Origin of the sequence: Pseudomonas sp. CFBP 8771 (genome assembly GCF_014841695.1) — a bacterium.
Classification (GTDB): domain Bacteria; phylum Pseudomonadota; class Gammaproteobacteria; order Pseudomonadales; family Pseudomonadaceae; genus Aquipseudomonas; species Aquipseudomonas baltica.
Window position 1 is genome coordinate 398,767 of sequence record NZ_JACYUJ010000004.1, and the last position, 114,786, is coordinate 513,552.

General features: G+C 63.7%; 100 protein-coding genes (2 of these 100 cut by a window edge). 36 read left to right on the plus strand and 64 right to left on the minus strand.

Features of this window, described 5'->3' with window-relative positions:
* Positions 1-957, plus strand: the 3' portion of a protein-coding gene (gene dnaB / locus IFT80_RS11675) for a replicative DNA helicase (protein ID WP_122480359.1). It extends 441 nt beyond the left edge of the window; the window shows 957 of its 1,398 coding nt (coding positions 442-1,398); the start codon falls outside the window, past its left edge; it ends in the stop codon at positions 955-957.
* 234 nt (positions 958-1,191) lie between these two features.
* Complete coding sequence (locus IFT80_RS11680) at positions 1,192-3,495, plus strand: YgiQ family radical SAM protein (protein WP_122480358.1); 2,304 nt, start codon at positions 1,192-1,194, stop codon at positions 3,493-3,495.
* Between the two features lie 30 nt (positions 3,496-3,525).
* Here the strand turns inward: IFT80_RS11680 and IFT80_RS11685 are convergent, their stop codons facing one another.
* Positions 3,526-3,768 (minus strand): hypothetical protein, encoded by a 243-nt coding sequence (locus IFT80_RS11685; protein WP_192137597.1) that lies wholly within the window; start codon positions 3,766-3,768, stop codon positions 3,526-3,528.
* Positions 3,769-3,996: 228 nt separating this feature from the next.
* On the opposite strand from IFT80_RS11685, the gene IFT80_RS11690 reads away from it, so the two are divergent.
* The 4 genes from IFT80_RS11690 (at position 3,997) to azu (ending at position 10,385) form a co-directional block, all read left to right on the plus strand.
* Entirely contained in the window at positions 3,997-6,381 is a 2,385-nt protein-coding gene (locus tag IFT80_RS11690) for a transglutaminase family protein (RefSeq protein ID WP_192137598.1), read from the plus strand.
* A 72-nt stretch (positions 6,382-6,453) separates the two neighbouring features.
* Positions 6,454-8,940, plus strand: a complete 2,487-nt coding sequence (locus IFT80_RS11695) for a circularly permuted type 2 ATP-grasp protein (protein WP_192059079.1) — start codon at positions 6,454-6,456, stop codon at positions 8,938-8,940.
* Complete coding sequence (locus IFT80_RS11700; protein WP_122480354.1) at positions 8,940-9,830, plus strand: transglutaminase family protein; 891 nt, start codon at positions 8,940-8,942, stop codon at positions 9,828-9,830. The genes IFT80_RS11695 and IFT80_RS11700 overlap by 1 nt, the downstream gene beginning before the upstream one ends.
* 105 nt (positions 9,831-9,935) lie before the next feature.
* On the plus strand, positions 9,936-10,385 hold the full coding sequence (gene azu, locus IFT80_RS11705) for an azurin (RefSeq protein WP_192137599.1): 450 nt from the start codon (positions 9,936-9,938) through the stop codon (positions 10,383-10,385).
* 132 nt (positions 10,386-10,517) lie between these two features.
* Here the strand turns inward: azu and pncB are convergent, their stop codons facing one another.
* Positions 10,518-11,717 (minus strand): nicotinate phosphoribosyltransferase, encoded by a 1,200-nt coding sequence (pncB, locus tag IFT80_RS11710; protein ID WP_122480352.1) that lies wholly within the window; start codon positions 11,715-11,717, stop codon positions 10,518-10,520.
* 496 nt (positions 11,718-12,213) lie between these two features.
* Between pncB and IFT80_RS11715 the strand changes: the two genes are divergently transcribed.
* The 6 genes from IFT80_RS11715 (at position 12,214) to IFT80_RS11740 (ending at position 18,798) form a co-directional block, all read left to right on the plus strand.
* Positions 12,214-13,350, plus strand: a complete 1,137-nt coding sequence (locus IFT80_RS11715; RefSeq protein ID WP_122480351.1) for a branched-chain amino acid ABC transporter substrate-binding protein — start codon at positions 12,214-12,216, stop codon at positions 13,348-13,350.
* Positions 13,351-13,494: 144 nt separating this feature from the next.
* Positions 13,495-14,409: an ABC transporter permease subunit gene (locus IFT80_RS11720; protein WP_122480658.1), complete on the plus strand. Its 915-nt coding sequence runs from the start codon at positions 13,495-13,497 to the stop codon at positions 14,407-14,409.
* A gap of 2 nt (positions 14,410-14,411) precedes the next feature.
* Positions 14,412-15,716 carry a high-affinity branched-chain amino acid ABC transporter permease LivM gene (gene livM / locus IFT80_RS11725; protein ID WP_122480350.1) on the plus strand — a complete coding sequence of 435 codons (1,305 nt, stop codon included), beginning with the start codon at positions 14,412-14,414 and terminating at the stop codon, positions 15,714-15,716.
* The gene (locus IFT80_RS11730; RefSeq protein WP_122480349.1) at positions 15,713-16,588 is read left to right on the plus strand and encodes an ABC transporter ATP-binding protein; all 876 of its coding nucleotides are present in this window, start codon (positions 15,713-15,715) and stop codon (positions 16,586-16,588) included. The genes livM and IFT80_RS11730 overlap by 4 nt, the downstream gene beginning before the upstream one ends.
* Positions 16,585-17,301 (plus strand): ABC transporter ATP-binding protein, encoded by a 717-nt coding sequence (locus tag IFT80_RS11735; protein ID WP_122480348.1) that lies wholly within the window; start codon positions 16,585-16,587, stop codon positions 17,299-17,301. The genes IFT80_RS11730 and IFT80_RS11735 overlap by 4 nt, the downstream gene beginning before the upstream one ends.
* A gap of 729 nt (positions 17,302-18,030) precedes the next feature.
* Positions 18,031-18,798: an SDR family oxidoreductase gene (locus IFT80_RS11740; protein WP_122480347.1), complete on the plus strand. Its 768-nt coding sequence runs from the start codon at positions 18,031-18,033 to the stop codon at positions 18,796-18,798.
* A 12-nt stretch (positions 18,799-18,810) separates the two neighbouring features.
* Here the strand turns inward: IFT80_RS11740 and IFT80_RS11745 are convergent, their stop codons facing one another.
* The 7 genes from IFT80_RS11745 to IFT80_RS11775 all read right to left on the minus strand — a co-directional run bounded on the left by IFT80_RS11745 (position 18,811) and on the right by IFT80_RS11775 (position 23,811).
* Positions 18,811-19,899 (minus strand): AGE family epimerase/isomerase, encoded by a 1,089-nt coding sequence (locus IFT80_RS11745; RefSeq protein WP_192137600.1) that lies wholly within the window; start codon positions 19,897-19,899, stop codon positions 18,811-18,813.
* Between the two features lie 94 nt (positions 19,900-19,993).
* Positions 19,994-20,566, minus strand: coding sequence for a HupE/UreJ family protein (locus IFT80_RS11750; protein ID WP_192137601.1), 573 nt, complete (start codon positions 20,564-20,566; stop codon positions 19,994-19,996).
* Positions 20,567-20,623: 57 nt separating this feature from the next.
* Complete coding sequence (gene ureG / locus IFT80_RS11755; protein ID WP_122480344.1) at positions 20,624-21,238, minus strand: urease accessory protein UreG; 615 nt, start codon at positions 21,236-21,238, stop codon at positions 20,624-20,626.
* Between the two features lie 10 nt (positions 21,239-21,248).
* A complete protein-coding gene (locus tag IFT80_RS11760) occupies positions 21,249-21,923 on the minus strand; it encodes an urease accessory protein UreF (RefSeq protein WP_122480343.1) in 675 nt (224 codons plus the stop codon).
* Complete coding sequence (gene ureE, locus IFT80_RS11765; protein ID WP_122480342.1) at positions 21,920-22,420, minus strand: urease accessory protein UreE; 501 nt, start codon at positions 22,418-22,420, stop codon at positions 21,920-21,922. The genes IFT80_RS11760 and ureE overlap by 4 nt, the downstream gene beginning before the upstream one ends.
* A 158-nt stretch (positions 22,421-22,578) precedes the next feature.
* Positions 22,579-23,205 (minus strand): TetR family transcriptional regulator, encoded by a 627-nt coding sequence (locus IFT80_RS11770; RefSeq protein WP_192059085.1) that lies wholly within the window; start codon positions 23,203-23,205, stop codon positions 22,579-22,581.
* A gap of 147 nt (positions 23,206-23,352) precedes the next feature.
* Positions 23,353-23,811 carry a hypothetical protein gene (locus IFT80_RS11775; protein ID WP_192137602.1) on the minus strand — a complete coding sequence of 153 codons (459 nt, stop codon included), beginning with the start codon at positions 23,809-23,811 and terminating at the stop codon, positions 23,353-23,355.
* A 420-nt stretch (positions 23,812-24,231) separates the two neighbouring features.
* Here IFT80_RS11775 and IFT80_RS11780 point away from each other — a divergent pair, with 420 nt between their 5' ends.
* Positions 24,232-26,304, plus strand: coding sequence for an AsmA family protein (locus IFT80_RS11780; protein ID WP_192137603.1), 2,073 nt, complete (start codon positions 24,232-24,234; stop codon positions 26,302-26,304).
* Positions 26,305-26,743: 439 nt separating this feature from the next.
* Here IFT80_RS11780 and IFT80_RS11785 read toward each other — a convergent pair whose 3' ends face one another.
* The gene (locus tag IFT80_RS11785; RefSeq protein WP_192055731.1) at positions 26,744-27,283 is read right to left on the minus strand and encodes a ferritin-like domain-containing protein; all 540 of its coding nucleotides are present in this window, start codon (positions 27,281-27,283) and stop codon (positions 26,744-26,746) included.
* A 169-nt stretch (positions 27,284-27,452) separates the two neighbouring features.
* Positions 27,453-27,800, minus strand: coding sequence for an osmotically-inducible lipoprotein OsmE (gene osmE, locus IFT80_RS11790; protein WP_122480337.1), 348 nt, complete (start codon positions 27,798-27,800; stop codon positions 27,453-27,455).
* Positions 27,801-28,038: 238 nt separating this feature from the next.
* Between osmE and IFT80_RS11795 the strand changes: the two genes are divergently transcribed.
* Positions 28,039-29,049, plus strand: a complete 1,011-nt coding sequence (locus tag IFT80_RS11795) for an AI-2E family transporter (RefSeq protein WP_122480336.1) — start codon at positions 28,039-28,041, stop codon at positions 29,047-29,049.
* A 39-nt stretch (positions 29,050-29,088) separates the two neighbouring features.
* On the opposite strand, the gene IFT80_RS11800 is transcribed toward IFT80_RS11795, so the two are convergent.
* Positions 29,089-30,360 carry an Hsp70 family protein gene (locus tag IFT80_RS11800; protein WP_192137604.1) on the minus strand — a complete coding sequence of 424 codons (1,272 nt, stop codon included), beginning with the start codon at positions 30,358-30,360 and terminating at the stop codon, positions 29,089-29,091.
* A gap of 235 nt (positions 30,361-30,595) precedes the next feature.
* Here IFT80_RS11800 and IFT80_RS11805 point away from each other — a divergent pair, with 235 nt between their 5' ends.
* Positions 30,596-31,567: a DnaJ C-terminal domain-containing protein gene (locus IFT80_RS11805; protein ID WP_192137605.1), complete on the plus strand. Its 972-nt coding sequence runs from the start codon at positions 30,596-30,598 to the stop codon at positions 31,565-31,567.
* Positions 31,568-31,572: 5 nt separating this feature from the next.
* On the opposite strand, the gene IFT80_RS11810 is transcribed toward IFT80_RS11805, so the two are convergent.
* From IFT80_RS11810 to cbiE, 17 genes are all read right to left on the minus strand, one after another.
* The gene (locus tag IFT80_RS11810; RefSeq protein WP_192137606.1) at positions 31,573-34,143 is read right to left on the minus strand and encodes a membrane-targeted effector domain-containing toxin; all 2,571 of its coding nucleotides are present in this window, start codon (positions 34,141-34,143) and stop codon (positions 31,573-31,575) included.
* A 138-nt stretch (positions 34,144-34,281) separates the two neighbouring features.
* Entirely contained in the window at positions 34,282-35,982 is a 1,701-nt protein-coding gene (gene ureC / locus IFT80_RS11815; protein WP_192137607.1) for an urease subunit alpha, read from the minus strand.
* A 41-nt stretch (positions 35,983-36,023) separates the two neighbouring features.
* Positions 36,024-36,329 carry an urease subunit beta gene (locus tag IFT80_RS11820; protein ID WP_122480331.1) on the minus strand — a complete coding sequence of 102 codons (306 nt, stop codon included), beginning with the start codon at positions 36,327-36,329 and terminating at the stop codon, positions 36,024-36,026.
* Between the two features lie 34 nt (positions 36,330-36,363).
* Entirely contained in the window at positions 36,364-36,882 is a 519-nt protein-coding gene (locus IFT80_RS11825) for a GNAT family N-acetyltransferase (protein ID WP_192137608.1), read from the minus strand.
* A gap of 8 nt (positions 36,883-36,890) precedes the next feature.
* Positions 36,891-37,193, minus strand: a complete 303-nt coding sequence (locus tag IFT80_RS11830) for an urease subunit gamma (protein ID WP_049861996.1) — start codon at positions 37,191-37,193, stop codon at positions 36,891-36,893.
* Positions 37,194-37,452: 259 nt separating this feature from the next.
* Positions 37,453-38,292 (minus strand): urease accessory protein UreD, encoded by an 840-nt coding sequence (locus IFT80_RS11835; RefSeq protein WP_192137609.1) that lies wholly within the window; start codon positions 38,290-38,292, stop codon positions 37,453-37,455.
* Positions 38,293-38,322: 30 nt separating this feature from the next.
* On the minus strand, positions 38,323-39,021 hold the full coding sequence (urtE, locus tag IFT80_RS11840; RefSeq protein WP_122480328.1) for an urea ABC transporter ATP-binding subunit UrtE: 699 nt from the start codon (positions 39,019-39,021) through the stop codon (positions 38,323-38,325).
* A 104-nt stretch (positions 39,022-39,125) separates the two neighbouring features.
* Positions 39,126-39,986 carry an urea ABC transporter ATP-binding protein UrtD gene (gene urtD / locus IFT80_RS11845; protein WP_192055723.1) on the minus strand — a complete coding sequence of 287 codons (861 nt, stop codon included), beginning with the start codon at positions 39,984-39,986 and terminating at the stop codon, positions 39,126-39,128.
* Entirely contained in the window at positions 39,983-41,062 is a 1,080-nt protein-coding gene (urtC, locus tag IFT80_RS11850) for an urea ABC transporter permease subunit UrtC (RefSeq protein ID WP_192137610.1), read from the minus strand. The genes urtD and urtC overlap by 4 nt, the downstream gene beginning before the upstream one ends.
* Positions 41,062-42,627, minus strand: coding sequence for an urea ABC transporter permease subunit UrtB (urtB, locus tag IFT80_RS11855; RefSeq protein WP_192059100.1), 1,566 nt, complete (start codon positions 42,625-42,627; stop codon positions 41,062-41,064). Before urtB ends, urtC begins: the two co-directional genes overlap by 1 nt.
* 223 nt (positions 42,628-42,850) lie before the next feature.
* On the minus strand, positions 42,851-44,116 hold the full coding sequence (urtA, locus tag IFT80_RS11860; protein ID WP_122480324.1) for an urea ABC transporter substrate-binding protein: 1,266 nt from the start codon (positions 44,114-44,116) through the stop codon (positions 42,851-42,853).
* 903 nt (positions 44,117-45,019) lie between these two features.
* Positions 45,020-46,381, minus strand: a complete 1,362-nt coding sequence (locus tag IFT80_RS11865; protein WP_192137611.1) for a PepSY-associated TM helix domain-containing protein — start codon at positions 46,379-46,381, stop codon at positions 45,020-45,022.
* 223 nt (positions 46,382-46,604) lie between these two features.
* Positions 46,605-47,039, minus strand: coding sequence for a DUF2946 domain-containing protein (locus IFT80_RS11870; RefSeq protein ID WP_192102911.1), 435 nt, complete (start codon positions 47,037-47,039; stop codon positions 46,605-46,607).
* 4 nt (positions 47,040-47,043) lie between these two features.
* Positions 47,044-47,526: a copper chaperone PCu(A)C gene (locus IFT80_RS11875; RefSeq protein ID WP_122480657.1), complete on the minus strand. Its 483-nt coding sequence runs from the start codon at positions 47,524-47,526 to the stop codon at positions 47,044-47,046.
* A gap of 183 nt (positions 47,527-47,709) precedes the next feature.
* Entirely contained in the window at positions 47,710-48,432 is a 723-nt protein-coding gene (locus IFT80_RS11880) for a cobalt-precorrin-6A reductase (RefSeq protein ID WP_192137612.1), read from the minus strand.
* Positions 48,429-49,526, minus strand: coding sequence for a cobalt-precorrin-5B (C(1))-methyltransferase (locus tag IFT80_RS11885; RefSeq protein ID WP_192059108.1), 1,098 nt, complete (start codon positions 49,524-49,526; stop codon positions 48,429-48,431). Before IFT80_RS11885 ends, IFT80_RS11880 begins: the two co-directional genes overlap by 4 nt.
* Positions 49,519-50,727, minus strand: a complete 1,209-nt coding sequence (cbiE, locus tag IFT80_RS11890; RefSeq protein ID WP_192102915.1) for a precorrin-6y C5,15-methyltransferase (decarboxylating) subunit CbiE — start codon at positions 50,725-50,727, stop codon at positions 49,519-49,521. Before cbiE ends, IFT80_RS11885 begins: the two co-directional genes overlap by 8 nt.
* 42 nt (positions 50,728-50,769) lie before the next feature.
* On the opposite strand from cbiE, the gene cobG reads away from it, so the two are divergent.
* From cobG to cobJ, 4 genes are read left to right on the plus strand one after another with little or no spacing between them, the layout of a single operon-like run.
* Entirely contained in the window at positions 50,770-52,287 is a 1,518-nt protein-coding gene (cobG, locus tag IFT80_RS11895) for a precorrin-3B synthase (RefSeq protein ID WP_192102917.1), read from the plus strand.
* Complete coding sequence (locus IFT80_RS11900; RefSeq protein WP_122480317.1) at positions 52,280-52,906, plus strand: precorrin-8X methylmutase; 627 nt, start codon at positions 52,280-52,282, stop codon at positions 52,904-52,906. Before cobG ends, IFT80_RS11900 begins: the two co-directional genes overlap by 8 nt.
* Entirely contained in the window at positions 52,906-53,637 is a 732-nt protein-coding gene (locus IFT80_RS11905; RefSeq protein WP_122480316.1) for a precorrin-2 C(20)-methyltransferase, read from the plus strand. Before IFT80_RS11900 ends, IFT80_RS11905 begins: the two co-directional genes overlap by 1 nt.
* The gene (gene cobJ / locus IFT80_RS11910; protein WP_192059113.1) at positions 53,637-55,328 is read left to right on the plus strand and encodes a precorrin-3B C(17)-methyltransferase; all 1,692 of its coding nucleotides are present in this window, start codon (positions 53,637-53,639) and stop codon (positions 55,326-55,328) included. The genes IFT80_RS11905 and cobJ overlap by 1 nt, the downstream gene beginning before the upstream one ends.
* 205 nt (positions 55,329-55,533) lie before the next feature.
* Here cobJ and IFT80_RS11915 read toward each other — a convergent pair whose 3' ends face one another.
* The 11 genes from IFT80_RS11915 to IFT80_RS11965 form a co-directional block, all read right to left on the minus strand.
* Positions 55,534-58,308 carry a hybrid sensor histidine kinase/response regulator gene (locus tag IFT80_RS11915; protein WP_192059115.1) on the minus strand — a complete coding sequence of 925 codons (2,775 nt, stop codon included), beginning with the start codon at positions 58,306-58,308 and terminating at the stop codon, positions 55,534-55,536.
* A gap of 92 nt (positions 58,309-58,400) precedes the next feature.
* Complete coding sequence (purD, locus tag IFT80_RS11920) at positions 58,401-59,687, minus strand: phosphoribosylamine--glycine ligase (protein WP_185795277.1); 1,287 nt, start codon at positions 59,685-59,687, stop codon at positions 58,401-58,403.
* Positions 59,688-59,835: 148 nt separating this feature from the next.
* Positions 59,836-61,443: a bifunctional phosphoribosylaminoimidazolecarboxamide formyltransferase/IMP cyclohydrolase gene (gene purH, locus IFT80_RS11925; protein ID WP_122480312.1), complete on the minus strand. Its 1,608-nt coding sequence runs from the start codon at positions 61,441-61,443 to the stop codon at positions 59,836-59,838.
* Positions 61,444-61,523: 80 nt separating this feature from the next.
* Positions 61,524-61,844, minus strand: coding sequence for a DNA-binding transcriptional regulator Fis (gene fis / locus IFT80_RS11930; protein WP_049861977.1), 321 nt, complete (start codon positions 61,842-61,844; stop codon positions 61,524-61,526).
* A complete protein-coding gene (dusB, locus tag IFT80_RS11935) occupies positions 61,841-62,854 on the minus strand; it encodes a tRNA dihydrouridine synthase DusB (RefSeq protein WP_192102925.1) in 1,014 nt (337 codons plus the stop codon). Before dusB ends, fis begins: the two co-directional genes overlap by 4 nt.
* Positions 62,855-63,021: 167 nt before the next feature.
* A complete protein-coding gene (locus IFT80_RS11940; RefSeq protein WP_192059119.1) occupies positions 63,022-64,122 on the minus strand; it encodes a DUF3426 domain-containing protein in 1,101 nt (366 codons plus the stop codon).
* Positions 64,123-64,163: 41 nt separating this feature from the next.
* A complete protein-coding gene (gene prmA / locus IFT80_RS11945; protein WP_122480309.1) occupies positions 64,164-65,042 on the minus strand; it encodes a 50S ribosomal protein L11 methyltransferase in 879 nt (292 codons plus the stop codon).
* Positions 65,043-65,190: 148 nt separating this feature from the next.
* On the minus strand, positions 65,191-66,537 hold the full coding sequence (gene accC / locus IFT80_RS11950) for an acetyl-CoA carboxylase biotin carboxylase subunit (RefSeq protein WP_043190993.1): 1,347 nt from the start codon (positions 66,535-66,537) through the stop codon (positions 65,191-65,193).
* 17 nt (positions 66,538-66,554) lie between these two features.
* Positions 66,555-67,007 (minus strand): acetyl-CoA carboxylase biotin carboxyl carrier protein, encoded by a 453-nt coding sequence (accB, locus tag IFT80_RS11955; RefSeq protein ID WP_122480307.1) that lies wholly within the window; start codon positions 67,005-67,007, stop codon positions 66,555-66,557.
* 385 nt (positions 67,008-67,392) lie between these two features.
* The gene (locus IFT80_RS11960; protein ID WP_192137613.1) at positions 67,393-69,174 is read right to left on the minus strand and encodes a protein-disulfide reductase DsbD; all 1,782 of its coding nucleotides are present in this window, start codon (positions 69,172-69,174) and stop codon (positions 67,393-67,395) included.
* A gap of 141 nt (positions 69,175-69,315) precedes the next feature.
* Entirely contained in the window at positions 69,316-71,262 is a 1,947-nt protein-coding gene (locus tag IFT80_RS11965; RefSeq protein WP_192137614.1) for a methyl-accepting chemotaxis protein, read from the minus strand.
* 285 nt (positions 71,263-71,547) lie between these two features.
* Between IFT80_RS11965 and IFT80_RS11970 the strand changes: the two genes are divergently transcribed.
* The 5 genes from IFT80_RS11970 to IFT80_RS11990 all read left to right on the plus strand — a co-directional run bounded on the left by IFT80_RS11970 (position 71,548) and on the right by IFT80_RS11990 (position 76,863).
* The gene (locus IFT80_RS11970; protein ID WP_122480304.1) at positions 71,548-72,618 is read left to right on the plus strand and encodes a DUF2333 family protein; all 1,071 of its coding nucleotides are present in this window, start codon (positions 71,548-71,550) and stop codon (positions 72,616-72,618) included.
* 4 nt (positions 72,619-72,622) lie between these two features.
* Positions 72,623-73,165 carry an NUDIX hydrolase gene (locus IFT80_RS11975; protein ID WP_192059125.1) on the plus strand — a complete coding sequence of 181 codons (543 nt, stop codon included), beginning with the start codon at positions 72,623-72,625 and terminating at the stop codon, positions 73,163-73,165.
* Between the two features lie 392 nt (positions 73,166-73,557).
* Positions 73,558-73,929, plus strand: a complete 372-nt coding sequence (locus IFT80_RS11980; RefSeq protein ID WP_192137615.1) for a translation initiation factor Sui1 — start codon at positions 73,558-73,560, stop codon at positions 73,927-73,929.
* A gap of 132 nt (positions 73,930-74,061) precedes the next feature.
* On the plus strand, positions 74,062-75,975 hold the full coding sequence (gene speA, locus IFT80_RS11985) for an arginine decarboxylase (protein WP_122480302.1): 1,914 nt from the start codon (positions 74,062-74,064) through the stop codon (positions 75,973-75,975).
* A 3-nt stretch (positions 75,976-75,978) separates the two neighbouring features.
* A complete protein-coding gene (locus IFT80_RS11990; protein WP_446730987.1) occupies positions 75,979-76,863 on the plus strand; it encodes an alpha/beta hydrolase in 885 nt (294 codons plus the stop codon).
* Positions 76,864-77,092: 229 nt separating this feature from the next.
* Here the strand turns inward: IFT80_RS11990 and IFT80_RS11995 are convergent, their stop codons facing one another.
* Both IFT80_RS11995 and IFT80_RS12000 read right to left on the minus strand, forming a co-directional pair.
* Positions 77,093-77,515 (minus strand): hypothetical protein, encoded by a 423-nt coding sequence (locus IFT80_RS11995; protein ID WP_192137616.1) that lies wholly within the window; start codon positions 77,513-77,515, stop codon positions 77,093-77,095.
* Positions 77,516-77,886: 371 nt separating this feature from the next.
* The gene (locus IFT80_RS12000) at positions 77,887-79,224 is read right to left on the minus strand and encodes an MATE family efflux transporter (protein ID WP_192137617.1); all 1,338 of its coding nucleotides are present in this window, start codon (positions 79,222-79,224) and stop codon (positions 77,887-77,889) included.
* 295 nt (positions 79,225-79,519) lie between these two features.
* Between IFT80_RS12000 and IFT80_RS12005 the strand changes: the two genes are divergently transcribed.
* Positions 79,520-84,421, plus strand: coding sequence for an alpha-2-macroglobulin family protein (locus IFT80_RS12005; RefSeq protein WP_192137618.1), 4,902 nt, complete (start codon positions 79,520-79,522; stop codon positions 84,419-84,421).
* A gap of 48 nt (positions 84,422-84,469) precedes the next feature.
* Here the strand turns inward: IFT80_RS12005 and IFT80_RS12010 are convergent, their stop codons facing one another.
* Positions 84,470-84,763: a hypothetical protein gene (locus IFT80_RS12010; protein ID WP_122480298.1), complete on the minus strand. Its 294-nt coding sequence runs from the start codon at positions 84,761-84,763 to the stop codon at positions 84,470-84,472.
* Between the two features lie 53 nt (positions 84,764-84,816).
* On the opposite strand from IFT80_RS12010, the gene pbpC reads away from it, so the two are divergent.
* Positions 84,817-87,225 (plus strand): peptidoglycan glycosyltransferase PbpC, encoded by a 2,409-nt coding sequence (gene pbpC, locus IFT80_RS12015; protein ID WP_446730988.1) that lies wholly within the window; start codon positions 84,817-84,819, stop codon positions 87,223-87,225.
* Positions 87,226-87,250: 25 nt separating this feature from the next.
* Here the strand turns inward: pbpC and IFT80_RS12020 are convergent, their stop codons facing one another.
* The 7 genes from IFT80_RS12020 to IFT80_RS12050 form a co-directional block, all read right to left on the minus strand.
* Positions 87,251-87,721 carry a prepilin peptidase gene (locus tag IFT80_RS12020; RefSeq protein ID WP_192059136.1) on the minus strand — a complete coding sequence of 157 codons (471 nt, stop codon included), beginning with the start codon at positions 87,719-87,721 and terminating at the stop codon, positions 87,251-87,253.
* Positions 87,722-87,844: 123 nt separating this feature from the next.
* Positions 87,845-88,408, minus strand: coding sequence for a DUF4136 domain-containing protein (locus tag IFT80_RS12025; protein WP_122480295.1), 564 nt, complete (start codon positions 88,406-88,408; stop codon positions 87,845-87,847).
* 18 nt (positions 88,409-88,426) lie between these two features.
* The gene (locus IFT80_RS12030; RefSeq protein WP_192137620.1) at positions 88,427-89,044 is read right to left on the minus strand and encodes a DUF4136 domain-containing protein; all 618 of its coding nucleotides are present in this window, start codon (positions 89,042-89,044) and stop codon (positions 88,427-88,429) included.
* Positions 89,045-89,064: 20 nt separating this feature from the next.
* Entirely contained in the window at positions 89,065-89,814 is a 750-nt protein-coding gene (locus IFT80_RS12035) for a methyltransferase (protein ID WP_192137621.1), read from the minus strand.
* Positions 89,811-90,116 carry a MazG-like family protein gene (locus IFT80_RS12040; protein WP_192137622.1) on the minus strand — a complete coding sequence of 102 codons (306 nt, stop codon included), beginning with the start codon at positions 90,114-90,116 and terminating at the stop codon, positions 89,811-89,813. The genes IFT80_RS12035 and IFT80_RS12040 overlap by 4 nt, the downstream gene beginning before the upstream one ends.
* 54 nt (positions 90,117-90,170) lie before the next feature.
* Positions 90,171-91,037: a MaoC family dehydratase gene (locus IFT80_RS12045; protein WP_192137623.1), complete on the minus strand. Its 867-nt coding sequence runs from the start codon at positions 91,035-91,037 to the stop codon at positions 90,171-90,173.
* 1 nt (position 91,038) lies between these two features.
* A complete protein-coding gene (locus tag IFT80_RS12050) occupies positions 91,039-92,379 on the minus strand; it encodes a 3-oxoacyl-ACP reductase (RefSeq protein WP_192137624.1) in 1,341 nt (446 codons plus the stop codon).
* Between the two features lie 131 nt (positions 92,380-92,510).
* Between IFT80_RS12050 and IFT80_RS12055 the strand changes: the two genes are divergently transcribed.
* Entirely contained in the window at positions 92,511-93,800 is a 1,290-nt protein-coding gene (locus IFT80_RS12055; RefSeq protein WP_192102946.1) for an acetyl-CoA C-acetyltransferase, read from the plus strand.
* Here IFT80_RS12055 and IFT80_RS12060 read toward each other — a convergent pair.
* Positions 93,787-94,818, minus strand: coding sequence for a bile acid:sodium symporter family protein (locus IFT80_RS12060; protein ID WP_185795258.1), 1,032 nt, complete (start codon positions 94,816-94,818; stop codon positions 93,787-93,789). The two genes, IFT80_RS12055 and IFT80_RS12060, sit on opposite strands and share 14 nt — an antisense overlap.
* A gap of 87 nt (positions 94,819-94,905) precedes the next feature.
* On the opposite strand from IFT80_RS12060, the gene IFT80_RS12065 reads away from it, so the two are divergent.
* Complete coding sequence (locus IFT80_RS12065; protein WP_122480287.1) at positions 94,906-95,688, plus strand: AraC family transcriptional regulator; 783 nt, start codon at positions 94,906-94,908, stop codon at positions 95,686-95,688.
* Between the two features lie 165 nt (positions 95,689-95,853).
* Entirely contained in the window at positions 95,854-96,747 is an 894-nt protein-coding gene (locus IFT80_RS12070; protein ID WP_192102948.1) for a PA4780 family RIO1-like protein kinase, read from the plus strand.
* A 36-nt stretch (positions 96,748-96,783) separates the two neighbouring features.
* On the opposite strand, the gene cueR is transcribed toward IFT80_RS12070, so the two are convergent.
* Both cueR and IFT80_RS12080 read right to left on the minus strand, forming a co-directional pair.
* On the minus strand, positions 96,784-97,185 hold the full coding sequence (gene cueR / locus IFT80_RS12075; RefSeq protein ID WP_185795256.1) for a Cu(I)-responsive transcriptional regulator: 402 nt from the start codon (positions 97,183-97,185) through the stop codon (positions 96,784-96,786).
* A gap of 57 nt (positions 97,186-97,242) precedes the next feature.
* A complete protein-coding gene (locus tag IFT80_RS12080) occupies positions 97,243-97,629 on the minus strand; it encodes a hypothetical protein (RefSeq protein WP_122714690.1) in 387 nt (128 codons plus the stop codon).
* Positions 97,630-97,785: 156 nt separating this feature from the next.
* Between IFT80_RS12080 and IFT80_RS12085 the strand changes: the two genes are divergently transcribed.
* Both IFT80_RS12085 and IFT80_RS12090 read left to right on the plus strand, forming a co-directional pair.
* Entirely contained in the window at positions 97,786-97,983 is a 198-nt protein-coding gene (locus IFT80_RS12085; protein ID WP_122480283.1) for a heavy-metal-associated domain-containing protein, read from the plus strand.
* A 48-nt stretch (positions 97,984-98,031) separates the two neighbouring features.
* Entirely contained in the window at positions 98,032-99,225 is a 1,194-nt protein-coding gene (locus IFT80_RS12090) for a multidrug effflux MFS transporter (protein WP_185795255.1), read from the plus strand.
* Here the strand turns inward: IFT80_RS12090 and IFT80_RS12095 are convergent.
* Positions 99,222-99,401: a hypothetical protein gene (locus IFT80_RS12095; protein ID WP_122480281.1), complete on the minus strand. Its 180-nt coding sequence runs from the start codon at positions 99,399-99,401 to the stop codon at positions 99,222-99,224. The two genes, IFT80_RS12090 and IFT80_RS12095, sit on opposite strands and share 4 nt — an antisense overlap.
* Positions 99,402-99,815: 414 nt before the next feature.
* Here IFT80_RS12095 and IFT80_RS12100 point away from each other — a divergent pair, with 414 nt between their 5' ends.
* On the plus strand, positions 99,816-100,511 hold the full coding sequence (locus tag IFT80_RS12100) for an ArsR/SmtB family transcription factor (protein ID WP_122480280.1): 696 nt from the start codon (positions 99,816-99,818) through the stop codon (positions 100,509-100,511).
* Between the two features lie 36 nt (positions 100,512-100,547).
* Here the strand turns inward: IFT80_RS12100 and IFT80_RS12105 are convergent, their stop codons facing one another.
* The 6 genes from IFT80_RS12105 to IFT80_RS12130 all read right to left on the minus strand — a co-directional run bounded on the left by IFT80_RS12105 (position 100,548) and on the right by IFT80_RS12130 (position 106,832).
* The gene (locus IFT80_RS12105) at positions 100,548-101,501 is read right to left on the minus strand and encodes an adenosine deaminase (RefSeq protein ID WP_192102952.1); all 954 of its coding nucleotides are present in this window, start codon (positions 101,499-101,501) and stop codon (positions 100,548-100,550) included.
* 135 nt (positions 101,502-101,636) lie between these two features.
* Positions 101,637-102,428 carry a Fe(3+) dicitrate ABC transporter ATP-binding protein FecE gene (fecE, locus tag IFT80_RS12110; RefSeq protein WP_192059159.1) on the minus strand — a complete coding sequence of 264 codons (792 nt, stop codon included), beginning with the start codon at positions 102,426-102,428 and terminating at the stop codon, positions 101,637-101,639.
* Positions 102,429-102,432: 4 nt separating this feature from the next.
* Positions 102,433-103,401: an iron chelate uptake ABC transporter family permease subunit gene (locus IFT80_RS12115; RefSeq protein ID WP_192137625.1), complete on the minus strand. Its 969-nt coding sequence runs from the start codon at positions 103,399-103,401 to the stop codon at positions 102,433-102,435.
* Positions 103,398-104,387 carry an iron-dicitrate ABC transporter permease FecC gene (gene fecC / locus IFT80_RS12120; protein ID WP_192137626.1) on the minus strand — a complete coding sequence of 330 codons (990 nt, stop codon included), beginning with the start codon at positions 104,385-104,387 and terminating at the stop codon, positions 103,398-103,400. Before fecC ends, IFT80_RS12115 begins: the two co-directional genes overlap by 4 nt.
* Entirely contained in the window at positions 104,388-105,284 is an 897-nt protein-coding gene (locus tag IFT80_RS12125; RefSeq protein ID WP_244652408.1) for a Fe(3+) dicitrate ABC transporter substrate-binding protein, read from the minus strand.
* Between the two features lie 174 nt (positions 105,285-105,458).
* Entirely contained in the window at positions 105,459-106,832 is a 1,374-nt protein-coding gene (locus IFT80_RS12130) for an L-serine ammonia-lyase (RefSeq protein WP_192102956.1), read from the minus strand.
* A 102-nt stretch (positions 106,833-106,934) separates the two neighbouring features.
* On the opposite strand from IFT80_RS12130, the gene IFT80_RS12135 reads away from it, so the two are divergent.
* Positions 106,935-107,852: a LysR substrate-binding domain-containing protein gene (locus tag IFT80_RS12135; RefSeq protein ID WP_122480273.1), complete on the plus strand. Its 918-nt coding sequence runs from the start codon at positions 106,935-106,937 to the stop codon at positions 107,850-107,852.
* Between the two features lie 94 nt (positions 107,853-107,946).
* Entirely contained in the window at positions 107,947-109,038 is a 1,092-nt protein-coding gene (locus IFT80_RS12140; RefSeq protein ID WP_122714702.1) for a calcium:proton antiporter, read from the plus strand.
* A 90-nt stretch (positions 109,039-109,128) separates the two neighbouring features.
* On the opposite strand, the gene IFT80_RS12145 is transcribed toward IFT80_RS12140, so the two are convergent.
* The 4 genes from IFT80_RS12145 to IFT80_RS12160 all read right to left on the minus strand — a co-directional run bounded on the left by IFT80_RS12145 (position 109,129) and on the right by IFT80_RS12160 (position 112,162).
* Entirely contained in the window at positions 109,129-109,812 is a 684-nt protein-coding gene (locus IFT80_RS12145) for an SDR family oxidoreductase (protein ID WP_122480271.1), read from the minus strand.
* A gap of 56 nt (positions 109,813-109,868) precedes the next feature.
* On the minus strand, positions 109,869-110,459 hold the full coding sequence (locus IFT80_RS12150; protein WP_192059166.1) for an IMPACT family protein: 591 nt from the start codon (positions 110,457-110,459) through the stop codon (positions 109,869-109,871).
* 25 nt (positions 110,460-110,484) lie between these two features.
* Complete coding sequence (locus IFT80_RS12155; RefSeq protein ID WP_122480269.1) at positions 110,485-111,147, minus strand: TetR/AcrR family transcriptional regulator; 663 nt, start codon at positions 111,145-111,147, stop codon at positions 110,485-110,487.
* 97 nt (positions 111,148-111,244) lie between these two features.
* Positions 111,245-112,162 (minus strand): LysR family transcriptional regulator, encoded by a 918-nt coding sequence (locus IFT80_RS12160; protein ID WP_122480268.1) that lies wholly within the window; start codon positions 112,160-112,162, stop codon positions 111,245-111,247.
* A gap of 121 nt (positions 112,163-112,283) precedes the next feature.
* Between IFT80_RS12160 and IFT80_RS12165 the strand changes: the two genes are divergently transcribed.
* Positions 112,284-113,630, plus strand: coding sequence for an aspartate aminotransferase family protein (locus tag IFT80_RS12165; protein WP_122714707.1), 1,347 nt, complete (start codon positions 112,284-112,286; stop codon positions 113,628-113,630).
* Between the two features lie 24 nt (positions 113,631-113,654).
* Positions 113,655-114,786, plus strand: the 5' portion of a protein-coding gene (locus IFT80_RS12170; RefSeq protein WP_122480266.1) for a CoA-acylating methylmalonate-semialdehyde dehydrogenase. The gene runs 362 nt beyond the window's last position; only the first 1,132 of its 1,494 coding nucleotides appear in the window; the start codon lies at positions 113,655-113,657; the stop codon falls past the right edge of the window.

A 114,786-nucleotide genomic window follows, 5' to 3' on the forward strand; every position in this document is an offset into this window, starting at 1 on the left:
GCCGAGATTCTCGACGAGGCCGAACGGCAGATTTTCCAGATCGCCGAGGCGCGGCCCAAGACCGGTGGCCCGGTCAGTGTCAACGACCTGCTGACCAAGGCCATCGATCGCATCGACACCCTGTTCAATACCGATGCGGCCATCACCGGCCTGTCCACCGGCTACACCGATCTGGACGAGAAGACCAGCGGCCTGCAGCCGGCCGACCTGATCATCGTCGCCGGCCGTCCGTCCATGGGCAAGACCACCTTTGCCATGAACCTGGTGGAAAACGCCGTGCTGCGCAGCGAGAAAGCCGTGCTGGTGTACTCGCTGGAGATGCCAGGCGATTCGCTGATCATGCGTATGCTTTCCTCGCTGGGACGTATCGATCAGACCAAGGTGCGCTCGGGCCGGCTGGATGACGACGATTGGCCGCGCCTGACCTCGGCGGTCAACCTGCTCAACGATCGCAAGCTGTTCATCGACGATACGGCCGGTATCAGTCCGTCGGAGATGCGCGCGCGTACGCGTCGCCTGGTGCGCGAGCACGGCGAGATCGGCCTGATCATGATCGACTACCTGCAGTTGATGCAGATCCCCGGTTCCAGCGGCGACAACCGTACCAACGAGATCTCCGAGATCTCTCGCTCGCTGAAGGCGCTGGCCAAGGAGTTCAATTGCCCGGTGGTGGCGCTGTCGCAGCTCAACCGCTCGCTCGAGCAACGCCCGAACAAGCGCCCGGTGAACTCCGATCTGCGAGAATCCGGCGCCATCGAGCAGGATGCCGACGTGATCATGTTCGTCTATCGCGACGAGGTGTATCACCCGGACACCGAGCACAAGGGCATTGCCGAGATCATCATCGGCAAGCAGCGTAACGGTCCGATCGGTTTCATCCGCCTGGCCTTCATCGGCAAGTACACCCGCTTCGAGAACCTCGCTCCGGGCAGCTACAACTTCGACGACGACGAGTAAACGCGCTGTTCGGATTTCCCGTAGGAGCGGTCCATGGCCGCGAATGAGCGGTGCGGTTGGGTCAGGTACACCGCGTTGGGGCTTTCGCGGCCGCTGACCGCTCCTACAGCAGGGATCCAGGTTCAATGAGCTCTGCCGGCGGAAAATTCACCAGCCATTTCCGACTAAAGCCATCGGAATTGGTTATTTTTTGTGCTATATTCCGCGCCCGCGATTTTTCATACGGTCATCGACATGCAAGCAGCCAAGCCGCTTTTTGACTATCCCAAATACTGGGCCGAATGCTTCGGCCCAGCGCCTTTCCTGCCTATGAGCAGGGAGGAGATGGATCAGCTTGGCTGGGATTCCTGCGACATCATCATCGTCACCGGTGATGCCTATGTCGACCATCCGTCGTTCGGCATGGCCATCATCGGCCGGCTGTTGGAAGCCCAGGGGTTTCGCGTGGGCATCATTGCCCAGCCGAACTGGCAGTCCAAGGACGACTTCATGAAGCTGGGCGAGCCTAACCTGTTCTTCGGTGTCGCGGCCGGCAACATGGATTCGATGATCAACCGCTACACCGCCGACAAGAAGGTGCGTTCCGACGATGCCTACACGCCCGGCGGCCAGGCCGGCTCGCGGCCAGACCGCGCCAGCCTGGTGTACAGCCAGCGATGCAAGGAAGCCTACAAGCATGTGCCGATCGTGCTGGGCGGCATCGAAGCATCGCTGCGCCGCATCGCGCACTACGACTACTGGCAGGACAAGGTTCGTCATTCGATCTTGATCGACGCCTGCGCCGACATCCTGCTGTACGGCAACGCCGAGCGCGCCATCGTCGAAGTGGCCCAGCGCCTGTCGTACGGTCAGAAGGTCGAAGAGATCACCGACATTCGCGGCACCGCGTTCATTCGCCGCGATACGCCCAAGGACTGGTACGAGGTCGACTCGACCCGTATCGACCGGCCGGGCAAGGTCGACAAGATCATCAACCCGTACGTGAACACTCAGGACACCCAGGCCTGTGCCATCGAGCAGGAGAAGGGCAACGTCGAAGACCCGAACGAAGCCAAGGTCGTGCAGATCCTGGCCAGCCCGCGTATGACGCGGGACAAGACGGTGATTCGCCTGCCTTCCTTCGAGAAGGTGCGTGGCGATGCCGTGCTGTACGCCCACGCCAACCGTGTGCTGCACCTGGAAACCAACCCAGGCAATGCCCGTGCCTTGGTGCAGCGGCATGGCGAAGTGGACGTGTGGTTCAACCCGCCGCCCATTCCCATGACCACCGAGGAAATGGACTACGTGTTCGGCATGCCCTATGCCCGGGTTCCGCACCCGGCGTACGGCAACCAGAAAATCCCGGCCTACGACATGATTCGCTTCTCGGTGAACATCATGCGCGGCTGTTTCGGTGGCTGCACCTTCTGCTCGATCACCGAGCACGAGGGGCGGATCATCCAGAACCGTTCCGAAGAGTCGATCATTCGCGAGATCGAAGAGATCCGCGACAAGGTGCCGGGTTTTACCGGAGTGATTTCCGACCTTGGCGGGCCGACCGCCAACATGTACCGCATCGCCTGCAAGAGCCCGGAAATCGAATCCGCGTGCCGCAAGCCGTCGTGCGTGTTCCCGGGGATCTGCCCGAACCTCAACACCGACCACTCTTCGCTGATCCAGCTGTACCGCAGCGCGCGGGCACTGCCGGGCGTGAAGAAGATCCTCATTGCCTCGGGCCTGCGCTACGACCTGGCGGTGGAGTCCCCCGAGTACGTCAAGGAGCTGGTGACGCACCACGTCGGCGGCTACCTCAAGATCGCCCCGGAGCATACCGAGGAAGGTCCGCTGAATCAGATGATGAAGCCGGGTATCGGCTCGTACGACAAATTCAAGCGCATGTTCGAGAAATTCTCAAAAGAAGCGGGCAAGGAGCAGTACCTGATCCCGTACTTCATCGCCGCCCACCCCGGCACCACCGATGAAGACATGATGAACCTGGCGCTTTGGCTCAAGGGCAACGGTTTCCGTGCCGACCAGGTGCAGGCGTTCTACCCCTCGCCGATGGCTTCGGCCACCGCGATGTACCACTCGGGCAAGAACCCGCTGCGCAAGGTCACCTACAAGAGCGACAACCTGACCATCGTCAAGAGCGAGGAACAGCGTCGCCTGCACAAGGCATTCCTGCGCTATCACGACCCCAAGGGCTGGCCGATGCTGCGCGAGGCACTGGAACGCATGGGCCGTGCCGACCTGATCGGTCCGGGGAAAAACCAGCTGATTCCGTTGCATCAGCCGGCTACCGACACCTATCAGAGTGCTCGACGCAAGAATTCCACCCCGGCCGGCAGCCACAAGGTAGCCAAGGAAACCCGCATCCTGACCCAGCATACCGGCTTGCCGCCGCGTGCCAGCGATGGTTCCAAGCCGTGGGACAAGCGCGAGCAGGCCAAGGCTGCCGCCGAGGCGCGCAGCAAGCAGGCTGCCAAGGATCGCCAGCAGGCTGCCAAGCCCGGCAAGGGCAAGGGCAAGCCGACCCGCCAGCCGGTCCTGCCGCGCTGATGCACGTTGCGCTGCCGTGAGCGCGATAGCTTACGACTCGGTGTGACCGTCAGGCTCGGTGTCGTTCGACTTCGACTTCGGCTGCGCTCGTCGCGGTGGGCGGGCGGCGATGGCCTCGTGGGCTGGGTTGTCGGTCGTGTCCAGCACTCCGTCTCTGGTCGCACTGCGGATGGCGTCGATCAATGCCTGGGTGGGGCGCAACGACGTCTTGCGCTGTCTTGAAGGCTGCGCGGTGAGCAGGGCTTGCGCAGCGGTGTCTTGGTCGGTTGGCATGGGGATATCTCTTGATTGAATGAGCGCCCACATTAAGGTGAGCGCCTCCTGCCTGGGCAATACAGGTTTATCGCACCACGATGCGTCCAATGTATGCGACGCTGGCACACGCCGAACGAGGGCAACCGTTCGATCGGATGTCCCGCTTCGCAGTGCAGTGGCTGAACCCTCCACATGGCATAAGTCTTGCGCCGTGCACTTACCTTCCAGGCTCGCAGGAGGCACGCCGTGTCGATTCATGTCGCACTGAACCATGTCACCCATTATCGCTACGACCGCGCCGTCGATGTCGGCCCTCAAGTGGTGCGCCTGCGCCCCGCGCCGCACAGCCGCACGCGGGTTCTTTCCTATGCCTTGAAAGTGTCGCCAGCGCAGCACTTCATCAATTGGCAGCAGGACCCACAGGGCAACTACCTGGCCCGCCTGGTGTTTCCGGAGAAGGCCACCGAGTTGCGCATCGAAGTGGACCTGGTTGCCGAGATCGCGGTGTTCAATCCCTTCGATTTCTTTCTCGAACCGCATGCGCAGCAGATTCCCTTCGCATACACCGACGAAGAGCAGCATGAGCTGGCCCCCTACCTGGAAACCCTGGCCCTGACGCCCAGGTTTCAAGCGTACCTGGACGGCATCGACCGTACGCCGATCCCCAGTATCGATTTCCTGGTCAGGCTGAACCAGCAACTCAGCCAGGACATTCGCTACCTGCTGCGCATGGAGCCGGGCGTGCAGACGCCCGAGCACACGCTGCTCACCGGTGCCGGTTCGTGCCGCGATTCCGCCTGGCTGCTGGTGCAGCTGATGCGCCGGCTGGGGATTGCCGCGCGCTTCGTCTCCGGCTACCTGATCCAATTGGTCGCCGATGAGCAGGCCCTCGACGGTCCGTCCGGTACCGATGTCGATTTCACCGACCTGCATGCCTGGTGCGAGGTGTATTTACCGGGCGCTGGCTGGATTGGTCTGGACGCCACGTCCGGGCTGTTTGCCGGGGAGGGCCACATTCCCCTGGCGTGCAGTCCCGAACCTTCTTCGGCGGCGCCGATCAGTGGCCGGGTGGAGCCCTGTGAGGTGACGTTTTCCCACCGGATGTCGGTGCAGCGTATCTGGCAGACGCCACGCGTCACCTGGCCGTTGAGCGAAGAGCAATGGGCGGACATGCAGGCCCTGGGGCAGCGGGTCGATGCCGATCTGCGCGCAGAGGACGTGCGCCTGGGCATCGGCAGCGAGCCGACCTTCGTGGCCATGGACGGCGCCGATGCCGCGACGTGGGAAGCTCGAAGCGACGCACCTGCCAGTGGTTTCAAGGCTACGTCGATGCCAGGCGTGTTCAAGGTCGACGTGCCGCAATCCACAAGCTGGGCGCAGTCGGTCCAAGGTGTGGATGAGCTGTACGAGCAGGCTCGGCAGCGTCGCCTGGAGGCCCAGCGGTTCATGATCGACGGTCGGCAGACCGGCACCGGCGCGGGTAATCCGTTGCTGCTGGGTGGGACGACGGCGGCGGATTCGCCGTTTCTGCGCCGGCCCGACCTGCTGCGCAGTCTGATCGGCTATTGGCATGATCATCCGGCGCTGTCGTATCTGTTCAGTGGCACTGCCTGGCCGACCCCGCGGGTCGACGAAACGCGCGGCGATGCGGTGTACGAACTCGAGATCGCTCTGGCGCAATTGCCCGTTCCCGGCGTGCCGTGCCCAACAGGGCTGATCGACCGTGTGCTGCGCCATCTGTTGGTGGATATGACCGGTAACCCTGCCGGCGCGCAGTTCTGCATTGCCCGTCTGGACGGTGACGGACCAGGGGAGCGCGCGGGGCTGCTGCGTCTGCAGGGCCTGGAAATGCCGCCCCATGGGCGCATGAACCTGGCTCTGCAACTGTTGCTGCGCAGCCTGGTGGCGCGCTTCTGGCGCAAGCCCTACGCACCGGCCAGGCTGACCCGCTGGGGTACACAGCTGCACGACCGCTTCATGCTGCCGTACTTCATCGAGCGCGATTTCGCCGAGGTGATCGACGATCTGAATGCACACGGCTATGCCGTGGATGCCGGATGGTTTGCCGCACAACGGGCGTTTCGCTTCCCCACGATGGGCGACTGCGTTGTAGAGGGAATTGCCGTGGAGCTGCGCCATGCCCTGGAGCCTGGCCCCGGACGAGGCAGTGCCAGTGGCGCGCCGCAGTCGCCGGACGCATCGCTGGAGCGCCTGCAGGTGCGCGTCAATGGGTTGCTGGCCGATCGTTACCGGCTGGCTGTCAACGGCCAGCCCCTGCCGCTGACCGCTACCGGTCGTGCCGGCGAGTTCGTTGCGGGAGTGCGCTACCGTGCCTGGCAGGCCGATCACGGCGATGACGTCGCCGGCCAGGCGCATGTGCCGCTGACCTTCGACATCGTCGACACCTGGACGCAGCGCTCGCTGGGTGGGTGCCAGTACCATGCGGTGCACCCCGGCGGGCGCAGCTACGACAGCCCACCGGTGAATGCCAACGAAGCCGAAAGCCGGCGTCTGGCGCGGTTCTTTCGGATCGGCCACAGTCCCGGCAGGTTGGTACTGCCAGCGCTCAAGGTGGACGATGACTTGCCGATGACCCTGGACATGCGCCGCGTTCCTCAAGGCGGGGTGTGAGCCATGGACGGTATCCGCGCACCGTGCAGGCTGCGATAATCGTTCTTCTCAACGCTGCCCCCGAGCTTCGCCATGTCTGACCTGCTCGATCGTTACTCGCTGTCCGGCGGGTCCTATCATGAAATGCTCGAACCCGATGGCGGCGTGCGCCCGCACTGGCGGCGCCTGTTCGAGCATCTGCAACGCAGTGCGCCAGGCCAGTTGTCGCAGCGCCAGGCGTCGCTGACACGGCAGATCCAGGAAAACGGCGTCACCTACAACGTCTATGCCGACCCCAAGGGGGCCGATCGGCCGTGGGAACTGGACCTGCTGCCGCACATCATTCCTGCCCACGAATGGCGCCAGGTCGCGGCGGGTATTGCCCAGCGGGCACGCTTGCTCAACGCCGTGCTGGCCGATATCTATGGCCCGCAAACGCTGATTGCCCAAGGGCTGCTGCCCGCCGAGCTGATCTTCGGGCACAACAACTACCTGTGGCCGTGCCAGGGCATGCAGCCGCCGCAGGGCACGTTCCTGCACCTGTATGCGGCGGACCTAGCGCGCACGCCCGATGGACGCTGGTGGGTCACCGCCGACCGGACCCAGGCGCCCTCCGGCGCAGGTTATGCGCTGGAAAACCGCATGGGCCTGTTGCGGACCTTTCCCGAGCTGTACCGCGACTTGAAAGTCGAGCACATGGCCGGCTTTTTTCGCACCGTGCAGGACACCATGAGCCGACTGGCCGCCAGCGCCAACGAGGCGCCGCTGGTGGTGCTGTTGACGCCTGGGCGGTTCAACGAAAGTTATTTCGAGCATCTGTACCTGGCACGCCAGCTCGGCTATCCGCTGGTCGAGGGCAGTGACCTGACTGTGCGCGAGGCGACCGTCTACCTGAAGACCTTGAGCGGTCTGCGCCGGGTGCACGCGATCATGCGTCGCCTGGACGACGATTTCTGCGACCCCCTGGAGTTGCGCACCGACTCTGCCCTGGGCGTGCCCGGCCTGCTCGACGCCGTGCGCCAGGGCAATGTGATGGTGGCCAATGCCTTGGGCAGCGGCGTGCTCGAATCGCCCGGGCTGCTGGGTTTTCTGCCGCGGATCTGTGAGCACCTGTTCGGCGAAACCTTGATCCTGCCGTCAATCGCCACCTGGTGGTGCGGCGAGCCGCCGGTGCTGGCCCAGGCCCTCGAGCGGCTGGACGAGCTGGTGATCAAGCCGGCCTTCCCGTCGCAGAACTTCGGCCCGGTGTTCGGTCGGGATCTGGACGCCGCCCAGCGTCAGGCGTTGACCGAACGCATTCAGGCCCGACCCTATGCCTACGTCGCTCAGGAAATGGCGCAGCTGTCCCTGGCGCCGGTGTGGCATGGCCACGGCAACCACCTGCAACCCAGGGCGATCGGCATGCGCGTGTTTGCGGTCGCCGCCGCCGACGGTTACCGGGTGTTGCCCGGCGGCTTGACCCGAGTGGCCACGGACGCCGATGCCGAAGTGGTGTCGATGCAGCACGGCGGCGCCAGCAAGGACACCTGGGTGTTGGGCGAGCACGCTCCGGTCGGCGAGCAGTGGCGGGCGCAGCGGAGCATCGGGGTCCATGACCTGGTGCGCATGGACCCCTACCTGCCTTCGCGGGTGGTGGAGAACCTGTTCTGGTTCGGCCGTTACTGCGAGCGTTGCGACGGCAGCGCACGACTGCTGCGGATCATTCTCGGCCGCTATCTGGACGGCGACGATCCTCAGGCGCTGCAGGCCGCTGTCGATCTGGCCGAGAGCCTGCACCTGTTGCCCGAGGAGGGCGACCTGCGCGAGCGCCTGCTGATGGCCCTGCGCGGTGAGGATTGGGCGTTCAGCCTGCGTGCCAACCTGCAGCGTCTGCAGTGGGCGGCGTTTCAGGTACGCGGCAAGCTGTCGCGAGAGAACTGGCAGGCGTTGGGCGAACTGCAGCGCGAGTCACTGGTGCTTGAAGTCGACGTGCCGGACCTGGGCGAGCTGCTCGACTTCCTCAATCGACTGGTGATGAACCTGGCTGCACTGTCCGGTTTTGCGCTCGACGACATGACCCGCGATGAAGGCTGGCGTTTTCTGATGATCGGGCGACGCATCGAACGCCTGCAGTTTCTCAGCAATGGTCTGTCGGCGTTTCTGGCAAGCGATGCGCTGGACGAACAGGCTGGCCTGGACTGGCTGCTCGAGTTGGGCAACAGCAGCATCACCTATCGTTCACGCTACCTGGCCGTGCCGCAGTTGATTCCGGTGCTGGACCTGCTGTTGCTCGACGCCCAGAATCCCCATGCCGTGTTGTTCCAGCTCAAGCTGGTGGCGCGGGCCGTACGCCGCCTGAGCGATGAATTCGACCTGCCGGTGGATCGCGCCCTGGAGCCACTGATCGAGCGCGTGGCGCGCTTCGATCTGGGTACCCTGGAAAACGCGCTGTTCGGTGAAGCCAGCGTGCGCGCCGTGCTCGACGGCCTGCGCAGCCTGCTGGAGGATATCGCCAGTGTCAGCGTGCAGGTATCGGACCGCCTGGCGTTGCGCCATTTCGTCCATGTCGACGATGTCAGCCAGCAAACGGTGTCGGTGTGATGAGTGCGCATTACCAGATCGTTCACGACACCCGTTACTGCTACGACAGCCCAGTGTCGCTGGCCAAGCAGCTGGCGCACCTGTGGCCGAGGCCTTGCGCCTGGCAGGTGTGCCATGAGCGCGCACTGCAGATCAGCCCCGAACCGACCCGGCGTACCGATGAGCTCGATGTGTTCGGCAATCCACTGACGCGGCTGGCGTTCGAGCGCCCCCACGATGAACTCAAGGTTGGCGCGCGCCTGCATGTCGAGGTGCTGCCACGAGCGCCGGTCGTGCTTGCCCTGTCGCCGGCCTGGGAGTCGACCCGCGATGCCCTGTGCTATAGCGGCCGGCCAGTCGCCGCGCAGGTGCTGCAAGCCTGTCGCTACCGCTTCGAATCCCCCTACGTGCGCCTGAAGAAAAGCTTCGTGGCGTTTTCCGCCAGTTGCTTTCCGTCCGGCAGGCCGATGCTGCAGGGTGCCCAGGCCTTGATGCAGAAGATCTTCAGCGAGTTCACGTTCGATGCCATGGCTACCCAGGTGGCGACGCCCCTGGTCGAGGTGTTGGAGAACCGTCGGGGCGTCTGCCAGGACTTCGCCCACCTGATGCTGGCCTGCCTGCGCTCGCGCGGTTTGGCGGCACGCTACGTCAGCGGCTACCTGTTGACCCAGCCACCGCCAGGGCAGCCGCGAATGATCGGCGCGGATGCGTCGCATGCCTGGGTATCGGTGTTCTGCCCGGTGCTGGGATGGGTCGATTTCGACCCCACCAACAACGTTCAACCGGGGCTGGAACACATCACCCTGGCATGGGGGCGTGATTTCAGCGACGTGTCGCCCTTGCGCGGGGTGATTCTGGGCGGTGGTGGGCACGATCCCGAAGTGCGCGTGACCGTTCTGCCGATGGTTTGAGCCGAATGTTTACAGCGAATGTCTGACTGCTGGCAGAGTGCTGCAGCCTGCGGCCAATCGTGAAATGATTGCCGCCGTAGCCATTTCCCCTGCCTGGAGACTCACATGTTTGCAAAAGCTGTAGCGGTATCGGTGCTTGCCCTGGCCAGCGGTCAGTTGCTGGCGGCCGAGTGCTCAACCACCGTCGATTCGACCGACCAGATGACCTTCGGCAGCAAGGCTATCGAGATCAGCAAGAGCTGCAAGACGTTCACGGTCAACCTGACCCACTCCGGCAGCCTGCCCAAGGAAGTCATGGGCCACAACTGGGTCCTGAGCAAGGAAGACGATGCCCGCGGCATCGCGATGGACGGCATGAGTGCCGGCATCGACAACAGCTACCTGAAGAAAGGCGACGAGCGCGTGATTGCGTACACCAAGGTCATCGGCGCCGGGGAGAAGGATTCGGTGTCGTTCGATGTGTCGAAACTATCGCCAGAGCAGAAATACCTGTTCTTCTGCTCGTTCCCGGGTCACTTGGCCATGATGAAGGGGGCAGTGACCCTGGTCGATTGAGTGTTCGCCTCGACCACGTAGGAGCGGTCATCGGCCGCGAAGCAGGCGACGCGGTATGCCTGATTCACCGCGTTGACCTTTTCGCGGCCACGGACCGCTCCTACAGGACGTCCGCCATTGCGCGTACTGGCTTCAAGCAGGCACCTTGAACACGTGGCGCAGGTAGGCGACGAAATTGGGGTCGCGGCACTGGGTCTTGGCGGCTTCGTCGGAAATCTTCGCCACCGGTTGGCCGTTGCAGTCGGTCATTTTCAGCACGATGTTCATGGGTTCCACGCCTGGAATGTCGCAGGTCAGGTTGGTGCCGATGCCGAAGCTCACATTGATGCGCCCGCGCAGTGCGCGAAATATCTGCAGGGACTTGGGCAGGTCCAGCCCATCGGAAAACACCAGGGTCTTGGTCATCGGATCGATGCCCAGCTTGCGGTAGTGGGCGATGGCCTTTTCCGCCCAGACCACCGGGTCACCCGAGTCGTGGCGCAAGCCATCGAAGAGCTTGGCGAAGTACAGGTCGAAATCCCCCAGAAACGCATCCATGGTGATGCAGTCGGTGAGCGCGATGCCAAGCAGGCCACGGTACTCGCGCACCCAGCAATCGAGTGCGGCGATCTGGCTGTCGATCAAGCGTGGCCCCAGTTGCTGGTGAGCCATGATCCACTCATGGGCCATGGTGCCCAGCGGCTTGAGATCCAGCTGACGGGCCAGGTGCATGTTGCTGGTGCCGACGAAGCGCCCCGGAAACTCGTGCTTGAGCACCGTGACCACTTCCTCCTGCACCTTGTAGGAAAAACGTCGACGAGTGCCGAAGTCGGCCACCTGCAATTCGGCCAGCTCTTCGCTGCTGGCATTGGCCTGCAGCCATTCGAACTTGCGGTAGAGTTTTTCCCGCGGCTGGCTGAGCAGCACATCGGGATAGCGAATGCGATTGCGTACCTCGCTGACCGTGGCCAGCAGTGGCACTTCGAACAGGATCACATGCAGCCACGGCCCGCGCAGGCGAATGAACAGCTGGTCGTTCTCGATGCCGATGCTCAGGTAGCGCAGGTTGAAGCGAAACAGACCCAGGAAGCGCAGGAAGTCGGGCTTCATGAAATTGATGCCTTCCAGAAAGCTCAGCTGGTCCGGGCCCAGGCTCAATTCGGAGAGCTGCTCGAGCTGTTCGCGAATATCGTTCAGGTAGGGCCGCAGGTCTTCGCCGTTGCGACAACGAAACTCCCACTCGACATCGACGTTGGGGTAGTTGTGCAGTACAGCCTGCATCATGCTCAACTTGTAAAGATCGGTGTCGAGCAGGTTTTGCACGATGCGATCGGCGAATACGCTCTCGCTCATCAGGGTCTCCAGAACCGCGTGCCTCATTTGGAACGGCGGTGGCGCACAGTAGGGGCACATTCTGCCAGCTTTTTGGAGTGCGGGTGGATGTGACGTGCCTTCCCCTGCGCGACCCGTGCCAGTGCCTTGCGCAGGCCCGCGAAGAGAGACGCGAAGTGGCCTGCACCCGGCACTGCAGGAGGATCCTGTGGTGCGCGGTGTAGCGGTTATGCACCGACAGTGTGCACTTCGGTTACGTCGGCGGTTACAGCGTGGTTGCCCACGGGCGCTGCGTGGGGTTGCAATGATGGCGCACACGGGTTGTACCCGCACTCTTTGCGGGTTCCACCATTCCCGTGCCAGACGGTTGCACGACCTGTAGAAAATGGTTCCGGCGCAGTGAAGTGCTCCTGAAAATGAAAACTGCGCAAGTTGGGCAAATGCGCTGGCACGGCCCTTGCTCTGAGCAATGCGCTGAAGCTGTAGTGCCAACCAAAAAAATTCAGGAGCACCACTCATGTCGCAGACGTTCTACAGGAAAGGTTTTCTGGCTCTCGCAGTGGCAGCTGCGCTGGGCGCTTCGTCGATTGTTCAAGCCGACATCAAGATCGGCGTAGCAGGGCCGATGACCGGTGCCAACGCATCGTTCGGTCAGCAGTACATGAAGGGTGCACAGGCGGCAGCCGATGCCATCAACAAGGCCGGCGGCGTGAATGGGGAAAAGATCGTCCTGGTCGCCGGTGATGACGCCTGCGAGCCGAAGCAGGCCGTGGCCGTCGCCAACCGGCTGGCCGATCAGGACAAGGTCGCAGGAGTGGTGGGGCACTTCTGTTCCTCGTCCACTGTTCCGGCATCCGAGGTGTATGCAGACGCCGGCGTGCTGATGATCACCCCCGGCTCGACCAACCCGACCGTGACCGAACGTGGCCTGCCGGCGGTATTCCGCATGTGCGGTCGCGACGACCAGCAGGGCATCGTGGCCGGCGACTACATCGTCGACGTGCTCAAGGGCAAGAAAGTCGCAGTGATCAACGACAAGGACACCTACGGCAAGGGCCTGGCCGACGCCACCTCGGCACAGCTGACCAAGCGCGGTGTGAAGCCGGTGCTGGAAGAAGGCCTGACCCGCGGCGAGAAAGACTTCAGCGCCCTGGTCACCAAGATTCGCTCCACCGGCGCCGATGTGGTGTATTTCGGCGGCCTGCACCCCGAAGCCGGGCCACTGGTTCGGCAGATGCGCGAACAGGGCCTCAAGGACGTCAAGTTCATGTCCGACGACGGCATCGTCACCGACGAACTGGTCACCACCGCTGGCGGTGCGCAATACGTCGACGGCGTGTACATGACCTTCGGCGCCGATCCGCGCATGCTGCCCGACAGCAAGGCGGTGGTTGAGGAGTTCCGCAAGTCCGGCTACGAGCCAGAGGGCTACACTCTGTACGCCTACGCTTCGTTGCAGGCCCTGGCTGCAGGCTTCAACGGCGCCAAGTCGAACAAGGGCGAAGAGGCTGCCAAATGGCTGAAGGCCAACCCGGTCAAGACCGTCATGGGCGAGAAGGCCTGGGACTCCAAGGGTGACCTGAAAGTGTCCGACTACGTGGTCTACCAGTGGAACGCCGAGGGCAAGTACAAGCAGCTGGAACAGCAGAAGTAGGACGTTTGCACTGGCGCATGCCAGTCCGGGCCGCCCTTGGGATGGCCCACGTTTCCCTCAATACCGCCTGACAGGTGGCGGGCGGGCCGAGGCCTGTCCGCACCTTGCGCGGTGCGCGGTTCCAGACGTTCGTGAGAGTGCATGATGGACGGTATCTTCCTGCAACAAATGATCAACGGCCTGACCCTGGGGTCGGTGTACGGCTTGATCGCCATTGGCTACACCATGGTCTATGGCATCATCGGCATGATCAACTTTGCCCACGGCGACGTTTACATGATCAGCGCCTACCTGGCCGCCATAGGCCTGGCCGTGCTGTCGTTCTTCGGCCTCGAATCCTTTCCGTTCCTGATCCTCGGCACATTGGTGTTCACCATCGTGGTGACCGGTGTGTACGGCTTCGTGATCGAGCGCGTGGCCTACAAGCCGCTGCGCAACTCGACCCGGCTGGCGCCGCTGATCAGCGCCATCGGCATATCGCTGATCCTGCAGAACTACGCGCAGATCAGCCAGGGCGCTCGCCAGCAAGGCGTCCCGACCCTGCTCGAAGGGGCCTGGCGCCTTGAAGTGGGCACCGGTTTCGTGCAGATCACCTACACCAAGATCTTCATCCTCATTGCCGCCTTCGTGGGCATGGGCGTGCTGACCTACATCATCAAGTTCACCAAACTTGGGCGCATGTGCCGCGCCACCCAGCAGGATCGCAAGATGGCCTCGATCCTGGGCATCAACACCGACCGGGTCATTTCCTATGTGTTCATCATCGGCGCGGCCATGGCGGCGCTGGCCGGCGTGTTGATCACCATGAACTACGGCACGTTCGACTTCTATGCCGGGTTCATCATCGGCATCAAGGCGTTCACCGCAGCGGTACTGGGCGGCATCGGCTCATTGCCCGGCGCCATGCTCGGTGGCCTGATACTGGGGGTTGCCGAATCGCAGTTCTCCGGCTTGATCAACTCCGACTACAAGGATGTGTTCAGCTTCGGCCTGTTGGTGCTGATCCTGATCTTCCGTCCCCAAGGCCTGCTGGGTCGCCCACTCGTGGCGAAGGTATAAGTATGTCCGCACCTACTGCCAAACCTATCGATATCAAGAAAAGCCTGGTCGACATGGTCATTGCCGGCCTGCTGGCGCTGATCGTGTTCGGCCCCATCGTCGGCATCGTGCTCGACGGCTACAGCTTCAACCTGCAACCGGCCCGCGTCGCCTGGCTGGTGGCAGCGGTGATGGCCGGGCGCTTCCTGCTCAGCCTGTTCCTGCAGACGCCGCGTGGCCGCAGCATTTCCCAGAGCTTCGAAAGCTCGGGGTCGGGCGTGCACGTGCTGCCGCCGGACTACAAGTCGCGGCTGCGCTTCATCATTCCAGCGCTGATCGTGATCGCCATCGTGTTCCCCATCTTCGCCAACAAATACATCCTCACCGTGGTCATTCTCGGGTTGATCTATGTGTTGCTGGGCCTGGGCCTGAACATCGTGGTCGGGCTGGCCGGTCTGCTCGACCTGGGCTACGTGGCGTTCTATGCCATCGGCGCCTACGGCCTCGCATTGGGCTACCAGTACCTGGGCCTGGGCTTCTGGTCGGCGTTGCCGCTGGCCGCGATCGCGGCGGCGCTGGCGGGGTGCATACTGGGTTTCCCGGTGCTGCGAATGCACGGGGACTACCTGGCCATCGTGACCTTGGGCTTCGGCGAAATCATTCGCCTGGTGCTCAACAACTGGTTGTCGTTCACCGGCGGTCCCAATGGTGTGCCGGTACCTTCGCCCACCTTCTTCGGCCTGGAGTTCGGTCGTCGCGCCCGTGACGGCGGGGTGCCGATCCACGAGTACTTCGGCTTCGAATACAACCCCGACCTGAAATTCCTGTTCATCTACGCCGTGCTGTTCCTGGTGGTACTGGCCGTTCTCTACGTCAAGCATCGACTCACTCGCATGCCGGTAGGGCGTGCCTGGGAAGCCCTGCGCGAGGACGAGATCGCCTGCCGCTCGATGGGCCTGAACCACGTGTTGGTCAAGCTTTCGGCCTTCACCATCGGTGCCTCCACCGCAGGCCTGGCCGGGGTGTTCTTCGCCAGCTACCAGGGCTTCGTCAACCCGACTTCGTTCACCTTCTTCGAGTCGGCGCTGATCCTTGCCATCGTCGTGCTGGGCGGCATGGGCTCCACCGTGGGTGTGGTGATTGCTGCCTTCGTACTGACCGTGGCCCCGGAGCTGCTGCGCAGTTTCTCCGAGTACCGAGTATTGCTGTTTGGCGTATTGATGGTACTGATGATGATCTGGCGGCCACGTGGCCTGATCCGTATCAGCCGTACCGGCATCAAGCCAGTCAAGGGCGCATTGATCGACGCCAAGGGGACTACGCCATGAGTAACGAAGTCATTCTGTCGGTCGAGAAGTTGATGATGCATTTCGGTGGCATCAAGGCCTTGAGCGATGTCAGCCTGCAGGTCCGGCGCAACTCGATCTTCGCCTTGATCGGCCCCAACGGCGCCGGCAAGACCACCGTCTTCAACTGTCTCACCGGGTTCTACAAGGCCACCGGTGGACGTATCGAACTGAACGCTCGCGGCCAGAAGACCAATGTCATCAAGTTGCTGGGCGAGCCGTTCCAGGCCACCGATTTCGTCTCGCCACGCAGCTTCGCCAGCCGTGTCTGGTACAAGATGTTCGGCGGGACTCACCTGGTGAACCGCGCCGGGCTGGCCCGGACCTTCCAGAACATTCGGCTGTTCAAGGAAATGTCGGTGCTGGAAAACCTGCTGGTCGCCCAGCACATGTGGGTCAACCGCAACATGCTGGCAGGCATCCTCAACACCCGTGGTTATCGCAAGGCCGAAGAGGACGCTATCAAGACCGCGTTCTACTGGCTGGAAGTGGTGGACCTGGTGAACTGCGCCAACCGCTTGGCCGGTGAGCTTTCCTACGGCCAGCAACGGCGTCTGGAGATCGCCCGGGCCATGTGCACGCGGCCCCAGGTGATCTGCCTGGACGAACCGGCGGCGGGCCTCAACCCGCAGGAAACCGAGGCCCTGAGCGGCATGATCCGCCTGCTGCGTGACGAGCACGACATGACGGTGGTGCTGATCGAACACGACATGGGCATGGTGATGAGCATTTCCGACGACATCGTGGTACTGGACCATGGCAATGTGATCGCCAAGGGCGGGCCGGAGCAGATCCGCAACGACCCCAAGGTGATCGCCGCCTACCTGGGTGCCGAAGAGGAGGAGCTGGTATGAGTACGCCCATCCTCGAAATGAAGGAGATCGACGTTCACTACGGCCCGATCCAGGCGCTGAAGAAAGTCTCGCTGCACATCAACGAGGGCGAGACGGTCAGCCTGATCGGTTCCAATGGCGCGGGCAAGTCGACGCTGTTGATGTCGATTTTCGGCCAGCCGCGCGCCAGTGCGGGGCAGATCATCTACCGGGGTACCGACATCACCCAGAAGTCGTCCCACTACATCGCTTCCAACGGCATTGCCCAGTCGCCGGAAGGCCGTCGGGTGTTTCCCGACATGTCGGTGGAAGAAAACCTGATGATGGGTACCATCCCCATCGGCGACAAGCACTCGAGCGAAGACATGCAGCGCATGTTCGAGCTGTTTCCACGGCTCAAGGAACGGCGCAATCAGCGCGCCATGACCATGTCCGGCGGCGAGCAGCAGATGCTGGCCATCGCGCGCGCGCTGATGAGCCGGCCCAAGCTGTTGCTGCTCGACGAGCCGTCGCTGGGGCTGGCGCCGATCGTGGTCAAGCAGATCTTCTCGACCCTGCGCGAGCTGGCCCAGGGCGGCATGACCATCTTCCTGGTCGAGCAGAACGCCAACCACGCCCTGCGGCTTTCCGACCGTGCCTATGTGATGGTCAACGGCGAGATCCGTCTGACCGGCACGGGGCGTGAGTTGTTGAGCAACGACGAGGTGCGCAACGCGTATCTGGGCGGGCACTGAGCAGACGTGAAAGGCTTGCCGAACGCCCCGTCAGGGGCGTTTTTCGTGACCCTGCCCAATTGTGGAAAACAAATTCGCTGCAGCGTCAATGTGCGACATAAAACCACTGTTGGTCACCGAAATGCCACAATGCACGCTTGTCCCCAATTGCTGTGGAACCGGTTGTGGACAAGTTGGTGGTATACCTCTGCAGGCCACGGTATACGGGGCCTTCAGTCAGCTGATCAAAAATCGTACAGCAGGTTGGGCAGTCGTGCGAACGGGCTTTGTCAACTGTTTTATCCACCGTGCCAATCAGAGTGACAGCACCCGCACAGGCTGTGGATAAGTCTGTGAACAAGCCTTGGAAATACTTCTAAAAGTGGCGGTTTCACTGGCGTTGCGCCTTTGGTCGTATGACCACTGCAGACATAGTGCCGTACGTACATGCGCAATACACCCCACCGGTCAAGCCAAAAAATTCTAATGGCTCCCGGCCAGCCTGGCCTCCGGGGTTGCCGTGCAGAAGGGAGTTGCCCCCAATCTCTGTGGAACGGCTTGTGGATAAGTTGCGGGTAACCGCACTGGGACCCGCAACCACGAGGGTCTGCGGGCGCTGTTCGATTATTGATCAGTTGCATACGGCCCGTACGCCGGGCATTCTGCAAAACCCCATTCACGGTGGCGACGATTCGAACGGCCTGCGCATTGCGTGGGCACGCTCCGTGGCTATCCCCGCAGGAGACCCGCATGACTTCCACGGTATTCATCACTGGCGCCACGTCCGGATTTGGCGAAGCCTGCGCGCGACGTTTCGCCGAGGCAGGCTGGTCGCTGATTCTCACCGGCCGTCGCGAAGAGCGCCTGATGGCGCTGAGCGAAGAGCTGTCGGCAAAGACGCGGGTGCATCCGCTGGTGCTCGATGTGCGCGATAGAAAGGCCATGGAGGCAGCGATTGCCGGGTTGCCTGAGGAGTTCGCCAGCATCAGCGGGTTGGTCAACAACGCCGGCCTGGCCTTGGGTGCCGATCCTGCACCCAAGTGCGACCTGGACGACTGGGACACCATGGTCGATACCAACGTCAAGGGCCTGATCTACGCGACGCGGCTGTTGCTGCCGCGCCTGATTGCCCACGGCAAGGGGGCTACCATCGTCAACCTGGGTTCGGTGGCGGGCAATTACCCGTATCCCGGCAGCCATGTGTACGGCGCCACCAAGGCCTTCGTCGGGCAATTCTCGTTGAGTCTGCGCTGTGACCTGCAGGGCACCGGCGTGCGCGTCACCAACCTGGAACCCGGGATGTGCGAAAGCGAGTTCTCACTGGTGCGTTTCGGCGGCGACCAGGCACGCTACGACGCCACCTATGCCGGCGCCAATCCGATCCAGCCGCAGGACATCGCCGAAACCATCCACTGGATTCTGACCCAGCCGGCGCACATCAACATCAACAGTCTGGAAGTGATGCCGGTCACGCAATCGTGGGCCGGCTTCGCCGTGGAGCGTCCAGGCAAGGCTTGATCGGCCCTGGCGTCAGAGGAACGCCTGCAGGCCCTGGTAGCAGGTCAGCAGGTGGTAGGGGGTGGTCGATGGCATGTCCGTGCGGCTGACCACCCCGGTGCCATCGCGGCATTCGTGCCAGCCGCCGGGGTGCAGGAAGCGCTCGCGCAGCACCTGCAACTGCGCGGCCACCGCCGCACCGGGCTGCAAGGTCAGCGCCCGCAGGTATTCGGCCTGTGCCCAGATACGCTGGGTGGCGTCCAGCACCTGGCCGTCGAGCGTGAGCATGCTCATGACCACGCCGTCCCGAACGCCCGTGCGTTGCGCATGGGTGAAGGCGCGCTGCAGGGAGAGGTGCAGCGCACTGCCCTGCAACAGCGGTGAGGTCTGCACGAGGAACAGCCATTCGAACTGATGACCGGGCTCGAACCAGTTATCCACCGCTCCGCGCGGCTTCTCCAGCATGATCCCGTGCTCGGGTTCCACGAAGCGCGCCTGCATCGCTTCGCACAGCGCCTGCAGCGCCGTTTGTGTGGGCTGGTCGCCACGCACTGCCAAGGTTGCCAGGAAGCCCTCGGCCAGGTGCATCAAGGGGTTCTGCAGTGGGCCGGTGCCCAAGTTGGCCCAGCCTTCGCCGAGCACGGCTTCGTAGAGCCCATCATCTGTGGAAAAGCGCGTGGCGATGACCTCGAGGGCGGCATTGAGCACCGATTCCACCAGCGGTTCGCGCACCTTGGCCCAGTAGTGCGCACAGGCGAAGACAATGAATGCGTGGGTGTAGAGATCCTTGCGTCGGTCCAGCGGGCGGCCCTGGGCGTCGATGCTGTAGAACCAGCCGCCGTGTTCGGCGTCGTGGAAATGCCGTTGCAGGGAACGGAACAGGGTGGCGGCGTGTTCGCGCGCACCGGGTTGCTCGATCAGGCTGGAAAAGACATACAGTTGACGGGCGCAGGCCATGGCGCGGTAGCGCTGCACCGGCAACGGCTGGCCGGCAGCGTTCACCGCTTCGAACGGCAGGCCGAGTTCGCTATCGAAGCCGGCGCCTTGCCACAACGGCAATACGATTTCGCGAAAGTGCGCTTGGGTGGCCGCCAGGGCGGCGTGCAGCGTTGGGTCGGGCATTGGCGGGATCATCGGAGGCGTTTTGCGCGACATGGTAGCAGGTGTCGGCCACGGCTCCTAAAGCAAGGCCCCCGGACAGAGGGCCGCGCCGCGATCAGCCGGCCAGTAGCCAGGCACCGGTCAACGCCGACAGAGCACCGGCAACGCGTACCAGTGGCGCGGCTGCCGTTGGCAGGAACCGAACGACGGCATAACCCGCCGCATGCAGTGCTGCGGTCGCCATGACGAAACCGGCAGCATAGGCAACCGGGCTGGACATCTCCGGCAATTCCAGGCCGTGAGCGACGCCGTGGAACAATGCGAACAGCGCAGTGGCCACCACCGCCAAGGCTAACGGTGGCCGCACGGCCAGTGCCACGGCCAGGCCCAGGGCCAGTACCGAGGCGGCAATGCCGCTTTCCAGTGTAGGCAGTTGCAGGCCGGCAAAACCCAGCAGGCCACCGATCAGCATGGTGCCGACGAAGGTGCAGGGCAGAGCCCAGCGTGCCGCGCCTTGCTGCTGCGCCGCCCACAGGCCGACGGCGAGCATGGCCAGCAGGTGGTCGAGGCCACCCAGGGGGTGACCGATGCCGGCCAGCAGGCCATTGTCGCCGTGTCCCGGATGAGCGAAGGCCACCGCCGGTGTCAGCAGCAGGGCTGCGCAGGTGAGAAGCGTCTTGAAGGTCATGCGGGTCTGTTCCTTATCGTCGTGTTCACGGTAGTTGCGGGCAAGGGTGCGCTGGGTTCAGGCGGCGTCGAGCAGGCCTTGGCGTTCGATGAAGGCAATGATCTGTTCCAGGCCCTGACCGGTCTTCTGGTTGCTGAAGACGAACGGCTTGTCGCCGCGCATGCGTCGGGTGTCGCTGTCCATCATTTCCAACGAGGCCCCTACCAGCGGCGCCAGGTCGATCTTGTTGATCACCAGCAGGTCGGACTTGCAGATGCCAGGGCCGCCCTTGCGCGGCAGCTTGTCGCCGGCGGACACGTCGATCACGTAGATGGTCAGGTCCGACAGCTCGGGGCTGAAGGTGGCGGACAGGTTGTCCCCACCCGATTCCACGAGGATCAGGTCCAGGCCCGGAAAGCGCCGGTTGAGCTGGTCCACGGCTTCCAGATTGATGGAGGCGTCTTCGCGGATGGCGGTGTGCGGGCAGCCACCGGTTTCCACACCGATGATGCGCTCGGGCGCCAGGGCCTGGTTGCGCACCAGGAAGTCGGCGTCTTCGCGGGTGTAGATATCGTTGGTGACCACGGCCAGGTTGTAGCGCTCGCGCAGGGCCAGGCACAAGGCCAGGGTCAGCGCGGTCTTGCCAGAGCCTACCGGGCCTCCGATACCGACACGCAGGGGTTGGGTATTCATGGTGACTCTCCTAGGAACGGAACAGGCGGCTGTACTGGCGCTCGTGGGCCATGCTCGCCAATGACAGGCCGAAAGCGGCGCTGCCGTAGTGTCGGGGATCCAGTTCGGTGGCTGCGAACTGGGCCTGCTGCAGCGTCGGCAGCAGTTGTGTGGTAAGTCGCTGAGCAGCCTGCTGGCCCAGGGGCAGGGTCTTCATGAGCACCGCCAACTGGTTTTCCAGCCAACTCCACAGCCAGGCCGCAAGGGCGTCCTGCGCAGGGATGTTCCAGGCGCGCGCGGCCAGTGCCCAGCCCAGGGCCAGGTGGGGCTCTTCGATCTGAGCCAGATAGTGGCGGGCCGTAATGTCCAGTTCGGCAAGGCCGAGCAGCAGTTGCTTGAGCGAATAGCCCATTTGCCGGCTTTCGAGTTGCAGTTCGCGGGTTTCGCGGCTCGAGCGATGTTCGGCACCTAGCTCCAGCAGTTGTCCCCAGTCCTCTTCGGCGGCAGCCACGCAGTGGGCCAGCAGCAGGGGCGCCTCGAAACGGGCCAGGTTGAGCAGCAGTTGGTCGGCGATCCAGCGATGGGCGCTTTGCGCATCGGCCACCGTGCCGTTTTCCACGGCCATCTCCAGGCCCTGCGAGTAGCTGTAGCCACCGATCGGCAGTTGCGGGCTGGCCAGGCGCAGCAGGGCCCAGGCGTTGTTCAAGTGCGCACGCCGAACTGGTGCAGTTTGGGCGCGTAGTTGAAGTCTTCCTCGCCATGGCGCGAGTGGTGATGACCACCGCCATAGGCGCCATGTTCGGGATGAAAAGGTGCCAGCAGGGGCTGGGTCTGGGCGCCGAGTTGTTCGAGCATGGCCTTGAGCACGTAGTCGTCGAGCAGGCGCAGCCAGCCGTCACCCACTTGCAGGGCCACGTGGCGGTTGCCCAGATGGTAGGCGGCGCGAGTCAGCTCGAAGGCGCTGCTGCAGGTGACATGAAGCAGCGCCTCGGGACGCGCGCAGACCCGCACCACGCGGCCGTCCTCGGCCTGCAGGCATTCACCGTCGTGCAACGGAGGTTGACCGCGTTCCAGAAACAGGCCGACGTCTTCACCTTCGGCACTGAAACAGCGCAGGCGACTCTTGCTGCGGGCTTCGAAGTTGAGGTGCAGTTCGGCTGCCCATTGGCTTGCGGGCGCGATTCTGCGATGGATAACCAGCATTGGACGTTTCCATTGAGGGGCAGTGGCCAATGCAGAGCAAGTGTCTTGCCAACCGGTAGTGAGCTAACGGGGCTGCGGGATCAGGATGAACGAGGCTCGGCGCAATGCACTGGTGCGGTGCGTAGCGGCGTGAGGTGCACCAATTCGAGGCGAGCGAGTTATTGGTTGAGGCCTTTCCAGTATTTGGCGCCGATGAAAATGAAGCGCAGTTGCTGGCTGATCTTCGCCTCGGGGGTCAGGTGGGCTGGCAGGTCGGCAGCGGGTGGGTCGATCAGTTCGGGAAGCGTGGCAAACACGGCCTTGACGACAAGGTCGGCCATCACCTGCAGTGACGCGCTGCTCAGGTGCTGCCATTTGGGCATGGACCCCAGATCGGTGGCCAGGTCGGCGCTGATGCCGGCGCGCAAAGTGGCAATGGCCTGGCGCACGGGCAGGGACCCTCCGTATTGCTCGCGGGCGAGGAACAGGAATTGCGGGCGATTGGCAGCCACTCCGTCGAGAAAGATGCGGACGGAAGCCGCCGTGAGGCCGCCGACCACTATTTCATGGTGACGAACCAGGCGCAGCGTGGCGCGGAACGTGGCGTCGACTTCGTTGACCAGGGCCAGGCCGAGCTGATCCATGTCGTCGAAATGGCGATAGAAACCGGTGGGTACGATGCCAGCAGCCTTGGCGACTTCGCGCAGGCTGATACTGCCGAAGCCTCGACCGGCCGCCATCAGTTGGCGTGCAGCTTCGAGGAGGGCGAGACGGGTCTGCTGTTTCTGTTCGGCGCGAGGCAACATCGACGGAGCTTCTGTGAAGGACAGCGAAGAACTCTAGCAAATTGACAGGCGGGGCGTCGAACCAAGCGGGTGCAGCGATGGATTACGCGGAGGTGGCAAGCCCGGCTTGGGGAGGCCGGGCTTCGTCGGATACCTCAAACCGCTGCCTCATGCGTTGGCTTGGTCTTGACGATCGAGCAGACGCTGCGAGCCGTTCTCGGCGAAGGTACCTTGTGGGGTGCGATCCGAACCGTCTTCAGCGAAAGTGGCCTGTGGCGTGCGGTCGGAGCCGTTCTCGGCGAAGGTGCCTTGTGGGGTGCGATCCGAACCGTCTTCAGCGAAAGTAGCCTGTGGCGTGCGGTCGGAGCCGTTCTCGGCGAAGGTGCCTTGTGGGGTGCGATCCGAACCGTCTTCAGCGAACGTGGCCTGTGGCGTGCGGTCGGAGCCGTTCTCGGCGACAGCGCCTTGTGGGGTGCGGTCGGAACCGTCTTCCGCCAGGTAGGGCTGGCTGAAGCTGGCAGCGCTGGAATGCAGTTCGGCGGAAACACTTTGATCGGCGGCTGGCATGGCGAAGGCGTTGGCAGCAAGGACCGAGAGAGTCAGGGAAAGCAGCAATTGGCGTTTCATGATGGTGGCGCTCCTTGGGAGGGCAGTAATTGGGTACAGAGCCAATGCTACTCTTTGAAATTCGATAGAAAAGTTCATAAAGGCAATGGTAACAATCAACGAAAATGATGTTTTGCCGCGAGGGCTCTAGATCGTGGGTTTCAGTGCACCAGCACAGTGAATTCTCGGGCCCTGAGCACCGTTGTCGAGCGTCACCATCGGTAACGTCGATGAAGGAGCGACGCTGAAATCCTGTAGCAGCGGCGCAAGCCGCGTCCGGGTTCATCGCATTGCATCAGGCACAACGCATCCGCCGTTGAAGCGGCTCGCGTCCGGGCTCGAAAAAGCCAAAAACTAAACCCTCGAGGCGTTTATCAGTCCTACCCTTGTTAGGTAGCACCCCCTGTGCTCGCGGGAGCACGCAGTCTCAAGGAGCCCGCAATGACGCGCCCACGTAAAATCATCGCCTGGACCCTGGGCAGCCTGTTGGTCCTGCTGGTGATATTGGTGGTGGTGATCGCCACCTTCGATTGGAATCGAATCAAGCCCACGCTCAACGAAAAAGTGTCCGAGGCCCTGCATCGCCCTTTCGCCATCAATGGCGACCTGGCTGTGCATTGGCAGCGCGAAACGGATGAGGGCGGCTGGCGTGCCTGGGTGCCATGGCCGCGCTTCGTCGCCCAGGACATCACCCTGGGCAACCCCGACTGGTCGCAGAAGCCCCAGATGGCGAGCCTGCAGAAGGTCGAGTTTCGTCTCTCGCCCCTGCCTTTGCTGGCCCAGCGGGTGGTCATACCGCGTATCGACCTGACCGGGCCCGACGTAGCCCTGCAGCGCCTGGCGGATGGACGCGCCAACTGGACCTTTCAGTTCGACGAAAAAGACCCCGATGCCGAGCCCTCCAAGTGGGTCATGGACATCGGTGCCATCGGCTTCGACAAAGGCGTGGTGGCTTTCGACGACCAGACGCTCAAGACCTCGGTCAAGGTGTTGATCGATCCATTGGGCAAGCCCATCGCGTTCAGCGATATCGTCGGCAGCGGTGCGGCCAAGAAAGTCGCCGACCAGGGCGCCAGTGCCCAGGATTATGCCTTCGGCTTCAAGGTCGATGGCCGCTACAAGGACCTGCCGCTGTCGGGGTCGGGCAAGATCGGCGGGCTGCTGGCGCTGCAGGATGCAACACGACCGTTTCCAGTGCAGGTTGACGTGCGCATTGCCGATACCCGCGCAGCGGTTGCCGGTACCCTGACCGACCCACGCAATCTCGGTGCCCTGGACCTGCGCCTGCGCCTGAGTGGCAGCAGCCTGGGCAACCTGTATCCACTGACCGGGGTGACCCTGCCGGATTCGCCTGCGTACGAAACCGACGGGCACTTGCTGGTCAAACTGCACGAGCCCGGCGGCGCGTCGTTCCGCTATGAAGGCTTCAACGGCAAGATCGGCAACAGCGACATCCATGGTGATCTGGGCTTCGTCGCCAGTCAGCCAAGGCCCAAGCTGAGCGGCGCGCTGGTCTCGAACCAGTTGCTGTTTGCCGACCTCAAGCCTTTGATCGGCGCTGACTCCAATACCGAGCAGAAGGCTCGTGGCGGCGCAAGCAAGCAACCCACCGGCAAGGTGTTGCCAGTCGAAGAGTTCAGGACCGACCGCTGGCGTGCCATGGACGCCGATGTCGAATTTACCGGACGCAAGATCGTCCACAGCGAAGAATTGCCGTTCACCGATCTGTACACCCATGTGGTGTTGAACGACGGCAACCTGCGCCTGGAACCTCTGCGCTTTGGCGTGGCCGGCGGCAAGCTGGATGCACAGATCTCGCTGAACGGGCGCACTACGCCGTTGCAGGGCAGGGCCAAACTGACCGCCCGCGGGTTTCAGCTCAAGCAGCTGTTTCCCACGTTCGAACCCATGCGCACCAGCTTCGGCCAGCTCAACGGCGATGCCGACATCACCGGTACCGGTAATTCAGTCGCAGCGCTACTGGGTTCGGCCGATGGCAATTTGAAGATGCTGGTCAATGATGGCGCCGTGAGCCGTGACCTGATGGAGATTGCCGGGCTCAATGTCGGTAACTACCTGGTGGGCAAGATCTTCGGCGACAAGGAAGTGGAGATCAACTGTGCGGCGGCCTCGCTGGGCATCAAGAACGGGCTGGCCAGCACCGATCTGTTCGTTTTCGATACCGAGAACGCGATCATCTACGTCGACGGCACGGTGAATTTCAAGCAGGAACAACTGGACCTGAAGATATCGCCGGAATCGAAGGGCTTCCGCCTGCTGTCGCTGCGCTCGCCGTTGTATGTGCGCGGCCCGTTCGCCAAGCCCAATGCCGGGGTGCAAGCCGTGCCACTGCTGCTGCGCGGCGCGGGCATGATTGCGCTGGGCGCTACCATCGGGCCGGCGGCCGGGTTGCTGGCACTGGTCGCGCCTAGTGGCGGTGAGCCGAACCAGTGCACGCCATTGCTCGAACAGATGAAGTCGGGCAAGGCGCCCAAGACCGTGCCTGCTTCCTGAGAGGGTTCGAGGGGTGCTCCCGAGCGCTGCGACGCGCCGGTTGAACCAAGTCGCGCCCTTCGCGGCCACGGACCGCTCCTACATGGGTTGCGGTACTCCTGTAGGAGCGGTCATCGGCCGCGAAACGGGCCTTGCGGTGTATCAGGTGAATTGAGGCGCGCCCTTCGCGGCCACGGACCGCTCCTACAAGCAGGCGCGGTATTCCTGTAGGAGCGGTCATCGGCCGCGAAACGGGCTTTGCGGTGTATCAGGTGAATCGAGGCGCGCCCTTCGCGGCCACGGACCGCTCCTACATGGGATTGCGGTATTCCTGTAGGAGCGGTCATCGGCCGCGAAACGGGCCCTGCGGTGTATCAGTTGAAACACATCTCCGCTGACGCGGCCGTCAGGCACAAAAAAGCCAGAACCTGAGTTCTGGCTTGGGACTTGCGGCAGGTTGTTACAGCGAGCCGTAGATGTCCGCCATGTCATCGGCGTGTTCTTCTTCCTGAGCCAGGATGTCTTCGAAGATACGGCGAGTGGTAGGATCTTTGTCGCCAATGTACTGGATGATTTCGCGGTAGCTGTCGACGGCGATCCGCTCGGCCACCAGGTCTTCGTAGACCATTTCCTTCAGGCTGTTGCCCGCCACGTACTGGGCATGGGAATTCTTGCTCAGCAGGTCCGGATTGAACTCCGGCTCGCCACCCAGCTGCACGATACGTTCAGCCAGCTTGTCGGCGTGCTCGGCTTCCTGTTCGGCGTGCTCGAGGAACTCATCGGCCGCGACGCTGGCCTTCAAGCCACTGGCCATGAAGTAATGGCGCTTGTAGCGCAGCACGCATACCAGCTCTGTCGCCAGCGAGCTGTTGAGCAGCTTGATGATCTCTTCGCGGTTAGCATCGTAGCCTTCGGTGACCGCACCGTTCTCGACACCTCGGCGCGCACGCGCACGCAGTTCATCGACGGGAGTCATTTTGGAAGTTTCTAGGTCGATCATGTTCGTCTCCAGCTATACGGTTTTGGCCGTCGCGCTCTGTTGCCCCGAATTCGGGGCCCGGCGGGATCGGTACAGAAGTCTCGCTACACAGATGTGAGTCGTGGCGGCGACGAAAAGTTTTATTACAAATGGCCCGGGGAGGGCCTTTCGTCAGCCGCCTGGGGCAGGGTTACGGTGCGGTTTCGTTGAGCTTGCGTTGCTCGCAAGTCATGAAGCCCTTGGTGGCGACGTGGCCAGAGCTGTCGAAACTCACGTAGTAAGGCTGCTGATGGCCTTCACGGGTCAGGATGTAGTTATTGCAGGTGCCGTACATGGAGTTCGCAGTGCCGGCAACGACGGTCGAAGGCGTGCCGCCGATGGCCAGCACCTGTTGCATGGTCATGCCTTTCTCGACCTGCTTGACCAGAGGCGCGTCACGGTAGGTCACGAAGTCCACCGGGTTCTGCACGGTGGTGTTCGATGAACAGCCAGCCAGCGCGGCTACGGCAAAGAGTGCTGCCAAGGATTGCTTGTACATGGGGAGTCGCTCCTTCGATGGGCCGTGAGTGGCCCCGTGATGCTTTGAGCGCATCGACCGCGCGATAGTTCTGAAATCTTTCAGGCAGCAAAGCGTCTGCGGAGCCGTTGAAGACGGGCTGTAGCGGAAAACAAATGACGCAATTTAGCCGGGGCTCGGCATGCGTCCGCCTACTGGCCCTTCGCTCACAACGCTGGCAGACTGCCTGTCCTTTCGAATCGCTCGCTTCTGAGGCTTTATGCCCATGTTTTCTTCGCGTCAAGTGCTGATCGCCAGCTGGATTCTGGTGTTCGGCGGCCTTCTGCTGGTCTTGCCGATGCGCTTGCTGCCGAGCTTGCTGGCTGGCCTGCTGGTATTCGAACTGGTCAACATGCTCACGCCGCAACTGGAGCGACTGATTGCCGGGCGGCGTGCACGGTGGGTGGCGGTGGCGTTGCTGGGCACCTTGGTGGTCAGCAGCCTGGCGTTGCTGTTCGCCGGCGTCATCAGTTTCATCCTGCACGAGGCAGAAAACCCCGGTGCTTCGCTGAACAAGTTCATGGGCGTAGTGGATCGCGCTCGCGGCCAGTTGCCGCCTTTCATCGACGCCTACCTGCCGGCCAGTGCCGCCGAGTTTCGGGTGGCTATCAGCGGCTGGCTGAGCAAGCACCTGAGTGATCTGCAACTGGTGGGCAAGGATGCGGCGCACATGTTCGTGACCTTGCTGATCGGCATGGTACTGGGCGCCATCATCGCCCTGCAGGCGATCCCCGATCCCGAAAACCGCAAGCCATTGGCCGCGGCGCTGTTCGACCGCCTGGCCCTGCTGGTGCGAGCCTTTCGCAACATCGTTTTCGCGCAGATCAAGATTTCACTGCTGAACACCTTCTTTACCGCCATTTTCCTGGCCGTGGTGTTGCCGCTGTGCGGGATCAAGCTGCCGCTGACCAAGACCCTCATCGTGCTGACCTTCCTGCTCGGGTTGTTGCCGGTGATCGGCAACCTGATCTCGAACACGCTGATCACCATTGTCGGGCTGTCGCTGTCGATCTGGGTGGCGGTTGCGGCGCTGGGCTATCTGATACTGATCCACAAGGTCGAGTACTTCCTCAACGCGCGGATCGTGGGCGGTCAGATCAGCGCCAAGTCATGGGAACTGCTGCTGGCCATGCTGATATTCGAGGCAGCGTTCGGGCTGCCCGGGGTGGTGGCGGGGCCGATCTATTATGCCTATCTGAAAAGTGAGTTGAGGCAGGCGCAGTTGGTCTAGGGTTCACTGGCCTCTGCCCGCGAAGAGGCCAGACCTGCCTTACTCGGTGCCGTAGCGCTTGCGGGCCTCGATGGCCAGGCCGCTGCCGATGCTGCCGAAGATATTGCCTTCCACGTGCCGCGCGTTGGGCAGCATGGCCGCCACGCCATGGCGCAGGGCCGGGATACCGCTGGAGCCGCCGGTAAAGAACACCGTGTCGACCTGCTCAACGCTCACGCCTGCCCGGTTCAACAACTCGGACACACTGCCACGCACCCGTTCGAGCAGGCCGTCGATGGCGGTTTCGAACAAGGCTCGGCTCAGCTCCACGCTCAGCCCCGGCTCGATGCGGTCCAGTGGCAGGTGACGACCGGCAGCTTGCGTCAGCTGGATCTTGGTTTCCTCGACTTCCATCGCCAACCAGTGCCCGGCTTTCTGCTCGATCAGCTTGAACAGGCGGTCGATACCGTCCGTGTCCTGGATGTCGTAGCGCATGCTGGCCAGGGCTAGTTGCGCCTTCTGCAGGTACACCGAGTTGATGGTGTGCCAGGTCGCCAGGTTCATGTGGTGGCTGGTCGGCATGAAGGCGCCGCTCTTCATCCGGCTGCCATAGCCGAACAGCGGCATGACGCCCTGCAGGCTGAGCTGCTTGTCGAAGTCGGTGCCGCCGATGTGCACGCCTCCGGTGGCCAGGATGTCGTCCACGCGGTTGTCCAGCGCACGTCGCTCGGGCGCCAGGCGCACCAGGGAAAAGTCGGAGGTACCACCGCCAATGTCGACGATCAGCACCAGCTCCTCACGCTCGATGGTGGACTCGTAGTCGAACGCCGCTGCAATCGGCTCGAACTGGAAGGACACCTCCTTGAAGCCGATCTTTTTCGCCACCTCGGCCAAGGTGTCTTCGGCTTCCTGGTCGGCGGCCGCGTCGTCGTCGACGAAGTGCACCGGTCGCCCCAGCACGACCTGGTCGAACTCACGCCCGGCGTTGGCTTCGGCGCGCTGTTTGAGCTCGCCGATGAACAGGCCCAGCAAGTCCTTGAACGGCATCGCCGTGCCCAGCACACTGGTGTCGTGCTTGATCAGCTTGGAACCTAGCAGGCTCTTGAGCGAGCGCATCAGGCGGCCTTCGTAGCCTTCCAGGTATTCGTGCAGCGCCAGACGCCCGTACACTGGGCGCCGCTCTTCGAAGTTGAAGAAGATCACCGAGGGCAGGGTGATCTTGCCGTCTTCCAGGACGATCAGCGTCTCGCTGCCCGGGCGGTGCCAGCCGACAGTGGAGTTGGAAGTACCGAAGTCGATGCCGCAGGCGCGGGCCGGGGATGCGTTTTTCATGGCAAGGCGGGTCTGTTCAAAAAACGGCCGCGCAGTGTATGCCAGTTGCGTACAGAATCAAGGCCTGCGACCGCCTTGAAAGCGCGCCGGCGGCCCCAACCTTCTAGCCATCGACCGCGCTGTACAACCCACTGTTCACATCCAGTGGCCTGCAGCCGATAAACTTCCCATGCGTTGCCGAGTCCGACCAGTAGGCGCGGGCGGCGCGCATTCGCTCATTGATGGTGATGCTTAGATGGATTTCAAAGACTATTACAAGATTCTGGGCGTCGAGCCGACAGCGGACGAAAAGGCGATCAAGACCGCCTACCGCAAGCTGGCGCGCAAATATCACCCCGACGTCAGCAAGGAAAAGGACGCCGAAGACAAGTTCAAGGAAGCCAGTGAGGCCTATGAGGCGCTGAGCAATGCCGACAAGCGCGCCGAATACGACGAGCTGCGCAAGTATGGCCAGCATGGCCGTCCGTTCCAGGGCCCGCCCGGTTGGCAGGGTCGCGGTGGCGGTGGTTTCCATGAAGAGAACGCAGGCGACTTCTCCGACTTCTTCAGCACCATCTTCGGTAACGGCGGTGGTCGTGGTGATCCCGGTGGCAATCCGTTCGGCCGTGGCGGTCAACAGCGCAGCGCAGCGCGCAAGGGTCAGGACGTGGAAATGGAGCTGACCGTGTCGCTCGAGGAAACCCTGGCCGAGGAATCGAAGAAGATCAGCTTCAAGGTGCCGCAATACAGCGCCGCTGGCCAACGCCTGACCGATGTGGTCAAGAACCTCAACGTGAAGATTCCCGCAGGCGTTGCCGACGGCGAGCGCATGCGCCTCAAGGGCCAGGGCGCGCCCGGCGTTGCGGGCGGTGCCAGCGGCGATCTGTTCCTGACCTTGCGTCTGGCGGCCCACCCTCTGTTCGAGGTGGACGCTCCCGACCTGGTCATCCAGGTACCGTTGGCGCCTTGGGAAGTGGCGTTGGGCACCAAGGTCGCGGTGCCTACGCTGACCGGGCGGATCAACCTGACGATTCGCCCGGACAGCCAGAACGGCCAGCGCCTGCGTGTCAAAGGCATGGGCATGAAGAACAAGCTTGGCGGCCGCGGCGACCTGTTCGCCCAGCTGAAAGTGGTGATGCCCACGCAGGCCGACGAATCCACTCGCGCGGCCTGGGCCGAGCTGGCCAGGCACGCCGAGTTCGACCCGCGCGAGAACTGGGGACGCTGATACCGCTATGCCTCGATGCCGGACCCTTTGCCGGCCGCTGGCATTTTCAGGCTGATGTCGCCGCGAATCGGTATCAGCCCGGGGGTCAGCACTTCGCCGGTATCGAGGCCGAAGCGCAATGGCTGATCGCCGTCCACCAGCTTGACCCGCAGGCTTGGGGTTCCGATCAGATTGGCCAGGCCTGGGGTGCGGCTATAGTGGTTGGCCACGGTCTGGTCGGTCAGCGCCAGCCATTTTTCCTCGGGCTTGAGGCTCTGCAGCGCTTCGATGCGTTTGTACGCGTAGTAAACCCGCAGGCGTTGCTGCAGATGGGGCGCCGGGTTGCTCAGGCCGTCGGTGGACAGGCTGGCGGCGCAGTCCAGGGCTTTCACGCTTATGCCTTGGCGCCGCGCTTCCACCAGCACCTGGCGCAGGGTGTAGCGACCACTGTCCAGGGTGGTGCCACGGTTGTGCAGGTCACGCAGCTTCTTCTCCAGATCGCGGCCCAATATCCCGGTCGCGTGAAAGCGGTCGAGCAGGTCCTGATGCAGGTCCTTGAGCAGGCCTTGCACGTACAGCGTCTTGACCTGCTGGGCCTTGAGCGTGGACATGTATTTGATCAACAGCTGGCAACTGCCGACGGCATTCCTGGCCTCGTTGACCACCACCCCGGTGTTGTTGGCATACACCTGAGTGAAAAACTCTTTGGGCGTCATGGTGGTGCTCACCGCCGGCAGGCGTGGGCTGTGCTGTGGGGTAGAGGTCAGGAAGAAGGTTTCGGCTTCCTTGCCCAGGTTCGTGCGCAACTCGATCAGCTGTGAGCGGGCGGTGCGCAGCACGCTGTCGATGGGCCCGGTCATCAGCTGATGTGCGCCGGGATTGACCAGCATGGCGGTGATGTCACGAAAGCCAGGTGAAGTGTCGAATGCGGCCAGCGCGTCGGTGCTGGCCGCCAGGTTCTCGGGGGCGGTCATGGTGAACAGCTCCCAATGGCCGGTCCAGCTTCTTTGCACGGGGTAGCTGCCGGTGATCTGCTCGGGGGCGATCGGATCGACGATCACCCAGCGCTCCAGCGAGTCGATGTGGGTGACCTGAAAGATCTTGCCCTCCAGGCGAATGTAGTGCTGGCCATCGGGGTTGGTGAACACGCCCTGGTAGATGCCGGTGCCTTCCGGCAATCCGGTCAGGTCTTCATCCGTGGCGATGAGGTCCAGGGGCGAACCACCGGGAGTCACGCGGTCGATCTGAGCCAGGTCAGTGCTGTCCAGGTCGAGCGCGGCGCCCAGCTCCTCGAAGTTTCCCAGCTCGGCGATGGCTTCGTCGCCCACGCCGCGCAACAGCGGCATATCCAGCAGGATGTTCAGTGCATCCAGGATCGCCGCCTTGAAGGCCGCTTGACGGGCCTTGGGTACGGTCCCGTGCACGGCGTTCGCCAGGTGCGTACCAAAGGCTATCGAACCCGCCGCCACGGCCACCAGGGCCACTGCCGGGTCCGCCGGTGCCATGGGCGTGACGATGCGCATGAATGCCTCCAGGTCGACGAGGAACAGCTCCCTGCGCAGTTCGTGATTGCCGTTCAACAGTTGCCTGGCATCGAGCTTGAGGCGTTTGCCCACGGTATCGAACAGCAGGCTGAACACGTCCTTGTCGATCGTCGTCGCGTTGCCGTTGAGCAGGCGCTGCCCGGCTTGCCATGGCGTGGTACGGATGCGCTCCAGGGTCGCCAGCAGCAGGCCCCGCGGTGGCAGGATCGACTCTCCGGGGGTGTCGAAGTGAGCGATCAGGCGCTCACGGCCCTGCTCGTGGGCGGCCGTTTCGGCCACCCAGTCGTACATCTGCTGTTCATTGTGAAAGACCCGGAACCAGGCGGCAGGGATGTACAGGATCTGCGGGCCCTTGCCAGTGGTGATGCGCAGTATGTCGAACGAGGTCAGGTCCCCCAGGGTAAAACTCTTGACCGTTGCCTGGGTGCGAGCCGTGTGCAGCCGTTTCAGGTCCTCCAGGGTCGGCGGTCCTGCGATGGGGCCGGCCAGGGTGTCGAACACTAGCCTCAGCTCCCGATTGCTCAGCGCTCCGCTGTTGTAGGCATTCCAGCTGAAGCTGAAAAACAGGATCTTGATCAGCACGCGGCCGTCATCGGCATAGTCACGCAGGAAGGCGTCCAGGCGCTTCTTGTAGTGGCTGGAGAAATCCGTGGCCCAGAACGCTTTCATGATCTGCGAGGGCGCCAGGGGGACCTGATTGGTTTCGTTGTAGATCCCGGCCTGCTGGACGGTATAGAACCCGGACATCTGATCGAGCAGGTCGAAGTTCACTTGATAGAACGTCTTGAACCGGCGCAGGACCAGCTCCGTGACGGTCAGCGTTTCCTTGGGCTTGCCCATGTGCTGCTGTCCGGTAAAGGCGCGTGGGTTGTTCTGGGCGTTGTCGAAGTCGTGCCAGTAGACGGTGTCCGGATCCAGATCCAGGTGGGTATGGAACTTGAGCAGCTTGATGCCCCAGTCCCGCGCGCACTCGCGCAGGTCAGGGAAGTTCGCGTAGTAGCGGTCGGCAATGGCACTGACGTTTTCGGCCGATAGCGGGGTGGCGCCGGTCATGGTGGAGCTCCTGGATCGAATGGAGCTGCACCATAGAAAATCCGCCGGGGGGTTACGGCCTACATAGTTAGGCTGGCCCTGTCCGGGACAGCCTTGTCGGCACGGCGCATTGAGAACAGGCTTCTTAGAACAGGCCTCTTAGAACAGGAAATAGCGCTGCGCCATGGGCAGCACATCCGCCGGTTCGCACCACAGCAGCACGCCATCGGCCTTGACCTGGTAGGTCTGCGGGTCGACCTCGATGTCGGGCAGGTAACCGTTGTGGATCAGGTCGGTCTTTTGCACCGAGCGACAGCCCTTGACCACCGCGATCTGCTTTTTCAAGCCCAATTGCTCGGGCACGCCTGCGTCCAGCGCGGCCTGGCTGATGAAGGTCAGGCTGGTGGCGTGTCGCGAACCACCGAAACTGGCGAACATGGGCCGGTAGTGCACGGGCTGCGGCGTCGGGATGGAGGCGTTGGCGTCGCCCATGAGGCTGGCGGCGATGGCACCACCCTTGAGGATCAGCGTCGGCTTGACGCCGAAGAACGCCGGCCGCCAGAGCACCAGGTCCGCCCATTTGCCGACCTCGATCGAACCCACTTCATGGCTGATGCCGTGGGTGATGGCGGGGTTGATGGTGTACTTGGCAATGTAGCGCTTGGCGCGGAAGTTATCGTTGCCCTCGGCGTCCTCGGGCAGCGCGCCGCGCTGTTTCTTCATCTTGTCGGCGGTCTGCCAGGTGCGTGTGATCACCTCGCCGACCCGGCCCATGGCCTGGCTGTCGGAGCTGATCATGGAAAACGCGCCGAGGTCGTGCAGGATGTCTTCGGCGGCAATGGTTTCGCGGCGAATGCGGCTCTCTGCGAAGGCCACGTCCTCGGCGATGCTGGGGTCCAGGTGGTGGCAGACCATGAGCATGTCGAGGTGCTCGTCGATGGTGTTGCGGGTGAACGGCCGGGTCGGGTTGGTCGAGCTGGGCAGTACATTGGCGAAGCCGCAGGCCTTGATGATGTCCGGAGCGTGGCCGCCGCCAGCGCCTTCGGTGTGGTAGGTGTGGATGGTGCGCCCCTTGAAGGCAGCCAGGGTGGTCTCGACGAAGCCCGACTCGTTGAGGGTGTCGGTATGAATCGCAACCTGCACGTCGTATTGATCGGCCACGCTCAGGCAATTATCGATGGCGGCCGGCGTGGTGCCCCAGTCTTCGTGCAGCTTGAGACCGATGGCCCCGGCCTTGACCTGTTCTATCAGCGGCTCGGGCAGGCTGGCGTTGCCCTTGCCGGTGAAACCGATGTTCATGGCGAAGGCATCGGCGGCCTGGAGCATGCGCGCCATGTGCCACGGCCCCGAGGTGCAGGTGGTCGCATTGGTGCCGGTGGCAGGCCCGGTGCCGCCGCCGATCATGGTGGTGACGCCGCTCATCAGCGCTTCTTCGATCTGCTGCGGGCAGATGAAGTGGATGTGGGTGTCGATGCCGCCAGCAGTGAGGATCATGCCTTCGCCGGCGATGACCTCGGTGCTGGCGCCGATGGCGATGGTCACGTCCGGCTGGATGTCGGGGTTGCCGGCTTTGCCGATCGCGGCGATGCGCCCGTCCTTGAGGCCGACGTCGGCCTTGACGATACCCCAGTGATCGATGATCAGGGCATTGGTGATCAGCGTGTCGACCACTTCGGCGGCCAGCAGCTGGCCCTGGCCCATGCCATCGCGAATGACCTTGCCACCGCCGAACTTCACTTCTTCGCCGTAGGTGGTGAAGTCTTTTTCCACTTCGATCCACAGGTCGGTATCGGCCAGGCGGACCTTGTCACCGACGGTCGGGCCGAACATGTCGGCATAGGCTTGTCTGGAAATCTTCATCGGTATGCCCTGGAATTCAGTTGTGTATGGACCCTGTGGGGTCAGAGGTCACCCATGATGCGCCCGGCGAAGCCATATACCCGGCGCAAGCCGGCCAGGTCCACCAGTTCCACTTCGCGACTCTGCCCCGGTTCGAAGCGCACGGCGGTTCCGGCGGGAATGTTCAGGCGCATGCCGCGAGCGGCCGGGCGATCGAAATGCAGGGCGTCGTTGGTTTCGAAGAAGTGATAGTGCGACCCCACCTGAATGGGCCGATCGCCGCTGTTGGCCACGGTCAGGCTGAGGGTGCGCCGGCCGACGTTGAGCTCGATGTCGCCAGGCTGGATCCGGTATTGGCCAGGAATCATGAAATAGCTCCTCGAAGCGAAGAAAGACGGTGGTTCAAGCCGAGGCCCGGGGCGGCTCGGCGCCTGGCTGCAGCGCCAGTTGCATGAAGGTCAGGTCCAGCCAGCGGCCGAACTTGATGCCTACCTGGGGCATCTGCCCGGTGGTGACGAAACCCAGGCGCTCGTGCAAATGGATCGATGCCTGGTTGCCGCTTTCGATGGCGGCCACCATGACGTATTTGCCGCCCTCGCGAGCACGCTCGATGAGCGTCTGCATCAGACGCGCGCCGAGACCTTTGCCGCGCTGGTCGTTGCGCACGTACACCGAGTGCTCGACGCTGTAGCGAAAGCCTTCGAAAGGTCGCCAGTCGCCGAAGGAGGCGTAGCCGGTGACCTCGCCCTGTTGCTCTGCCACCAGGATCGGATAACCCTGCGCCTGGCGCGCCTCGAACCAGGCCTGACGGTTGGCCACGTCGACCGGCTTCTCGTTCCAGATCGCCGTGGTGTTGAGCACTGCATCGTTGTAGATCGCGCAGATCCCAGGCAGGTCGCGCTCGGTTGCATCACGAATCATGGCGTGCCTCAGGCGATGGGTTGATGGACGGTGACCAGTTTGGTGCCGTCGGGAAAGGTGGCTTCCACCTGGATCTCCGGGATCATTTCCGGAATACCTTCCATGACCTGTTCGCGGCTGAGCAGGGTGGTGCCGTAGTGCATCAATTGCGCGACCGTCTGGCCATCGCGGGCGCCTTCGAGCAGCGCCGCGGAGATCAGCGCCATGGCTTCCGGGTAGTTCAGCTTGAGGCCACGGGCCAGACGGCGCTCGGCTACCAGGCCGGCGGTGAAGATGAGCATCTTGTCTTTTTCGCGGGGTGTCAGGTCCATGGGTGTTCCTTCAGAATATTGGTTGGCAGTGAGGGCCTCTTCGCGGCCACTGGCCGCTCCTACGGCTATCCGGCGGACCGCCTGTAGGCGTGGCCGGCTGCCGCAAGCAGGTACCCGGCAGATCGCCTGTGGGCGTGGCCGGCTGCCGCAAGCAGGTACCCGGCAGATCGCCTGTGGGCGTGGCCGGCTGCCGCAGGCAGGTACCCGGCAGATCGCCTGTAGGAGCGGTCAGCGGCCGCGAAAGGGCTGGCAGATTCAATCAGGTGCTCCAGATCCGCGGGGCCAGCGCTTCGCGGCCGAGCACGGCCGGGCGCAGCATCTTCCACAGTTCGATCAGCCAGTCGCGCGCATGCAGTGCCTCGTCGGCCAGGCAGCGTGCCACCAGCAGCCCCGGCAACTGGCTCAGGTCGCCGCGTACGCGCGTCGGCAGTGTCCGGCAGCGTTCAAGCAGGGCCGGGTCGATCTCGCCGGTCACCAGCAAGGTGGCGAACACCGGCTTGCCTCCCAGGCCCACGGCCGAGTCGAGCAAGCCATCGTTGCCGATGATGCGCTGGCGTTCATGCCACAGCAGTTCGCCGTCTCGGCGAATTTCCAGCCGCGACTGAAAATGCCCCTGGTCGAAACGCTCGGCTGCCGCCGGGCGCCCTACGGCGACGATGTCCCAATAGAACAACCGGGCATCGCCCTGCAGGTGAATACGGGTATCCAGTTCGGCCTGGGCGGCACTGTAGACGATGGTCTCCTGGGGCAGCCATTCCAGCGTGGCGCCTGCGGCCACATGCAATTCGGTGTTTTGACAGGCAGGGCTGTTGGCGCGGTACCACTTGGCCGCGCCCGGTGTGGTCAATTGCGCCCAGGCGTTGGCCTGCACCTGGGCGCTGATGTCCAGCCGATCGCCCCCGGCGATGCCGCCAGGCGGATGCACGATGATGTGCTGGCACACCTCGGGCCCTTCGGCATAGAGGTGTTTCTGCACCCGCAATGGGCCGAAATGGCGGCGCAGGGTCGGGCGCGTACTGTCGCCGAACCGCGCGTACCCCAGCTCCAGCCGGGCGTGCCAGCTGGGCGTGTAGGGGAGGGAAGTGACGGGTAGATTCATGGCCTTCATTCTTGTTCGGGTCGCGGCAGATTAAATGGTTACCAGGCCGCGTACACCCTCCGATTCCATGTTTTCACCCCGACCCTGCTGAACGATTTCACCGCGCGACATGACCAGGTACTGATCGGCCAGTTCGGCGGCGAAATCATAGAACTGCTCGACCAGCAATATCGCCATGTCGCCGCGCGCGGCCAGTTGCTTGATCACCGCGCCGATCTCCTTGATCACCGACGGCTGGATGCCTTCGGTGGGCTCGTCGAGAATCAGCAGCCGTGGTCGGCTGGCCAGCGCCCGGCCGATTGCCAGTTGCTGCTGCTGCCCGCCGGACAGATCTCCACCGCGGCGGTGCTTCATCTGCAGCAGCACCGGAAACAGTTCGTAGATGAACGCCGGCACTTCGCGAGCCTCACTGCCGGGGAAGCGTGACAGCCCCATCAGCAGGTTTTCCTCGACCGTCAGGCGGCCGAAAATCTCGCGCCCCTGGGGCACGTAGGCGATGCCTGCATGCACCCGCTGGTGTGGCTTGAAGGCGGTGATCGGCTTGCCTTCCCAGGCCACGCTGCCTTGCTTGGCTGGGATCAAGCCCATCAGGCACTTGAGCAGGGTGGTCTTGCCGACGCCGTTGCGCCCCAGCAGGCAGGTCACTTCGCCGATGTTCACAGCGAACGACAGGCCGCGCAGGATGTGGCTGCCGCCGTAGTATTGGTGAAGCTGGTCGACTTGCAGCATAGGTTTTGTCCTTGTTCTTGCAGTGTCCGGGCGGGCCTCTTCGCGGCCGCTGACCGCTCCTACGGTCGATTACCGTAGGAGCGGTCAGCGGCCGCGAACGGACCTCAACGCCCCAGATAAACCTCGATCACCCGCTCATCGGCCTGCACCGCCTCGAGCGACCCTTCGGCCAGCACGCTGCCCTGATGCAGCACCGTCACATGGTCGGCAATCGAGCCGACGAAACCCATGTCGTGCTCCACCACCATCAATGAGTGCTTGCCGGCGAGGGTCTTGAACAGTTCGGCGGTGAATTCGGTTTCGGCATCGGTCATGCCCGCCACCGGCTCATCGAGCAGTAACAGCTGAGGGTCCTGCACCAGCAGCATGCCGATTTCCAGAAACTGCTTCTGGCCGTGGGACAGCAAGCCTGCCGGGCGATCGATCGACGCGCTCAGGCGAATGGTCTCCAGCACGTCGACGATGCGCTCATGCTGCTCGGCGCTCAGCCGCGCACGCAGGCTGGCCCAGACCGACTTGTCGGTCTTCTGCGCCAGCTCCAGATTCTCGAACACACTCAAGGCTTCGAACACGGTCGGCTTCTGGAACTTGCGGCCGATGCCGGCCTGGGCGATCTGCACCTCGCTCATGTGGGTCAGGTCCAGGGTTTCGCCGAACCAGGCCTTGCCCGCGGTGGGACGCGTCTTGCCGGTGATGACGTCCATCAGCGTGGTCTTGCCCGCGCCGTTGGGGCCGATGATGCAGCGCAGTTCGCCCACGCCGATGTACAGGTTGAGGTCGTTCAACGCCTTGAAACCATCGAAGCTGACGCTGATGTCCTCCAGGGTCAGGATGGTGCCGTGGCGGGTGTTCAGCCCCGGTCCGCTGGCCTGGCCCAGGCCGATGGCATCGCGGCTGGTGCCGGCGTCGCTGTTGGGGTCCAGCACCGGTTCGAGCATGAACTCGGCGGTCGCGGTGATTCTCATTGTTCACCCCTTTTCTTCAGCAGGCCGATCACGCCCTTGGGCAGGTACAAGGTCACGATGATGAACAGCGCGCCGAGGAAGAACAGCCAGTATTCGGGGAATGCCACGGTGAACCAGCTTTTCATGCCGTTGACGATGCCTGCACCCAGCAGTGGCCCGATCAGCGTGCCGCGTCCGCCTAGAGCTACCCAGACGGCGGCCTCGATGGAGTTGGTCGGCGACATCTCGCTGGGGTTGATGATGCCGACCTGCGGCACGTACAGCGCCCCGGCGAGGCCGCACAGCACCGCGCTGAGCACCCAGACGAACAGCTTGAAACCGCGCGGGTCGTAACCGCAGAACATCAAGCGGTTCTCGGCGTCGCGCAGTGCGGTCAGCACCCTGCCGAACTTGCTGCGCGCCAGGCGCCAGCCTACATAAAGGCTTAGCACCAGCAGCGCCACGGTGAGCAGGAACAGCACGGCACGGGTACCTTGGGAGGTGATGCTGAAGCCCAGGATGCTGCGGAAGTTAGTGAAGCCGTTGTTGCCGCCGAAACCAGTCTCGTTGCGGAAGAACAGCAGCATGCCGGCGAACGTCAGTGCCTGGGTCATGATCGAGAAGTACACGCCCTTGATCCGCGAACGGAAGGCGAAGAAACCGAACACCAGTGCCAGCAAGCCTGGGGCCAGTACCGCCAGGCACATGGCCCAGAGGAAATGCTCGGTACCTACCCAGAACCAGGGCAGCTCGGTCCACGACAGGAACGTCATGAACGCCGGCAAGCCTTCACCGGCCGCCTCACGCATCAGGTACATGCCCATGGCATAGCCGCCAAGGGCGAAGAACAGCCCGTGGCCCAGCGACAACAGGCCGGCGTAGCCCCAGACCAGGTCCAGCGCCAGGGCGACGATGGCATAGCAGAGGATCTTGCCGACCAGGGTCAGGGTGTAGGCCGAGACCTGCAAGCCGTTGCTGGCCGGCAGCAGTGACAGCAGCGGCAGGGCGACGAGGATCGACAGGATCACGACGCCGATGGCGAGGGTCACTTTCGGCCCGGCTTTCTGCGCAGCAGTGAGCATCAATGGCTGGTTCATCAGTCGATCACCCGTCCTTTCAGTGCGAAGAGGCCTTGCGGACGTTTCTGGATGAACAGAATGATCAGCGCGAGGATCAGGATCTTGCCGAGCACCGCACCGATCTGCGGTTCCAGGATCTTGTTGGCGATGCCCAGGCCGAACGCGGCGGATACGCTGCCGGCCAGTTGGCCGACGCCGCCCAGTACCACCACCAGGAAGGAATCGATGATGTAGCTCTGCCCCAGGTCGGGGCCGACGTTGCCGATCTGGCTCAGCGCCACGCCACCCAGGCCGGCAATGCCCGAGCCCAGGCCGAAGGCAAGCATGTCGACGCGCCCGGTGGGCACGCCGCAGCAGGCGGCCATGTTGCGGTTCTGGGTCACGGCGCGCACGTTCAGGCCCAGGCGGGTCTTGTTCAGCAGCAGCCAGGTCAGCACCACCACGGACAGGGCGAAAGCGATAATCACGATGCGGTTGTACGGCAGCACCAGGTTGGGCAGCACCTGCCAGCCGCCGGAGAGCCAGGCCGGGTTGGCCACTTCCACGTTCTGCGCACCGAAGATCAGGCGAATCGCCTGGATCAGCATCAGGCTGATACCCCAGGTCGCCAGCAGGGTTTCCAGGGGGCGTCCGTACAGGTGGCGGATGACGGTGCGTTCCAGCACCATGCCGATCACAGCGGTAACGAAGAAGGCCACGGGCAGCGCGATCAGTGGGTAGTACTCGATGGCGCCCGGCGCCAGGCGCTGGACCAGCATCTGCACGACGTAGGTGGAGTAGGCGCCGAGCATGAGCATCTCGCCATGGGCCATGTTTATCACACCAAGCAGGCCGAAGGTGATCGCCAGGCCCAGGGCGGCCAGCAGCAGGATCGAACCCAGGGACATGCCGCTGAAGGCCTGGCCCAGGATGTCGCCGATCATCAGCTTGCGCTTCACTTGAACCAGGCTGGTCTCGGCAGCGGTGCGCACCGCCGTGTCCGCTTCGACACCGGGCGCCAACAGGTTTTCCAGACGGGTGCGCGCCAGTGGCTCGCCGGTTTCACCCAGCAGGCGTACCGCAGCCAGGCGCACGGCGGGTTCGGGATCGACCAGTTGCAGATTGGCCAGGGCCAGGGTCAAGGCGGTTTTCACCGTTTCGTCCTGTTCACCTGCGGTCTGCCGGTCGAGCAGGGGCAGTTGGCTGGGCTGCGCCGAGCGTTGCAGTTGCTGCGCGGCGGCCAAGCGTACCTGAACATCGTTGCTCAGTAGTTGGTGGCTGGCCAGGGCGGTGTCCACCAGGCCGCGCAGACGGTTGTTGAGGCGCAACTTGCGCACTGGTTCGATGGCCGCGGCAGTGCCGTCGGCTGCGGTCATCTGGCCATCGGTTTCGATGAACGGTTTTTTCTCGGCATCGGCCGCCACTCGGCCGTCCTGAAGGGCGGTGAGCAAAGCCATCCGCGCCGGCTCGGGCTGCGCAGCCCAGGCTTCCAGCAGTCGAACCTGCTCGGCGGATGAAGCGCCGGTAAAATCACTGGCGTCGTTGGCGCTCGCCACCATGGGCAAGAGCAGAACGACAGCGGTGAAGAATTTGATGAGGGACATGGCAAGTCCTTTGAATTGAAGGCAACACCCGCCCCCTTTGTGGGAGCGGTCATCGGCCGCGAAAAAAAACGCTGCGGTCTATCAGCTGCACTGCGATAGCCCTTCGCGGCCATAGACCGCTCCTACAGAAAACTCGCGATCCACCGTAGGAGCGGTCATCGGCCGCGAAGAGAGCGCTGCGGTCTACCAGACGCACCGCGCCGCCCCTTCGCGGCCACGTGGATCAGTTGCTCTTCACCGCATGATCAGGCTTCTTGTCGTTGCCAGGAATGTACGGGCTCCATGGCTGGGCGCGGATCGGCTCCTTGGTCTGCCACACCACGTTGAACTGACCGTTGTCCTCGATCTCGCCGATCATCACCGGCTTGTGCAGGTGGTGGTTGGTCTTGTCCATGGTCAGGGTGTAGCCCGACGGCGCGGCGAAGGTCTGCCCGGCCATGGCCTCACGCACCTTGTCGACATCGGTGGATTTGGCCTGGTTGGCGGCCTGTGCCCACATGTTGATGCCCACGTAGGTCGCTTCCATCGGGTCATTGGTGACCACGGTGCCGGCGTTCGGCAGGTTCTTGGCCTTGGCGTAGGCTTTCCAGTCAGCAACGAACTTGGTGTTTTCCTTGTTCTCCACCGACTGGAAGTAGTTCCATGCCGCCAGGTTGCCCACCAGCGGCTTGGTGTCGATGCCGCGCAGCTCTTCTTCGCCGACCGAGAAGGCCACCACCGGTACGTCGGTGGCCTTCAGGCCCTGGTTGGCCAGTTCCTTGTAGAACGGCACGTTGGAGTCGCCGTTGACGGTGGAGATGACAGCAGTCTTGCCGCCGGCGGAGAACTTCTTGATGTTGGCGACGATGGTCTGGTAGTCCGAGTGACCGAACGGGGTGTAGACCTCTTCGATGTCCTTGTCGGCGACGCCCTTGGAGTGCAGGAAGGCGCGCAGAATCTTGTTGGTGGTGCGTGGGTAGACGTAATCGGTGCCCAGCAGGAAATAGCGCTTGGCCGCGCCACCGTCTTCGCTCATCAGGTATTCGACCGCCGGGATCGCCTGCTGGTTGGGCGCTGCACCGGTGTAGAACACGTTCGGCGACATCTCCTCACCCTCGTACTGCACGGGGTAGAACAGCAGGCCGTTGAGTTCTTCGAAGACCGGCAGAACTGACTTGCGCGACACTGACGTCCAGCAGCCGAACACCACGGCTACCTTGTCCTGAGTGATCAACTGCCGTGCCTTCTCGGCAAACAACGGCCAGTTGGACGCCGGGTCCACCACCACCGCCTCGAGCATCTTGCCATTGACGCCACCCTTGGCGTTGATCTGGTCGATGGTCATCAAGGCCATGTCTTTCAGCGAAGTCTCCGAGATGGCCATGGTGCCGGACAGCGAATGCAGGATGCCGACCTTGATGGTCTCGGCAGCCTGGATCGTCCAGGACAAACCCATGGCAGCGATCGATGCGGAAAGGGTGAACGCCTTGATCAAGCTGCGACGCTTCATTGTGCAATCTCCATGTACGGAATGTCGTTCCGGTGCGGCAGGTGGGGACTTCTCGCTGGAGTATTGCAAGGGGTGTGCCGGAGTCGCGCAGGGGCGCAATACGTGCCGGTTGAGGTGAGGCAACGCAGCGGCGCGCACCGTGCTGGTGCTCGACTGGCAGGATGGTGCGCAGGGTTGAGTGGTATTGGTGCGCCGGACTACGTGCGCGACCATCAGGCAGATCGCGTGCACCGCCGACGCGGCTTGCGACGCTGCTACGGGATCGCGTGCACCGCCGACGCGGCTTGCGCCGCTGCTACAAGATTGCACGCACCGCCGACGCGGCTGGCGCCGCTGCTGCGGGATTGCGTGCACCGCCGACGCGGCTTGCGCCGCTGCTGCGGGATTGCGTGCACCGCCGACGCGGCTTGCGCCGCTGCTACGGGATCGCGTGCACCGCCGACGCGGCTGGCGCCGCTGCTACGGGATTGCGTGCACCGCCGACGCGGCTTGCGCCGCTGCTACGGGATTGCGCGCACCGCCGACGCGGCTTGCGCCGCTGCTACGGGATCGCGTGCACCGCCGACGCGGCTTGCGCCGCTGCTACGGGATTGCGTGCACCGCCGACGCGGCTTGCGCCGCTGCTACGGGATTGCGTGCACCGCCGACGCGGCTTGCGGTGCTGCTACGGGATCGCGTGCACCGCCGACGCGGCTTGCGGTGCTGCTACGGGATCGCGTGCACCGCCGACGCGGCTTGCGCCGCTGCTACGGGATCGCGTGCACCGCCGACGCGGCTTGCGCCGCTGCTGCGGGATCGCGTGCACCGCCAACGCGGCTTGCGCTGCTGCTACGGGGGCCGCGAATCCCCTGTAGCAGCGGCGCGAGCCGCGTCCGGGCGCACCGCAGATGTATGCAGGATGACTCAGACAGCTTCGACCGAAGGCCGCACCCGCAGCAGCACCCGATCCGCCACCCAAACCAGCACCAAGGACAGGCCCACCAGCGGAAACAGCACGCCCACCGCAACCATCACCCCGACCGCCACCTTCCATCGCGGCAGATCATGGCGCAGCGGCGGTACACCGAGCTTGCCCTGTGGCCGGCGCTTCCACCAGATCACCAGGCCGCTGACCGAACTGAGCAGGATCATCAGGCACACCAGCAGCACGATGATCTGATTGACCGGGCCGAACATCTTGCCCTCGTGCAGCATCACGCCGGTTTCGGTAGCACGGGCGACCAAGCCGTACTGTGCCCAGCGCACATCGGCCAGAACCTGACCGCTGTACTGATCGATGTGCAGGGTCGCGTCGTTGCGTGGGTCGTCGGCGAATACCGCCACGGTGAACACGCCGCTCGCGGTGGTCGGCAAGGCGATGCTGTAGCCCGGCTCCACCTGCAATCGCGCCGCTGTATCGACCACGCTCTGCAGGCTGATCTGCGGCGCCGCCGGGGCATGCACGTGCTCGCCATGAGCCATGTGTTCGGCATGCGCGCCGCTGGACTGTGGCATCGGCGTGTGTTCCATGGCCCATGGCACGGTCTGCCGGTGGGCCTGGTTGAGCCTGCCAGCCTGCTCATCGGAGGTGGGCATATCGTTCCACATGGCGGCGGGAAACTGGTTCCACAGCTGGGCATATTGCTTGCCCCAGAAACCGGTCCAGGTCATGCCGCTGAGCAGCATGACCAGCAGCAACGCCGCGCCCCAGAAACCGACTGCCGCATGGACGTCGCGCCACAGCGCCCGGCCACGGCTGCGCCAGCGCGGCCAGAGCACGCCGCTGGCCGCGGTGCCGCGCGGCCACCACAGGTACAGGCCGGAGATCACCAGCACAATGCCCCAGCCGGCGGCCAGCTCTATCAGCCGGTCGCCGACGGTGCCGATCATCAATTCGCCGTGCAGCGCCCTGGCCACCGCCTGCAGGTTCCACTTGGCATCCTGCGCGCCCAGCAATTCGCCGGTGTAGGGATTGACGAATACATTCAGTTCGCGGCCATCGGCATGGACCACGAACTGAGCGCTGCGCTCGGCGGTGCTGGGCGGCAGGTACTGGCCGATGGCACCACGCGGGTAGGCGTTGTGGGTTCGCACCAGCAATTCATCGGCGCTCAGGCGCTGTTCGGCCACCGGCACCACCAGCAGGTCACGGTACATCCAAGGGTCCAGCTGTGGCTTGAACAGGTAGATGATTCCGGTCAGCGCCAGCAGGATCATGAACGGCGCGACGAACAGCCCGGCGTAGAAATGCCAACGCCAGGCAAGGTTGTAGAAAGAGGTTTTCATGGAGAAGGCGTGTTCCGACTTATCGTGTACTCAACAAGGCCCATGCGCTGCCCGTTCCCTTCCACAGGTCAACCGCGCTACCGCGCGGGAGCGAGCCTTGCCTGCGAAGACATTCGCAGGATCAGCAACGCCCACTGTGGGAGCGGGGCGGGCGGCGAGCCATCTACCCGCGAAGAGGCCCGCGTTGACAACGCACAAGCGTGTGTATGTTTGGCGTGGAAGCTCAAACCAACGCAGGCGGCGCTCGCGTGCGCGCGCCGAGGAACACCGCCTGTGTAGCGTGCCCCGCGCGGGGCTCGGCCATGAATACACTGTGCGGGCGCTGCGCATTCGCCCCCGCAATGGCCAGCGCCTGAGGCAGCGCTGGGCAATGGAAGAACAGGCTGCAATAACCGCACTTTTCCATCAGCACGTGCAGGTCGCTGCTGCCCGCGGCGCTGCCGTGATGCTCGCCATGAGCCTGGTGGTCCATGGCGGGCATGTCCATGACGGGCACGGCGCTGCCCAGCGCCACACTGGACATCCTGTGGTCCATCGGCATGGATTGGGAAATCAGCGGGCCGATGAATATCATCAGCATCGCGAACAGGCTGATCCAGCTGGCGCGCGCCTTGGCAGACGGCGTGGAAGGAGGGCGCTTGGCGCTCAGCGCATTCATTCAGTCAATGCGCATGCTCGGTGGCCTCGTCCTGCGCGGGTGCCTGCTTGAGCACCTGTACCTCCACCACGAAATCACCGGCCTTGGCAAAGTGCAGCGTCACGGGAAAGTGCTGGCCGGCCTGCAATGGGCTGCTCAGTTTGAGATCCAGCAGCATCACGTGAAACGCCATCGGCGCGAAGACCGCGTGGCCGCTCGCCGGAACGGTGACACCCTGGACCTGCTGCATTTTCATCATGCCGTCCTGGTTGATGTGTTGATGCAGCTGCGCCTCTGCGGCGATGGGCGTGTCGACGCTGGTCAGCGTGTCGTCGTCGAGCCCGCGGTTGCGCAGCTCGAAGTACACCGCCGCTGTCGGCGAGCCGGGTGGCAGTTCCTGGGACCAGGGTTCGACGATGAGCAGGTCACCCGCCTTGTATTGGCGGACGTCGCCTTGCGCGGCGGCAGCGAGCAGCATGAGCACACAGGCAGACCAGAAACTTTTCATCGCAGACACCCCGATACGAAAGCCGGCATTGTAGCAGCGGCGCGAGCCGCGACGGCGGCATACGCAATAAATCTGGTCCACCGCGCAAACCGCATCATCAGGCACCGCAATACCCTGTAGCATCGGCGCAAGCCGCATCATCAGGCACCGCAATACCCTGTAGCAGCGGCGCAAGCCGCGTCATCAGGCGCCGCGATTCATCTGCACCAGCAATGAGGCCGCATCCATGAACATGCGATCCACCGCGGGCAGCGCCGGGCGCTTGAGCACCAACACCGGCAACCCCATCTCCCGCGCCACCTGCAGCTTGGGTTCGGTCGCGCCGCTGCCGCTGTTCTTGCTGATCAGCACGTCGATGCTGCGCTGGGCGAACAAGGCGCGTTCGTCGTCCAGACAAAAGGGACCACGGGCGCCGATGACCTCGCATTGCGCCGTGCCTGGGTAGGGGTCCAGCGCCCGCAGGGTCCAATACTGATGCGGCGGGATCTCGTGGAGGTGCTGCAGAGGTTCGCGACCCAGGGTAAACAGCGGTCGCTGGAATGGTGCCAGCGCCTGCACCAGTTCAGCCCAGTCGACCACCTCTCTCCAGTCGTCACCCGCCTGAGGCGCCCAGGCCGGACGGCGCAAGGCCCAGCACTTGATGCCGGCCAGGCCCGCCGCCTTCGCCGCATTGGCGCTGATCTGCGCCGCATAGGGATGAGTCGCGTCCACCAGCAGCGTAATGCCTTCGCCACGAATGTAGGCTGCCAGCCCTTCGGCACCGCCATACCCACCGACGCGCACCTGACAGCGCAGGTCGGTCGGCACGCGGCCCACGCCCGCCAGGCTGTAGACATGTTCAGGCCCCAGGGTCCGCGCGATCGCCAGGCCCTCGGTCACGCCACCCAGCAGCAGGATGCGCTTCATGGACTCACCCCCGCCTGCCCGACGATCCCGCCCTGGCGATCGATGGCGAACACCTCCACCTGAACCCGATCCTGTACCACGCTGCAAGCGAATTGCCAGGCATGGCGGCAGACCTCATCGCCCAGCTTCACGCCCTCGGCATGGGCCAGGGCCAAGGCTTGCTGGCTGGTGTTGGCCGCGCGAATCCGCGTTTGCAGGTCACTGCCTGCGCCGACGTCGCTGGCCCAACCCGCCAGCTGTGCCAGATCGATACTCGAATGACGACTGTGCAGGTCCATGTGTCCGGCCGCCAGCTTGCTGATCTTGCCGAAACCGCCGCACAGGCTGAGTTTGTCCACGGGCACCTTGCGCAGATGTTTGAGTACCGCACCGACGAAGTCGCCCATCTCGATCAGGGCGATCTCGGGCAACGCGTAGACCTGGCGCATGGTGTCCTCGCTGGCGTTGCCGGTGCACGCGGCGATGTGCCGGTAGCCGTTGGTGGTCGCCACATCAATGCCTTGATGAATGGAGGCGATGTAAGCGGCGCACGAGAACGGCCGCACGATACCGCTGGTGCCCAGGATCGACAGCCCGCCGAGGATGCCCAGGCGCGGGTTCATGGTCTTGAGCGCCAGGCCAGCGCCGTTCTCGACGTTGACGGTGACCTCGAAGCCGCCGCCGTAGCCATGTTCCTCGGCCAAGCGCGCCAGGTGCTCGCCGATCATCCGCCGCGGCACCGGATTGATCGCCGGTTCACCGACACCCAGCACCAGCCCTGGCCGGGTGACCGTGCCTACGCCGACGCCAGCCACGAAATGGATGCCGGGCTCATCGAGCAGGCGCACCTGGGTGTACAGCAAGGCGCCGTGGGTCACATCCGGATCATCGCCGCCATCCTTGAGCGTACCGGCTTCAGCGCCGTCGGCATTCAGCCGGCAGAACTCCAGGCGCATCGACACCTGCTTGCCCTTGGGCAACACGATATGCACCGCATCGCTGGCGCCACCGCCGAGCAACAGGCGCGCGGCGGCCAGGCTGGTGGCCGTGGCGCAACTGCCGGTGGTCAGGCCGCTGCGCAGTGGTGCCGGCTGTTCCGCTGTTTCTTCACGCATCGAGGGGTTTGACCGCTTCGAGCAGGGTGATCGGCAACGCCTGGCGCCAGGTGTCGAACTCGCCCAACGGGCAGGCCTGGGCAATGTGCAGGCGGGTCAGTTCGCCGCCGTGGTGCTCGCGCCACTGCACCAGCGCCAGTTCGCTTTGCAGCGTGACCGCGTTGGCCACCAGACGGCCACCGGGTTTGAGCGCCGTCCAGCAGTCGGCCAGGACGTTTTCGCGGGTGACGCCACCGCCGATGAAGATCGCGTCAGGCGTGGCCAGCCCGGCCAGGGCCTGCGGCGCCCGACCGCGCACCAGCTGCAGGCCTGGCACGCCGAGGGCATCGCGGTTGTGTTCGATCAAGGCCTGGCGGCCCTCGTCGGATTCGACCGCGATGGCGCGGCAACTGCGGTGGGCACGCATCCACTCGATGCCGATCGAGCCACAGCCGGCACCGACGTCCCACAGCAACTCGCCCGGCTGGGGTGCCAGGCGTGCCAGGGTCACCGCGCGAATGTCACGCTTGGTCAGTTGGCCATCGTGGCGAAAGGCAGTGTCGGGCAGGCCGGCCAGGGGAGACAGCCGCGGAGCGTCCGGGCTTGCCTGGCATTCGAGGGCGATCAGGTTGAGCGCGGCGATCTCGCTGAAATCATCGTTGGCGGTACCGTCGATACGACGTTCGCCGGGCCCCCCCAGGTGTTCGAGCACGGTCATGCGGCTGGCACCGAAGCCGCGCTCGCGCAGCGACCGTGCAACGGCTTGCGGGCTTGCCCCGTCGTTGCTCAAGACCAACAGGCGCTGGCCGCTGTACAGGTGTGCCGCCAGCGCCGCGACCGGACGGGCGACCACCGACAGGGTCACCACGTCTTGCAGGGCCCAGCCCAGACGAGCAGCGGCCAGAGAGTAGGAGGACGGCGAGGGCAATACGTGCATCTGCGCAGCCGGGACCTGCCGCGCCAGGCTCGCGCCGACGCCATAGAGCATCGGATCACCGCTGGCCAGCACGCAGACCGCCTCGCCGGGCTCGGACAGTACCGCATCGAGGCTGAACGGACTGGGCCAGGCGACGCGGGTACCGACGATGCAGCGCGGCAGCAGTTCGAGCTGGCGTGGCGAGCCGACGATGCGCCGCGCGCTCAACAACGCACGTCGCGCCTGTTTGCCCAGGCCCGCAAATCCGTCTTCACCGATACCTACCAGGGTCAGCCAGGCCGACATGAATATTCCTCATACAAAACTATTCCGACGGGCAGACTTTTCATGCCTTCGGCCAAAGCAGGCATAATACCGCGCCTTACCCATTCCAGTGGTTTTTCGCGCGTGTCCGGTGCCCCTTTGAACAAGACTTCGAACGTTGTCCGCCCCTCGGCGTGTCCGGGGTTGCTGCGTATCGTGCAGGCATTGGACGGGGGGATCTGCCGTATCAAACTCGCCGGCGGCGAACTGGGTGCGGACCAGGCCGAGGCCGTCGCCGAAGCCGCCGAGCGGTATGCTGGGGGAACGATCGAGGCGACCAACCGCAGCAATCTGCAGATTCGAGGTATCGGTGAACGTCATCAGGCCTTGATCGAGCACTTGCTGCAGGCTGGCTTGGGTCCACGGGACGCGGCCGGTGACGACGTGCGCAATGTCATGCTCGGCCCCACCGCCGGCATCGACCCCCGCCAGGTCGTCGACACGCGCCCACTGGCGGCCCAGGTCATCCACAGCCTGGAAACCGAGCCGCGCTTCCATGCGCTGTCGGCCAAGTTCGCGGTGCAGTTGCACGGCGGCGAGCGCCTGGCGATGCTCGAGCATCACCACGATCTGTGGCTGTCGGCCTTCGAGCGTGATGGACAGTGCTGGTGGGCGTTCGGCCTGGCCGGCTGTCCCGGGAGCGACCCTGCCGTGGGCGCCGTGCCTTTCGACCAAGGCCATGCCTTGGTGGCGGCGGTGTTGGACCGCTTCCTCGAATTGGCGCGCCCTGAACACACGCGAATGCGCGATCTGCTTGCCGACGCCTTCTTCGCAGGCAAGGGGCTCAGCCGCCCGCCTCGCTCCCACAGGATCCTCGTCGCTGATACCAGCATGCCAGCCACCACAGCCAAGGCAGGCAAGATTGCTGCACCTGTGGGAGCGGGCCCTGCCCGCGAAGAGGCCGCCACTGACACTACCCAGGCATTCCTCAGCACCCTGGGTCTGCCTGTTTGCCCTGCACCACTTGGCAGGCCGCTGGCCACCTTCAAACTGGGCATCCAGCCACAGCGCCAACCGGGCCTGAGCTTCATCTGCACCCTGGCCCCCCTGGGACGGCTGACCCCAGCGATGCTGCGCGGCGCCGCCCAGCTCGCTCGCGAACACGGCAACGGCACCCTGCGCATGACCCCGTGGCAGGGCCTGCTGCTACCTGACCTGCGCGATCCCGAACCCGTGCTCCAGGCCCTGACCCAGCTGGGCTTCATCACCGGGCCGCAACAGCCCTTGGCGGCCATGATCGCCTGCACGGGCGCCAGCGGCTGTGCCAAGGGCCTGGCCGACACCAAGGCGGACGCCGTTCGCCTTGCCACCTTGCTGCCTGCACGGGCCCCCTTGAGCGTCCACCTGAGTGGCTGCCCGCGTTCCTGCGCTGCGGCCCACGTCGCCCCGGCGACCCTGCTGGCCAGTAGCGCCGGCCACTATGACCTGTATCTGCGCGACGCCGAACGACCCGGATTCGGGACTCTGCTCGCGCGCCATCTTTCACTGGATGCGGCCGCTGCCCTGCTGCGCGACCGCTCACGGAGCGACACCCATGATTGACTACATCCGCGATGGTCAGGAGATCTATCGCAACTCCTTCGCCATCATTCGTGCCGAAGCGAAGCTGGATCAGATCCCCGCAGACCTGGAAAAGCTCGCCGTACGGGTCATTCACGCCTGCGGCATGGTCGATGTCGTGCAGGACCTGCGCTTCTCGCCCGGCGCCGGCAAAGCCGGCCGCGACGCCCTTGCCGCCGGCGCGCCGATCCTGTGCGACGCGCGCATGGTCGCCGAAGGCATCACCCGCGCCCGGCTGCCTGCGAACAACCAGGTGATCTGTACCCTCAAGGACGACAGCGTGCCAGCCCTGGCCCAAGCCTTGGGCAACACCCGCTCGGCGGCTGCGCTGGAGCTGTGGCGGCCCCATCTGGAGGGCTCGGTCGTGGTCATCGGCAACGCGCCGACTGCGCTGTTCCACCTGCTCGACATGATCGATGCCGGCGCGCCCAAGCCCGCCCTGATCCTCGGCTTTCCAGTCGGTTTCGTCGGCGCGGCTGAGTCCAAGGCGATGCTGGCGGCGGACAGCCGTGGCGTGCCGTTCGTCATCGTCGAAGGCCGCAAGGGTGGCAGTGCCATGGCCGCCGCCGCGGTCAATGCACTGGCCACGGAGGTCGAGTGATGCAACCGCGTGGCCGTCTGCTGGGACTGGGCGTAGGCCCGGGCGATCCCGAACTGATCACCGTCAAGGCGCTGCGCCTGTTGCGCGAGGCGCCGGTGGTGGCCTATTTCGTCGCCAAGGGCAAGAAGGGCAACGCCTTCGGCATCATCGAGGGCCACCTGCAGGCTCTGCAAACCTTGCTGCCGCTGGTCTACCCGGTGACCACCGAAGCGCTGCCAGCGCCGCTGTCCTACGAGCAGGTCATCAGCGATTTCTACGACACCGCCAGCCTGGACGTCGCCGCGCACCTGGATGCCGGCCGCGACGTGGCAGTGATCTGCGAGGGCGATCCGTTCTTCTATGGCTCCTACATGTACCTGCACGACCGGCTCGCCGAGCGCTATGAAGCCCAGGTGATCCCTGGCGTCTGCTCGATGCTCGGCGGTGCTTCGGTGCTGGGCGCACCCTTGGTGTATCGCAACCAGAGCCTCTCGGTGCTCTCGGGCGTGCTGCCGGCGGACGACCTCAAGCGTCGCCTGGCCGACGCCGACGCCGCCGTGATCATGAAGCTGGGCCGCAACTTTCCCAAGGTCCGCCAGGTGCTGATCGAACTGGGCCTGGGCGAGCGCGCCCTGTATGTCGAGCGCGCCACCATGGCCAACCAGAAGATCGTCCCCCTGGCCGAGGTCGATCCGACCTCGTCGCCCTATTTTTCCTTGATCATCGTTCCGGGTGAGAGGTGGCAAGGCTGATGAACGCCCCAGCAATCGTCATTCTCGGCAGCGGTGCCCTGACCACCGCGCGGCGCCTGCAGCAACTCTATCCACAGGCGCTGATCCACGGCCTGGCCGAGCGCGTGACCGGTGTCGAGCGCAGCTATCAGGACTTCGGCGCCACCTTGCGTCAGTTGTATCGACAGGACACCCCGATCATTGCCCTGTGCGCGGCGGGCATCGTCATCCGCTGCCTGGCGCCGCTCCTGCTGGAGAAGGGCGCCGAACCGCCGGTGCTGGCCGTGGCCGAAGATGGCAGCGCGGTGGTGCCGCTGTTGGGTGGCCTGGCCGGGGTCAACGTGCTGGCTCGCGAGATTGGCGCAGGCCTGGGAATTGCGGCTGCGATCACCACCAGCGGCGAGCTGCGCTTCGGTACCTGCCTGCTCAACCCGCCCAGCGGCTATGCCCTGGCCGACCTGGAACTGGGCAAGCGCTTCGTTTCCGACCTGCTCGCCGGTGAGCGGGTGCGCGTCGAAGGCGCCGCGCCCTGGCTCGCCGACGCACGGCTGCCCGAAGACGCACAGGCGCGCCTGGCCATTCATGTTGGCAGCGAGGCGCGGGCACCGGTTGCCCACGAACTGCTCATCCATCCGCGCAACGTGCTGGTGGCGGTGAATTCAGCGTTGCCCCATTTGGCGGAGGCCGTGCGTGACGCACTGCAGGGCCGTCGTATTGCCCTGCCATCACTGGCGTGCCTGCTGGCGGACGAGGGCGCCATGGCCGATTCTGCGCTGCACGATGCTGCCGCCGACTTGGGCGTGCCGCTGCGGTTTGCCCCGGCGCAAGGCTCGCTGGTGCAGATGGCCGGCCACGCGGTGCCGCAGTCGTCGCCCGTGGCGATCGGCGAACACATGGCAGTCGCCATGGCCGAGCAGCCACTGGACCTGTCAGGTATTGGCCGGCCGCGCGGACGTCTGGCCGTCATCGGCCTGGGCCCCGGCGCCGCCGACCTCATGGTCCCGGCGGTCAAGACGGAGCTGGCGCGTGCCAACGACATTCTGGGCTACGAGACCTACGTGCGCATGGCCGGCCCGTTCCGCGCCGATCAGGTGCTGCACTGCACCGACAATCGCGAAGAGATGCAGCGTGCCCGGCACGCGTTCGAATTGGCCGCTCAGGGTCGCTCGGTGGTGGTGGTGTCGTCCGGTGACCCCGGCGTGTTCGCCATGGCGGCTGCGGTGCTGGAAGCGCTGCACGAATCCGCCGACCCGAGTTGGCACGCGGTAGAGCTGCAGATGCTGCCAGGCGTCTCGGCCTCCCTGGCCACGGCGGCCCAGGCCGGCGCACCGCTGGGCCACGATTTTTGCGTATTGTCGCTGTCCGACAATCTCAAACCCTGGGCCATCATCGAGAAGCGCCTGGACCTGGCCTGTCAGGCTGATCTGGCCCTGGCGTTCTACAACCCGATTTCCCGCTCGCGGCCGTGGCAACTGGGCAAGGCGCTGGACATCGTTCGCCTGCATCGCACGCCTGCCACCCCCGTGGTGCTGGGCCGCGACATCGGCCGTCCCGGCCAGACCTTGCGGGTCATCACGCTGGGCGAGCTGACGCCTGAGCAAGTGGACATGCGCACCATGGTGCTGGTGGGTTCTTCCACTACCTGCACCTTCGCCAAGGCCGCAGGCGGCACCTGGGTATACACCCCACGCTGGTACGGCACCAAGCCCTGATCTACAAACGAACACCAACCGCTGCCGAACGCCCCCTGTAGCAGCGGCGCAAGCCGCGTCAGGCTGCACCGCGCATTTCCTGACGTACCGCGTGTGACGCCGACGCGGCTCGCACCAGCCCTGTAGCAGCGGCGCAAGCCGCGTCCGGCCGCACCGCGCACTTCCTGACACACCGCGTTTGCCGCCGACGCGGCTCGCGCCGCTGCTACGGGGTCAGGGGGTTTTCAACGGGGGGGATGATGGCCTCGCGCTGGGAGGCCCAGTGCTCCACCAGTTCGCGCAATTGCGACATTTCGATCGGCTTGGCCATATGCCCGTCCATGCCGGCCTGGCGCGCCTGCTCCTTGTGCTCGCTGAGAATATGCGCGGTCAGCGCCACCACCGGTGTGCGCACGCGCTGGTTGCCCATTTCCCAGGCACGCAACTGACGGGTCGCCGAGAAGCCGTCGAGAATCGGCATTTCACAGTCCATCAGCACCAGGTCGTAACGCTGGGCCTTCATCGCCTTCAGGGCTTCCTCGCCATTGCTGGCCGTGTCGGGATGCAGGTTGAGCTTGCCGAGCATGCCGCGGATCACCTTGGTGGAAATGTTGTTGTCTTCGGCCACCAGAATACGAAAGTCACCTGGCACATCGATCGGCGCCAGGTGGGCGGCAGCGAGTGGCGGTGCCTCGCTTTCTCCACGATGGCTGAGCTCGTCGGCCAGGGTGGTCTTGAGGGTGTACCCGGCCACCGGTTTGGCCAGGATGCGCTTGATCCCGGCATTGCGCGCGACCACCTTGCTCGGCGCATTGCTGATACCGGTAAGCATGATCAACAGAATGTCGTGGTTCAGGCTTGGATCTTCCTTGATCTTCGCGGCCAGCTGCATGCCGGTCATGCCGGGCATGTTCTGGTCCAGCAAGACCACGTCGAAATAGTCACGCAGGTGCGCCTTGGTTCGCAGCAAGGCCAAGGCCTCCTTGCCCGACGGCACGGAGCTGACATTCAGGCCCCAGGCACTGCACTGCTGCACCAGTACCTTGCGGCAGGTCTCGTTGTCGTCGACCACCAGCACCCGCGCGTTCTTGAGCGGCAGGTCGAGGTCCGAAGAGGGCTGCTCGAGGCGTTGCGGATCCAGCGGCAGGGTCAGCCACAGGGTGCTGCCATGCTCGCTGCCGCTCTTGATGCCGAAATCTCCCTTCATCAACAGCACCAGTTGGCGGGCGATCACCAGCCCCAGATGCCCGCTCAGGCGGTTGCCGTCGAGCAGGTTGGTACTGCGCAATTCGGTGTGCAGCAGCGCTTCGCGTTCGGCGCCGGGCATTGGTTCGCCACTGTCCTGCACGGCGATGCGCAGGCGCGGGGTGGCGCTGCGCTGGTCGAGCGCCACCACCAGCAGGATCTCGCCCTGGTCGGTCTTCTTCAGCGCATTGTCCAGCAGGCTCAGCAGCGCCTGGCGCAGGCGTGTCGGATCACCACTGATGACTCGCGGAACCTGGGGCTGGGTAAAACTGATCAACTCGATGTTCTGCTGCTCGGCCTTGGCGCGAAAGATGTTCAGGCAGTCTTCGATCAGGGCGTGCAGGTCGAACTGCACATCGTCCAGTTCGATCTGCCCGGATTCGATCTTGGAGATGTCGAGGATCTCGTTGATCAGACCGAGCAGCTCATTGCCGGCACTGTGGATGGTCTGCACGTAGTCGCGTTGCTTGACCGACAGCGGTGTGCCCAGCAACAGTTCGGTCATGCCCAGGACGCCGTTCATGGGGGTGCGGATCTCGTGGCTGAGCTTGGCCAGGAATTCCGCCTTGGCGTTGATCTCGGCAGTGCTGGCCGCCAGCTGCCGGCTGGCGCTGAAGCGATCCTCGCTGATGCTGCGCAGGCGCTGGGTCAGCGCGGCGTTGAGGATCACCCCGCCCACCATGGCAAACCCGAGCAAGGTGAAAATCAGCCACTGCGAAGGTGTGCGGGTCAGGCCCAGCAGCGCCGGCAATACCACCAGGCACCCCAGGTTGCACACCAGCAGCCCCAGGCAGAAGGTGCGTGCCGGGCGATAGCCCTGCAGCCAGTGCCAGATGCCGATCATCAGCATGGTCATGCTGGTCAGGGCCAGCAGGCCGTAGGCGAAGAAGTTGAACGGCAGGCCGTCGATGAACAGCAACAACAGCCCGCACAGGGCGATCAGGGCAACCTCGGCCTTGATGATGCGGTTGGAGCGCTGATGGCCGCGTACGGCGAAGAAACGCAGGCAGAACATCAGCCCGGTCATCGATGCCAGCAGCAGTGCGCTGTAGGCGGCGGGTGTACGCGCTGCCGGCCACAGCGAAACCCAGGGCCCGGTGAAGTTGAACAGGATCAGGGCCGAGGCCAGCAGGCAGGCCTGGGAGCAGGCCAGCCACAGGCTGCTGCTGGAGCGGCGATGGGCGAAGCACATCAGGTTGTGCAGGATGAGCATGGCAACGCAGCCCAGCAGCAGCCCGAACAGCAACGGCTCCCGTTGATCGGCGGCCGCTGCGGAAGAGGATTGCAGAACGATGCTGGGGCGGATCTGGTGTTCGGAGGCAATACGCAGGTACACGTCGAGATGCTTCTGGCTCACCGGCAAGGTCAGCAGATGGTCGCTGCTGGCCAGCGGCGCCTCGGTGTTGGCATCGGTGTCCGACGACACACGCCTGATCAGCGTGTCGGCGTCGAGCACATAGAAATCCAGGGCCTTCAGGTCAGGGCAGAAAATACGCAGCAACAATTCCTGGTCGGTCGGCGGCAGGCGATAGTGCAGCCACAACGCGCCGTTGGGCCCGGCCGCGTTGACCTGGCGCAGTTGCACCGGGGCGAACTGGTTCTGGAAGCGTTCGGAGCGCACGTCGCCCAACTGCAGCCGGCCGTCTTCGTCCATCAACATCGACCAGCCGCCCACCGACTCTGCCTGGGCGCCGAGCACACAGAGCAGGGCCAGCAGGCCGGCGGTGAATCCTATGGCAGTCCTGAGCCAGCGCAAGGCGAAATCCCTTCGTAGATGAATGCCTGATTATAGCCGCGTGCGCCATGAAACGTGTGTCGGGGGCTTGAAGCCCCCGACAGTCACCACGCTTATTTGCCGCTTTCGCGGGCAATGGCCCGGTAGCCGATGTCATGGCGATAGAAACAACCCTGCCAATCGATCTTCGCGGCCAGCGCATAGGCCTGGCGCTGCGCGGCGCCGACGCTGTCGCCCAGTGCCGTGGCGCACAGCACGCGGCCACCTGCGGTGACGACCTGGCCATCCTTGAGCGCGGTGCCCGCATGGAACACCTTGCCGGTCTCGGCAGCCGCCGCGTCCAGGCCGCCGATCGCATCACCCTTGGCATAGTCGCCCGGATAGCCACCCGCCGCCAGCACGATGCCGACACTCGGCCGTGGGTCCCACTGAGCCTCGACCTTGTCCAGCGCCTGGGCGAAAGCCGCTTCGATCAGCAGGATCAGGCTCGACTGCAGGCGCAGCATGACCGGTTGGGTTTCGGGGTCGCCGAAACGGCAGTTGAACTCGATGACCTTGGGGTTGCCGGCCTTGTCGATCATCAGCCCGGCATAGAGAAAACCGGTGTAGACATTGCCTTCTTCCGCCATGCCGCGCACGGTCGGCCAGATGACCTGATCCATGACCCGCTGGTGAACCTCGGCGGTCACCACCGGGGCAGGGGAGTACGCACCCATGCCGCCGGTGTTCGGGCCGCTATCGCCGTCGCCCACGCGCTTGTGGTCCTGGCTGGTGGCCATGGGCAGCACGTTCTTGCCATCGACCATGACGATGAAGCTGGCTTCCTCGCCGTCGAGGAATTCTTCGATGACCACCCGCGAACCCGCGTCACCGAAGGCGTTGCCGGCGAGCATGTCGCGTACGGCGTCTTCGGCTTCCTGCAGGGTCATGGCAACGATCACGCCCTTGCCCGCAGCCAGGCCATCGGCCTTGATCACGATCGGCGCACCTTTTTCACGCAGATAGGCCAGTGCCGGCTCGATCTCGGTGAAATTCTGGTAATCGGCGGTAGGAATCTTGTGCCGCGCGAGGAAATCCTTGGTGAAGGCTTTCGAACCTTCGAGCTGGGCCGCGCCTGCGGTGGGGCCGAAACAGTCCAGGTTGCGCGCGCGGAACAGGTCGACCACGCCAGCCACCAGCGGCACTTCAGGGCCGACGATGGTCAGCGAAACGTTCTGTTCGGCGAAGTCCGCCAGTTGCTCCAATGCCAGCACGTCGATAGCGACGTTCTCGCACTTGGCCTCGGTGGCGGTACCGGCATTGCCCGGTGCCACGAAAACTTTCTGGACCCGTGGGTCCTGGGCGACTTTCCAGGCCAGCGCATGCTCGCGCCCGCCGCTGCCGATGATCAATACGTTCATGGTTCAAAACCTCGGTAAAGCGGAATTCTAGGGGTGTTCGCGGTACACCGCGTAACGACCTGACGCGGCTTGCGCCGCTGCTACAGGGGCGGCGTACCCGTGAAACATCACTGTAGGAGGCCGCATCTTCAATGCGGCCGTCGCCAGATCAGTGGCGGAAGTGGCGCATGCCGGTAAATACCATGGCGATGCCGGCTTCGTCAGCGGCCGCAATCACCTCGGCATCGCGCATCGAGCCGCCCGGTTGGATCACGGCGGTGATGCCCACCTTGGCGGCATTGTCCAAGCCGTCGCGGAACGGGAAGAACGCATCCGACGCCATGACCGAGCCCTGCACCTGCAAGCCGGCATGTTCAGCCTTGATCGCCGCGATGCGCGCCGAATTCACCCGGCTCATCTGCCCAGCACCGACGCCGATGGTCTGGCGGTTCCTGGCGTACACGATGGCGTTGGACTTGACGTACTTGGCGACTTTCCAGGCGAAGATCAGGTCATGGATTTCCTGCTCGCTGGGCGCCCGGCGCGTGACTACCTTGAGGTCATCGGCACCGATCATGCCGATATCCCGGCTCTGCACCAACAGACCGCCGTTGACCCGCTTGTAGTCCCACGCCTCGGCACGCTCGGCCGACCATTGACCACACGCCAACAGGCGCACATTGGCCTTGGCCGCCACGATGGCGCGGGCTTCCTCGCTGACGCTCGGGGCAATGATCACTTCGACGAACTGACGCTCGACGATGGCCTTGGCAGTGGCCGCGTCCAGCTCGCGGTTGAAGGCAATGATGCCGCCGAACGCCGATTCGGTATCGGTGGCGTAGGCCAGTTCGTAGGCCTGACGGATGCCGCCCTCGGCGTCCGGGCACACGGCCACGCCGCAGGGGTTGGCATGCTTGACGATGACGCAGGCTGGCTTGACGAAGCTCTTCACGCATTCCAGGGCGGCGTCGGTATCGGCCACATTGTTGTAGGACAGCTCCTTGCCCTGCAGCTGGGTTGCCGTGGCAATGCCCACTTCGGCCGGCTGCGCCTCCACATAGAATGCCGCTTTCTGGTGCGGGTTCTCGCCGTAGCGCATCTCCTGCGCCTTGACGAACTGGCTGTTGAAGGTCCGCGGAAACTCGCCGCGGCCTTCGGTGCCCAGGCGCTCGCCGGTCTGGTCGATGGTGCCCATGTAGTTGGCGATCATGCCGTCGTACGCGGCGGTATGTTCGAACGCCTTGAGCATCAGGTCGAAGCGCTGCGCGTAGGTCAGGCCGCCGGCCTTGAGCCCGGCCAGCACTTGGGCATAGTCACCGGCGTTGACCACGATGGCCACGTCCTTGTGGTTCTTCGCCGCCGAACGGACCATGGTCGGCCCGCCGATGTCGATGTTCTCGATGGCTGTGGCCAGGTCGCAGCCAGGCTTGGAAATCGTCGCCTGGAAGGGGTAGAGGTTGACCGCCACCAGATCGATCGGCTGGATGCCGTGCTCGGCCATGATCGCGTCGTCGGTACCGCGGCGGCCGAGGATGCCGCCATGGATCTTCGGATGCAGGGTTTTCACGCGGCCGTCCATCATCTCGGCGAAGCCGGTGTAGTCGGCCACTTCCACGGCGGCCACGGCGTTGTCGCGCAGCAGCTTGAAGGTACCGCCGGTGGACAGGATCTCGACGCCAAGGGCTTCCAGTTCGCGGGCGAATTCAACGATTCCGGTCTTGTCGGAAACGCTGATCAAGGCGCGGCGGATCGGCAGGCGGGTGGTCTGGTCGGTCATCACGATTTCCATCTTCAAAGCGTAGAAGTCAACAAAAAAGGCGAACCGCTGGGTCGCCTTTTCTGGTTTGAATGCTTCGGTTACAGCAGGTCGTACTGCTTGAGTTTCTTGCGCAGGGTGCCTCGATTCAGGCCCAGCATCTCGCTGGCCTTGGTCTGGTTGCCCTTGACGTGGTTCATGACGCTTTCAAGCAGGGGAGCTTCGACTTCGGACAGCACCAGGTTGTACACGTCCGTGACGGAGGCGCCTTCGAGGTGGGCAAAGTAGTTGTGCAACGCCTTCTCGACACTGCCGCGCAGGGTCTGGCCCTCTTCGCTCGGCGTGTTCAGATGCTGCTTGAGGTTTACATTGTCGCTCACAGGCGTTGTTCCACTCACTAAAGTCTCGCTCATCATCGTCATGCGGCCACCTCTTTCGCGTCCCTTTCACCAAGGCTTCTATAGCGCTCGCCGAAAAACTCGCGAACGTTGGCGCATTGCTCTTGCGTCTCTTGCAGCCCATTGAAATGGCTGCGAAATTCACGCCCGCCAGGCTGTGTACACAGGTACCAGCCAACATGCTTGCGGGCGATGCGCACGCCCATCACATCACCGTAAAAGGCGTGCAGGGCCTGCAGATGTTCCAGCAGAATGCTTTCCACTTCACTCAACTGCGGTGCCGGCAGCAGCTCGCCGGTGCGCAGGTAATGCTCGATCTCCCGGAAGATCCAGGGCCGACCCTGGGCCGCGCGCCCTATCAGCAGGCCGTCGGCACCGGTCGCCTGCAGTACCTGCCGGGCCTTGTGCGGTGAATCGATGTCGCCATTGGCGAAGACCGGGATGGACACCGCCTGCTTGATCGCAGCGATGGTGTCGTATTCGGCTTCGCCGGTGTAGAGGTCGGCGCGTGTGCGACCGTGCACCGCCAACGCGGCAATGCCCGACTGCTCGGCAATCTTTGCAACAGCGATGCCATTGCGGTTGGAGCGGTCCCAGCCCGTGCGAATCTTCAAGGTCACCGGTACATCCACGGCGGCCACCACAGCTTCCAGAATCTGCGCCACCAGCGCTTCGTCCTTGAGCAAGGCAGACCCCGCCGCCTTGTTGCACACCTTCTTCGCCGGGCAGCCCATGTTGATATCGATGATCTGCGCCCCGGCCTCCACGTTCGCCCGTGCCGCCTGGGCCAGCATCTGCGCGTCCCCTCCGGCGATCTGCACCGAGCGTGGCTCGGGATCGCCCGCGTGGACCATGCGCAGACGGGACTTGCGGCTGTTCCACAGGCTCATGTCGCTGGTGACCATTTCCGACACCACCAGGCCTGCGCCCAGGCGTTTGCACAACTGACGAAAGGGCTGGTCGGTAACCCCGGCCATGGGGGCCAGGATCAGCGAGTTGTTCAAGGTGTATGGGCCGATGCGTACCGCCGACATAGGACTTCCCTGTTGTGGGGCCGGATCATGAGAGTTCGAAAAAGGGTTGGCATAATACCCGCTCTCGATGACGGGTTAAAGATAGATTTGGATAAAATCTGAACAGTTATCTGCCCGCGCGGACAGCTTTGAACAGGCGCAGTCCACCCTTGCCCCAGAGCATCTGGCTATTCGGGCGAGCGGAAACTGAGGCTGTAATTGACCGCCGAAGGGCCTGGGTCGAGGATGTCCAGGGCAATGTGGATGGGCGTTTGCGGCGGCATCTCGGCCTTGCCGGCCAACTCGCCGTCGAGGTATTCGCTGGGCTTGAAGCGACGGCTGGCGATCAACTGGCCATTGAGGTCGGCAAAGCGCAGCTCCAGCAACGGAAAAGGCTGCGAGAACGCCGCGCGGTTGTAGATGATCGCATCCACCACCAGCGCCCCGGCGAACTCGGGATGGCTGCGCACCACCAGGTTGCTGCTTTTTACCAGGGCAATATCGACCTTGGCCGGCACACTGCAGCCTATAACGGGGCACAGCTGCTGGAACAGCGGCCGGTACTGGTCCTGACGGGCCAGTTCGGCGAAATGATAGACCACGTACTGCACGCCCAGGCCCAACGCGGCAACGATCGCCAGGCCCAGCCACAACAGGCGCTTGCCCCAGTGCGAGCGGGGCTTCTCCCAGGCCAGTTGCATCGGCTCGTCCAGCAGGTCGGCCAGATCGTCCTCATCCCGCACGGCAGGTTCATTGCGGGTTGCCTGGCCCTTGCGAGTGCTGGTGGCGGCAGCAAGAGGCGGCTCGTCTCGATCATGCTCGTCGAGTGCCGATAACCGGCCGTGGCCATCCACCGACGGCTCGTCATCGACGTGGGCCTGGTCGAGGGCCTCGGAATGGGAAAACGAAGGCTCTGTCCGCTTGGCAGGTGTCGGCGCTTGGTCTTCGTCCAGTGCCGGCAGCCGTTCGATGATCGGTGGCAAGGCCGCCGCATCGGTATCGGCGTCGTCCCGGCGCGCGCTCAGGCTGTCCATTCTGGGAGTGTCACCCAGCTCGAGCCGATCCAGGTCTATGTCACCATTGGTCCACGGCCGCGGAGCCAGCTCCGGCGGTCTGGGCAAATTGGCCGGGGTCAGGGTCGCGCTCTGTTCGAGCAGCTGTCGGGCCGCATTGAAGACCTGCAGGCAGGAGCCGCAGCGAACCACGCCGCGCGCCACGCTCAACTGGTTGTGGCTGACGCGGAAGCTGCTTTGGCAATGCGGGCACTGGGTGACGAAACTCTCGCTCATGCGCAGGTCCTGGTAGGGCCGGGGGACATTCTGGATGGAGCTCAGCGGCGACGGCCGCTGATGCGTACCCAGCCGTCACGGTTGGCAATCGGATCCAGCTCGAAGTCCTGTGCGTAGGCTGCCGCGACTTCTTCGCCCTGTTCGGCGAGGATGCCGGACAGCGCCAGCAGTCCGCCAGGCCGGACCAATCCGCTGAGCTGGGGTGCGAGGCTGACCAGGGGACCTGCAAGAATGTTGGCGACCAGCACATCGGCCTGCTGAGCGGGGAGGTCGGCAGGCAGGTACACCGGGAAGCGATCGTCGGCAATGCCATTGCGCTGGGCGTTGTCGCGTGAAGCCTCCAGCGCCTGCACATCGATGTCGGTGCCAACCGCCTGACGCGCGCCCAGCAGCAACGCAGCGATGGCCAGAATGCCCGACCCGCAGCCGAAATCCAGCACCTGCGTGTCCTGCAGCTGCTGCCCGTCCAGCCATTCCAGGCACAGTGCCGTGGTCGGATGGGTGCCGGTGCCGAACGCCAGGCCTGGGTCCAGCAGCAGGTTGACCGCCTCGGGTTCCGGGGCCTGGTGCCAGCTGGGCACGATCCACAAACGGCGGCCGAAGCGCATGGGCTGGAAATTGTCCATCCAGCTGCGCTCCCAGTCCTGGTCCTCGATCACTTCGGCGTGATGCTCGGGCAGGGCGGCGTCGGTCAACAACTGCAAGTGGGCGAAGACTGCGCCGGCGTCGGTGTCGGCTTCGAACAGCGCCAGCAAGTGGGTGTGCGACCAGAGCGGCGTGGTATTAAGTTCGGGCTCGAAGATCGGCTGGTCTTCGGCATCCATGAACGTCACGGACACGGCACCGACTTCCAGCAGGGCGTCTTCATAGGTTTCGGCTTGTTCTGGGCTGATGGCCAGACGGACTTGCAGCCAAGGCATGGCAGGCACCTTCGATCTAAACGGGGGGCGCAGCACGGTCGCTGCGACAAGCGCGCCAGTTTACGCGAGGAGACGCGCGAGGACCAAAAAAAACCCGGCTCGAGAGCCGGGTCTTTTTTACATCCATACCTTTATGTCTACAACCGAATCACTTCTGGCTGGCCAGTTTGTGTTCCAGGTAGTGGATGTTGACGCCGCCTTTGCAGAAACCCTCATCACGGACCAGATCGCGGTGCAAAGCGATGTTGGTCTTGATGCCGTCCACGATGATCTCGTCCAGGGCATTGCGCATACGGGCCATGGCCTCGTCGCGGTCCTTGCCCCAGGTGATCAGCTTGCCGATCAGCGAGTCATAGTTCGGCGGTACCGCATAGCCACTGTACAGGTGCGAATCGACGCGAACGCCATTGCCGCCCGGTGCGTGGAAATGCTTCACGGTGCCGGGGCTCGGAATGAAGCTCTTCGGGTCTTCGGCGTTGATCCGGCACTCGAGCGAGTGACCGCGAATGACCACGTCGTCCTGGGTGAACGAGAGCTTGTTGCCGGCGGCGATGCTGAGCATCTCCTTGACGATGTCGATACCCGTGACCATCTCCGATACCGGATGCTCTACCTGCACGCGAGTGTTCATCTCGATGAAGTAGAACCGGCCGTTTTCGTAGAGGAACTCGAAGGTACCGGCGCCGCGGTAGCCGATCTCGATGCAGGCCTTCACGCAACGCGCCAGGACTTCCTCGCGCGCTGCTTCGTCGATGCCCGGTGCCGGTGCTTCTTCCAGCACCTTCTGGTGCCGGCGCTGCAGCGAGCAGTCACGGTCGCCCAGGTGGATTGCCTGGCCCTGACCGTCGGACAACACCTGGACTTCCACGTGACGCGGGTTGGTCAGGAATTTTTCCAGATACACCATCGGGTTGCCGAACGCGGCACCGGCTTCGGTGCGGGTCAGCTTGGCCGAGGCGATCAGGTCTTCTTCCTTGTGCACCACGCGCATGCCGCGACCACCGCCGCCGCCAGCGGCCTTGATGATCACCGGATAGCCGACTTCACGGCCGATGCGCAGGGCCTCTTCCTCGTCTTCGGGCAGCGGGCCATCGGAGCCGGGCACCGTCGGTACGCCCGTGGCGATCATCGCGTGCTTGGCCGACACCTTGTCGCCCATCAGGCGAATGGTTTCTGCAGTCGGGCCAATGAAGGCGAAACCGGATTTCTCGACCTGCTCGGCGAAGTCCGCGTTCTCGGCGAGAAAGCCGTAGCCTGGGTGAATGGCAGTGGCGCCAGTCACTTCGGCCGCGGCAATGATCGCCGGGATATGCAGATAGGACAGGTTCGCAGGCCCCGGCCCGATGCACACCGACTCGTCAGCCAGGCCAAGGTGCATGAGCTCCTTGTCGGCCTTGGAGTAGACGGCAACGGTCTTGATGCCCAGCTCTTTGCAGGCACGCAGGATCCGCAAGGCGATTTCGCCGCGGTTGGCGATCAGAACTTTTTCCAACATCGCAGGCTCTCCGCTGGTCAAACGATGGTGAACAGCGGCTGGTCGTACTCAACCGGCTGACCGTCTTCTACCAGGATCGATTCGATCACACCGCTGGTTTCAGCTTCGATGTGGTTCATCATTTTCATTGCTTCGACGATACACAGGGTATCGCCCTTCTTGACCGTCTGGCCTACTTCGGCAAAGGCCGGCGAGGCTGGCGACGCCTTGCGGTAGAAGGTGCCGACCATGGGCGAACGGGCCACGGTGCCGTTGAGCTTGGCAGCCACAGGCTCGGCCGGGGCGGCAGGTGCAGCGGCGACGGGCGCTGCGGCAGGCGCGGCCATCGGCGCCGGTGCATAGTACTGCTGGGCCGGGGTCTTGCTGTGACGGCTGATCCGTACGGATTCTTCGCCTTCCTTGATTTCCAGCTCGTCGATGCCGGACTCTTCCAGCAGCTCGATCAGTTTCTTGACTTTACGAATATCCATCAATCATCAACTCCCAAGGGTCGGTCAGGGGCGTTCAGTAGGTGTTCTTGCCATGCGCCTTTCGAAGAAGGCTGCAAACACTCATGTGCCGTTGAAAAGGGCCGAGTGACGGCGAAAATTCTCGAACGTGCCGGTGAAAAATACGCACGTCGAACAGTGGGATGCTCATCGACAGCAGCGCGTCACGTCAGGGGTGACATCGGTCATGAAAAGCTGTCGAGTCATGTCCATTTCAAGCGGTGTCTCGCCTTCGGCTTCACGGGCAAAGCGGGGGAACTATGCCGGAAACCTCAGGCGTATGTCCAGTTAAGCGCAATAGCCCGCACGTTGTCCGATGTTTGCGCAAAATTTGTGACTCGCTTGTCGGTTTCGGTCACCCCCCGAGTCATGGATTGCCAGCGGGAGGTATTTTCCCGAGGAACGTTGCCGCATCGACTTCACCGACGACACGTGAGGCTGCCTGTTCATTGCCGTTGCCGTCGAAGAACAGCAATGCGGGCGGCCCGAACAGCTTGAAGCGATCGAGCAGGGCACGCTGTTCCGCGTTGCTCTGGGTGATGTCCAGGCGCACCTTGCGGTAACCCTGCAGCCCTGCGATCACCTGCGCATCGGTCAGCACTTCATGCTCGATGACCTTGCAGCTGATGCACCAGTCGGCATACCAGTCCAGTACCAGCGGTTGCCCGGCGGCAGTTGCCTGGCGCAGTGCCAGCTCGAAGCCTTCGGTGGTGGTGACCGTCTGCCAGGCGTCCTGCGCAGCCGTCGGGGCAGTCGCTGGCGCACCGGTCGTGGCCGGGCGCGCCAGCGGCTGGAACGGATCGGATTGGCCGCTCAAAGCGCCGTGCCAGCATGCCAGGGCATAAAACACGAAGGCCAGCCCGAGCACCTGTTGCAGACGCTGGCGCGCAGGTTTGGCCACCCACTCCAGAGCCCCCATGAACACACCGATGCCGGCTGCCAGCAGGCCGATCAGCAGCAGGGTCACGCTGCCTGGCAGCACCCGAGCGAGCAGGGCGATGGCCAGGCCCAGCAGCAGGACGCCAATGGCATTTTTCACGGTCACCAGCCACGGCCCGCTTTTGGGCAGCCAGGCCGCGCCACCGGTAGCCACCAGCAACAACGGCGCGCCCATGCCCAGACCCAGTGCAAACAGTTTCAGTCCGCCCCCCAGGGCATCGCCGCTGGCGCTGATATAAAGCAGCGCACCGGCCAGCGGCGCCGATACGCACGGCGACACCAGCAGGCTCGACACTACCCCCAGCACGGCGGCTCCCCACAGCGAGCCGCCCTTGGCATTGCCGGCCACGCGGTCGAGGCGCTGGCTCACGGCAGCCGGCAGTTTGAGCTCGAACAGGCCGAACATGGCCAGCGCGAATACCACGAAGAACAGGGCGAACGGCACCAGCACCCACATCGACTGCAGCCGTGCCTGCAGGTTGAGTTCGGCGCCGAACTTGCCCATCAGCGCACCCAACAGGGCGAAACAGACGGCCATCGGCAGCACATAGGCCAGCGACAGGCTGAAGCCGCGCAGCCCGCCCACCTGCCCGCGCAGCACCACGCCGGACAAGATTGGCAACATAGGCAGCACGCAGGGCGTGAAGGTCAGGCCGATACCGGCCAGAAAGAACAATGCCAACTCATGCCATTGCCAGCCTCCCGAGGCCCCGGCATCGCTCGCCACCGGGGCAGCCTGGCCGATGCCAGGTACGGAAAGGCGCTGGGTTTCCGGTGGGTAGCACAGGCCCTTGTCGGCGCAGCCCTGGAAGCTTACAGCCAGGGTGAAGGCGCGCGAGTCTCCGGCGGGGCGAGGGATCTTCACGTCGAGAATGCCGTGGTAGACCTCGACATCGCCGAAATACTCGTCGTGTTTCTGCTCGCCGGCCGGCAGTTGCGCGGCCCCCAGCGCGATGTCGGCAGGCTCGGCCTTGAATTCGAAGCGATGGCGGTAGAGATAGTAGCCTTCGGCAATCACGAAGCGCAGGGTGATGTCCTGCGCAGAAGCCTCTACCTGTTCGAGTTGGAACGCCTGGCCGACCGGCAGGAAGTCGGCGCCGTTGTTCAGCGAAGCACCGCCCAGAGTGGCGCTGGGCCGTGCGTCGAGCAGGCCGGAGGCCGCGACGGGCAGTGCGAAAACCAACAACAGAAGGCAAAGCAGGCGGCGCATGACAGTTCTCGAACAGCAATTGAGCGCGCATCATACTGGAGCGATGCGGTACTGCCGAATCGCCAGGGCCCGATTTCATGTAACAGGATGGGTCGCCCAGATAGGGTCGCCCGGATAGGGTCGCCCAGTCCGCTACAAGCCCTAGACCCTGAACGCCTGCACCGCCGTGCGCAATTCGCCACCCAGACGCAACAGATGCTCGCCCTGCGCGCGCCCTTGGCCGATGCGCAGCAGGTTGTCTTCACCCAAGCCATGAATGCGCTCGCCGTGCTCGCGAATCTCGCCCACGGCACCGCTCTGCTGCGCGGTTGAATCGGCGATGCGCACGGCGGTGGCAGAGATGGTCTGGATGGCCGCGACGATCTGCGCCAACGCCCCGTCCGCTGCCTGGGCCTGGCTGGCCGTCGCCTGGGCATGAACGACTTGGGCGCGCATGCCGTGCACGGACTCGCGCGCCGCCGTCTGCAGGTTGCCAATCAAGCTCTGGATCTGATGGGTCGCCCCGGTCGTGCGCGACGCCAGCGAACGGACCTCTTCGGCAACCACCGCGAAGCCGCGGCCCATTTCTCCGGCACGCGCCGCTTCGATTGCGGCATTGAGGGCCAGCAAGTTGGTCTGGTCGGCGATCGAGCGGATAACGGTCAGCACGCCACCGATGGTGGCCGACTCCTCGGCAAGCTGCTCGATCATCTGCGCGTTGCCCTGCACTTCACCCACCAGCGCATGCAGCCCTTTGAGGCTCTGCCCGATGACATGCTTGCCATGCTCCACCGCTTCGCCCGCCGATCGGCTGGCCGCAGCTGCCTGGCTGGCATCGTCCGCTACCTGGCCGATGGTTGCCTCCAGCTCGCCCAGCGCATCGCGAATCTGTGCGGTATCGCCGGCCTGACGCAGTGCCCCCTGGTGCAGGCCACCGCTGAGTTCGGCCAGTTGGTGACTGCTGCCGGCCACTTGCTCGGCGTTCTGGCGAATGGTGCCGACCAACGCGACCAGATACAGGCGCAAGCGGTTCAGAGACGCTTCGATGGCCTGTAACTCATGGTTGGTACGGCCCAGAGCGACGGGCTTGGCGAAATCCCCCTCGGCCCAGGTCGACAGGGCCGGATCCAGGCGTGTCAGCGCACCGGCCAGGCGGCGCTGCATGCGGTCGATGAGCAATGCGATCAACAGGATCAGGCCGATCATGGCCCCTTGCAGCAGACGCACTTCACCCTGGATTCTGGCGTGCTCCCCACGCACGGCCGGTTCCAGTTCGCTCAGGCCATGCTGGACTGCGCCGATGCGTTGCTGGGCGGCATCGGCCAGTTCGGTACGCCGCTGGATCAGCTCGCGGGTACGGCCCAGTTCGGCTGGATAGCGCGTCAGCAAGCTGGCCAGCTCACGCTTGAGGTCCACGCCATCATCCTGAGCCTCGCCGGTGTTTTCGTTCTGCAAACCCATCAGCGCCGCAAAGTCATCGGCCCCCGACGCGGTGGAGCTGGCCACGCCCAGCAGCGGCAGGCTTTGCAGCGTATCGGCCTGGGCCCTGATGCCGGCCAGTTCGCGCTCGACGTCCGCAGCCAGTTCGCTGCGCCCGCTGCTGATCATCTTCTCGCGTGCCAGGGACAGTTTTGCCAGGTGCTGGCTGGCAGGCAGCAGTGCCGCCTGATAGGGCCCGTTGCTCGCGGCATACCGAGCCAGTTGTTCCAACGTACCGCCCAGCTCGCGCTCGGCCTGCACCAGCAGCGCCTGTGGATCGCCCGCCAGCTTGCCGGCAGCGAGCAACTGCTCGGCAGTGAAGATCCTCAGCGCATCGGCATCGCCGTGCAGTGGGCCGCTCAGTTCACTGGGCAAGGTGGCGAGCCCCTCACGCAGCCGGATCAAGCCCTGGGTCGCTTCGGCATGGCGCAGCGCATCGCCGCTGTTCAGGTAATCCTGGACGTTGCGCACGACGTCGTCCTGAAACTGCCGGGACAGTTGCAGGTAGCGCTCCATCAACAGATAGGGTTTTTCCAGCGCCCGTTGCGACCACCACAGCGTCGCCGCCAGGGCGGTGCACACGGCGACCAGCAGCAGGGTGTTCAGATTGGTAAGCAGTTTCAGGCGCATGGGGGGCACTACCAACAGCGAAATGGTCAGTGCGTGAAGGTAGGGGCGGTCTGTTACAGACGCGTGACTTCAATCTGAAAAAGATGGCATATGGCCTGTATTTTAGGTCGGCCATTGAATTCGACGCTCAGACACATCCGGATGTCTTTACCGCGACTGCGACATGCCGATGCATCCTTTATAGTGGCGATACTGCCTTGCCTGGAAAACTTTGCCCATGGGAGGCACGTTAGCCGGGTGGCGAGGTCAGAACCCATGAATTCCGCGATAGAAAGGACATAAGTCATGCTGGACTGGAAGAATCGTGCGGGCAACGGCGGAGCACGCGAGCGTGCCGACAGCAGTGGCGGCCCACGCAGCCATGTCAAGAGCCTGCTGCTGAGCAAGGCCGTGCTGGGTGCGCTGGCTGTCTATCTGGTGGTGACCCTGTTGCTGGGCTGGTACTGGAGCGAAGAGCCCGAACTGTTCCCGGTGCAGCAGAATGCCCAGTCGGCCGCACAACGTGACGGCCGTCAGATGGTGGTCGGCTACACCACGGTGGAAACCCTCAAGACAGTGGCATCGACACTGCTGAACAAGCCGGGTGGCTACATTTCCAACGACCGCTTTCCGCCTGGCTTGTGGATGGACAACATGCCTAGCTGGGAATACGGTGTACTGGTCCAGGTCCGCGATCTGAGCCGTGCGCTGCGCAAGGACTTCGCTCGTTCGCAGTCGCAGTCCGCCGAAGACGCCGATCTGGCCCGCGCCGAGCCGCGCTTCAACTTCGACAACAAGAGCTGGGTGCTGCCTTCCAGCGAGTCCGAGTTCCAGGAAGGCATCAACCTGCTTACCCGCTACCAGAATCGGCTGTCCGATCCTAGCCAGACCAACGCATTGTTCTACACCCGTGCCGACAACCTGAACAACTGGCTGGGCGACGTCGGTACGCGTCTGGGCTCGTTGTCTCAGCGTTTGTCTGCCAGTGTCGGTCGCGTCAAGCTGAACACCACGCTCAAGACCGAAAGCGTGATTGCAGGCCAGGCGCCGCAGGTCGACGAAGAAATCGTCGAGACACCGTGGATGCAGATCGACAACGTGTTCTACGAGGCACGCGGTCAGGCCTGGGCGCTGTCGCATCTGCTGCGCGCTATCGAAGTCGACTTCGCCGATGTATTGGCGAAGAAGAATGCAACCGTCAGCGTGCGCCAGATCATCCGTGAACTGGAAGCGTCCCAGGCACCGGTATGGAGCCCGATGATTCTCAATGGCAGCGGTTTCGGCATGTGGGCGAACCACTCGCTGGTGATGGCCAACTACATCTCGCGGGCCAACGCCGCCGTCATCGACCTGCGCCAACTGCTGTCGCAGGGCTGAAGACATGCCGATCTCGACCCAGGAGGTCGAACATCGTGCAGCGTCCGATGCCGAGTCGATCGCCTGGGTCGACGAGTCCGATCAGCTGCTGGGGACCTTGCCCAGGTCAGAGCTGCGCGAACGTGGGCTGATCGGCCGCGGCACCTACATCCTCCTGTTCAACAGCCAGGGCGAGCTGTGCGTGCACCGGCGCACCTTGAGCAAGGCGATCTACCCTGGCTACTGGGACGTGGCTGCAGGTGGCATGGTGCAGGGCAACGAGACCTACATCGAATCAGCCGCGCGCGAACTCGAGGAAGAACTGGGTGTGCGTGGCGTCCAACTGATTGCACACGAGCATTTTCTGTTCGACCAGCCGGGCAACCGAGTCTGGTGTGCGGTGTTCTCCGCGGTTTGGGATGGCCCGCTGGAGCTGCAGCCCGAGGAAGTGCTGGAGGCCCGGTTCGTCCCGGTCCAGCAGGCTCTGGATGAGAGCACCACCGAGCCCTATTGCCCCGATTCTCTGGCTGCATTGCTGCGATTCCTGACCTGCCGGGACAATGCCTGACTCCGTGCAGCATCATGTAGGAGCGGCCATCGGCCGTGAATCACACGACGCGGCTCGCCTGATACACCACGCTGTGCTTTTCGCGGCCACTGACCGCTCCTACGTGCATCCCCTGCGCCCTGTAGGAGCGGCCATCGGCCGTGAATCACACGACGCGGCTCGCCTGATACACCACGCTGTGCTTTTCGCGGCCACTGACCGCTCCTACGTGCATCCCCTGCGCCCTGTAGGAGCGGTCATCGGCCGCGAAACGGGCATCGCGGTATTCCCTGTACAGCCTCGCACTTCATGAAATCATTCGATCCTCGGCAATTGCCTCCACCAGGCACTTAGCATGCACCCGGTTTCCCGCTAAACTGCTCGGCCTGATCCACTTCACATGAGGCATGCCGGTGGCCAAGAAAGCCGCATCCTTCGCCGCCCTCGGCGGCCTGGTGTTCTCCACCGACAGCGGTCGGCATTGCCCGGACTGCCGTCAGCCCATCGACGCCTGCACCTGCAAGCAAACGGCCGTGCCCGAGGGCGACGGCATCGCCCGTGTGCGGCGCGAAAGCAAAGGTCGCGGCGGCAAGACCGTGACCACGATCACCGGTGTCCCACTCCCGGCCGATGCGCTCAAGGAGCTGGCGACCACCCTCAAGCGCCGTTGCGGCACAGGCGGTGCGTTGAAAGACGGCGTCATCGAAATCCAGGGCGAGCATGTCGAGCTGCTGCTCGCCGAGCTGGTCAAGCAGGGCTTCAAGGCCCGCAAGTCCGGTGGTTGAGCCGCACACCCTGTAAACTTGAAGTACTCGCCGGGGTCTACCCCAGCAGGCGCAGCAATCGTCATCTTTACCCTCTACACTGCGCAGGGCCCCACGGCCCGCGACAACCGACTTTTTTCATAGGGGACCTCGATGTCCGTACGACGCACACGTAAAGACGATGGCAGCCAATGGACCGTGGCCGACAGCCGCAGCGTTTATGGCATTCGCCACTGGGGCGCTGGTTATTTCGCCATCAACGAGGCCGGCCGTGTCGAGGTTCGTCCGAACGGCCCGGACAGCTCGCCGATCGATCTTTACGAGCAGGTCGACCAACTGCGCAAGAGCGGCCTGTCGCTGCCGCTGCTGGTGCGCTTCCCCGATATCCTGCAAGACCGCGTACGCCAGTTGACCGGTGCCTTCGATGCCAACATCGCTCGCCTGGACTACCAGAGTCGCTACACCGCGCTGTATCCGATCAAGGTGAACCAGCAGGAAGCGGTGGTGGAAAACATCATCGCCACCGAAGGCGTGTCGATCGGCCTGGAAGCCGGCTCCAAGCCGGAGCTGCTGGCCGTGCTGGCCCTGGCGCCCAAGGGCGGGACCATCGTCTGCAATGGCTACAAGGACCGCGAATTCATCCGCCTGGCCCTGATCGGCCAGAAGCTGGGTCACAACGTCTTCATCGTCATCGAGAAAGAGTCCGAAGTGGCGCTGGTGATCGAAGAGGCCGCCGAGCTCAAGGTCAAGCCGCAGATCGGTCTGCGCGTGCGCCTGTCGTCCCTGGCTTCGAGCAAGTGGGCCGACACCGGCGGTGAGAAATCCAAGTTCGGCCTGTCTGCGGCCCAATTGCTGTCGGTCGTCGAGCGCTTCCGCGAAGCGGGCGTGGACCAGGGCATCCGCCTGCTGCACTTCCACATGGGCTCGCAGATCGCCAACCTGGCGGACTACCAGCACGGTTTCAAAGAAGCCATTCGCTATTACGGCGAGCTGCGTTCGCTGGGCCTGCCGGTCGATCACATCGATGTGGGCGGCGGCCTGGGTGTGGACTACGACGGCACTCACTCGCGCAATGCCAGCTCGATCAACTACGACATGGACGACTACGCCGGTGTCGTGGTGGGGATGCTCAAGGAGTTCTGCGATGCCCAGGGCATGCCGCATCCGCACATCTTCTCGGAGAGTGGCCGCTCGCTGACTGCGCACCACGCCATGCTGGTGGTGCAGGTCACCGACGTCGAGCGTCACAACGACGAAGTGCCCGAGATCGTCGACAAGCAAAGCCTGCCCGAAACCCTGCAGTGGCTGGTCGATCTGCTGGGTCCGACCGACATCGAGATGGTCACTGAAAACTACTGGCGCGCGACCCACTACATCAGCGACATCGCGGCGCAGTACGCCGACGGCAAGGTCACCCTGGCGCAGAAGGCCCTGGCCGAACAGTGCTACTTCGCCGTGTGCCGCCGCCTGCACAACTCGCTCAAGGCCCGCCAGCGCTCGCATCGCCAGGTGCTGGACGAGCTCAACGACAAGCTCGCCGACAAGTACATCTGCAACTTCTCGGTGTTCCAGAGCCTGCCCGATACCTGGGCCATCGGCCAGGTCCTGCCGATCCTGCCGCTGCACCGTCTCGACGAAGAGCCGCTGCGCCGCGCCGTACTGCAGGACCTGACCTGCGATTCCGACGGCAAGATCAAGCAGTACGTCGATGAACAGAGCATCGAAACCAGCCTGCCGGTGCACGCCGTCAACCAGGGCGAGGATTACCTGCTGGGTATCTTCCTGGTCGGCGCGTACCAGGAGATCCTCGGTGACATGCACAACCTGTTCGGTGACACCGACTCGGTGAACATCTATCAGCGCCAGGACGGCAGCGTCTACAGCGCCGGCATCGAAACCCACGACACCATCGAAGACATGCTGCGCTACGTGCATCTGTCTCCCGAAGAGTTGATGACGCATTACCGCGACAAGGTTGCCAGCGCCAAGATCACCGCGCGCGAACGCACCCAGTACCTGGACGCCTTGCGCCTGGGCTTGACGCGTTCTTCGTACCTGTCGTCGTAACGAGTGGGTCTGGTTGCCCGGCTCCTCACGCTCGCCGCCCTGCTGGGGCTGCTAAGCGCTTGTTCCGGGCTGCGCACTCTGGATGCCGTGACGGCGTCCGGCGGCTACCAGCTCACGCAGGGCGTAGCCTACGGCGCCGACCCGCGGCAGAAGCTGGACGTGTACCGCCCCACTCGACCACTGCCGGAAACTCCGGTGGTGGTTTTTTTCTATGGGGGTACCTGGAACAGCGGCGAGCGAGGCGACTATCGTTTTGTCGCCCAGGCGTTGGCCGCCCGTGGGTTGCTGGTGGTGGTCGCCGACTACCGCCTCTATCCACAGGTGCGCTATCCCAGCTTTCTCGAAGACGGCGCCGATGCCGTTGCCTGGACCTATCGAAACATTGCTCGGTACGGTGGCGACGTTCGCCGTCTGTTCGTGATGGGCCACAGCTCCGGCGGCTATAACGCGGCCATGCTTGCCCTCGATCCGCAGTGGCTGCGTAAAGCCGGGGTCCCCGCCAATGCGCTGCGCGGCTGGATCGGCCTGGCCGGCCCCTATGATTTCTTGCCGATCGAGAATCCCGAAGCCAAGCCGGTATTCTTCTTCCCCGATTCACCGCCCCAATCGCAACCCATCAACCAGTCTCTGGCAGGCTCGCCCCCGGCACTGTTGATCGCCGCCACGCACGACAGTACCGTCGACCCCGTGCGCAATAGTGAGGGTCTGGCCCGCCGACTGCGCGCCGCCGGCGTCCCCGTGCAGGAGCGCTATTACCGGCGCCTGAACCACCGCACCCTGATCGCCTCCTTTGCCTGGCCACTGCGCTGGCTGGCACCCGTGCTGGAGGACGTCGAGCGGTTCGTCAAGGCCAAGCCTGGAGCAGCGGAAGTCCGTTTGCGCGAATAAATGAATCTTGCCGGTTCGCCGCAGACGTTATTGTCAGATTTTATTATGGTAGATGCTGAAAGTGCGGGGTGCAGAGGTCATTGAGCCAGAGCCTGGCGCGTTTCAGGGTGAGGGCGGAGTTTTACAGTTGCAAGAGCCTTGCAAGCAGCATCCAAGCATTCTGCTATTATCAAAAGTCCATATGGAAAAAGCCCGCTCTGTGGCAGGCTTTTTCTGTGAGGTCAAAGGCTCACTGGTATTTATCTTCGATCTTGCGCTTTTCTAGTGTGTAGGCTTTCAGATCGATCTCATTGGTGGTGAGTTTGGAGTCAAGCTCATTCATGTCACGTTTTCTCAAACTGGCGACATGCTCTCTGCTAGCGTGATAGTTCAAAGTTTCGGCAGCGTCGTAGCCGCTGACCGGGTCCCATAGAATGGACGCTGGCCACAGAAGCAGGTTGACGACGCCCCAACCATAGGCGCGGCCATAAAACGACCCACCGCCAGGCAATAGGCCAAGGCCGGCACCCAGGACGGGTTGTTTGACTTCCACGGCGAGGTTTTTGGCGCGGAGCATGGCAAGTTCGGATTGCTGGGCGGAGTTGAGTCCGCTCGCGCAGCCAGTGGTCAATACGATAAGCGTGGCGGCAAACAAACTGCGAAGTATAGGCATCCCTATTTCCTTATTTACGGATTTCCAATCGATAGTGAAGTGGAAGGCGGCGTAGTCTATAGGCAGGATATGAATATGTATCGCCTGTCAGCGTGATTTTAACTAATGGTTACAGTTGGCTGGAGGCGGAGTCGTGAAAATGCAGAGAAGGCCTTGTTACTTCCAGTAATGATCTCGCGAAGTTTTGCTGTATTCTATGCAGATTGGACGTTGACTCTTCCTGTCATAAGAAAGTGCCGGCATTGAACAACAACGTTTAGCTGATTGATTGTCAGTTTATCGTATTGAAATTCTTGCCATAGGGATATATGGGTGCTGTTCGAGGTATAGAAGCTGTGAACGGAGTGTGGAACATTGTTCATACCCATCCGCTACGATACCCATTCATCCCTGCGCTGCAACCGCCACGCAATCCACCCCAGCGTCGCCGCACGCAGCGCCATGAACAGCAGGAAACTGATCCACAGGCCATGATTCCCGAACCCGGTGCTCCACCAGCCGATCGGCAACATCACCGCTACGCTGACCAGCATGGCATTGCGCATCTCCCGGGCGCGGGTGGCGCCGATGAACAGGCCGTCCAGCAGGTAGCTGCCTACCGCAATCAGCGGCAGCACCGCCAGGTATGGCAGGAACGGGTAGGCCGCCTCGCGGACACTGGCAATATCGGTCTGCAGGTTGATGAACACATGCCCGCCCAGCAGAAACAGTACGGCAAACCCGCCGCTGGCAATCAGCGACCACCCCAGGGACACCACCATCGAGCGGCGCAGCGTCTGCCGATCGCGCGCACCGATGGCGTGGCCGCACAAGGCTTCGACCGCATGGGCCAGGCCATCCAGCGCATAGGCAGTTATCAACAGGCCATTGAGCAACAGCGCATTGGCGGCCACAGTGGCATCGCCGAAGCGGGCGCCCTGGATGGTGATCAGCAGAAAGACCCCGGACAGCGCCAGACTGCGCAGGAAAATATCGCGGTTGACCCCCAGCAGCGGGCGCCAGTTGCGCCATGACCTCAGCGCCGCCCAGGCCATGGCTCCCGGATACGCTCGCAGGGAGGGCCGGGTAAGTGCCAGGCCGAGCAGGGCGCCGACCCATTCGGCTATCACCGAGGCGCGCGCCGAGCCGATCACGCCCCAGTCCAGGCCGAGCACGAACCACAGGTTAAGGGCGATGTTGACCAGGTTGGTGGTCAGCAGCAGTTGCAACGGCGCGCGGGCATTCTGGGTACCAAGGAACCAGCCGATCAAGGCGTAGCTGGCGAGGGCGGCAGGCAGCCCCAGCAGACGTGTCTGGAAGAAATCGTGGGTGGCTTGTTCCAGTGCCGCAGACGGCGCCATGAAGCTCAGGGCCAGATGGCTGAAGGGCAGCGCCAGCATGCATAGCAGCAAGGAGAACAGCAGGCCGAGGGCCAGACCCTGCACCAGAATCTGGCGCAGTGCACGACCATCATGGCGTCCGGCAGCCTGTGCGGCGAACCCCGTGGTGCCCATGCGCAGAAAACTCATCAGCGACACCATGAAGGTGAACAGGCTGCCCCCCACGGCCACTGCGCCCAACTGGTGGGCATGGGGCAGATGGCCGATCACCGCGCTGTCCACCAGCGTCACCAGGGGCACCGACAGGTTGGACAGGATCATCGGCGCAGCCAGGGCCCAGACCCTCTTGTGAGTAGGGCGATGGCGCCAATCGGTCAGTAGGATGGCCATGTAAGCTCCGAAGTCGGGGCCGGGATTGTAGCCCACCCCACTGTAGGAGCGGTCCGTGGCCGCGAAGAATACGCTGCGATACCCCTGACACACCGCAGCGCTCATTTCGCAGCCGATGACGGCTCCCACAGGATGATCGCAATCCTTGTAGGAGCGGTCCGTGGCCGCGAAGGAATCCGCGCGGTATACCCTACACACTTCACTACACTTGTCTCAGCCGGTAACCCCGGCCACGAAACCATCAATATTGATATATATTCCCAGCCTTGCTTTTCACTGCCTTGGGTACCTCGAATTGAACAAAGGACTGTTTCTGGCCTGCGCCCTGGCCCTGCTTGGCGGGTGCGATTCATCGACATCGCAGAAACCTGCCGAGCCCTCGCCACCTGCTGCCGTGAATGCGGTGCCCAAGCCTGCGGCGAGCGTCGATCTGCCGGCCCTGGCGCAACGCTACAAGGGCCGTGAACTTGCAGTAGCCGACGCCTCCGAAGTCCAGCTGGACGGTGCCAGCACCCTTTCAGTGACCTTCACCGCACCGCTGGATCCCAAGCAGAACTTCGCCGACAAGGTTCACTTGGTCGACAGCACCCGCGGCAAGCTGGACGGCGCCTGGGAACTGTCCGACAACCTCATGGAGTTGCGCTTTCGCCACCTGGAGCCCAAGCGCAAGCTGGTGCTCACGGTCGATGCCGGGCTGCTCTCCGTGAACCAGAACACCCTGGCTGCGCCACACACCGTTCGTCTTGAAACCCGAGACCTGCAACCCACCGTGGGCTTCGCCAGCCGCGGCTCGCTGTTGCCCACCCGGCTGGCCGAAGGCTTGCCGGTCATCGCCCTGAATGTCGACAAGGTCGACGTCGAGTTCTTCCGCGTACGACCCGAGCAACTGCCGGCCTTTCTCAGCCGCTGGGGCCGCAACAGCAGCCTGCAAAGCTACGAATCGCGCGAGCTGTTGCCCATGGCCGAACTGGTCTACGGCGGTCGCTTCGATCTCGATCCCGCACGCAATACCCGCGAGACCCTGCTGTTGCCCCTCGGCGGCATCAAGCCATTGCAGCAACCAGGCGTCTATCTGGCGGTGATGCGTGCCTCCGGCAGCTACGACTATGCGCAGCCGGCGACGCTGTTCACCCTCAGCGATATCGGCCTGTCCGTGCATCGCTATGCCGACCGCATGGATGTATTCACCCAGGCCTTGGAGGGCGGCAAGGCCTTGGGCGACGTCAGCCTGCAGCTGCTCGACGCCCAGGGCCGGGTCATCGGCGAAGGCAAGACCGACGCCTCCGGCCATGCCGAACTCGCCTCGCCGGTGAAAGCCGAAGTATTGCTGGCGCATCAGGGCGACCAGACCAGCCTGCTGCGCCTGAACACTGCGGCACTGGATCTGGCCGAGTTCGACATCGCCGGAGCCAAGGCACACCCGTTGCAGTTTTTCGTCTTCGGTCCGCGAGACCTCTACCGTCCCGGTGAAACCGTGCTGCTCAATGCCCTGTTGCGCGACAACGACGGGCACCCGGTCAAACCGCAACCGGTAAGCGTCGAGGTGCGCCGCCCGGACGACCAGCTCAGTCGCAAATTCGTCTGGCAGCCAGACGCCTCCGGCCTGTATCAGTACCAGTTGCCACTGGCTGGCGAAGCGCCGACCGGGCGCTGGCAACTGCTGCTCGACCTGGGCGACGGCAAGCCTCAGGTTCACGAATTTCAGGTGGAAGATTTTCTCCCCGAGCGCATGGCGCTGGACCTCAAGGGCGCGGACACGCCCATCGCGCCCGCCGATGCGCTGGCTGTCGACGTGACCGGCCGCTATCTGTACGGCGCGCCGGCTGCGGGCAATCGTTTGAGCGGTCAGGTTTACGTGCGTCCGCTGCGCGAAGCGGTGTCGACGCTGCCCGGGTTCCAGTTCGGTTCGCTGACCGAAGGCGAGCTCAGTCAGGACCTGGAGCTGGACGAGACCACCCTCGACGCGCAAGGCAGGGCGACTCTGGCCATCGATAGCCGCTGGAGCGAAACCAGGTCCTCGCTGCAGGTCGTGCTGCAAGCCAGCCTGCAGGAATCCGGTGGCCGGCCCATCACCCGTCGCCTGGTGCAACCGGTATGGCCTGCGGACCGCCTGCCCGGTGTGCGAGGAACGTTCGAAGGCAAGAACGTGGACGGCGATGGACCGGCCGAGTTCGAATTGCTCGTCGCCGACGCCCAGGGTCGCAAGCTGGCTGCCGATGCCCTCAAGGTACGCCTGGTGCGCGAGCGTCGCGATTACTACTGGAACTACTCCGAAAGCGACGGCTGGAGCTACAACTACAACGAAAAATACCTGAACCTGAGCGAGGAAACCGTTGCAGTTGCCGAGGGTGGCACCGCCAAGGTCAGCTTTCCCGTTGAGTGGGGGCCGTACCGGGTCGAGGTCGAAGATCCGCAAACCGGGCTGGTCAGCAGCCTGCGTTTCTGGGCCGGCTACAGCTGGCAGGACAACACCGAAGGCGGCGCGGTACGCCCCGATCAGGTCAAGCTCGCCCTAGACAAACCCCACTACGCAGATGGCGATACGGCCAGGGTGACAGTGACGCCGCCTGCAGCCGGTACCGGCTATCTGCTGGTGGAGTCCGCCGAGGGCCCCTTGTGGTGGCAGGAGATCGACGTACCCGCCGAAGGCAAGGCCTTCGACATCAAGGTCGATCCGAAATGGGCCCGCCATGACCTCTACATCAGCGCGCTGGTGGTCCGCCCCGGCGAACGCAAGGCCAACGTCACCCCCAAGCGTGCGGTCGGCCTGCTGCACCTGCCGCTCGATCGCGCCCCACGCAAGCTGGCGGTGACTCTCGACGCGCCTGCGAGCATGCGCCCGCAGCAGCCCCTCACGGTCAAGGTGACGGCCCGCAACAGCGACGGCAGCATCCCACGCCAGGCCCATGTGCTATTGGCGGCGGTGGACGTCGGTATCCTCAATATCACCCAGTACGCCACCCCCGATCCTTTCGCTGCGCTGTTCGGCCGCAAGGGCTATGGCGTCGACCAACTGGATATCTATGGGCAGTTGATCGAAGCGGGGCAGGGCCGGCTGGCCAGCCTGGCGTTCGGTGGCGACGCGGCCGATCTGGCCATGGGCGGCAAGCGCCCGCAGACCAGCGTCACCATCGTTGCGTTGCAAAGCGCTCCGGTGACGTTGAACGAGCAAGGCGAGGGGCAGCTGACCCTCGATATCCCGGACTTCAACGGCGAACTGCGCGTGATGGCCCAGGCCTGGACCGATGATCGCTTCGGCATGGCCGAGGCGCGCACGGTGGTCGCCGCGCCGCTGGTTGCAGAACTGTCCGCGCCGCGCTTCCTGGCCGGTGGCGACCAGGCCCGCATTGCGCTCGACATCACCAACCTCACCGAACGAGCGCAAACCCTGACCGTGCAGGTGAGCGCAGACGGCCCGTTGACCCTGCTGGACGCCCCCCGGCAACCGCTGCAACTGGCCAAGGGGCAACGCCAGACCCTGCACGTGCAGGTACAGGCTACGGGCGGGTTGGGCCAAGGGCACATCAAGGTACGGATCGACGGGCTGAACCTGCCCGGCGAAACCTTGCCAGCCATTACCCGGGATTGGACCCTGGGCGTGCGCCCCGCTTACCCGGCGCTGGTCAGGCATCTGCGCAGCGTGCTCAAGGATCAGCCCTGGACGCTTCCCGCCGGTGCCCTGTCGCCCTTCGAGCCCGCCGGGCGCGAGGCCCTGCTCAGCCTGTCGAACCGGCCGCCGCTGAACATCGGCGAGCAGATCAAGGCGCTCAAGGCGTACCCCTACGGCTGCCTCGAGCAGACCGTCAGTGGCCTGTATCCGTCGCTGTATTCCGATGCCGCCAGCCTGAAAAAGCTGGGTGTGGAAAGCGACACCGACGCCGAGCGCACGCGCAAGATGGACATCGGTATCGAGCGGCTGCTGGGCATGCAGCGCTACAACGGCAGCTTCGGCCTGTGGGGTGCGGATGGCGAGGAAGAGTACTGGCTGACTGCCTACGTGACCGATTTCCTCCTGCGTGCCCGTGATCAGGGCTACGCCGTACCGCCCGAGCCCGTGAAGAAAGCCAGCGAGCGACTGTTGCGCTATCTGCAGGAGCGCGATTTGATCGAGGCTGACTACAGCGACAATCTCGACCACACCCGCTTTGCGGTCCAGGCCTATGCCGGCCTGGTGCTGGCGCGTAGCCAACAGGCACCGCTAGGCGCACTGCGCAGCCTGTTCGAACGGCGCAGCGATGCGCGCTCGGGCCTGCCACTGGTGCAATTGGCGATCGCCCTGCAGAAAATGGGTGATCAGCCCCGTGCCGATCAGGTACTGCAAGCCGGTCTGGCGGCAGCACGCAACGACAGCGACTGGCTCGGCGACTATGGCAGCCCGCTACGTGACCAGGCGTTGATCCTGGCCTTGCTGCAGGAGAACGATCTGAGCAAAGCCACACTCGAAGAGCGCCTGTTCACCCTCTCGGATATGCTCGCCAGCAGCAGTTGGCTATCGACCCAGGAGCGCAATGCCTTGTATCTGGCCGGTCGCAATGCGCTGGCCTTGCCCGAGCAGGCCTGGACTGCCCAGGTACAAAGCGCCGACGTCAGTCACCTGTTGAGTGACGCCCAGCCGGCGCTGAAACTGGCGGACGGCGCGCTGTCCGAGTCGCTCACCGTTACCAGCCAGGCACAACAGCCGCTGTATCAGCAGGTGACGCTGTCGGGCTATCCGGTACGGCCGCCGGCGCCGCAGCAAGACAATCTGTCGATCCGTCGCCAATACCTGGGCCTGGACGGCGAGCCGCTCAAGCTCGATACCCTCAAGAGTGGCGAGCTGGTGCTGGTGCATCTGGTGGTGGGCGCCAAGCAGCGCGTGCCCGATGCCCTGGTCGTCGACCTGCTGCCCGCTGGCCTGGAAATCGAAAACCAGAACCTGGCGCAAAGTGCCGCCAGCCTGGATAACGCCAGCAGCAGCGTCCGGCAGTGGCGTGAGTCGATGCAAAACGCCAATCTGCAGCATCAGGAGTTTCGCGATGACCGCTACGTGGCCGCACTCAAGCTCGATGGTTATGGCAGCACCCACCTGCTGTATCTGGCGCGTGCGGTAACGCCGGGTATCTACAAGGTACCGCCACCGCAGGTGGAATCGATGTACCGGCCCAACTGGCAGGCTGTCGGTGCTACGCCAGCGGACCTGACGGTACGCCCGAGGTGAGGCCGGGCAGGGGCAGCGAACGGCTGCCCTTGCCATTCGACCCATGGCTCACTGAATGATCCAGCTCAGCAACCACAGGCCCAGTACGGCCCAGATGACACCCATGATGATCGATGCACGCATGAAAGCCCGGACGGCGGAGTACAGGAACAGCAAGCCGACGATCAACGCGGCGATGGTAACGACATTGGTGTCCATGCCCAGGGTCCTCGACAGGCCGTCGACGAAATTTCCGCCCGCGTTGCCGAGCAGGCTGAACAGCCAGCTCAGGCTGTCTACCACCCAGCGAATGATTGCGCCCAGGGCCTGCCCCAGCCACTCGAAAAAGCCTTCTACATGCATAGTTGCGTCCTGATTCGGTTAGTGGCATTCATGCCATTGTGCCCCCTTTGGCCATGCGCCAGCGAACCAAGTTCCCGACAGCGCCAGCAAGGTTGGCGCACTTGAGCCGCAGCTTTGCAGTTTTTCCGAAAACGCGTCGAGGCAGATTCATGCGCCGTGCGCTGTTGGCGATTTGTGTGCCGGTCGTTCTTCTGTGGCTGGCCGATCGCCTCTGGCCACTACCGTTGCCCCGGGATGATCTGGCGCGCGTGGTACTTGCCGAGGACGGCACACCGCTGTGGCGTTTCGCCGATGCCGAAGGGGTATGGCGATATCCGGTCAGCGTGGACCAGGTTTCGCCCTATTATCTCGAAGCTTTGCTGACCTACGAGGACCGCTGGTTCTACCAGCATCCAGGGGTCAACCCGCTGGCACTGGCTCGTGCTGCCTGGCTCAACCTCAGCGGCGGTCGGGTGTTGTCGGGCGGCAGTACGTTGTCGATGCAGGTGGCGCGCTTGCTCGATCCGCATTCACGGACCTTCTCCGGCAAACTGCATCAGTTATGGCGAACCGCGCAGCTGGAGTGGCACCTGAGCAAGACGCAGATTCTCACGCTGTACCTGAACCGCGCGCCATTCGGCGGCACCTTGCAGGGTGTGGCGGCGGCCAGTTGGGCGTATCTGGGCAAGTCGCCTGCGCAGCTCACCCGGAGCGAAGCCGCCTTGCTGGCGGTGTTGCCCCAAGCGCCCAGCCGCCTGCGTCCCGACCGCCATCCGCAGCAGGCGCAAGCCGCTCGCAACAAAGTGCTGAAGCGCATGGCCGAGCACGGCGTGTGGCCCATTGCACAGTTACGCGAAGCACAACAGGAGCCTTTGTTGCTGGCCCCGCGCCAGGAGCCGGCGTTGGCGCCATTGCTGGCCAGGCGCCTGAACCGCAACGACAGCCCGCCGCTCATCCACACCTTGATCGACGCCAGCCTGCAACGGCGCCTGGAAGACCTGCTGCTGGGCTGGCGTGCGCGGCTGCCCGAGCGAACCTCGGCGGCCATCCTGGTGGTGGATGCGCAGACCATGGCCGTGCGTGCCTACCTGGGCTCGGTGGACTTGGCCGATGACCGGCGCTTCGGTCACGTCGACATGGTCAGTGCTGTCAGGTCGCCAGGCTCCACGCTCAAGCCGTTTCTTTACGGCATGGCCATGGATGCCGGCCTGATTCACTCCGAGTCTCTGTTGCAGGATGTCCCGCGCCGCTACGGTGATTACCGCCCCGGCAATTTTTCCGCAGGGTTCAGCGGTCCGGTCGCGGCCAGTTCGGCGCTGGCCCTGTCGCTCAATCTGCCAGCGGTGCAGGTGCTCGAGGCGCTGGGTCCCAAGCGCTTTGCCGCGCAGTTGCGCAACGGCGGCCTGCACCTGAGCTGGCCCGTGGCCGCCGAGCCCAACCTGGCGATGATCCTGGGCGGGATGGGCAGTCGGCTCGACGATCTGGTCGCCGCCTACAGTGCTTTCGCCCGCAGCGGCAACAGTGCCTCACTGCGTTGGCAACCGCAGGATGTACTGCGCGAGCGGCCGATGATGTCGGCGGGCGCGGCGTGGATCGTGCGGCGCATCCTCAGCGGGCAGGCACGCCCGGATCAAGACCTGCACGCCGAACTCGTCCAGCGTCCGGCGCTGGCCTGGAAGACCGGTACCAGTTACGGTTTTCGTGACGCCTGGTCGATCGGCATCGGGCCGCGTTATCTGATCGGAATATGGATCGGTCGCCCGGATGGCACCCCGGTACCCGGCCAGTTCGGCCTGGCTTCGGCCGCGCCGTTGATGCTGCAGGTACACGACGTCCTGAGCAACCGCGATGCGCAGCGGGCCATCTCGACGCCTGTCCAGCGCGTACCGTCCAGCGTCGGCGTGGCTGCGATATGCTGGCCGCTGGGTCAAGCACTGGATCGCCGTGACCCCAACTGTCGGCGCCAGCGCTTTGCCTGGACACTGGACAAGACCATCCCGCCCACCTTGCAGGCGCTGGACCAACCGCTGGGTACCGGGCTGCAGGAGCAGGTCTGGCTCTCGCCCGCAGGGCTGCGCACCAGTGCCTCCTGCCCCGGCGCCCAGGCACGCTCCATTGCCCTGTGGCCGGCCGCACTCGAACCCTGGCTGGCCAAGGCCGAACATCGCCAGATGCGGGTGCCGGACTTGGATCCACAATGCCCCGCGCCACCGTTGCCGGCCATGGCACCCTTGTCGATCGTCGGCGTGCGCAGCGGTGATCGGCTGCGCCATCCGGCCGCCGATGCCGGCCCGCTGCGGATACACCTCGACACACTCGGCGGGCAGGGGCAGCGTTGGTGGTTCATCAATGGCATGCCCCAGCAAAGCAGTGCGCAGGGCATTGGCCTGAACGCGGTGTTCGAGCGCACGGGGCGTTATCAGGTCACAGTGCTGGACGAGGCGGGGCAGACTGCCAGGGCCGAGCTGACCGTGGTGGACTGAGCCTGTCGGATGCCAACCCGGCATATCAGCTCAGCCAGAACAATGTCTGCACGAACCCTGCCAGCAGAAACGGGGTGAGCGGCAGCACGGCTGCCGACTCGGGGTTCAGGTACTCCACCTTGCGCCTATAGCGAATGCTCAAGCGGTACCAGATCATCGGTGACACGAAGACCCACAGCACCAGGGCCACGATACCGCCGATCAGCGTGCCGACCAGGTGACTGCTGTCCGAAGCCAGCGCCAATGCCCAGAGCAGCTTGACCTCGCCACAGCTCAGGCGGCCATTGAGGTAGCCAGGCAAGGTCAACGCCATGCTCAATACCAGCGCTGCGGCCGCCTCGACCATGCTCGAGCCGATCCAGGTATGCCCGGTAGCGAACAGGCACACCAGCGCCAGCACCCCTGCGCCGACGGTCAGTTTGTCGGCGATGCGCCGGTGCCGGATGTCCTGCTCGGCGCACAGGGTAAACCACAGGAGAAGAACGAGACTTGGCATGGCAGCACCCACTTGAATACGGCAGTGGCTCACTTCTGAAACAGACCTTCTGTTTCAGATTAGACGCCTGACGCTGACGATGGGGTTGCTGCGACACTTTTTTTGCTGCTGCTGGCGGCAGGCTCAGCGAGGCGGGTAGGTGGACAGGATGTCGTTCACCGCCTTCTGGATGACAGTGCTGCGCTCGCTCGGCGAAACGGCATTGTCGTTGACCAGTTGCTCGGTACTGCCGCGCCACACCAGCTTGCCGTCCCGTGCATCGAGCATGTCCAGCTGCAGGGTCGCCACCTTGTAATCGACGCTGCGCGTTTCGTTCATGGCGGGCGAGGCCCAATACGGACCCCAGTAGCCCCCACCCCAGCCACCGCCATAATTGGTCGTGACCTGCTGCTGACGGTTGTCGACGATCAAGTAGGCTTGCAACGTGACGTCGGCACGGCCACCGGCAGCCGCTGGGCGCAGTCCGCGCTGGTCGAGCTGACTGCTCACGGCCTGGCGGATGCGCTGCTCGGTGAGGTCGCTGCGCACCCGTGGATCGTCCGGCCGATATTGCACCGCCGGCTCTTTCCAGGCCCAGCTGCGGTAGGCCGCGAAGTCACGGCTGGCATCGAAATCATGATTGACTCGAGGGGTTTGACAGGCGCTCAGCAACAGCGCCAGCGGTAGAACGGCAAGGCGACGCAACATGGTGAAATCTCCTGTGGGTCAGGACGGAGGATAAGCCGTCAGCGCTTTTTGCACAGCGTTGCGTAACGCCTCGTTACGATCGCTCAGGCTGCCCTGGCTGCTGGTTTCAGCACTTGCGCTCCAGACGGGCTGGCCGCTCTTGCCGTCGAACAGGTCGATGCGCACCACCATCACCTGGATCTGGTAGGTGCGTACCACCGGATAGCTGCCATAGCCGCCATAGCGGTCGTAGCGATCATAGCCGCCGTAACCGCGTCCGTAGCCAGCACCGTAGCCGACATCGTCGCGGGTTTGTTGCAGGCGGGTTTCCATGCGCAGGCTGGTGCCGACCCGCAAGTCGGCGTTGTCGCCACTGCGCTGGGGGCGCAAGCCGCGCTGGTCGAGGGCATTGCTGACCGCTTCGGCGATCTGCGCAGAGTCCGCCCAACTGGTCCCGGCCGGTAGCTGCCCGTTGGCCCAGGCCCAATTGCGATACCGGGCATAGTCGCGCGGAGGCGCGGGGTAAGCACTGGCATCGAACGTCTGCGCCGCCTGCGCGGGGGCAGGTGGCAGGGGCCTGGAGCTGGCGACATAGGGATTGGGGCTCTGGCAGGCCGCCAGGGTCAGGCAAACAGCGGATAGGGACAGGCGACGCATGGCAGTCTCCGAAATACCGGTCAAGCGGGGCGGCAGATCCAGTGCAGGTAGCGACCCAGGCCGGCAAACGCCGGGTGTCGCCGATGGGCAAGCTCCATCGCCACCAGTTGTTCCAGGTCGGCGCGCTTCTGGAAATCGATGGGCATGTAGTCGTGGAACACGCGCACACCGCTTCTGGATTCGACACGCCAGGCGCCGTCAAGTTGCGCGGCCAGTTCTCGCGGGTCCAATGGCTGCTGAGGCGTAAGGCTCTGCTTTTCGCCTGCCAGTTCATTGCTGTTCAGTTTGCGAAAGTGACCCTTGAGCAGATTGCGGTAAACCAGCGCATCGCGGTTGTAGAACGCCAATGACAGCCAGCCGTTGGCGGCAGTCAGCGAATGCAGGACGGGCAGAATGGCATGGGGATCGGCCAGCCATTCCAGCACGGCGTGGCAGATCACCAGGTCGAATGCGGGCAATCCGAGCGCGGGCAGCTGCTGCCAGGACGCCTGGATGAACGTGGCGCTGTGGCCCGCTGCCGCGAAGCGCTCGCGCGCGCCCTCGAGCATGGGTTCGGCCGGTTCGCTGAAGGTGACCTGGTGACCTTGCTCGGCCAGCCACAAGGCCATGTGGCCCAGGCCGCCGCCAATGTCCAGCACGCGCAGGGAGCGCTGAGGCAGGGTTTCGCGCAGGTCGGCCTGGAGCACGGCAAGGCGGATCGCGCCCTTGGCGCCGCCATAGATCTTTTCGGCAAAGCGGGTCGCCAGTTGATCGAAATGGCGATCGTTCATCGAGCGAACCGCCGCTCGCTGTCAGCGAGTTTGGCGCGTACCACCTGGTCCATGTCCAGGCCCAGTTCGCTGCACAGCAGCAACAGGTACAGCACCACGTCACCGACTTCTTGGCGGGCATGTTCGAGCTGCTCGGCCGATAATTGTCGTGACTGGTCTTCGGTCAGCCACTGGAATATTTCCAGTAGCTCGGACATTTCCACGCTGGCCGCCATGGCGAGGTTCTTCGGGCTGTGAAAGCGCCGCCAATCGTTGTTTTCGCGTATCTGGTGGAGGCGTTGGGTAAGTGCGTCTAGGTTCATTGCAAAGCTCCTGAAGGCGCATAGCTTCAAGCCGAACTTTGCCGAACGCAATAGCTACAGAGCCAGAGGTCCCCAGGTGCCGCTCATGTGCAACAGCTCGTCGCGCCCATGCAATGCCAACTGCCCGCCGAGCCCTGCAGCGCTGGCGCGCAAGATCAACTCGCTGGGCAGGCGTACCGGTTTGTGGAATTCCACCGCCAGTTGGTAATTGCTCAACGGCAGGCGTTCGCGCAGGGCTGCCACACTTTGCGCCAGGCTCCACATGCCATGGGCAATGGCAGTGGGAAAGCCGAACAGACGTGCGCTCAAGGCGCTCAGATGGATCGGGTTGTAATCGCCGGAGACGCGTGCGTAACGGCGTCCGGTGTCCGCCGCCGCATACCATCGATGCACCTCCATCAGAGCCTGGTCCTGATGCTGGGCAGGAGTGTGCACCGGCTCTTGCAGGCCTTCGATTCTGGCATGGCGACACAGAAAAGTGCTGTGTTCCTGCCACAGCGGCCCCAAGGGGTCATCGACTTGGGTCACCAGGTCGAACGTCACGCCTTTTTCATGGCGCTGCAGGTTCTGCGCATGCACGCTGACCCGTACACCGGCCACCCCGCCCAAGGGCCGCAACACCTGAATGCGGTTGCGTAGATGCACCAGGCCCAGCAGGGGAAACGGAAAGCTTTTATCGGTCATCAAGCGCATCTGCAAGGCAAACGCCAGCACATGCGGGTAAGTGGCCGGCAGCATGCCGCCTTCGCCGAACCCGCACAGTTCGCGGTAGGCCGCCAGGTGTCGCGGGTCTGCCGACAGACTGCAACGCAGGCCCAGCTCAGGCAGACGCTCGCCAGTGATCTTGCGGTTGAGCGCTGCTTTCAGATAGGCGCTGGGCAAGTCGGGATTGCGTGCCAAAGTCTGCCAGTGGATTGCCATGTCAGGCCCCCAGAATGCTTTGGCCGCATACGCGCAGCACCTGGCCATTGACCGCACCACTGCCGGGCTGCACCAGCCAGGCAACGGCCTCGGCAACGTCCTGCGGTTGGCCACCCTGGCCCAGTGAGCTCATGCGCCTCCCGGCTTCGCGCAGGGCAAAGGGCATCTGCGCCGTCATGCCGGTTTCGATGAAGCCAGGGGCCACGGCGTTGATGGTCGCACCGCGCGTGGCCAGCCTGGCGGCGAACGCTTCCGCCAGGCCGATCAGTCCGGCCTTGCTCGCGGCATAGTTGCTCTGCCCACGGTTGCCGGCAATCCCTGACGTCGAGGAAAGCAGTACCACGCGCCCGTCATCGCGCAGCGTGCCGCTGTCGAACAGCGCCTGGGTCAGCCGTTGCGGAGCGAGCAGGTTGACCGCGAGCACCGAGTCCCAATAGTCGGGTGTCATGTTGACCAGGGTCTTGTCGCGGGTAATGCCGGCGTTGTGCACCACGATGTCGATTCCCTCCGGCAGCGCGGCGATCAGCTGGCTTGCAGCGTCGTCGGCGCAGATGTCCAGGTCTATCGTGCGACCGCCCAGCCGTGCCGCCAGCGCTTGAAGGTCATGGCGTGCCTGGGGCACATCGAGCAGGATCACTTCGGCGCCGTCGCGCGCCAGGGTTTCCGCGATCGACGCACCGATGCCGCGTGCGGCGCCGGTGACCAGCGCCTTGCGGCCTGCCAACGGGCGGGTCCAGTCAGTGACCTGGCGGGCGCTGGCCTGCAGCGACAGCATCTGGCCCGACACGAACGCACTCTTGGGCGAAAGGAAGAAGCGCAACGCACCTTCCAGCTGTTCGTCGGCGTCAGGCGCGACGTACAGCAGCTGCAAGGTGCCACCGTTGCGCAACTCCTTGGCCAGCGACCGGCTGAAACCCTCCACGGCGCGCTGGGCGATGTGCGCTTCAGGGTCTTCGAGGTCGCGGGGGTTGCGTGCCAGAATGACCATATGCGCGTTGTGGTCCAGGCTCTTGATCACCGGCTGGAAGAATTCGCGCAAGCGTGCCAGCTGGGTACCATCGACGATCTCGCTGGCGTCGAACACCACGGCCTTGAGCTTGGGCCCCAGGCCAGCGGTCCAGCTCGGCAGGTCGGCGGCGCCGTACGCGGTGTCGGTCAAGCGCGAAGCGAAGCTTGCCACCTTGTCGGCGAGCCCGCCGCCGCCCAGCAGCAGAGCACCTTCTACCGGTCGCAACCGTCCGCCTTGCCAGCGCTCCAGGCGTGCCGGCAAAGGCAGGCCGATGGCCCCTACCAGGCGACGACCGAGGTCGGAGTTGGCGAAGTCGATATATCGATCGGACATGGAACGTGCTCCGGTTCAAAGGGTTCAAAGTGTGGACCACGGCAAGGCGCGCGTCGTTCGCCCGGGCCCCGTGCCATGCATCATGCTCGACCCGGAATCTCGCTTCCGCCTTTCAATCCAGGAGGTTCGACATGAACCTAGACACGCATACGGTGCGCCGGGTTGCCATCGTTGGCAGCAATCGTATCCCGTTCGCTCGCGCCAACGGGCCCTACGCCCGAGTCGGCAATCAGGCCATGCTCACGGCCGCACTCGAAGGCCTGATCGAACGTTATGGTCTGCACGGCCTGCGCCTGGGTGAGGTCGCGGCCGGTGCGGTGCTCAAGCATTCCCGCGATTTCAACCTGACCCGTGAAAGCGTACTGGGCTCGCGGCTGTCGGCACAAACGCCCGCCTACGATGTTCAGCAAGCGTGTGGCACAGGTCTGGAAAGCGCGCTGCTGGTGGCCAACAAGATTGCTTTGGGCCAGATCGAATGCGGCATTGCCGGCGGTGTCGACAGTGCATCCGATGCGCCCATCGCGGTCGATGAAGGCTTGCGTCAGATCCTGTTGCAGACGCATCGGGCCAAATCGCTCGGCGAACGGGCCAAGGCATTGCTGCAACTGCGGCCGCAGCATTTGCGGCCCGAACTGCCGCGCAATGGCGAGCCGCGCACCGGTCTGTCGATGGGGCAGCATTGCGAGCTGATGGCGCAGCACTGGAACATCCCGCGTCACGAACAGGATGAGCTGGCGCTGCGCAGTCACCAGAACCTGGCCGCCGCCTATGCGCAAGGTTGGCAGGACGATCTCACCACGCCATTCGGCGGGCTGGTCCGCGACCATAATCTGCGTCCCGACCTGACCCTGGAAAAACTTTCGGCGCTCAAGCCCGTGTTCGAGAAAAACCGGCAGGGCACGCTCACGGCAGGCAATTCCACGCCCTTGACCGACGGCGCGTCGGTGGTGCTGTTGGCCAGCGAAGCCTGGGCCAGGGAGCGCGGGCTGCCGGTGTTGGCGTACTGGCGCGATGGGGAAACCGCTGCAGTGGACTTCGTGGGGGGGCAGGAAGGGCTGCTGATGGCGCCGGTCTACGCGGTTCCGCGGCTGTTGGCGCGCAACGGCTTGAGCCTCCAGGATTTCGATTACTACGAAATACATGAGGCCTTCGCCGCACAAGTGCTCTGCACCCTCAAGGCCTGGGAGGATGCAGACTACTGCCGCACGCGCTTGGGCCTGGATGCGCCGCTGGGTTCGATTGACCGCAGCCGCCTCAACGTCAAGGGCAGTTCACTGGCGGCAGGGCACCCGTTCGCGGCCACCGGTGGGCGCATCCTCGGCAACCTGAGCAAGCTTCTGGACAACGCAGGCAGCGGTCGAGGCCTGATTTCGATTTGCGCAGCCGGTGGCCAGGGCGTCACGGCAATCATCGAGCGCTGACGGTTGCGCCCACGGGCACGCTGGTCGCTTCCACACGCAGTTGGTTGGCATAGTTTTCCGCCATGATCGAACACACGATCAGCTGCAGCGGGTGATAGATCATGATCGGCAGCAGAATCAAGCCCAGTCCGGGGTTGCTGCCGAAGATCAGCGCCGCCATCGGTGCTCCCGCCGCCAATGACTTCTTGCTGGCGCAGAACACGGCGGCCACCTTGTCGGCGTGGCTGAAGCCCAGCAGTTTGGCGGTGCGTGTGGTCAGCAGCAGGATCAGCGCCAACAGCAAGGCGCTGCCGCCCACGGCCATGGCCAATACCGATGCGCCCTGCTGCTGCCACAGCCCCGATACCATCGAATTGCAGAAGGCGGCATACACCAGCAGCAGGATCACGGCCTTGTCGATCAAGTTGGTGTAGCGCTTGTGCCGGCCGAAGAATTTGCCGAACAACGGCCGCATTAGTTGCCCCAGCACCAGCGGCAACAGCAGCATGGCGCACAGGTCGAGCAGGGTTTCCCCCAGGTCGATGCCTCCCGAACCGCCACCGACCACCAGCGCGCACAGAAACGGCGTGATGAAGATACCCAGCACGCTCGACAGGCTGGCGTTGAGGATCGCTGCTGGCACGTTGCCGCCCGCACTGCCCGTCAATGCCACCGATGACGAAATGGTCGAGGGCAGGGCGGCAAGGTACAGAAAGCCCACCATCAAGGTGCCGGGAATGAACGCGCCAAGGGTCTTGTCGCAGGCCAGCCACAGCAGCGGGAACACCACGAAGGTGAAGGCCTGCACCATCACATGCAGGCGCCAGTTTTTCAATCCGTGGCGGATCTGCTCGCTGGACAGGTTCATGCCATGCAGAAAAAACACCACGAACACGCCGATATTGGTCACCAGACCTGCGTGCATGGCACCGCCGGTGGCGCCGAACCTCGGAAAAATCCAGGCCAGTAGGACTGCCAGCACCATGCCGCAGAGGAACCAATCGGTTACCACGCGCTTGAGGTGTTTGAGAATGTGCATGAATGAATCGCCTGTGCGTCGATGGACATTGAGAACGGCAGGCTAACTCAGGCACTCTATTGCCGTCTTGCGACAGAGGGCCAATCAATGCCGCCAAACGGACATGCATCGTCACCACGCCCCATACCCGCCCTGGCAAGCCTGCCTCGACCGTTGTATGCGCGTGCCGAAAGCCTGGGTGCGGGATCGTGGACGCCCGCCCATCGACATGATTGGGCGCAGTTTTCCTACGCCATCAGTGGCGTCCTCGGCGTGCACACCGATGAAGGCAGTTTCTTCGCGCCGCCGCAGTGGGGTATCTGGATTCCGGCGGGAGTGGAACACAAGGTCGTTACCTCGATGCGCGCCGAGATGCGCAGTCTGTACGTGCGCAGAGAAGAGTCGCCCTTCCTCACGGAGCACTGCAAGGTGCTTGAGGTCACCCCGCTGGCACGCGAACTGATCAAGGGTTTCTGTGAGTTGCCCCATGACTACCCAGCCGGTGACACCGCTCAGTCACGTCTGGTGCAGGTATTGCTGGATCAGTTGGCAGGCTTGCCCGAGGTGGCGTTCTCGTTGCCCCTGCCCAGGGATCATCGGCTGTTGGCGTTGTGCAACCAGCTGATCGCTGCTCCCGATCAGGCCACCACGCTGACCCAGTGGGCAGGGCGCCTGGGAACTTCGGAAAAGACCCTGATGCGCCTGTTCCAGCGCGAAACCGGCATGAGCTATCGGGCCTGGCGGCAGCGCATGCGGCTGCTGTCGTCGCTGCAGGCGCTGGAAAACGGTGACAGTGTGACCACGGCCGCATTGAACAACGGTTATGAATCGACATCGGCCTTCATCGCAGCTTTCAAGGCGCTGTTCGGTTTCACTCCTGGCGAGCTTTAATGCGTGAGCGCCGCTGTCCATCAGCTGCGAAAGCGCTATGATCGTCCACCGCTTGGCGAGTTGTTTGCATCCTTTTACAGGCTCGGGTCGGCAAGCCGCGCTCGCTGTGAGACGATGCCGCCAGAATTCGCGTGTTTGGCTACGAAGGACCCAGAATAAAAGCTGATGAAGACTCCAAAACGCATTGAACCGCTGATCGAGGACGGTCTGGTGGACGAGGTGCTGCGACCGCTGATGAGCGGTAAAGAAGCAGCTGTCTATGTGGTGCGCTGTGGCAAGGAATTGCGCTGCGCCAAGGTCTACAAGGAGGCGAACAAACGAAGCTTTCGCCAGGCGGCCGAATATCAGGAAGGCCGCAAGGTGCGCAACAGCCGACAGGCTCGGGCCATGGCCAAGGGCTCCAAGTTCGGCCGCAAGGAAACCGAGGACGCCTGGCAGAACGCCGAGGTCGCGGCGTTGTTCCGGCTGGCCAGCGCCGGTGTGCGTGTGCCCAAGCCGTACGATTTTCTCGAGGGCGTCTTGCTCATGGAGATGATCTGCGACGAGGACGGCGATGCAGCCCCACGTCTCAACGACGTCGAGCTGGAACCGGACCAGGCGCGCGAGTACCACGCGTTCCTCATCCACCAGATCGTGCTGATGCTGTGCACAGGCCTGGTGCACGGCGACCTCTCCGAGTTCAACGTGCTGCTGACACCCGATGGCCCGGTGATCATCGATCTGCCGCAGGCCGTGGATGCGGCGGGCAACAACCATGCCTTCAGTATGCTCGAGCGTGACGTCGGCAACATGGCCAGCTATTTCGGCAGGTTCGCTCCCGAGCTTCGCCAGACGCGCTACGCCAAGGAAATGTGGGCGTTGTACGAAGAAGGCAAACTGCACCCGGCCAGCGTGCTGACCGGCGAGTTCGCAGAGGAAGAAGTGGAAGCCGATGTGGGCGGGGTCATGCGTGAAATCGAGGCCGCGCGCCTGGACGACATTCGCCGACGCGCCGCACGCGAGGCCGATGACCAGCCGACCAAGCCAACGGAAGAACCGCCTCCGCCCTGGTTGCAATAAGCGGCCTGCTTGCCAGCTGACGCCGTTTTCCCTTGGTCAGCTGCAACAGCCCCCGGATGCCAGCTCCTGAAGGATCGGGCAGTCCGGGCGGTCATCGCCGTGACAGTGTTCCACCAGGTGTTCAAGGGTGTTGCGCAGGCTGCTCAGCTCGCCGATGCGGCGGTCGAGCTCGTCGATATGCCGGCGAGCCAGCTGCTTCACGTCGGCGCTGGCACGCTTGCGGTCTTGCCACAGCGTGAGCAGCCTGGCCACTTCCTCCAGGGAAAACCCAAGGTCGCGCGAGCGCTTGATGAAACCGAGCGTGTGCACGTCCGCTGCCTGATACAGGCGGTAGCCGCTGTCGCTGCGCACGGCTGGCGCGAGCAGGCCGATCGACTCGTAGTAACGGATCATCTTTGCGCTGAGGCCGCTTTCACGGGCGGCCTGGCCAATGTTCATGCTCGAAATGTCCTCGGATGCGTTTGCGCCAGTATCAACCTTGCCCCTCCGGCAAGGTCAATACTCCAGTGGCTCGGGCTTCAAGTACAAGCCGGCGCTGCCTGCAGCGATACGGAATTTCTGAATCTGCCCGGCCTGCAGGGTCACGATTACCGGTTTGTACTCGGTCATGCCCGGCGCGCACCCAGGCGTTTGCCCCGGAAGCTGACGCAAACCGACCGACACGGGGCCTGGCGGCAGGTTGAACGATGTGGCCTGCTCTTGAAACAGCCGCCCGACCAGTTGGTCCTGCAGGTACACCCCGATCTCGCAGGACGTGGCGACTTCCAGGCGCTCGCGGGAAACGATCAGAATGCCGTATGGCTGACCGGTACTGGCACCGGCCCAACAGCTCTGCGCTGCCAGGGCACACATTCCGAAAAGCCATGCAGTGGTAGGGCGCATCGAGTTACTCCTGGCAGGGTGGCAAGCGTCCAGCTTGGACGAGCCGCACGGGGAATTCCAGCCCGGCCGATCCGTGCAGAACTTGATCTTTACCTTGACCTTGCCCCGATGGGAAGGTTGAGAATGATCGCAATCCCGTCCAGCGAGGTATCACCCATGCAACAGTTCACCGTGCAAGGCATGACCTGTGGCCACTGCGTACGTGCCGTGACCCAGGCAATCACCGCTCAGGATCCGGCTGCCCAGGTCCAGATCGACCTGGCAGTCGGCAAGGTCGAAATCGACAGCAACCTGCCGCCCGAGCGAATCGTCCAGCTGATCAGCGAAGAAGGCTACAGCGCGACACCCGCGTAACCCGGTTAGACTACGTCGCCTGTATTGTCAGGACGTAGTGAATACCCGATGAACTTCAAGACCATTCTGATCCTGGGGGCGCTCAGCGCATTCGGCCCCCTGGCGATCGACTTCTACCTGCCGGGCTTCCCTGCCATGGCGCTTGCCTTCGGCACCGACGAAAAGCACATCCAGACCACCCTGGCTGCCTACTTCCTCGGTTTGTCGATCGGCCAACTGATATACGGCCCGGTCGCCGATCGCTTCGGTCGCCGGGTGCCCCTGCTCGTGGGCGTTTCGCTGTTCACCGCAGCTTCGCTGGCCTGTGCCTTCGCACCCACCCTGGACTGGCTCATCGTTGCCCGTTTCGTCCAGGCCCTGGGCGGTTGCGCTGGCATGGTGCTGGCCCGCGCCATCGTCAGCGACAAGTGCGATGCAGTCGGCTCGGCCAAGGTGTTCTCGCAACTGATGCTGGTCATGGGCCTGGCGCCGATCCTGGCACCCATGCTCGGTGGCGTACTGGTCAACAGTTGGGGCTGGCAGTGGATCTTCATCCTGCTCACCCTGTTCAGCGCCGCCTGCACCTTGGCCGTCGCCTTGGGCCTGCCGGAAAGCATGCCCGCCGACAGGCCCAGACGCCCCCTTGCAGGCGCCCCCAGGCTGTACGGCGGCTTGTTGCTGGACCCTGTGTTCATGGGGCATGCGCTGACCGGCGGAATCGCCATGGCCGGCATGTTCGCCTACATCGCCGGGTCACCGTTCGTATTCATCAAGCTCTACGGCGTACCCGCCGAACACTATGGCTGGCTGTTCGGCAGCAATGCCGCAGGGTTCATCCTGATGGCGCAGGTCAATGCGCGGCTTCTGTCGCGCCGCGGTCCGGCGTTGCTGCTGTCACGCACCGTGTGGGTGTACATGGCAGCGGGTGCGGTGCTGCTGGCACTCAGTGCGCTGCGGCCAACGGTCTTGTGGCCATTGCTGATCCCATTGTTCGTCTGTCTGGCGAGCCTGGGCGGGATCATCCCCAACGCCTCGGCGTGTGCCATGAGCGGGCAGGGCTCACGCGCCGGCAGCGCTTCGGCGCTGTTGGGGTGCCTGCAATTCAGTCTTGCCGCCGCCGCCGCGTCGTTGGTCGGATTACTGCACGACGGCACGGCAATGCCGATGGCCTGGGTGATCGCTGGCTGCGGCATCCTTGCCGTCTGTGCGGCAGTACTGACACGCCGCTGCCAGCAGCGGCGCGACCTGCAGACAGCCCGCTAACCGGCGCTGGCCCCCCGCGCCTGCGGCAGGCCGTGGGGCGCCTGCAAGCGGGCTTCGAGGGTGGCGATGAAGGCCCGCGCCTCGGCTTCGCTGCGGAATGACACCGCATGCTGGTCCATACGCACCTGCCAGCAGCTGCCGCGTGGTTGCTTCAACTCAGAAAGAAGAACTTTCATTGCGATGTCCTCGGGCTCGAGATGAGGACCCAGTTTAGTCCTCATTTCGGGCGTGCGAGCGTCATCGGGTGCCCGTCAGACTGACGGCGAGGCAGCGCGAACCAAACAATCATGTAGGTCTGCAAGGACGGACATTGCGGGAAAAGTCCGCCCCGGCTGTGGGGTCAAACCTGTAATGAATGATGTATCCAACCGGTCTTCAGGCAACAGAGCGACGCGTTGCGGGCGCTTGAGCAAGCGTCCCGGAAAATGCCGTCGGTAAGGGCGGGCCATACAAGTACAGGGTATTGCACACCCCTCGCATTCGATGCTGGTCCCCGGCGCTTTCGTCCAATTCCGTACAACGGCGGGGTGCATATAATCACCCCGGCAACCATTGCCAGATTGACGAACGTTTCCACAGGGAGTGAACACATGCAACCAACACCTTGCATCAGCCGGATCGCCACATTGCTGGCCGACCCCAAGCGCAGCGCCATGCTCTGGGCGCTCATCGACGGCACCACGCGAGGCGCCGACGAGCTGGCATCGCTGGCAGGTGTCTCGCCCTCGTCGGCAGGCGCGCATCTGGCGCGGCTGTCGGCAGGTGGTCTGCTGACCCTCGAAGCGCGTGGGCGCAAGCGTTTCTTCCGTCTGGCCAAGCCTGAAGTAGGGGCGGCGGTGGAGGCATTGGCCAGCGTCTCGTTGGTGCAAGCCAATGCGGGAATGGCGGCGCGCATCAGCGTGCCCAAACCGCGCTCGCCCAAGGCCCTGCATCAGGTGCGGCTGTGCGGTGATCATCTGGGCGGCGTGCTGGCGGCCGACCTGTTCCAGCGCATGGTCCAGAACGGCTGGCTCGAACACTATGAACAGCGGCTCGAAGTGACGGCGCTGGGCAGCAGCCGCCTGGCCAGCCAAGGCATCTATACGCAGGCACTGGTCAATCGCGAGCGCCAGCCGCTGCACAGCTGTTGCGACTGGAGCACCCAGCGCCCGCACGTCGGCGGCGCACTGGGTGCAGGGTTGCTGACCCTGTTCCTGCAGTCGGGCTGGCTCAAGCTCAACGAAGACAGCCGCACGCTGCAGGTTACCCGTCTGGGCATGAGCGAGATCGGTCGCTTGGGTACGTGATGGGGCGGGTGAGGCCGGGGTTCGACCCCGCCGGCCTCATTGCTTGATCAGGCGAGCGTCCAGGCTATTCTGCGCCAGGCGTTTGGCTTGGTCCTTGGTCATACCTAGATGGGTGTACAGCGCGTGGTAGTTCTCGGTGACGTAGCCGCCGAAATAGGCCGGGTCATCGGAATTGACCGTGACCTTCACGCCGCGCTCGAGCATGTCGAGAATGTTGTGCTGGCTCATGTGATCGAACACACACAGCTTGGTGTTGGAGAGCGGGCATACGGTCAGTGGAATCTGCTCGTCGATGATGCGCTGCATCAGGCGCTCGTCCTCGATGGCACGCACGCCGTGGTCGATGCGCTGGATCTTGAGCAGGTCCAGGGCTTCCCAGATGTACTCGGGCGGGCCTTCCTCACCGGCGTGGGCGACTGTCAGGAAGCCCTCGTCGCGGGCGCGGTCGAACACGCGCTTGAACTTGCTCGGCGGATGGCCCATCTCGGAGCTGTCCAGACCCACGGCAACGAACGCATCACGGAAAGGCAAGGCCTGATCCAGGGTCTTCTGCGCCTCGTCTTCGCTCAAATGGCGCAGAAAACTAAGGATCAGCCCGCTGTCGACGTTCAGCTGGGTACGGCCGTCATTCAGTGCGGCAGTGATGCCGCCCAGCACCGTTTCAAAGGCGATACCGCGGTCGGTGTGGGTCTGCGGATCGAAGAACGGCTCGGTGTGTACGACGTTCTGGGCCTGGCAGCGCAACAGATAGGCCCAGGTCAGGTCGTAGAAATCCTGCTCGGTGCGCAACACGTCGGCACCGCGGTAATACAGGTCGAGAAACTCCTGCAGGTTATTGAACGCATAGGCTCCACGCAGCGCCTCCACATCATTCCAGGGCAACGCGATCTTGTTGCGCTCGGCCAGGGCGAACAGCAGCTCGGGTTCCAGCGAGCCTTCCAGGTGCATGTGCAGTTCGGCCTTGGGCAAGGCATTGAGCCAGTCGTACATGGTGTTTTCGTTCTCTCATCAGGTGCAATCGTGCTCGATTCTACAGGTATTGCCCTTCACTCGCAGCCGCGAGGGCCCAACCGGCAGGTTCGTGCCGACGCCCGGCGGGCCGGCCCCGGTCGGATGCCAGGCCATTCACGTCGAGGCGCGCGTGCTTTTTTCCACCACGCACATCGGCGTGCCCGCCACCGGCTCACGGACGATCTGCACCTGCACCTCGAATACCTGCTGCATCAATTGGGCATCGACGACCTGCCCAGGCGGACCATCGGCCACCAGGCGACCTTGATGCATCACCGCCAGATGATCGGCGTAGCGGCAGGCCTGGTTGATATCGTGCAACACCGTAACCACGGTCTTGCCTTCGGCGGCAAGCTGGCGCATCAGGTCGAGCAGCTCGACCTGATGGCTGATATCCAGGTAGGTCGTGGGCTCGTCGAGCAACACCACCGGCGTATCCTGCGCCAGCACCATGGCCAGCCAGGCCCTTTGCCGCTGGCCGCCGGAGAGGTCCGCCAGCGCGGTGTCGGCCAGTGATTCCAGGCCCATGCGCTGCAGGGCCTGCTCCACGGCATTGCGGTCCGTGCCGCTCAGGCGCCCCCAGAAGCTGTTGTGCGGGCTGCGCCCATAGGCCACCAGTTGGGCAACGCTGACCCCTTCGGGAATGGGCAATACCTGCGGCAGGAACGCCACATGCTGCGCCAACGCGCGCGACGACAGCTGCGCGTAGGGTTGGCCATCCAGGCTCACCGTCCCGCATTGCGGCGTGATGATGCGTGCCAGGGCCTTGAGCAGCGTCGACTTGCCACAGCCATTGGGCCCGATCAGCGCGGTGACTTGCCCGGCAGGCGGGGTGAACGAGAGATTGCGTACGATAGGCGTGGCGCCGTAGCCGATATCGACGCCGTCGGCCTTGATGATGCTCATGATGTCAGCCCTTGAAGCGTGCCAGCAGCCAGAGAAAGTAAGGTGCGCCGATGACCGCGGTCAGAACGCCCGCCGGGATCTCGCTGGGCGCGATCAGTGTGCGTCCCAGCGTGTCGGCCAGCACCAGCAACAGAGCACCGATCAGCATCGAGGCCGGCAGCAGGTGCTGATGATGCCCGCCCACCAGGCGGCGCGCCATGTGCGGCGCGACCAAGCCAAGAAAGCCAACCGGGCCGATGATGCCCACCCCCAGGCTGCTCAACAGCACCGCTGCGCCCATCGCCAGCCAGCGTGTGCGCTTGAGTGCGGTACCCAGGCTGTGGGCTGCTTCGTCGCCCAGGCCGATCAGGTTCAGCGGTTTCGCCAGGCCCAGCGCCAATGGCATCAGCACCACGAACGGCAGGGCCAGCGCCAGATGATGCCAACTGCGGCTCCACAGGCTGCCCGTCAAGGCCAGCAACGCCGTGTTGATGTCCAGCGGGTGCGACAGAATCAGAAACTCGGTGATGCTCGACAGGGTCACGGCGATCGCCACCCCGGACAACGCAAAGCGCACGCCGGAAAAACTCACACCGCTGTTGTACAGCGCCAGCAGCAGTGCGCCGCCGGCGCCGCCCACGCCGGCCACCAGCGGCAGCCAGGTAAAGGGCAGCTGCGGTACCGCGATGATGGCAATGGTCAGGGCCAGCCCGGCGCCCTGGGTCACCCCCAGAATCTCCGGGGAAGCCAGCGGGTTGCGAATCACCCCCTGCACCAGGGCGCCGGCCAGGCCCAGGGCGCTGCCGGTCAGGATCGCGATCAGCCCGCGCGGCAGGCGGTGGTTCCACACCTCGAAGTCCAGCGGGTCATGCGCCAGCAACAGCTCGAACACTGCACTTGGCGCCAGCCAGGAGGTGCCTGCGCTCAGGCTCAGCCACAAGGCAGCGAGCAACAGTGCCAGCAGGATCAGCAGGCGAGGGTAGGGCCGGGTCATTGCGTACGCCTGGCTAGGTAGAGGAAGAACGGTGCACCGATCAGAGCGGTCACCACCCCGGCCGGCGTTTCCGCCGGGAAGGCCACGGCGCGGCTGACCAGATCGGCCGCCAGCACGATCGCCGCACCCAACAGGGCGCTTGCCGGAATCAGCCAGCGATAGTCGTTGCCCAGGTATTGCCGGGCAATGTTCGGTGCGATCAGGCCCACGAAGCCGATCGGGCCGACCGCGCAGACACTGGCGCCCACCAGCAGCAGGCTGGCGAAAAACACCTGCAGGCGCAGGCCGGCGATACCGACCCCCAGCGAGCGAGCCGCATTCTCGCCCAGATTCACCAGATTCAGGCGTGGTGCGCAGAAGAGTGCCCACAGGGCACCGATCAGAGTGCAGGGCCACAACAGTTGCAGTTGCGCAGCACCGACGTTGGCCAGCGATCCGGCCAGCCAGTTGAGCACGCTCTGTGCCTGCGCCTCGACCAGTATCACGGTCAGCCGCGTCAACGCCGCACACAGTGCCGCCACGGTCACTCCGGCCAGCACCAGTCGGCCTTGCGCCGCCGCTGGGGACCAGGCGCCACCCAGGCTGAAAACGATCACCCAGGCCAGGGCACCCCCCACACACGTCATCAGCAACGCGCCGCCTGCGAACGGCAGGGCCACCAGGCCCGTGGAGAACAACGCCAGGCCCAGCGCGGCGCCTGCCGTGACCCCGAACAGGGACGGCGACGCCAAGCGGTTGCGGGTAATGCCCTGCATCAATGCACCGGCCAGTCCCAGGCAGGCACCGACCAACGCCGCGCAAAGTGCCCGTGGCACCCGCAGCTGGGCGACGATATAGGCCATGTTGCCGCCCTCACGGCCCTGGCTGAACAGCCCGTTGAAGGCATCCGCCTGGCTGATCGTGAACGGCGACCAGGCGTACAGCGACATCCAGAACAGCCCGGCGACGACCACCGTGCCCAGCGCCATCGCCCACCAACGCCTCATTCAGGGCGTCATGGCGGCTTTGCCGCCCTTGAGAATGGCCAATGCGTCTTCGGCAATCTGCTCGGACGCCATCACCCCGCGGTTGCGGGCCCAGGTGTCACCGTCGACCTCTGCAACCTGATGATTGCGCACTGCGCCCAGCACTTGCCACAGCGGCTGCTGGCTCCAGCTGTCGACCAGGCTCGGATGCCGGTAGTGCCCGACGAGCAGCCAGGCAGGGTCCAGCGCCAGCAGTTGTTCCAGGCTGACGAACTCGGTCGGTGCCGCGTTGCTGCGTACCGGCGGAACCTGCAAACCGATTGCCGCCAGTACGCTGCCCGCATAGGAGTGCGGTCCATGTACGGAGAAGCTGTCTTCCCGCGCCACACCGAACAGCACCTTGGTACCGGCGGGCACCTGCCCGGCGATGTCGGCGAGGCTGCGACGGTTCTGCGTGATCCGCGCCTGCATCGCCTCGCTCTTGCCCAACGCCCGGCCAATCAACTCGGCGGACTTCAAGCTGCCTTCATAGTCTTCCCCGCGCGAAGGCAGCAGCAAGGTCGGCGCCAGGCTTGCCAGGTCGGCGTACAGCGCCTGATGGCGATTGAGATCGGCAATGATCAGGTCAGGCTTGAGCCGCGCGATCTGTTCGATGCTGGGCTGGGCGCGCAGGCCCACCGAGCTCCACTGACCAATGGCCTGACGTACTCTGGGCAATACGCGATTGGCATCGCCATCGTCGGCGGCGCCAACCGGGGTGACGCCCACTGCCGCCAGGCTATCGAGAAAGGAGAACTCCAGCACCACCACACGTTGCGGCGCCTGGGGCAGATGGACGGTGTGTTGGCCATCGTTGATATCGATGGGCGCTGCGACGACCAGTCGTGTGCACAAGGCCAGCGCACTGGCGACGATCATCGAGGTGAGGCGGGAACTGCGCATGGACAAATACCTTCGCTGTGGAACCTGCGCGCTGGGCGGGCGCGCAAAAACGGCGGGTACTATTCCATATCAGGCTGTCGTGATCAAAAAACATTCTCTTTTACGAGTGTTTCGCGCTTTCGGACTTACCTTCGAAACGGTGGGTGCAACTCAGCACTCCACCAGGTTGACCGCCAACCCGCCGCGCGAGGTTTCCTTGTACTTGTCGTGCATGTCGGCGCCAGTGTCACGCATGGTCCGGATGGCGTGATCCAGCGAGATGAAGTGCTCGCCATCACCGCGCAGCGCCATTTGCGCGGCATTGATCGCCTTGACCGCGGCAATCGCATTGCGCTCGATGCACGGCACCTGGACCAGCCCTCCAACCGGATCGCAGGTCAGCCCCAGGTTGTGCTCCAGGCCGATTTCCGCTGCGTTCTCGACCTGTTCGGGCGTGGCACCCAGCACCTCGGCCAAGCCGGCAGCCGCCATGGCGCAAGCTGAACCCACTTCACCCTGGCAACCCACCTCGGCGCCGGAAATCGACGCGTTCTTCTTGCACAGGATGCCTACCGCCGCAGCTGCCAGGAAAAACCGGACCACGTCGTCGGCCGACGCTTCCGGGCAGAACTTCATGTAGTAGTGCAACACCGCCGGAATGATCCCGGCCGCGCCGTTGGTGGGGGCGGTCACCATGCGCCCGCCGGCGGCATTCTCCTCGTTCACCGCCAGAGCAAAGACGTTGACCCATTCCATGGCACTGAGGGTGGAGCCAATGACGTTGGGCTTGCCGATCTCCTGCAGGTTCTGGTGCAGACGATAGGCCCGGCGGCGCACGTTCAGCCCGCCTGGCAGAATGCCTTGCCCGGTCAGACCTTTATCCACGCAAGCCTGCATCGCTTGCCAGATCACCGCCAACTGTTCGCGGATCTGCGCTTCGGAACGCCAGGCCTTTTCGTTTTCCATCATCAGTGCCGCAATGCTCAGGCCGGTGCGCTTGCACAGGCTCAGCAACTGCGCCGCCGAGGAAAAGTCGTAGGGCAGGACGGTGGTGTCGTTGTCCAGCACACCGCTGGCAGCCTGCTCGGCATCGACCACGAAACCGCCACCAACCGAATAGTAGGTCTGCTCGTGCACCTCGCCGTTCTGCAGGTGCGCCACCAAGGTCATGCCATTGGGGTGGTAGGGCAGGCTCTCATCGAGCAGAAGCATGTCGCGCTGCCAGTCGAAATGAATCGCGTGATCGCCCAGCTGCAGGCATTGCCGCCGGATCACTTCGTCGACTCGAGGCCCGACGGTGTCCGGGTCGACCCGGTCCGGCCATTCGCCCATCAAGCCCATCAGGGTCGCGCGGTCACTGCCATGGCCTATGCCGGTGGCGGACAGCGAGCCATACAAGCGGGCTTCGATCCGCTCCACCAGCGGTGCCATGCCTTGTTCGGTGAGATTTTTGGCAAACAGGGCAGCGGCGCGCATCGGGCCCACCGTATGCGAACTGGAGGGGCCGATGCCGATCTTGAACATGTCGAATACGCTGATAGCCATGTCTGCCTCATTCTCTCTCTATACACTCGTGCCTTATCTTTGGCCTGACAGACATTTCAGACAAACGATACTTACTAAGTCACTGTTTAGCGGGGCTCACCGATGAGCAAGATCCTCAATGCCCAAATGCACGCCTGGCTGCAGGTGTTTGCCTGCGCCGCGCGGCATCTGTCCTTCACCCGCTGCGCCGATGAATTGCATGTGACCCCCGGTGCCATCAGCCAGCAGATGAAGCAATTGGAAGATCGCCTGGGCTTTGCGCTGTTCCATCGGGTGGGTCGCGGCCTGCAATTGACTGCACAGGGCCAGCGCCTTGCGGTGGTCGCCAACGAAGTGCACAGCCGCATCGACGAAGAACTGCGGCTGTTGCATTCCGGCACCATCGGCGGGGTGTTCAAGCTGCGCAGCATCCCTTCCTTTTTGAGCAAGTGGCTGATGCCACGGTTGCCCAGCCTCGAGCGGGCTTTTCCCGAGCTCCAGCTGCGGGTGATCGCCGAGGACAGCAGCGGCTCACTGCGTGACGACGATTTCGACCTGGCCATCGACCTCAACGATGGCAGCTACCCAGGCCTGGTCACTACACCGTTGCTGGAAGAGGAGCTGTTCCCGGTGTGCTCGCCCACTCTGCTTGAGGGTCGTCCGCCATTGGACAGCCCTGGCCAGCTGGTGCACTTCCCATTGCTGCACGACATAACCGCCTGGCGCGGCAGCTATGAATATGCAGAGTGGGAGTTCTACCTCTCGGCGATAGGCGCCGAAGGCATCGATGTGCGCCGCGGCCACACTTTCAATCGCAATCACCTGACCATCGATGCGGCGCGCATGGGCATGGGTGTTGCCATCGCCCGTCGCGCGCTGATCACCGATGAGCTGGAACAAGGCTCGCTGATCGTGCCGTTCGGATGGCCCATCCAGGCCCGCAAGAAATACGTGCTGGCGTACCGCGAAGGCGCACTCAATACGCCAACCCGACGTGCCATCCATGACTGGTTGGTGGCCCAGGCACAGGTCTGCCCCTGAACCTTTGCAGCTGTCGCGTACTCTGATCCGCTGATTCTTGTTACATCCAGTTACTTTCAGCGGCACAGGTCGCAGCAATCAGCGAAGGCAGGCCATGATCGCGTTACTCAAGCAGGAAAAATTTCTACTTCTGGCGGTGATCGCCGCATGCATTGCCTTCCCGGCCGAGCACTACCTGCTCAGCCATGGTCAAGGCGTGGCACTGGGCGCGGGTATCGCCCTGGTCGTGGCGATCATCTTCGCCTCGGTGCGAGTTGCCGGGCACGCCGAGTTGCTCGCCGAAAAATTCGGTGACCCCTACGGCACCATGATCCTCACCCTGTCGGCGGTGCTGGTCGAAGTAGTGGTACTGGGCATCATGATGAGCAACGAGCCATCACCGACCCTGGTGCGCGACACCATCTATTCGGCGGTCATGCTCGACATCAACGGCATTCTCGGGCTCGCGGCACTGATGGGCGGGCTCAAGCATGGCGAACAGTCCTACAATGACGATTCGGCGCGCAGCTACAGCGTCATGATCCTCACCGCCATGGGTGTGTCCATGGTGGTGCCGGAGTTCATCCCCGAGGGCAACTGGAAAGTCTACTCAGGCTTTACCATCGGCGCCATGCTGGTGCTCTACGCCTTGTTCCTGCGCATGCAGGTCGGGCCGCACAGTTACTTCTTCAGCTACAACTATCCGGAAAAGAAGAAGCGCAAGGGCGTGACCACCGAACCCGAGAAGCCGGTTCACCTGGGTTGGTCGGTGGGTACCCTGGTGTTCGGTATCGTCGTCATCGGCGCCCTGGCCGAAGTCATGTCCAAGACCATCGACCTGGGTCTCGAGGGCACCGGCGCACCACCGGTAATGACGGCCATTCTGGTGGCAGCCATTTCCGCTGCGCCGGAAATCCTGACTGCACTGCGTGCAGCATTGGCCAACCGCATGCAATCGGTGGTCAACATTGCCCTGGGTGCCTCGCTGTCAACGGTGATCCTTACCGTACCGGTCATGGAAGGCCTGGCCCTGTACAGCGGCCAGCCATTCCAGATGGCAATGACACCGGTGCAGACAGTGATGATCTTCATCACCCTGCTGGTCTGCGCGATCAACCTCAACGACGGCGAAACCAACGCCATCGAGGGCATGACTCACTTCGTGTTGTTCGCGACCTTCATCATGCTGTCGATCCTGGGCCTGTAAACCACCGTCTACCTGGCAACGCCCGCATCCTGTAGGAGCGGGCAGTGCCCGCGAAGAGGCCCCTGCTGACACCACCGCTTCCCCCGGACCTCACCAGTCGATCTTCTCGCCCTTGTAATCGAGAAACTGCAACCCACCCTTGCCCAGCTGCGCGGTGATCACATCCACCAATCCACGGGTACTGGTGGCAACGTCCAGACTGGCACCGTCGCCGCCCATGTCGGTCTTCACCCAGCCCGGATGCATCGACAGCACCGTCAACTGCGGCCGCGCCAACTCGGTCACGAAGGTATTGGTCATCGAATTCAAGGCCGCCTTGCTCGCCTTGTACAAGGCCATGGGCGACCCTTCAGGCATCGCCACACTGCCCAGCACCGAACTCATGAAGGCGATCGCACCGCCATCGGCGACATTGCCCGCCAGTCGCTGGGCCAGACGGATCGGCGCCACGGCATTGATGACGAACAGTTCACCGATGTCTGCATCGCTGGCCTGGTCGGTGTTGTAGCCCGCCGGCCCGGACACCCCGGCATTGATGAACAGCAGGTCGAAGGTTTGCTGCTGCAGCCGCAGGCTCAGGGCGTCCATGGACTCCAGGCGAGTCATCTCCAGCGCCTCCACCTTCGCGCCGGTGGCCGTCAGCGCCGGCGGCACCTTGTCCAGATCGCGAACCGTGGCCGTCACCTCCCAGCCATCTTCGCTCAAGCGTTCCACCAGCCCCAGACCCAGGCCACGGGATGCACCAATCACCAACGCTTTCTTTGCAGTTGTCATTGCCACTCTCCTGAACAAAGGAAACAGACTAGCACTCGCTGTCAGCAACGACGCGCTCAAGACGCGACGGCTTGCAGCACGATCCGTCCCCTGGAAAGGTCGGCAAGCTGCTGCGCCAGGGTAGCGATGGCCTCACTGGCCACTGCCAGCTGCAGATCGACCCCATTGCTGGTGAAATCTTCTGCAGTCACCAACCCCTGAACCTCGGCCACCCGAAGCTTGACCAGGGCCAGCTCACTGAATGTGCAGGAACAGCTCACAGCCACCCGCGCGATCAACAGGCGCTTGGGCGCCTGCTGCAGGCATTTGTTCGCCCCTCCGCCATAGGCACGGGCCAACCCTCCTGTACCCAACTGAATGCCGCCGTACCAGCGAATCACCAGCACCACCACCTGATCGCAATCCTGTGCCTCGATCGCCGCCAGGATCGGTCGGCCTGCGGTACCGCCTGGCTCGCCATCGTCGTTGCTGCGGTACTGATCGCCCAGTTTCCACGCCCAGCAGTTATGGGTCGCGGCCAGGTCACTGGTCTGTTCGATGAAGGCCTGGGCGTCCTGCACGCTGGCTATCGGCGCGGCGAGGGTGATGAATCGACTCTTGCGAATCTCCTCGCGGTACTCGCAGGGTCCCAGCAGGGTAGAAGGCATGCTTATCTCTTGGCTGTTGCAGTGATCACACCGCAGGGGTCAAGCCGCATCCTTTCAGAATGATGCGGATCAGGTTGTCACTGGCGTGTTCGAAGTCATGCCGCGTCAGGCGCGCCTGTCCGGTCACCCGGCAGATCTGCGTGGCGAAGTCGGCGTAATGCTGGGTACTGCCCCACAGCAGAAAGATCAGGTGCACGGGGTCGACGGGGTCCATCTTGCCGGCGTCGATCCAGGCCTGGAACACCGCGGCACGCCCCGCGAACCAGCTGCGGTAGTCCTGGCTGAAGTACTCGCTCAGGCACTCGCCGCCGCTGATGATCTCCATCGCGAAGATCCGTGACGCCAGTGGCTGGCGGCGCGAGAACTCCATCTTGGCGCGGATGTAGCGGGTCAGCGCCTGCGCCGGATCATCCTCGGCGCGCAACGTATTGAAGGTGCTGTCCCACAGCTCGATGATGTTGCTCAGCACCGCAATGTACAGGCCGAGTTTGTTGGTGAAGTAATAGTGCAGGTTGGCCTTGGGCAAGCCTGCATTCAACGCAATGGTGTTCATGCTGGTGCCCTTGAAACCGTGCCGGGCGAACTCGTCTTCAGCCGCCTTCAGAATCGCTTCTTCATTCTTCTGGCGGATGCGGCTGGCAGGTTTGCCACTGACCGAGGCGCTGTGCGCGGGGACTTCGAGACTCATGGGCGATTTCCGAACCGATCGTTTGAATACTGCAGATGCGTTGATAGCGTACCCGCCCTGATCCGACAAGCCTTGATGGATAAACCACGACGATCCTTCAGCGCGTCTGCGCCAGGCTTTCCAGAAAGCTTTCCAGCACCAGATGGGGCCTTCTGCCCTTGCGCGTCACCCAGGACAACGTCAGGTCATAGAACCGCTCGCTCGGTTTCAACGCACGCAGACGCCCCTGTTGTACCCAGAAAGTGGCGTAATGGTCGGGCAGGTAGCCGATGTAGCGTCCCGTCAGAATCAGAAACGCCATGCCCTCGCGATCCGAGGCGCTGGCGGTGCACTTGAGCACCTGGTAACGCGCCTGGATATCGGCCGGCAGACGAAATGTCGGCGCGATGGCTTCCTGTGCGTTGAGGCGGTCGCCATCGAGCGCCTCGTCACTGGCGTAGAACAGCGGGTGGCCGACCGCGCAGTACAACAACGAACGCTCACTGTACAGCGGCTGGTACTCGAGCCCCGACAACGGGCTCGACTGCGGCACCACGCCAACATGCAAGCTGCCATCGAGCACGCCCTGCTCGACCTGGCTGGGCGCGATCATCCGGATCTGGATGCGCACATCGGGCCCACGGTCCTTGAGTTGCGCCAGCGCATGGGTGATGCGCATGTGCGGCAGCGTCACCAGGTTATCGGTCAGGCCAATGTTCAACTCGCCACGCAGGTGCTGGTGCAGGCCGTTGACGCCGGTGCGGAAGCTTTCCAGCGCCGCCAGCAACTGCAGCGCCGATTGATAGACCTCGCGGCCTTCTTCGGTCAGGGAAAACCCTGCGCGGCCACGCTGACACAGGCGCAGGCCCAAACGCTGCTCGAGGTCGCTCATCTGCTGGCTGATCGCCGAACGACCGATGCCCAGGACGTTTTCCGCCGCAGAAAAGCCGCCGCACTCCACCACGCTGCGAAAGATGCGCAGCAGGCGAATATCGAAATCACTGACCTGCGCGAGCGGATCGGGGCGACGGCTCATAGTTTAGTAGCTGCCTGACTGAAGATCGAAAAAGTTGGGTTTTCCAGACTTTATCGTCGTGACACCGTAGAGGCAACACGCTTGTCATCGCGTCTTCAATCGCTCAATGAGGTCTGTGCACATGAACATGCCCGAGAACGCCCCTGTCGGCATCACCAGCCAGCTCAAGCTGGATGCTCACTGGATGCCGTACACCGCCAACCGCAGCTTCCAGCGTGACCCGCGGATCATCGTCGCGGCCCAAGGCAGCTGGCTGACCGACGACAAGGGCCGGCAGATCTACGACAGCCTCTCCGGTCTGTGGACCTGCGGTGCGGGCCATACGCGCAAGGAAATCCAGGAAGCGGTGTCGCGTCAGCTCGGTGTGCTCGACTACTCGCCCGCGTTCCAGTACGGCCATCCGCTGTCCTTCCAGCTGGCGGAAAAAATCACCGACCTGACTCCCGGCAATCTCAATCACGTCTTCTATACCAACTCCGGCTCCGAGTGCTGCGACACCGCCGTGAAAATGGTCCGTGCCTATTGGCGCCTGAAAGGCCAGGCCACCAAGACCAAGATGATTGGCCGGGCCCGTGGCTACCACGGTGTCAACGTTGCCGGCACCAGCCTGGGCGGCGTCAACGGCAACCGCAAGATGTTCGGCCAGCTGATGGACGTCGACCACATCCCCCATACCCTGCTGCCGGGCAATACCTATTCCAAGGGATCGCCGGAGGAGGGTGGCATTGCCTTGGCCGATGAAATGCTCAAGGTCATCGAGCTGCACGACGCTTCCAACATCGCCGCCCTGATCGTCGAGCCCATGGCGGGTTCGGCAGGCGTGCTGCCACCGCCCAAGGGCTACCTCAAGCGCCTTCGTGAAATCTGCGACCAGCACAATATCCTGCTGATCTTCGACGAGGTCATCACCGGCTTCGGGCGCACCGGCGCCATGTTCGGTGCCGACACCTTCGGCGTGACCCCGGACCTGATGTGCATCGCCAAGCAGATCACCAACGGCGCCATTCCGATGGGCGCCGTCATCGCCAGCACCGAGATCTACCAGACCTTCATGAACCAGGCGACGCCCGAGTACGCCGTGGAATTCCCCCACGGCTATACCTACTCGGCGCACCCGGTGGCCTGCGCCGCCGGCCTTGCCGCGCTGGACCTGCTGCAGCGCGAAAACCTGGTGCAGAACGTCGCCGAGCTGGCACCGCATTTCGAAAACGTGCTGCACGGCGTCAAGGGCGCGAAGAACATCGTCGACATTCGCAACTATGGCCTTGCCGGCGCGATCCAGCTGGCGCCACGCGATGGCGATGCCATCGTGCGCCCCTATGAGGTGTCCATGAAGCTATGGAAAGCCGGATTCTACGTGCGTTTCGGCGGCGACACCCTGCAGTTCGGCCCAACCTTCAACGCCCAGCCGCAAGACCTCGATCGCCTGTTCGATGCTGTTGGCGAAGCCCTCAACCAGATCGACTGACCTTTTTTCCAAGGAGCCCATTGCATGAGCACTATCCAACACTTGATCAACGGCGATCTGGTTTCCAGCGGCGACCGTACGGCCGATGTCTTCAACCCGTCGACCGGCCAGGCCATCCGCAAACTCCAGCTGGCCAGCCGCGAGACCGTGCAACTGGCCATCGACGCCGCCAAGGCCGCGTTTCCAGCCTGGCGCAAGACTCCAGCGGCCAAGCGTGCCCAGGTGATGTTCCGTTTCAAGCAACTGCTCGAGCAGAACGAAGCCAAGATCGCCCAGATGATCAGTGAAGAGCATGGCAAAACGCTGGAAGACGCTGCAGGTGAACTCAAGCGCGGCATCGAAAACGTCGAGTTCGCCTGCGCAGCACCTGAGGTGCTCAAGGGTGAGTACAGCCGCAACGTCGGTCCCAATATCGATGCCTGGTCCGATTTCCAGCCACTGGGTATCGTTGCCGGTATCACGCCGTTCAACTTTCCGGCCATGGTCCCGCTGTGGATGTACCCCTTGGCCATCGTCTGCGGCAACTGCTTCATCCTCAAGCCGTCCGAGCGTGATCCCAGCTCTACACTCTATATAGCGCAACTGCTGTTGGAGGCGGGCCTCCCGGCTGGCGTACTCAATGTCGTGCACGGTGACAAGGTCGCGGTGGACGCGCTCATCGAAGCGCCGGAGGTCAAGGCACTGAGTTTCGTTGGCTCCACGCCGATCGCCGAGTACATCTACAGCGAAGGCACCCGTCGCGGTAAACGCGTTCAGGCCCTGGGTGGCGCGAAAAACCACGCGGTGTTGATGCCCGACGCTGATCTCGACAACGCGGTCAGCGCCTTGATGGGCGCAGCCTACGGTTCCTGCGGTGAGCGCTGCATGGCCATTTCGGTAGCCGTGTGCGTCGGCGACCAGGTCGCCGACGCCCTCGTGGCCAAGCTGACTCCGCAGATCAAGTCGCTGAAGATCGGCGCCGGCACGTCTTGTGGTCTGGACATGGGCCCACTGGTGACCGCCCAGGCCCGTGACAAGGTCTCAGGCTATGTCGATGACGGTGAGCAGGCCGGCGCCAAGCTGGTCGTGGACGGTCGCGGTCTGAGTGTATCGGGCAACGAAGAAGGCTTCTTCCTCGGCGGGTGCCTGTTCGACCACGTCACTCCCCAGATGCGTA

What these genes read in the sequence shown, in the direction of transcription:
- IFT80_RS11680 (WP_122480358.1), top strand. Translation starts at nt 1,192, where the DNA reads ATGCAAGCAGCCAAGCCGCTTTTTGACTATCCCAAATACTGGGCCGAA.
- IFT80_RS11685 (WP_192137597.1), bottom strand. Translation starts at nt 3,768, where the DNA reads ATGCCAACCGACCAAGACACCGCTGCGCAAGCCCTGCTCACCGCGCAG.
- IFT80_RS11695 (WP_192059079.1), top strand. Translation starts at nt 6,454, where the DNA reads ATGTCTGACCTGCTCGATCGTTACTCGCTGTCCGGCGGGTCCTATCAT.
- IFT80_RS11700 (WP_122480354.1), top strand. Translation starts at nt 8,940, where the DNA reads ATGAGTGCGCATTACCAGATCGTTCACGACACCCGTTACTGCTACGAC.
- azu (WP_192137599.1), top strand. Translation starts at nt 9,936, where the DNA reads ATGTTTGCAAAAGCTGTAGCGGTATCGGTGCTTGCCCTGGCCAGCGGT.
- pncB (WP_122480352.1), bottom strand. Translation starts at nt 11,717, where the DNA reads ATGAGCGAGAGCGTATTCGCCGATCGCATCGTGCAAAACCTGCTCGAC.
- IFT80_RS11715 (WP_122480351.1), top strand. Translation starts at nt 12,214, where the DNA reads ATGTCGCAGACGTTCTACAGGAAAGGTTTTCTGGCTCTCGCAGTGGCA.
- IFT80_RS11720 (WP_122480658.1), top strand. Translation starts at nt 13,495, where the DNA reads ATGGACGGTATCTTCCTGCAACAAATGATCAACGGCCTGACCCTGGGG.
- livM (WP_122480350.1), top strand. Translation starts at nt 14,412, where the DNA reads ATGTCCGCACCTACTGCCAAACCTATCGATATCAAGAAAAGCCTGGTC.
- IFT80_RS11730 (WP_122480349.1), top strand. Translation starts at nt 15,713, where the DNA reads ATGAGTAACGAAGTCATTCTGTCGGTCGAGAAGTTGATGATGCATTTC.
- IFT80_RS11735 (WP_122480348.1), top strand. Translation starts at nt 16,585, where the DNA reads ATGAGTACGCCCATCCTCGAAATGAAGGAGATCGACGTTCACTACGGC.
- IFT80_RS11740 (WP_122480347.1), top strand. Translation starts at nt 18,031, where the DNA reads ATGACTTCCACGGTATTCATCACTGGCGCCACGTCCGGATTTGGCGAA.
- IFT80_RS11745 (WP_192137600.1), bottom strand. Translation starts at nt 19,899, where the DNA reads ATGCCCGACCCAACGCTGCACGCCGCCCTGGCGGCCACCCAAGCGCAC.
- IFT80_RS11750 (WP_192137601.1), bottom strand. Translation starts at nt 20,566, where the DNA reads ATGACCTTCAAGACGCTTCTCACCTGCGCAGCCCTGCTGCTGACACCG.
- ureG (WP_122480344.1), bottom strand. Translation starts at nt 21,238, where the DNA reads ATGAATACCCAACCCCTGCGTGTCGGTATCGGAGGCCCGGTAGGCTCT.
- ureE (WP_122480342.1), bottom strand. Translation starts at nt 22,420, where the DNA reads ATGCTGGTTATCCATCGCAGAATCGCGCCCGCAAGCCAATGGGCAGCC.
- IFT80_RS11770 (WP_192059085.1), bottom strand. Translation starts at nt 23,205, where the DNA reads ATGTTGCCTCGCGCCGAACAGAAACAGCAGACCCGTCTCGCCCTCCTC.
- IFT80_RS11775 (WP_192137602.1), bottom strand. Translation starts at nt 23,811, where the DNA reads ATGAAACGCCAATTGCTGCTTTCCCTGACTCTCTCGGTCCTTGCTGCC.
- IFT80_RS11780 (WP_192137603.1), top strand. Translation starts at nt 24,232, where the DNA reads ATGACGCGCCCACGTAAAATCATCGCCTGGACCCTGGGCAGCCTGTTG.
- IFT80_RS11785 (WP_192055731.1), bottom strand. Translation starts at nt 27,283, where the DNA reads ATGATCGACCTAGAAACTTCCAAAATGACTCCCGTCGATGAACTGCGT.
- osmE (WP_122480337.1), bottom strand. Translation starts at nt 27,800, where the DNA reads ATGTACAAGCAATCCTTGGCAGCACTCTTTGCCGTAGCCGCGCTGGCT.
- IFT80_RS11795 (WP_122480336.1), top strand. Translation starts at nt 28,039, where the DNA reads ATGCCCATGTTTTCTTCGCGTCAAGTGCTGATCGCCAGCTGGATTCTG.
- IFT80_RS11800 (WP_192137604.1), bottom strand. Translation starts at nt 30,360, where the DNA reads ATGAAAAACGCATCCCCGGCCCGCGCCTGCGGCATCGACTTCGGTACT.
- IFT80_RS11805 (WP_192137605.1), top strand. Translation starts at nt 30,596, where the DNA reads ATGGATTTCAAAGACTATTACAAGATTCTGGGCGTCGAGCCGACAGCG.
- IFT80_RS11810 (WP_192137606.1), bottom strand. Translation starts at nt 34,143, where the DNA reads ATGACCGGCGCCACCCCGCTATCGGCCGAAAACGTCAGTGCCATTGCC.
- ureC (WP_192137607.1), bottom strand. Translation starts at nt 35,982, where the DNA reads ATGAAGATTTCCAGACAAGCCTATGCCGACATGTTCGGCCCGACCGTC.
- IFT80_RS11820 (WP_122480331.1), bottom strand. Translation starts at nt 36,329, where the DNA reads ATGATTCCTGGCCAATACCGGATCCAGCCTGGCGACATCGAGCTCAAC.
- IFT80_RS11825 (WP_192137608.1), bottom strand. Translation starts at nt 36,882, where the DNA reads ATGATTCGTGATGCAACCGAGCGCGACCTGCCTGGGATCTGCGCGATC.
- IFT80_RS11830 (WP_049861996.1), bottom strand. Translation starts at nt 37,193, where the DNA reads ATGGACCTGACACCCCGCGAAAAAGACAAGATGCTCATCTTCACCGCC.
- IFT80_RS11835 (WP_192137609.1), bottom strand. Translation starts at nt 38,292, where the DNA reads ATGAATCTACCCGTCACTTCCCTCCCCTACACGCCCAGCTGGCACGCC.
- urtE (WP_122480328.1), bottom strand. Translation starts at nt 39,021, where the DNA reads ATGCTGCAAGTCGACCAGCTTCACCAATACTACGGCGGCAGCCACATC.
- urtD (WP_192055723.1), bottom strand. Translation starts at nt 39,986, where the DNA reads ATGAGAATCACCGCGACCGCCGAGTTCATGCTCGAACCGGTGCTGGAC.
- urtC (WP_192137610.1), bottom strand. Translation starts at nt 41,062, where the DNA reads ATGAACCAGCCATTGATGCTCACTGCTGCGCAGAAAGCCGGGCCGAAA.
- urtB (WP_192059100.1), bottom strand. Translation starts at nt 42,627, where the DNA reads ATGTCCCTCATCAAATTCTTCACCGCTGTCGTTCTGCTCTTGCCCATG.
- urtA (WP_122480324.1), bottom strand. Translation starts at nt 44,116, where the DNA reads ATGAAGCGTCGCAGCTTGATCAAGGCGTTCACCCTTTCCGCATCGATC.
- IFT80_RS11865 (WP_192137611.1), bottom strand. Translation starts at nt 46,381, where the DNA reads ATGAAAACCTCTTTCTACAACCTTGCCTGGCGTTGGCATTTCTACGCC.
- IFT80_RS11870 (WP_192102911.1), bottom strand. Translation starts at nt 47,039, where the DNA reads ATGAATGCGCTGAGCGCCAAGCGCCCTCCTTCCACGCCGTCTGCCAAG.
- IFT80_RS11875 (WP_122480657.1), bottom strand. Translation starts at nt 47,526, where the DNA reads ATGAAAAGTTTCTGGTCTGCCTGTGTGCTCATGCTGCTCGCTGCCGCC.
- IFT80_RS11880 (WP_192137612.1), bottom strand. Translation starts at nt 48,432, where the DNA reads ATGAAGCGCATCCTGCTGCTGGGTGGCGTGACCGAGGGCCTGGCGATC.
- IFT80_RS11885 (WP_192059108.1), bottom strand. Translation starts at nt 49,526, where the DNA reads ATGCGTGAAGAAACAGCGGAACAGCCGGCACCACTGCGCAGCGGCCTG.
- cbiE (WP_192102915.1), bottom strand. Translation starts at nt 50,727, where the DNA reads ATGTCGGCCTGGCTGACCCTGGTAGGTATCGGTGAAGACGGATTTGCG.
- cobG (WP_192102917.1), top strand. Translation starts at nt 50,770, where the DNA reads ATGCCTTCGGCCAAAGCAGGCATAATACCGCGCCTTACCCATTCCAGT.
- IFT80_RS11900 (WP_122480317.1), top strand. Translation starts at nt 52,280, where the DNA reads ATGATTGACTACATCCGCGATGGTCAGGAGATCTATCGCAACTCCTTC.
- IFT80_RS11905 (WP_122480316.1), top strand. Translation starts at nt 52,906, where the DNA reads ATGCAACCGCGTGGCCGTCTGCTGGGACTGGGCGTAGGCCCGGGCGAT.
- cobJ (WP_192059113.1), top strand. Translation starts at nt 53,637, where the DNA reads ATGAACGCCCCAGCAATCGTCATTCTCGGCAGCGGTGCCCTGACCACC.
- purD (WP_185795277.1), bottom strand. Translation starts at nt 59,687, where the DNA reads ATGAACGTATTGATCATCGGCAGCGGCGGGCGCGAGCATGCGCTGGCC.
- purH (WP_122480312.1), bottom strand. Translation starts at nt 61,443, where the DNA reads ATGACCGACCAGACCACCCGCCTGCCGATCCGCCGCGCCTTGATCAGC.
- fis (WP_049861977.1), bottom strand. Translation starts at nt 61,844, where the DNA reads ATGACGATGATGAGCGAGACTTTAGTGAGTGGAACAACGCCTGTGAGC.
- dusB (WP_192102925.1), bottom strand. Translation starts at nt 62,854, where the DNA reads ATGTCGGCGGTACGCATCGGCCCATACACCTTGAACAACTCGCTGATC.
- IFT80_RS11940 (WP_192059119.1), bottom strand. Translation starts at nt 64,122, where the DNA reads ATGAGCGAGAGTTTCGTCACCCAGTGCCCGCATTGCCAAAGCAGCTTC.
- prmA (WP_122480309.1), bottom strand. Translation starts at nt 65,042, where the DNA reads ATGCCTTGGCTGCAAGTCCGTCTGGCCATCAGCCCAGAACAAGCCGAA.
- accC (WP_043190993.1), bottom strand. Translation starts at nt 66,537, where the DNA reads ATGTTGGAAAAAGTTCTGATCGCCAACCGCGGCGAAATCGCCTTGCGG.
- accB (WP_122480307.1), bottom strand. Translation starts at nt 67,007, where the DNA reads ATGGATATTCGTAAAGTCAAGAAACTGATCGAGCTGCTGGAAGAGTCC.
- IFT80_RS11960 (WP_192137613.1), bottom strand. Translation starts at nt 69,174, where the DNA reads ATGCGCCGCCTGCTTTGCCTTCTGTTGTTGGTTTTCGCACTGCCCGTC.
- IFT80_RS11965 (WP_192137614.1), bottom strand. Translation starts at nt 71,262, where the DNA reads ATGCGCCTGAAACTGCTTACCAATCTGAACACCCTGCTGCTGGTCGCC.
- IFT80_RS11970 (WP_122480304.1), top strand. Translation starts at nt 71,548, where the DNA reads ATGCTGGACTGGAAGAATCGTGCGGGCAACGGCGGAGCACGCGAGCGT.
- IFT80_RS11975 (WP_192059125.1), top strand. Translation starts at nt 72,623, where the DNA reads ATGCCGATCTCGACCCAGGAGGTCGAACATCGTGCAGCGTCCGATGCC.
- speA (WP_122480302.1), top strand. Translation starts at nt 74,062, where the DNA reads ATGTCCGTACGACGCACACGTAAAGACGATGGCAGCCAATGGACCGTG.
- IFT80_RS11995 (WP_192137616.1), bottom strand. Translation starts at nt 77,515, where the DNA reads ATGCCTATACTTCGCAGTTTGTTTGCCGCCACGCTTATCGTATTGACC.
- IFT80_RS12000 (WP_192137617.1), bottom strand. Translation starts at nt 79,224, where the DNA reads ATGGCCATCCTACTGACCGATTGGCGCCATCGCCCTACTCACAAGAGG.
- IFT80_RS12010 (WP_122480298.1), bottom strand. Translation starts at nt 84,763, where the DNA reads ATGCATGTAGAAGGCTTTTTCGAGTGGCTGGGGCAGGCCCTGGGCGCA.
- pbpC (WP_446730988.1), top strand. Translation starts at nt 84,817, where the DNA reads ATGCGCCAGCGAACCAAGTTCCCGACAGCGCCAGCAAGGTTGGCGCAC.
- IFT80_RS12020 (WP_192059136.1), bottom strand. Translation starts at nt 87,721, where the DNA reads ATGCCAAGTCTCGTTCTTCTCCTGTGGTTTACCCTGTGCGCCGAGCAG.
- IFT80_RS12025 (WP_122480295.1), bottom strand. Translation starts at nt 88,408, where the DNA reads ATGTTGCGTCGCCTTGCCGTTCTACCGCTGGCGCTGTTGCTGAGCGCC.
- IFT80_RS12030 (WP_192137620.1), bottom strand. Translation starts at nt 89,044, where the DNA reads ATGCGTCGCCTGTCCCTATCCGCTGTTTGCCTGACCCTGGCGGCCTGC.
- IFT80_RS12035 (WP_192137621.1), bottom strand. Translation starts at nt 89,814, where the DNA reads ATGAACGATCGCCATTTCGATCAACTGGCGACCCGCTTTGCCGAAAAG.
- IFT80_RS12040 (WP_192137622.1), bottom strand. Translation starts at nt 90,116, where the DNA reads ATGAACCTAGACGCACTTACCCAACGCCTCCACCAGATACGCGAAAAC.
- IFT80_RS12045 (WP_192137623.1), bottom strand. Translation starts at nt 91,037, where the DNA reads ATGGCAATCCACTGGCAGACTTTGGCACGCAATCCCGACTTGCCCAGC.
- IFT80_RS12050 (WP_192137624.1), bottom strand. Translation starts at nt 92,379, where the DNA reads ATGTCCGATCGATATATCGACTTCGCCAACTCCGACCTCGGTCGTCGC.
- IFT80_RS12055 (WP_192102946.1), top strand. Translation starts at nt 92,511, where the DNA reads ATGAACCTAGACACGCATACGGTGCGCCGGGTTGCCATCGTTGGCAGC.
- IFT80_RS12060 (WP_185795258.1), bottom strand. Translation starts at nt 94,818, where the DNA reads ATGCACATTCTCAAACACCTCAAGCGCGTGGTAACCGATTGGTTCCTC.
- IFT80_RS12065 (WP_122480287.1), top strand. Translation starts at nt 94,906, where the DNA reads ATGCCGCCAAACGGACATGCATCGTCACCACGCCCCATACCCGCCCTG.
- IFT80_RS12070 (WP_192102948.1), top strand. Translation starts at nt 95,854, where the DNA reads ATGAAGACTCCAAAACGCATTGAACCGCTGATCGAGGACGGTCTGGTG.
- cueR (WP_185795256.1), bottom strand. Translation starts at nt 97,185, where the DNA reads ATGAACATTGGCCAGGCCGCCCGTGAAAGCGGCCTCAGCGCAAAGATG.
- IFT80_RS12080 (WP_122714690.1), bottom strand. Translation starts at nt 97,629, where the DNA reads ATGCGCCCTACCACTGCATGGCTTTTCGGAATGTGTGCCCTGGCAGCG.
- IFT80_RS12085 (WP_122480283.1), top strand. Translation starts at nt 97,786, where the DNA reads ATGCAACAGTTCACCGTGCAAGGCATGACCTGTGGCCACTGCGTACGT.
- IFT80_RS12090 (WP_185795255.1), top strand. Translation starts at nt 98,032, where the DNA reads ATGAACTTCAAGACCATTCTGATCCTGGGGGCGCTCAGCGCATTCGGC.
- IFT80_RS12095 (WP_122480281.1), bottom strand. Translation starts at nt 99,401, where the DNA reads ATGAAAGTTCTTCTTTCTGAGTTGAAGCAACCACGCGGCAGCTGCTGG.
- IFT80_RS12100 (WP_122480280.1), top strand. Translation starts at nt 99,816, where the DNA reads ATGCAACCAACACCTTGCATCAGCCGGATCGCCACATTGCTGGCCGAC.
- IFT80_RS12105 (WP_192102952.1), bottom strand. Translation starts at nt 101,501, where the DNA reads ATGTACGACTGGCTCAATGCCTTGCCCAAGGCCGAACTGCACATGCAC.
- fecE (WP_192059159.1), bottom strand. Translation starts at nt 102,428, where the DNA reads ATGAGCATCATCAAGGCCGACGGCGTCGATATCGGCTACGGCGCCACG.
- IFT80_RS12115 (WP_192137625.1), bottom strand. Translation starts at nt 103,401, where the DNA reads ATGACCCGGCCCTACCCTCGCCTGCTGATCCTGCTGGCACTGTTGCTC.
- fecC (WP_192137626.1), bottom strand. Translation starts at nt 104,387, where the DNA reads ATGAGGCGTTGGTGGGCGATGGCGCTGGGCACGGTGGTCGTCGCCGGG.
- IFT80_RS12125 (WP_244652408.1), bottom strand. Translation starts at nt 105,284, where the DNA reads ATGATCGTCGCCAGTGCGCTGGCCTTGTGCACACGACTGGTCGTCGCA.
- IFT80_RS12130 (WP_192102956.1), bottom strand. Translation starts at nt 106,832, where the DNA reads ATGGCTATCAGCGTATTCGACATGTTCAAGATCGGCATCGGCCCCTCC.
- IFT80_RS12135 (WP_122480273.1), top strand. Translation starts at nt 106,935, where the DNA reads ATGAGCAAGATCCTCAATGCCCAAATGCACGCCTGGCTGCAGGTGTTT.
- IFT80_RS12140 (WP_122714702.1), top strand. Translation starts at nt 107,947, where the DNA reads ATGATCGCGTTACTCAAGCAGGAAAAATTTCTACTTCTGGCGGTGATC.
- IFT80_RS12145 (WP_122480271.1), bottom strand. Translation starts at nt 109,812, where the DNA reads ATGACAACTGCAAAGAAAGCGTTGGTGATTGGTGCATCCCGTGGCCTG.
- IFT80_RS12150 (WP_192059166.1), bottom strand. Translation starts at nt 110,459, where the DNA reads ATGCCTTCTACCCTGCTGGGACCCTGCGAGTACCGCGAGGAGATTCGC.
- IFT80_RS12155 (WP_122480269.1), bottom strand. Translation starts at nt 111,147, where the DNA reads ATGAGTCTCGAAGTCCCCGCGCACAGCGCCTCGGTCAGTGGCAAACCT.
- IFT80_RS12160 (WP_122480268.1), bottom strand. Translation starts at nt 112,162, where the DNA reads ATGAGCCGTCGCCCCGATCCGCTCGCGCAGGTCAGTGATTTCGATATT.
- IFT80_RS12165 (WP_122714707.1), top strand. Translation starts at nt 112,284, where the DNA reads ATGAACATGCCCGAGAACGCCCCTGTCGGCATCACCAGCCAGCTCAAG.